The organism is Pantoea sp. SGAir0183, assembly GCF_043545505.1.
Map to the genome: position 1 here is coordinate 515,075 of NZ_CP028053.1, position 114,441 is coordinate 629,515.

Here is a 114,441-nt window from a genome sequence, read left to right on the forward strand (position 1 = left end):
GTGAAAGTCATCCAACAGTTGCGCGGTGTGACGTCGTTACACAAACGTTTACCGGAGCATGCCAGCCTTGGCGTGTTGCGTTCGCCGGATATTCCGTCGCTTCTGGTGGAAACCGGATTTATCAGTAATGCCTCGGAGGAGCGACTGCTCGGCAGTAGCGCACACCAGGATAAGATTGCACAGTCAATATATAAAGGACTGCGCGCTTATTTCCTGGCGCACCCGCTACAATCGGTCCCAAAGGAGGAAAACCGGCCGCTGGGCTCGTCGCCAGCGGTCAGCGTAGCCAGTAATCCGGCTACCGGTGAGACGCAGTATACGGGCGCTGTGCAACGGCATACCGTGACACGTGGAGAGACGCTGTCCGGTATTGCAGCAAAATATGGCGTAAGTATGGCAACGTTACGGCAGATGAATACCCTGAAGCGCGATGTCGTCTGGGTGGGACAGCGACTGAAAGTGCCTGCCAGCGCGGTAGCCAGCAGGACAACGCCAGCTGCAACGACTCCCCGTCGCCCGATCCGACATAAGGTGGTTCGTGGTGATTCACTGAGCAGCATCGCCGCCCATTACGGTGTCAGCCCGAAATCGATCCTTCAGGCGAATAACCTGAAATCAACCAACGTGATGTTGGGTCAAAACCTGAAAATCCCTGCATCCTGATTGTGGGCCCGGCCAGCAGGCCGGGCAACCAGCTACAAGGATATCCCGCATGCCAATACAAATTTTACCGCCGCAACTCGCTAACCAGATTGCCGCCGGAGAAGTGGTTGAGCGTCCCGCATCGGTTGTGAAGGAACTGGTGGAAAACAGCCTTGATGCGGGGGCAACGCGAATAGATGTGGATATCGAAAAGGGCGGTGCAAAACTCATCCGCATCCGCGATAACGGCTGTGGTATCGCAAAAGATGAACTCGCGATGGCGCTGGCTCGCCATGCAACCAGCAAAATTGCATCACTGGACGATCTGGAAGCCATTATGAGCCTGGGGTTCCGTGGGGAAGCGCTGGCCAGTATCAGCTCGGTTTCCCGCCTGACGCTGACGTCGCGCACGGCCGAACAAAGCGAAGCCTGGCAGGCGTACGCGGAAGGCCGTGATATGCAGGTGACCCTCAAGCCTGCCGCGCATCCCTGTGGATCGACGCTGGAAGTCCTTGACCTTTTTTACAATACGCCAGCGCGCCGCAAGTTTATGCGTACTGAGAAAACCGAGTTTGGTCATATTGATGAAGTCATCCGTCGCATTGCGCTGGCGCGGTTTGACGTGGCGATTTCTCTGAACCATAACGGCAAGCTGATGCGTCAGTACCGGGCGGTTAACGATGAGCGCCAGCGTGAACGTCGCCTTGGCGCGATTTGTGGCACGACCTTCATGCAGCACGCACTGCGGATTGACTGGCAGCATGACGATTTAGCTCTGCGCGGCTGGGTTGCCGATCCCGCCGGCTCTCGTCAGATCAGCGACATCCAGTACTGTTATGTTAATGGCCGCATGATGCGTGACAAGCTCATTAACCATGCCATCCGGCAGGCGTTTCAGAGCCAGTTGCAGGACGATCAACAGCCCGCCTATGTGCTTTATCTGACGATCGATCCTCACCAGGTCGACGTCAACGTCCACCCGGCAAAACATGAGGTGCGTTTTCATCAGTCACGTCTGGTGCATGATTTTATCTACCAGGGTGTCATGAGCGTCTTGCAGGAAAGTGCGGCGTCCGTTCTGCCAGCCGTACAGGCGGAGGAGCCTGCACCACGCTGGCAACAGGAAAACCGCCAGGCCGCAGGCGGCAATCATTTCAGCCAGCCTGCGGCAACGCCGCGTAACAGTGGTGGCACAACCGGTGGGGCGGGTTGGCAAAGTAAAGAGCCGGGTTATCGCCCGCGTGAAGGCAAGGTTTATCAGCAGTTGCTGGATACCGCAGCCCCTCCTGCCACTGCGGCAAAAGCGCCGGTCTCGCCGCCACGTGAGGCGACGATTACGCCAGCGCCTGTGAAAGCGCATCTGCACAGTTTTGGTCGCGTACTGACGGTGCTGGCGGATCAGTATGCCGTGCTGGAGCAGGACCAGACTTTACTGCTATTAGCCCTGCCCGTGGCGGCGCGGTGGTTAAAACAGGCCCAGTTAGAGCCTCAGGAAGGCGGATTAAAAGCACAACCGCTTTTGATTCCTGTGCGGTTAAAAATCGCCTCGGCAGAGCGCAAGGCGGCACAGGACAATCTCAGTCTGCTTAACCAGATGGGCATTGATTTGCATCCGGAGGGCGACCACATTATCTTGCGCGCCGTGCCTTTACCGTTACGAACACAAAATTTACAAATCTTGATTCCTGAACTGTTAGGCTATCTCGCCCGACAGCAAGAGAACTCTGCGACGCAGCTGGCCCAGTGGCTGGCGCGACGAGAGGATGCAGAGCCTCAGAACTGGAATCACTCCCAGGCGATTACGCTGTTGACGGAGCTGGAAAGGCTTTGTCCACAGCTGCTGAAATCGCCACCTTCAGGCTTGTTGCAAGCCATCGAGATTGAGAGCGCGATAAACGCGTTGAAGCATGAGTGAATTAAACCAGGCTGGCCGGCCAAAGGCGATTTTTTTGATGGGGCCGACAGCGTCAGGCAAAACCGCATTAGCGATTGAGCTGCGTAAACAGTTGCCGGTGGAACTGATCAGCGTAGATTCTGCTCTGATTTATCGAGAGATGAACATCGGTACGGCGAAGCCTTCTGCGGAGGAGCTGGCGCTGGCACCCCATCGTTTGCTGGACATTCGCGATCCTGCTGAGGCCTATTCGGCAGCGGAGTTTCGGCGAGACGCGTTAGCAGAAATGGCGGATATCGTTCAGCATGGACGAATTCCGTTGCTTGTTGGTGGAACTATGCTCTACTTCAAGGCGTTACTTGAAGGATTGTCGCCGCTGCCCTCGGCCGATCCGGATGTCCGCCAAAAAATAGAGCAAATGGCGAGTGAAAAAGGCTGGGAAGCTTTACATCGTCAACTTTGCGAAATTGATCCGGTCGCAGGCAGTCGTATTCATCCGAATGATCCGCAGAGACTTTCGCGAGCACTGGAAGTTTTTTTTATTTCGGGTAAAACTTTAACGGAACTGACTAAAATTTCCGGCGAAGCGCTCCCTTACGATGTTCACCAGTTTGCTATCGCCCCCGCGAGCCGCGAGCTGTTGCATCAACGCATCGCGTTGCGTTTCGACCAGATGTTGGCGTCAGGATTTGAAGCGGAGTCTCGGGCCCTGTTTGCACGAGGTGATTTGCATACGGATATGCCTTCCATTCGTTGTGTCGGCTATCGCCAGATGTGGTCTTATTTAGCGGGCGAGATCGACTACGACGAAATGGTTTATCGGGGAGTTTGCGCAACCCGGCAACTCGCTAAACGGCAGATGACCTGGTTACGTGGCTGGGAGAACATTCACTGGTTAGACAGTGATGAACCTCACTTAGCGCGTGATACAGTACTTCAGGTTGTTAGTGCGAAGCATGGGTGATTGTGTACAATTGGCAAGTTACGTGCGCAAATTTTTACGCAGTTTTTTTCAGAACCACTGTGTTCTACAAGCAACAAACAACAAGCATATAAGGAAAAGATAGAATGGCTAAGGGGCAATCATTACAAGACCCGTTTCTGAACGCACTGCGTCGTGAACGTGTTCCGGTTTCGATCTATTTGGTCAACGGTATCAAGCTGCAAGGTCAGATTGAATCCTTTGATCAGTTCGTTATTTTGTTGAAAAACACGGTAAGTCAGATGGTGTATAAGCATGCCATCTCTACTGTTGTGCCTTCACGTCCGGTTTCTCACCATAGCAACAATACCGGCGGTGGCAGCAACAACAATTACCATCACGGCGGCAGCAATACGTCTGCTCAGTCGCAGCCACAACAAGACGGTGATAACGCAGAGTAAGGCGGCACCGTTTAACCAGGACTGGAAAGCCTCAGGTTTTCCGTCCTGGTCTTTTTATATAAGCGAGGTTATAGCTTGTTTGACCGTTATGATGCCGGTGAGCAGGCCGTACTGGTACACATCTGGTTCTCCCAAGACAAAGAGCTCGAAGATTTACAGGAATTCGAAACCCTGGTTTCTTCTGCTGGCGTTGAAGCACTGCAGGTTGTCACCGGCAGTCGTAAAGCGCCACATCCCAAGTATTTTGTCGGTGAAGGAAAAGCCGTTGAAATTGCCGATGCGGTAAAAACAAGTGGAGCATCGGTCGTCCTTTTCGATCATGCCTTAACGCCCGCTCAGGAACGTAATCTTGAGCGCCTGTGCGAGTGCCGTGTTATCGACCGCACTGGCCTGATTCTTGATATTTTTGCCCAACGTGCACGTACCCATGAGGGGAAATTGCAGGTTGAGCTGGCGCAGTTGCGTCACCTGGCAACACGCCTGGTGAGAGGCTGGACGCACCTTGAACGCCAGAAAGGCGGTATCGGCCTGCGTGGCCCGGGTGAAACGCAGTTAGAAACCGACCGCCGTTTATTGCGTGGCCGTATCAGCCAGATTTTGTCACGTCTGGAACGCGTTGAAAAACAGCGCGAGCAGGGACGACAGGCGCGCGCTAAAGCCGATGTGCCGACTGTCTCGCTGGTGGGTTACACCAACGCCGGCAAGTCTACCCTTTTTAACGCCATCACCTCTGCCAACGTTTATGCCGCGGATCAGCTGTTTGCCACGCTGGATCCCACGCTGCGTCGCCTGAATGTTGCCGATGTCGGTGAAGTTGTGCTGGCCGATACCGTCGGCTTCATCCGCCATCTGCCGCATGATTTAGTGGCCGCATTTAAAGCTACCTTGCAGGAAACCCGCCAGGCCACGTTGCTGATGCATGTGATCGATTCAGCCGACGTGCGGGTCAATGAAAACATAGATGCTGTCAATGAGGTGCTTGAAGAAATCGAAGCCGATGAAATTCCCGCGTTACTGATCATGAATAAGATCGATATGCTGGACGGTTTTGAACCGCGCATTGACCGTGACGAAAATAACCTGCCGGTGCGAGTATGGCTCTCTGCGCAGACGGGGGCGGGGATTCCGCTGTTATGGCAGGCGCTGTCCGAGCGTCTGTCGGGTGAGATAGCCCAGTACGATTTACGTTTGCCACCGGATGCGGGGCGCTTACGCAGCCGTTTCTATCAGTTGCAGGCGATTGAAAAAGAGTGGAACGAAGAGGACGGCAGTGTGGGGTTGCATGTGCGAATGCCGATTGTTGACTGGCACCGCTTATGCAAGCAGGAGCCGTCGCTGACCAGTTATATTGTTTGAGATTGCCAAACCGAACTTACCCTGACGATTTTATGTTGTTGCGCGGCGTTAGTTGACATATTTCCCGACGGCCACTCTCTTCATCGGGTCGGCGAGTCGGGAACACAGACGCAGCCAGTGCCGCCACAACGGAAAATCACAAGGGTAAGCCGCTAAAACTATAAATGGAGTAATGACATGGCGTGGAATCAGCCCGGAAATAACGGACAGGACCGCGACCCGTGGGGAAGCAGCAATAATCAAGGCGGCAACTCTGGGGGGAATAAGGGAGGTAAGGAATCTGGGCCTCCTGATCTGGATGATATCTTCCGCAAGCTGAGTAAAAAGCTTGGCGGATTCGGCGGCGGCAATAAAGGTGACAATGGTCAGCGCAGTTCCGGCGGTAGCGGCAAACTTTTTGGCATTGTCGCTGTTGCGGCAGTGGTGATCTGGGCAGCAAGCGGATTTTATACGATCAAAGAAGCGGAACGCGGTGTTGTCACGCGCTTTGGTAAGTTCAGCCACATCGTTGAGCCAGGCCTGAACTGGAAGCCCACCTTTATCGATCAGGTCCGCGCCGTGAATGTCGAAGCCGTGCGTGAACTGGCGGCATCGGGTGTCATGCTGACTTCTGATGAAAACGTCGTGCGCGTGGAGATGAACGTGCAGTACCGCGTAACCGATCCGGAACGCTATTTGTTCTCTGTTACCAGCCCGGACGACAGCCTGCGTCAGGCAACGGACAGTGCGCTGCGCGGCGTAATTGGTCGCTCTACCATGGATCGTATTCTGACAGAAGGTCGTACGGTCGTGCGTAGCGAAACGCAGCGCGAAATCGACGAAACCATTCGCCCGTACCATATGGGCATCACGGTGCTTGACGTTAACTTCCAGGCGGCGCGTCCTCCTGAAGAGGTGAAGTCAGCGTTTGATGATGCGATTGCCGCGCGTGAAAACCGTGAGCAGTATGTGCGTGAAGCGGAAGCCTATGCGAACGAAGTTCAGCCGCGGGCTAACGGTCGTGCGCAGCGTGTGCTGGAAGAAGCACGTGCTTATAAAGAGCGCACGGTGCTGGAAGCACAGGGTGAAGTGGCGCGTTTTGCCAAGCTTTTACCAGAATACAAAGCCGCGCCGGAAATTACCAAAGAGCGTCTGTACATTGAGACCATGGAGCGTGTTCTGAGTCATACACGTAAAGTGCTGGTGAACGATCGTGGTAACAACCTGATGGTTCTGCCTCTCGATCAACTGATGCGTGGTGATCAGTCTTCCTCTGCGAAGAACGGGCAAAAGAGCAGCGCAGCATTGCCGTCACTTTCCGATCGGAGTGCAAGCCGCACGGACACGTCGTCATACAGTCCAGACAGCATCATGGATCAGCGTCGAGCCAACGCTCTGCGCAACGATACCCAGCGCGAAGGGAGAGAGTAATCAATGCGTAAGCCAGTCATAGTTGTCATTATTATCGCGTTGGTCGCCATTTATGCGTCGCTCTTCGTGGTACAGGAAGGTGAGCGCGGTATTGTTCTGCGCTTTGGTAAAGTCCTGCGCGACAGCGAAAACAAGCCTCAGGTTTTTGCACCGGGTCTGCATTTCAAGATTCCGTTTATCGAAACGGTTAAAATGCTGGATGCGCGTATCCAGACCATGGATAACCAGGCCGATCGCTTCGTGACCAAAGAGAAGAAAGATCTGATTGTCGACTCTTACATTAAGTGGCGCATCAGCGATTTCAGTCGCTACTACCTGGCAACCGGTGGCGGGGATGTGTCTCAGGCCGAAGTGCTGCTGAAGCGTAAATTCAGTGACCGTTTACGTTCAGAAATGGGCCGTCTCGACGTGAAAGACATCGTGACCGATTCTCGTGGTCGTTTGACCACGGATGTCCGTGATGCGCTGAATACCGGTACGGCAGGCGGTGACGATGACGTGTCTACGCCAGCCGCAGATGATGCTATCGCCAGCGCAGCGGCACGGGTTGAACGGGAAACCAACAGCAGTGAACCTGCGCCAAATCCAAACAGTATGGCGGCGTTAGGGATTCAGGTTGTTGACGTGCGGATCAAGCAGATCAATCTGCCGACGGAAGTCTCAGATGCGATCTTTAACCGTATGCGCGCCGAGCGTGAAGCGGTTGCGCGTAGCCAGCGTTCACAAGGCCAGGAAGAGGCGGAAAAACTGCGTGCTCAGGCTGACTATCAGGTTACCCGTACGCTGGCAGAAGCCCAGCGTGAAGCCCTGATTACCCGCGGTGATGGCGATGCAGAAGCGGCAAAACTGTTTGCGAATGCTTTCAGTCAGGATCCGGATTTCTACGCCTTTATCCGCAGCCTGCGTGCTTATGAAAACAGCTTCAACGAAAATCAGGACGTGATGGTGTTGAGCCCGGATAGTGACTTCTTCCGCTATATGAAGGCACCGTCTAACGCCACGCGCTAAGAACTGATATAACTGACAGGCCGACAATGTTGTCGGCCTTTTTTTTGGATGCGGAATGAACGTAAATATCTGGATGGCACTGGCATTGGTTTTAGTGCTCGAGGGACTGGGGCCGATGTTTATGCCACGGCTGTGGCGGCGCGTAGTGTTGAGCATGACCCAGTTGCCCGATCGGCTTTTACACCGTTTTGGTGGGGGATTAGTGGTCGCCGGCGTGGTGATTTACTGCATGCTGCGGCTGCATGGCGAAGCCTGATAAGATGGCGCTCGCCGTCTGTGTGGTATCTGAAGTCGTGTTTACCCCCTGGATGTAGTAGTGATCAAAACGCAGGCAAAAAAGCGCGCAATCGTGTGCTAAAAGTGCTGAAAACCATAAAATCAGATGGTAGAATCCTTTTTTAAGCAATCGGTGATTTTGAGAAATGGGTAAGAACGTCGTCGTACTGGGCACCCAATGGGGTGACGAAGGTAAAGGTAAGATTGTAGACCTTCTGACTGAGCGCGCTAACTACGTGGTGCGTTATCAAGGCGGCCACAATGCGGGCCATACACTTGTCATCAACGGTGAAAAAACCGTTCTCCACTTAATCCCTTCTGGCATCCTGCGTGATAACGTTACCAGCATCATTGGTAATGGCGTGGTTCTCTCTCCTGAAGCATTGATGAAAGAGATGAAAGGCCTGGAAGAGCGTGGGATTCCCGTACGCGAACGTCTGCTGATTTCTGAAGCCTGTCCGCTGATCCTGCAATACCATGTCGCCATGGACATGGCGCGCGAAAAAGCGCGCGGTGCAAAAGCGATCGGGACGACGGGCCGTGGCATCGGACCGGCTTACGAAGACAAAGTTGCCCGTCGTGCACTGCGCGTCAGCGACCTGTTCAACAAAGAAACCTTTGCTGCCAAGCTGAAAGAAGTGATGGATCTCTATAACTTCCAGCTGGTGAATTATTACAAAGAAGAAGCCGTCGACTACGATAAAGTGCTGAACGATGTCATGGCGGTTGCCGACATCCTGACCGGCATGGTGGTCGATGTGTCTGAACTGCTGGATACGGCGCGTAAGCGTGGCGATCTGATTATGTTTGAAGGCGCGCAGGGAACACTGCTGGATATCGATCACGGTACCTATCCCTATGTGACCTCGTCCAACACCACCGCCGGTGGCGTGGCGACAGGCTCAGGTATCGGCCCGCGTTTTGTCGATTACGTACTGGGTATTGTTAAAGCCTACTCAACGCGTGTGGGTGCGGGTCCGTTCCCTACCGAGCTGTTCGATGAAACCGGTGAGTTCCTTTGCAAGCAAGGTAACGAATTTGGTGCCACTACAGGCCGCCGTCGTCGTACGGGCTGGCTGGATGCCGTTGCGGTCCGCCGTGCGGTGCAGATCAACTCACTGTCTGGTTTCTGTATGACCAAGCTGGACGTACTGGATGGTCTGAAAGAAGTAAAAATTTGCGTGGCTTATCGCATGCCTGACGGCAGTGAAGTCACCACTACGCCGCTGGCTGCTGAGAACTGGGAAGGCATTGAGCCGATCTATGAAACTCTGCCGGGCTGGAGCGAAACCACTTTTGGCGTTAAAACGCTGGAAGGCCTGCCTCAGGCGGCGCGCAACTACATCAAACGTGTAGAAGAAGTGACCGGTGTTCCGATTGATATTATTTCAACCGGCCCTGATCGTAGCGAGACAATGATTCTGCGTGACCCATTCAGCGCGTAATCATCATCTGGCCGGACAATGTCCGGCCTTTGTTTTTTATGTGATTTAATGCCACTAAAACTCCCTTCGCTTGTCCAACTCTACACTGGCTGAAAAAAATACACAGCCGCCAACACTCTGGTTTATCATCGTAGCGAAATACGTCAGAACCAGTTCAATATTGAAATAAACAACAGGACGGGCGAGCATACAGGTGCCACCGAATGATTGACTGAGGTCACTGTGCAGCTAACTAGTTTTACCGACTACGGCCTGAGGGCGTTGATTTATATGGCCACGCTGCCGGAAGGCAGACTAACCAGTATTACAGAGGTCACCGATACGTATGGCGTGTCGCGTAATCATATGGTCAAAATTATCAATCAACTTAGTCGTGCTGGGTTTGTTGCGGCCATACGTGGCAAAAATGGGGGCATTCGTCTGGGAATGCCTCCGGGAAATATCATCATTGGTGATGTGGTTCGCAAAATGGAACCTTTGCAGTTGGTTGACTGCGCCCGGTGCGCTATCACGCCTGCCTGTCGCCTTAAGCAGGCCTTACATGATGCCGTACAGTTATTTTTAAAAGAACTGGACGGCTATACGCTGGCAGATTTAGTGGAAGGTAATACGCCTTTATATGAAATTGTATTGTCTGAACCGCCGGTGGCAATGAATACTCAATGACATCGGAGGAACCGTAATGTCAAAAGATCCTTTTCTGGACAGAGAAGCTGAAAAGTACGAAAACCCTATTCCAAGCCGTGAATTTATTCTGGCTTTATTAGAAAAACGCGAAAAACCTGCCAGCCGCGAAGAGCTGGCACAAGAAATGAATTTGCAGGAAGAAGAACACCTCGAAGCCTTACGCCGTCGTTTACGTGCAATGGAACGTGATGGCCAGTTAGTTTTCACCCGCCGCCAGTGTTATGCCCTGCCTGAACGTCTTGATCTGCTGCGTGGAAAGGTCATTGGTCATCGCGATGGCTATGGCTTTTTACGCGTTGAAGGGCAAAAAGACGATCTGTATCTTTCTGCCGAACAGATGAAATTTTGTATGCATGGCGATGTCATCCTGGCGCAACCGCTGGGGGCCGATCGAAAAGGTCGCCGCGAAGCGCGTGTCGTTCGGGTTCAGGAACCGCGCAATAATCAAATCGTCGGCCGTTATTTCACTGATGCCGGCGTTGGCTTTGTTGTGCCCGACGACAGTCGTCTGAGCTTCGATATTCTGATCGGGCCTGAAGAAACCATGAATGCCCGCATGGGGTCCGTCGTGGTCGTTGAGCTTTTACAACGTCCAACCCGCCGTTCGAAGGCAATCGGTAAAATCGCCGAGATTCTGGGCGATGATATGGGCACCAGCCTGGCCGTGGATATGGCGCTGCGCACCCATGAAATTCCGCACAGCTGGCCGCCAGAGGTTGAAGCTCAGGTGAGCAAGCTGAGTGAAGAGGTGCCGGAGTCGGCGAAAAAAGGCCGTGTCGATCTGCGCCAGTTGCCGTTAGTCACTATCGACGGTGAGGATGCCCGCGATTTTGATGACGCGGTTTACTGCGAGAAAAAGCGTGGAGGTGGCTGGCGTCTGTGGGTGGCCATTGCGGACGTCAGTTACTATGTTCGCCCCGGCACACCGCTGGATAACGAAGCGCAGCAGCGCGGGACATCGGTATATTTCCCTTCGCAGGTAGTGCCAATGCTGCCGGAAGTGCTGTCGAACGGCTTGTGCTCGCTGAATCCTCAGGTCGACCGCCTGTGTATGGTGTGCGAAATGACCGTATCGGCAAAAGGTAAACTCACCGGCTTTAAACACTATGAAGCGGTGATGAACTCTCATGCGCGTCTGACCTACACCAAAGTGTGGAATATTCTGCAAGGCAACCCGGAGCTGTGTGAGCAGTACGCGCCGCTGGTCAAAGACCTGCAGGAACTGCACAACATGTACCAGGTGCTGGAAACCGCCCGCGAAGAACGAGGTGGTATCTCCTTTGAGACAGAAGAAGCGAAGTTCATTTTCAACGCTGAACGCCGCATCGAACGCGTTGAACGCACCTCGCGCAATGACGCCCACAAGCTGATTGAAGAGTGCATGATTCTGGCAAACATTGCCTCTGCCCGCTTCGTGGAGAAGAATCAGGAGCCTGCGCTGTTCCGCGATCACGATCGCCCCAGCGACGACAGCATCAAAAGTTTCCGCACCGTATTAAATGAACTTGGCCTGAGTTTGCCAGGAGGCAATAAACCGCAGCCTGTCGACTACGCCGCGTTGCTGGAGCAGGTTGCCGATCGTCCGGATGCGGAAATGCTGCAAACCATGCTGCTGCGCTCCATGAAACAGGCGGTGTACGACCCGGAAAACCGTGGGCACTTTGGCCTGGCGCTGGCGTCATATGCTCACTTCACTTCACCCATCCGCCGTTATCCGGATTTACTCCTGCACCGCGCCATCAAGTATTTGCTGGCTAAAGAGCAGGGCGACGTGAAAGGCCTGACGACACCAACGGGCGGTTATCACTACGATATGCAGCAGATGCTGCAACTGGGCCAGCACTGTTCCATGACCGAGCGTCGTGCCGACGAAGCCACCCGCGATGTCGCCGACTGGCTGAAATGTGACTTTATGCAGGATCAGGTCGGTAATGTCTTCAATGGTGTCATCTCCAGCGTTACCGGCTTTGGCTTCTTTGTCCGTCTCAGCGATCTGTTTATCGACGGCCTGGTGCATGTGTCGACACTGGACAATGATTACTACCGCTTTGATCCGGTGGGGCAGCGGTTGATCGGTGAATCCGGTGGACGCACGTATCGCTTAGGTGATGCGGTTGAAGTACGTGTTGAAGCGGTCCATATGGACGAGCGCAAGATTGACTTTGCGTTGATCTCCAGCAAGCGTCAGGTGCGCGGCGAAGGGAAAACCGAACGTGACAAGGCGAAGCGGGACGGTAAAGCACCAACCAAACGCCGTCGCCAGGCCAGCCGTAAAACCAACTTTGAACCGGATTCCGCTTTCCGCAAGAGTGGCAGCAAGCCTGCTGCGGCAAAGACTGAGAAAAAAAGTAAAAAAGTTTCGGAGAAAACCCGTAAAATCGCCGCCGCCACTAAGGCGAAGCGCGCCGCGAAGAAGGCGAAGCCTGCCTGATGCGCCCAGGCCTCTGCGTTCGCGCAGGGGCTGTTATCCATTTATTTCCAACCACTGAGCAGATTGATGAGCGAAATTATTTTTGGTATCCATGCCGTGCAGGCGTTGCTGGAACGTGACCCACAACGTTTCCAGGAAGTCTTTATTCTCAAAGGCCGCGACGATCGTCGCCTGCAACCGCTGGTGACCGCGCTGGAAGCTCAAGGGATCGTCATTCAGCTGGCCGACCGCAAATGGCTGGACAGCCAGGTCGAAGGCGGCGTACATCAGGGCATCGTGGCACGTGTTAAGCCGGGTCGGCAGTATCAGGAGGGCGATCTGCCGGATCTGCTGCAGAGCCTGGAGAAACCCTTCCTGCTGGTGCTGGACGGCGTCACCGATCCGCATAACCTGGGTGCCTGCCTGCGCAGTGCCGACGCGGCGGGGGTACATGCCGTTATCGTGCCGAAAGATCGCTCTGCGCCCCTGAACGCAACCGCTAAAAAAGTGGCCAGCGGTGCAGCGGAAAACATCCCGTTAATCAGGGTCACGAATCTGGCGCGTACCTTACGTCTGCTACAGGAATATCACATCTGGGTTGTGGGTACCGCTGGTGAAGCCGACCACACCGTTTATCAAAGTAAGATGACAGGCCCGATGGCGCTGGTCATGGGCGCGGAAGGCGAAGGCATGCGCCGCCTGACACGTGAGCACTGTGACGAACTGATCAGCATTCCAATGGCAGGAAGCGTTTCCTCGCTCAATGTTTCAGTCGCAACGGGCGTCTGTTTGTTTGAGGCGGTGCGTCAGCGCAACGCGTGATCGCCGCCGCAAATTAGGTTTTCTGTCCGGTCATAATGGCCACTCACCTTACATACTGAGTGAGTGATATCGCGAGGAGCCGTTATGACCTGGACAACTCACACCGTGTTTAATCAACCTTCTCCTCTCAGTAACAGCAACCTGTTTCTGTCTGACGTGCCGTTATGTGACGCGCTGTTGCGTGAAGGCGGCGGATGGGACAGCGACTGGCTGGCATCGGTAGGCAGTCAACTGGGCAGTGCAGAGTCGCTGGAGCTGGGGCGGCTTGCGAATACCTGTCCTCCTGAACTTCACCGCTATGATGCGCGCGGCATAAGAGTGGATGACGTGCGCTTTCATCCTGCCTGGCATCTGCTGATGCAGGGCGTGTGCAGCAGCCGTCTGCATAATCTCAGCTGGCAGCCTGATGTACAGCCAAACGCCAGCGTGGCGCGCGCGGCCCGGTTTATTTTGCATGCCCAGGTTGAGGCCGGCACGCTTTGCCCGGTGACGATGACGCACGCCGCGATTCCCTTGCTGCAACGCTATCTGCCCACCGCGTTTCGGGGCTGGCTTGAGCCATTACTCAGCGATCGTTACGACACACATGCGATGCCGGGCGATCAGAAGCGTGGACTGTTGATCGGCATGGGGATGACTGAAAAGCAGGGCGGCAGCGATGTGCTGACGAATACCACGCGCGCAGAGCCGCTGCAGGGACGGGGAAGTGGCGAAGCGTATCGCCTCATCGGCCATAAATGGTTTTTCTCTGTACCGCAAAGCGATGCCCACGTCATCCTGGCGCAAACGCAGCAGGGACTCAGCTGTTTCTTTCTGCCTCGCCTGCTGCCGGACGGGTCACATAACGCCATTTTCATTGAGCGCTTAAAAGACAAACTCGGTAACCGCGCCAATGCCAGTAGTGAAGTGGAGTTCAAAGACGCAACCGGCTGGCTGCTGGGTGAAGAGGGCGAAGGCGTGCGCCTGATCCTGAAAATGGCCGGCATGACGCGCTTTGACTGTGCGCTGGGCAGCCACGGACAAATGCGCCGGGCCTTCTCCGTCGCCCTTTACCATGCCCACCAGCGCCAGGTGATGGGGAAAAATCTGGTGGATCAGCCCCTGATGCGTCAGGTGTTAGCGCGTCAGGCGCTACAACTGGAAGGGCAAACGGCCTTACTGATGCGGCTGGCGCGTGCCTGGTCGCAGGCGGATGACGCGAATCAGGCGGCGTTTGCCCGGCTGTTAACCCCCGCGGTGAAGTTTGTGATTTGCAAAGCGGGCATGCCGTTTGTAGCGGAATCCATGGAAATGCTGGGAGGGAATGGCTACTGCGAGGAAAGCGAACTGCCCCGGCTTTACCGTGATATGCCCGTTAACAGCATCTGGGAAGGCTCAGGCAATGTGATGTGTCTGGACGTTCTGCGTGTGATAAGCAAAAAGAGCGGCATCGTGGAAGCGTTAATTCGGGAATGTGATGAGGTAAAGGGCGTTAACCGCCACTTCGACAGACGCTGGCGTCAACTGAAGCTGCGCCTGGGCAAACACGATGAAGCCCAGGCGCGGACGTTAACACAGGACATCCTGCAGTTGGCCACAGCGGTTCAGCTGTTACGCCACGCTGAACCGCGACTGGCGGATGCCTGGTGCGGCCAGTGGCTGGATACGCGGGGCGACCCCACTATCGATGCGGCGCTGGCCGATCGCCTACTGGCGCGCGCCAGTGGCCGGTGAGGCACCGTAGAGGATCGCGGTGGTATACCAGATGCCAGGCGTTATCGTTTCGTCGACCATCAGAATCTGATAATAAACGGCGCCTGCCTGATTCGCGCGCGCAGCAATCGCCCGCTCCGCGTCATCTGGTGAGCCTCTCACGCTGGCGCTAATCGTACCGAGCTTCGGTAAACCATAGCTTTGCGCGCGGGTAATCGACTGCGCCTGAGCCGTTGGCGCGGGCGGGGCTTTCGGCGTCTCCTGAAACGCCGCGCAGCTACTCAACAACAGACTCAACGTCAGTAACGCAACATAACGCATAGCTAATCCTTGAAAGTCACCTTAACAGGATAAGTGTAAGCCACCGCCCCACGATCATCACGACTTAATCGAGAAAACGCTGACAAGCTGCGTCAGGTGGTGGCCTTTATCACTCAGGCTCTGGGCTGTCTGTTCTGCCTGCGTAACCAGTTCACTGTTCTGATGCGTGGCCTGGCTAATCTGATTCATCGCCAGGTTAACCTGGCCAATGCCGGCCGTTTGCTGTTGTGCGGCGACGTTAATTTCACCCATTAACGCCTGAACCTGCTCAATATGCGTCACAATTTCGCTCATCGCATCGCGGGTTTGTTCCGACAATGCATGGCCTTCAGCAACATGACGTATTGAGGTCGCAATCAACGTATCAATTTCTTTTGCTGCCTGGGCGGAACGCTGTGCCAGCGCCCGTACTTCGGCGGCAACGACGGCGAAGCCGCGCCCGTGCTCACCCGCCCGGGCGGCTTCCACCGCGGCGTTCAGCGCCAGAATATTGGTCTGGAAGGCAATGGACTCAATAACGTGCGTAATGTCAGCGATGCTCTGCGACGAAACGTTGATGGCGGACATGGTGTTGACCGAACGGGTGACCGTCTGGTTGCCGTTATCCACAATACTGCTGGCCTCGGCTACCAGCGACATGGCCTGACGCAGGCTGTCGGCGGTATGCTCAACGGTCGCACCAAACTGTTCCATGCTGGCCGATGTCTCTTCAACGCTGCTTGCCTGGCGCCCAATTTGCTCACTGATGTTGTGACTGCTGGCGGCAATGGTATCCGTGCCATCGCTGATTTCCTGCGCGGCACGGCGAACCTGCGCGACTATTTTCTCCAGCCCTTCGCCAATCCCGTTAATGGCATTAATCAGCTGACCCACTTCATCGTGGCGCGTCGTAGCCAGATGAACCAGTAAGTTACCGGCCGCGTATTGCTCAGCCAAATGGATGACCTGCTGTAACGGACGCGTAATGGCACGACGGCTGTACCAGACAAAACACGGCGCAAACAGCAAGACCAGAATCAGGCCGGTTATGAGGAACATATTGCGGCTGTGAATCACCGGTGCCAGCAGGCTGTCGCGGTTGACCTCACCGACCACAATCCAGTTCCAGCCAGGCAACTGTTGCCAGGCCAGCATTTTGGTTTCCCCATCAATATCGGCTTGCTGTACGCCCTCAGGCTGCGTCAGCATCGCGTTCAGCACGCCCTCCTGCCAGTCGGGACGTTTACCTTCAGCCTGTTTATCAAACAGGTACTGCCCCTGCATAGCACCTGGCGTGCCGTTTAACACGTAGAAATGCCCACTGTCGCCCAGACGACGTGCCAGCACTTTTTCGCGCATCAGGCCGTACTGTTTATCGATCTGTACGCCAACAAAAATAATGGCAATCACGGTACCGCTGTCGTCTTTAACGGGCTGATACTGCGTGATATAACGGTGACCAAACAGGGTGGCCAGTCCACGGTAGATCTCGCCTTGCGTCACTTTTTTCCAGGCCCCACTGGTCCGATCAAGCTGGGTGCCAATGGCCCGGCTGCCATCTTCTTTTTTCAGCGAGGTGGAAACACGAATGAAATTATCACCATCACGCACAAAGATTGTGGCGACGGCCGACGTACGATCCGTAAAATCATCTACGGCAATTTGATCGAGGTTCAGCGTTTTGAGCCCGGCGCGCAGAGTCGGTGTTGAAAACTCGCCCACCTGAATACGTGAAGTTTCATCGCGGCTGAAACGCTTAGGCAAAAAGCTGACAAACAGTTGAGTATAATTGCCCACTTCCTGCGTCAGCGTCGCGTTAAACATGGACGCCATTTCAGTAATGCCCTGCACCTGATTGACCATGTCATCCATGGCGAGACTTTCTAACTGGCGTGAAGCATTTTGACTTTGAATCAGCGTCAAAACTAACAATAAAACGCCTACACTTAATGAAGTTATGGCGCACAGCTTCACTCCAAGGCTTGTTCTGCTGAGAGAGAAACGTTTCATAAAGTACCTTTATTTTTTGTCAAATATGCACTAACAACGGCAGCGCGGCGCAAATGTTTAGTTAAGAAATTATTGCCTTTATGATGTTGTGAAGCGCGGAATTACATTAACCCCCTAATATGTCGTCTCAATTTGTCGTCGGACAGGAGAAAAAATGATAGAGCTCACCACGGAAAGGTTTGCAGGAATCGAGTGCCTGCATGCTGCGCCTGCGGGTCAGCGTCGCCAGCGCTTACCCACCCTCGTTTTCTATCACGGGTTTACCTCATCCAAAGAGGTGTACGCTTACTTTGCCGTTGCGCTGGCGCAGGCAGGCTTCCGTGCCGTTATGCCCGATGCCGACATGCACGGTGCGCGTTATAACGGTGATGCCGAGACACGGTTGCGCCATTTCTGGGACATCCTCAAACAGAACATTGATGAATTTCCGGCTATCGAGGCCGCCTTACGTGCCGACGATCTGATTGCCGATGCGCGCTTTGCCGTTGCTGGCGCCTCAATGGGAGGCATGACGGCGCTGGGGATTATGGCGCGCTACGCACACATTCACAGCGTCGCCTGCATGATGGGATCGGGCTACTTTATGCAGCTCAGTCATACGTTGTTTCCGCCCGTGGTGGTAACGAACGAAGAACAGAAAGCCCAGTTCACAGCACGTATGGCGTCGCTGGCGGACTATGATCCTTCAGCCCGGCTGCAGAACCTGGCGAACCGGCCACTTTTGTTATGGCACGGTGATGCCGATGAAGTGGTGCCTTTTGCTGAAACTCAGCGCCTGGATCGGGCATTACGCGAAAAGGGGCTTGATGCCCATCTGACCACGCTGTCCGAAACGCATATTGGACACAAAATTACGCCGTCAGGTCTGACCGCGCTGGTCAGCTTTTTTAAGCGTCAACTCTGATCCGTTAACGAAACCGCCCTCTTGCTTTGGCCCGTGCTTGCTTTTCACACATAAGCGCGGGAGCGGGGCGGTCTCCCGCCGATTTAAATGAAATCCCCGCTTGAGTTTGTCCGTACACGCCAGTATGATTACGAGTCAATTTTTCAGCTGCATTCAGAGGTGTGTGTCATTTCGGTGATTCACAACCTATAACGTTCCTTGCTTCCGTGGGCCGCAGCTGACCCTGACAGGAGGCTGAATAATCCGTAAGGAGCAATTTCGATGCGTCATTACGAAATCGTATTTATGGTTCATCCTGACCAGAGCGAACAGGTTCCTGGCATGATCGAGCGTTACACTGGTGCTATCACTGGTGCAGAAGGCACGATCCACCGTCTGGAAGACTGGGGCCGCCGTCAGCTGGCTTACCCAATCAACAAACTGCACAAAGCACACTATGTTCTGATGAACGTAGAAGCGCCGCAGGAAGTGATTGACGAGCTGGAAACGAACTTCCGCTTCAACGACGCCGTTATCCGCAGCATGGTTATGCGCGTTAAAAACGCGGTAACTGAAGCATCACCGATGGTTAAAGCGAAAGACGAGCGTCGTGAGCGCCGCGAAGATTTTGCTAACGAATCCGCTGATGACTCAGATGCTGGGGATTCTGAAGAGTAATCCATCGTGACGGTTAATCGGCTGCGCCTGTCTGGCACCGTGTGTAAGACGCCAGTTCGAAAAATTAGCCCGTCAGGAATTCCGCACTGTCAGTTCGTGCTTGAGCACAACTCGGTGCAGATGGAAGCCGGATTTCACCGGCAAGCCTGGTGTCGAATGCCTGTTATTCTTAGCGGCAGCGCCCATCAGGTGATTACTCAACATATAACGGTCGGCACGCAACTCATTCTCGAAGGCTTTATTAGCTGCCATCAGGCGCGAAATGGTCAGAGTAAAATGGTGTTACATGCCGAGCAGATTGAATTGATAGATTCTGGAGACTAGCCAAATGGCACGTTATTTCCGTCGTCGCAAGTTCTGCCGTTTCACCGCGGAAGGCGTTCAAGAGATCGATTATAAAGATATCGCAACGCTGAAAAACTACATCACTGAAAGCGGCAAGATTGTACCAAGCCGTATCACTGGTACTCGCGCAAAATACCAGCGTCAGCTGGCTCGTGCTATCAAGCGCGCGCGTTACCTGTCTCTGCTGCCGTACACTGATCGTCATCAGTAATCGGCAACTGTCCATTAACGACTTTAAGAGGATAAGGTAATGCAAGTTATTCTGCTTGATAAAGTAGCAAACCTGGGCAGCCTGGGTGATCAGGTTAACGTTAAAGCGGGCTACGCTCGTAACTTCCTGGTTCCACAGGGTAAAGCTGTTCCTGCTACCAAGAAAAACGTTGAATTCTTCGAAGCACGCCGTGCAGAACTGGAAGCCAAACTGGCTGACGTTCTGGCAGCATCTAACGCGCGCGCAGAAAAAATCAACGCACTGGGCACTGTTACCATCACGTCTAAAGCAGGCGATGAAGGTAAACTGTTCGGTTCCATCGGTACCCGCGACATCGCTGACGCTGTTACTGCAGCTGGCGTTGACGTTGCTAAGAGCGAAGTTCGTTTACCGAACGGCGTTCTGCGCACCACCGGTGAGCACGAAGTGGACTTCCAGGTTCACAGCGAAGTATTCGCGAAACTGATCGTGAACGTGGTTGCAGGTTAATTTTTATTAGCCTGCCGCACCTGAACGCCGACACTTGTGTCGGCGTTTTTGTTTTCAGTCGTTAATACCCTTTCTTTTTCTGCCCGGCCACATCCCTCTTCACTCGGCACCCGCATCTTCACCATCACATAAAGGTGTACCGGACAGCCCGGTCCTCATGCGATCAACGCGCTGTTTGCCGATTAAAAGGTGACGATGATATGTGCGGCTAAACCCTCAGCGCATCAGGGTGACGACGCGACATCAGCGACCACGCTCCGTCATCTGTGCTGAAGCGGCTATCCGCTTGCGTTGCGGTTGGTCTGCCCGGAAACCGGGCGGGCAAATAAAATGACGGCCATGAAGGGCGCAACCGGTGACGGACCGCCACCGGGGAGGACTTATTCTACACGTAAAAAGCTGCCGTCCGGCTGGCGGGTAAACAGGACAGGACCGTTAGCGCCTTCCAGCGTTAAGCCTGTAACGACGCCATTCGCATCCCGACGGATCTTCACCTGCTGCCCCTGCTTCAGCGTACTGAGCGGCTGATCGTTGCCCTCAACGCGTGCCATGGCAAACACATCATTGACCGGCAGATTATTGTCGCGGAACAGCTGTGCCAGCGTTTGTCCGGCGGCAATCTGATAGCTGTGCCAGTCACCCTGCGTGTCCGCCTTCGGTTCGGATTGTGCAGAGGAGCGAGACGGTTTGTTATCGTAGATATCCGCCTGCATCGGCACGTCTTTTTCGGCCGAAGGTGTCACAGGCCGTTCGACCGGATACTGCGGCGTACTGGAGGGCCAGAGAAAGGCCAGCAGCAGTATGATGACGGCAATGACGATCCCCCGACGGTGGAAAGCCGGGAGCGGGTCCATCCAGCGAATATCGTCTGTAAAATGCCAGAGGCGATACAGCCAGCTGGGCAGGCGAGACGGGACGTCTGAAGTCATATCGGGTTCCTCCGCTCCGGCACCTTGCGACCGCGTTCGTTGCGGCAGTAAGTTCTGTAACCGGGTTAAAATACGCAGTGCATGCGTCCTGCGGCGACGAGGGGCTATCTGGCCCATATTCTCTCTCTTTCTTATAGTGCCACTGACAAGGGGGAACTTGTCACTTATACAGTATGGGCAATGTGGACGCGAAGTGCCTGCCAGCATTGGTAAATTTGACCTGCGTATTGTTTCTCTTTCGCCGACAAAAGTCATCTGTAGCGCTGCGGATTTTACGCCAGCGGCCTGCGCTGTTATGCTGCCCGTCTTACTATATCCGAGAGTGAAAGGAACGAAGATGACTACCCCTTCTTTCGACAGCGTCGAAGCACAAGCAAGTTACGGTATTGGTTTACAGGTTGGCCAGCAGCTGCTGGAATCTGGTCTGCAGGGGCTGCAGCCAGAAGCACTGCTCGCGGGCCTGCGCGACGCGCTGGAAGGGAACTCACCTGCGGTGCCTGTCGATGTGGTACATCGCGCCCTGCGTGAAGTACATGAGCGTGCGGAAAGCGTGCGTCGTGAGCGCGTGGAAGCCATGGCCGCAGAAGGCCAGGCTTTCCTGCAGGACCATGCTCAGCGTGAAGGCGTCAGCAGCACCGAGTCAGGTTTACAGTTCAGCGTGATTACGCAGGGCGAGGGCCCGATACCTTCGCGCCAGGACCGCGTACGCGTGCATTACACCGGTAAACTGATCGACGGCACGGTGTTTGACAGCTCTGTTGCACGTGGCGAGCCGGCGGAATTCCCGGTCACCGGCGTGATTGCGGGCTGGATCGAAGCGCTGACGCTGATGCCGGTTGGCTCAAAGTGGGAACTGGTGATTCCCCACAACCTCGCCTACGGCGAGCGTGGAGCGGGCGCGTCCATCCCACCATTCAGCACCCTGATTTTTGAAGTTGAGCTGCTGGAAATCCTGTAAGGATAAAGGGCGGTGCGATGCCGCCCTTACCCCTCTACTGCTGTAAGTTTACCTGCCAGAGAGCGAATCCCGTCTCGTCATTCCCTGTCGCCTTCATGGGATATTGCGCATGCTGCTGAATAAAGTGTGTGGCTTTATCGCCGGGTGCGGTTTCAAAGCGAATATCAAGAGGCTGCGCGGCAGATATTGCAGCCAGTCGCCAGTTATTATCCGCCTGTGGGCGCACTTCACCGTGCTTTTTGGTTTCGGCACTGATATACGCCGCCAGAATCGCGCGGTTTTCATCAGGCGAGGCAAAGGCAATGTATTTGTCGCCCGTTCCGGCAAACTTGCCCGCGTAGGCCCGGTAGTTATTGGTTGCCACCAGGAAGGTCGCCTTAAGATCGATGGGTTTTCCCTGCCAGCGAAGATCTTTAATGCGTGACGCGTTCGGATGGATCAGGTTGCACTCTTCGTCGTAACGGGCGGGTTGTGTAACATCAATCTGATAGCTCACGCCGTCAATCACATCGAAGTTATAGGTGCGGAAATTCCAGTTGATCAGCGGCTGCGTGCGGCGACTGGTCGGATCGATTTGGTTAAACTGACCCGCAGAGCACTCCAGCCAGTCTTTCACCTGCTCGCCGCTGACTTTCATCACCACCAGCGTATTCGGATACAGATAGAGATCGGCTGCGTTGCGGAAGGTCAGGTTGCCTTTCTCAACTTCCACATAGCTGGCAGGATCGTTTTTACGTCCCCCGGCTTTAAACGGCGCGGCGGCAGACAGTACCGGCAAGTGCGCCAGATCGGGATCGCCCTGGATAAAATGCTCGACATAGGCGCGCTGGGCGTTATTCACAATTTGCACGGTAGGATCGTCCTGCACCAGCGACAGATAGCTGTACATCACATCCGCAGATTTTCCGATAGGCTGGGCGACAAAGGTGCGGGTAGCATCATGATCGTCTTTCAGAACCTTAACCAGTGCAGGATCTTCAGCAGCCAGCGCAGTTTTATGCGCGATATCGTAGATCGGACGCGCCTGCGCGGTACCGCTTGTCACCTGCCAGTGATCGCCTTCCTTGCTCAGCACCAGATCCACCACACCAAGATGATCGCCCCACATGCCGGGCATGACCGCAGGCACACCGTTTAATGTTCCTTTCTCAATGTCTGCACCTTTGATCCCCGCAAACTCTTTCCCCGGGAATACGGCATGCGCATGACCAAACATAATGGCACTGATGCCCGGAACTTCGCTGAGGTAATAAACCGAGTTTTCTGCCATCGCCTGATACGGCTCGCTGCTTAACCCTGAATGGGCTAATACGACAACCACGTCCGCTCCTTTAGCGCGCATTTCGGGCACGTAGCGCCGGGCGGTTTCTGTAATATCGTCCACCCGCACTTTGCCCTGCAGGTTGCCTTTATCCCACACCATAATCTGCGGCGGGACAAAGCCGATATAGCCGATGTTCACCGTCTGCGGGTTGCCGTCGCGATCGGTCACTGTGGTGGGTTTAATCAGATAAGGCGTAAACAGCGGCTTACCGCTCTTCAGATCGATAACGTTGGCATTGACGTAAGGAAAATGCGCGCCCGCCAGGGCTTTTTGCAGATAGGGCAGACCATAATTGAATTCATGATTGCCCAGCGTGCCCGCGCTGTAATCCAGCGTATTCATCGCCTTATAGACGGGATGGACTTCACCCTGTTTGAGCCCTTTCGCAGCCATATAGTCGCCTAACGGGCTACCCTGGATCAGATCGCCATTGTCCACCAGCACGCTGTTCGTGACTTCCTGACGCGCGGCATGGATCAGGGACGCAGTGCGCACCAGACCATATTTTTCTGTGGGCGTATCTTTGTAATAGTCGAAGTCCATCATATTGCTGTGCAGATCGGTCGTTTCCAGCACGCGTAAATCCACGGTGGCTCCCTGTGCTGCAACTGAAACGCTCAGTGCCAGTAACATCATTCCCGCCTTAACCATGTTCACTCCCAACGTTAAAAGATCAAGGCTACAAAAGTAATGTAAAAGGCTGATGAAAGGGCAGATTAAAACGTGATGCAAATAACGTTTTGAGCCTGACTGGTGCTGCTTCAGTCACATCAGTGCAGAGGTCAGCGTGAAAAGAGGTCTTTGCCATTGTGGGCTATTGTGTTGATATAGCTGAAAAAGGATTCAAAATGTTTACCTGAAACCAGGGGCGAGCATGAAGCTGCTAAAATGTACCCCAACAGGCATAACAGTTAACGCGTAGCATTCGCATACATGAGGTGACAAATGTTAGAGCAAATAAGCCAACTGGCGCGTGAGGCAGGCGACGCGATTATGCAGGTCTATAACGGTTCGGTTCCCGCTGATGTTTCGCATAAAGCAGACGATTCGCCCGTCACAGCAGCCGATCTGGCCGCGCATGATGTGATTGTGAAGGGCCTGAAACGGCTGACACCGGATATTCCGGTGTTGTCAGAGGAAGATCCGCCCGGTTGGGAAGTCCGTCAGCACTGGCAGCGCTACTGGCTGGTGGATCCGCTTGACGGCACCAAAGAGTTTATCAAACGCAATGGTGAGTTTACGGTCAATATTGCGCTGATCGAGCAGGGCAAACCGATCATGGGCGTGGTGTACGCGCCTGCGCTGGGCGTGATGTACTCGGCAGCAGAAGGTAAAGCCTGGAAGGAAGAGGGCGGAGAAAAGCAGCCGATTCACGTTCTGGATGCACGTCCACCGCTGGTGGTGGTGAGTCGTTCCCACAACGATGATGATGAGATGAAAGAGTACCTGAAGCAGCTAGGGGAACATCAGACGGTGGCAACCGGCTCATCGTTAAAGTTTTGCCTGGTCGCTGAAGGTAAGGCCCAGCTTTATCCCCGCTTTGGACCCACCAATATCTGGGATACCGGCGCGGGTCATGCCGTTGCTGTCGCGGCAGGTGCCCACGTGCACGACTGGCAGGGAAGAACGCTGGATTATGCGCCGCGTGAATCTTTCCTGAATCCGGGCTTCCGTGTATCGCTGTTCTGACGTCATACGGGAGGCACTCGCCTCCCGACTTCACCTGTCAGGGTGCTTTTAACAGCGTTTTTAACAACGTAATGACTTCTTTGACTTCCTGCTGCGTCAGTGCCCCGTCTTTGACATATTTCACCTGACCGTTTTTATCCAGCACCACAATGGCCGATCCGCCTTGCTGCAACTGCCAGGCGTGCTGCACATTGCCCTTGCTGTCGACGATAAACTGCGACCACGGATACTGCTTTTTATTACTCTGAATGCTGCTGCGAACAAACAGGCTGGTGCCGGGAATGGCATCATCGGTGTTCACGATAGTCGTGGTCTGATAGCGATCGTGCGGCAGTTTCGCTGACTTGATGGCCTCAACCAACGCTGCATTCATCTCTTTAGCCGATGAGCGGCCTGCAATGTGCTGTATGACACGTACTTTTCCGTTCAGTTGCGCGCTGTTCCAGTCTTTATAGCTGAATTTTTCCTGCGCCAGGATCAACTCGCCTTTGTCATTGACGCCCACGGGCGGCACGCGTTTTCCCGTCTCAAGATTATGGGCCAACGCACTTACAGGAAGCAGCAGTGACAAGGCCAGTGCGGCCAGAGTGATACGCCTCATTATTTTCTCCAGTGATCAGACCAGTTAGTCATCCAACTGTAATAGTAAGCAGGGATGATGCGGCTGTCTCAAAAAGCTGTCAGCTTTGTTATCAACCACACAATTCTGTAACGAACGAAGGTTTATACTGAATAGTGAAAAGTAAATAACAGAGTATTCTGTAATGTTCTGTCAGCACGGTAAAAAAAGTTATTTCTGGTCGTGCGAAGTAAGCAGAGTGTTCTATAGTTTATCTCGCATTCGCGTTTCATGGACCCGTACCGAATTTGGCAACGGTGAAGCGTGCTTAAAAATTAAGGAGTTAAGAAGTATGAAAATCTTCCAGCGCTATAATCCGCTACAGATAGCAAAATATGTTAAAACGCTGTTTAAAGGAAGGTTGTACATCAAGGATGTGGGCGCGTTTGAGTTTGATAAAGGTAAAGTCCTGATCCCCCGGGTCAAAGACAAACAGCACCTGAGCGTGATGTCAGAAATTAACCGCCAGGTCGTTCGTCTCAAGCTAGAGTTTAACTAAAAAAACAGGGCGCCGATGGCGCCCTGAGTGTTTCTATTCTTCGCTTTTCGTCACGTTCAGCATCGGCGGTCGTTCATCAATCCGTGTCACCAGCAGCTGATCAATGCGGTAACTGTCGATATCGACCACTTCAAACTTGTAGCCCGCAAATTTCACAAAGTCGGTACGTTTCGGGATTTTACGCAGCATATACATCATAAAGCCGCCAATCGTTTCGTAGTTACCCGACTGCGGAAAATCATCGATATCCAGCACGCGCATAACATCATCAATCGGCGTCCCGCCTTCCACCAGCCAGGAGTTTTCATCGCGCGCAACAATCTGTTCTTCCATGCCCTGACCCACCAGGTCGCCCATCAGCGTCGTCATCACATCATTCAGCGTAATGATACCGACCACCAGCGCATATTCGTTCATGATGACCGCGAAGTCGTCGCCCGCCGTTTTAAAGCTTTCCAGCGCCTCAGACAACGTCAGGGTATCCGGAACAATCAGCGCGGAACGAATCTGCACGCCGCTGTTCAGCGCCATGCTCTGATTGCCCAGCACGCGCAGCAGCAGCTCTTTCGAATCGACATAGCCAACGATGTGGTCGATATCCCCATTACAGACCAGGAATTTCGAGTGAGGATGTTCAGCGATTTTTGTTTTCAGGCTGACTTCGTCTTCGTGCAGATCAAACCAGACGATATTTTCACGTGACGTCATGGAGGAGGGCACGGTGCGTGATTCCAGCTCAAACACGTTCTCAATCAGTTCGTGTTCCTGCTTACGCAGCACGCCAGCCAGCGCACCGGCTTCCACAACCGCGTAAATATCGTCGGACGTGATATCGTCTTTGCGTACCATCGGCAGCTTAAAGACGCGAAAAAAGACGTTGGCCAGGCCGTTAAACAGCCAGACCAGCGGCCGCATAACCAGTAAACAAAAGCGCATGGGATTGATAATCCGCAGGGCAATGGTTTCTGGCGCGATCATGCCTACCCGTTTTGGGGTTAAGTCGGCGAACAGAATAAACAGGCTGGTGACGATGGTGAATGAGCAGATAAAACTGAGCTGTTCGGCCAGTTCGTGAGACATAAAGCGATTGAAGAGGGCGGAAAATGCCGGGGAAAAGGCCGCATCACCGACGATACCACCCAAAATAGCGACGGCGTTCAGGCCAATTTGCACCACGGTGAAGAACATGCCGGGCGTTTCCTGCATCTTCAATACCCGCTGAGCGTTAACGTTGCCTTCGTCAGCCAGCAGTTTCAGCTTAATCTTGCGGGCGGCAGCCAGCGAGATTTCGGAGAGAGAAAAAAAAGCACTGATTACGATCAGTAGCAGAATGACAAGTAAGCTATCAAGCATAAGTAATCCAAAGAGTTATCCACTTGTCATTTTTGGCCTGGGCAGCGTGCGGTTGAGGCGCTTATTCCCTGTACGTACGACGCAGAGGAGCTATCCGTGCCAAAAATGTCTGCGCCCGTTCGACAAGGTTGTAAGGGGAAAGGGGCAGAAATGAAGACAGGCGGGATGCCTGCGGTGGGTGATTATAGCAGCAGCGAGGAGGCCGCCGCCAGAGGGCAAACAGTGGCTTATAATGAGGTTTTCAGCTCAGGATGCATGTGTAATGCAGGAGAGCGGTCTACTGGCGTGCGGCCTGTCTGGACAACAAGGTCGTTGTATCGTGCGTCCGTTTTACCGACAATAATGCGCAATTTGACTTAGAACGCGTTACAGACTGCCCTTTGGCAAAAAGTGCGGCTATGATGAGTAAGTTGCCGTTGCGATTGTGACGGCAACAAGGATTAACACGCGCCCTGCGGAATGGGGCGGGCATGAGAGACAGGAGTACAGGTGCCACGATTTTATGTTTATTGCATGGCGGGCTTATTGCTCGTCGCGCCCGCCTTTGGGGCGGCACCGGTTCGACTACAGCTTGAAGGGCTGACCGGCGAACTGCAAAAAAACGTCAGGGCACGCCTGTCGACCATCAGCAGCGACGAAGTCACCAACGATGGCCGTTTCCGCGCGCGCGTATCGGCCGCTATCAAAGAAGGGCTTCGCGCGCTCGGCTACTATGAGCCTGATATCGACTTTGAATCACGCCCTGCCCCTGCGCAAGGTGGCCGTCCGGTGCTCATCGCGCGCGTGACGCCTGGCCAGCCGGTAAAGATTGCCGGTAGTACGATCATTGTCACCGGTCAGGCGAAAAACGATGCGGACTATAAAAACTGGATCGCCCAGGGCCGCCCTAAAGTTGGCACAATCCTTAATCATGGTCAGTACGATAAATTCAAAAGTGGCTTTACCAACCTGGCGCTGCGCAACGGCTATTTCGATGGCGAATTTGAAAAAAGTCAGTTAGGCGTTTCCGTGGCGCGCCACGAAGCCTTTTGGGATATCGACTACAATAGCGGACCGCGTTACCGCTTCGGCGATGTCACCTTCCAGGGCTCACAGATCCGTGACGCCTATTTGCAAAATCTGGTGCCGTTTAAAAAGGGCGACTATTACAGTTCCCGTGATTTGGCTGAACTGAATCGCCGCCTGTCGGCGACGGGGTGGTTCCAGTCGGTGGTCGTCGCGCCGGAATTTAAAGAGGGACGCAAAACCAAAGTCCTGCCGTTAAATGCGGCCGTTTCCCCTCGGGCAAAAAATATTGTTGAAGCCGGTGTCGGGTATTCGACGGATGTCGGGCCGCGCCTGAAAGGCACCTGGAGAAAGCCCTGGGTTAACGACCGTGGCCACAGCATGATGGCCAGTGCCTATATTTCTGCGCCTGAGCAGCAGGTGGATCTCAGCTACAAAGTTCCGTTACTCAAAAGCCCGCTGGAGCAGTACTACACTTTTTCAGGCGGGCTCAAACGCACCGATCTGAACGACACCAAAGCGGATACCAGCACGCTGGCAGTATCGCGTAACTGGGACAGCAGCAGTGGCTGGCAAAGGGCCGTCAATCTGCGCTGGAGCCTTGACCACTTTACCCAAGGGAATGTCACCAATACCACGATGTTGCTTTATCCCGGCGTCAGTCTGAACCGCACGCGCTCACGCGGTGGCCTGATGCCGACCTGGGGCGACTCGCAGCGTTATTCTGTCGATGTGTCCGATACCACCTGGGGATCGGATGTCGATTTCCTGATCCTGCAGGCGCAAAACGTCTGGATTCGTACGCTGGGCGAAAAGAACCGCTTTATTGCACGCGGCACGGTGGGATGGATTGAAACCAACGACTTCGATAAGGTGCCGCCGGATCTGCGCTTCTTCGCCGGGGGGGACCGCAGTATTCGCGGCTATAAGTACAAAAACGTCTCGCCGCGTGACAGTGATGGCAAACTGACCGGAGCCTCAAAAATGGCCACCGGTTCACTGGAATACCAGTACAACGTCAGCGGAAAATGGTGGGGCGCGGTGTTTGTTGACGCCGGTGAGGCCGTCAATGACATCAGCCAAAGCGATATTAAAACCGGTGCCGGTATCGGCGTGCGCTGGGCATCGCCTGTGGGGCCCATTAAGTTTGATATTGCGCGTCCCATTGGCGACAGGGAGGAGCACGGTTTGCAATTTTACGTAGGATTGGGGCCTGAACTATGAAGCGCTGGAAAAAGGTCCTGACTGGCTTTCTGATTTTTTTGGTCTTGTTGTTGGCTGGCGTGACATTTTTGATTGGTACGACGCCGGGCCTGCATTTAGTGTTAAACGGCGCGTCGCGCTGGGTACCGGGATTATCCATCAACAAAGTGGATGGCGGCTGGCGTAATCTTACGATCAGCGGTCTGCGTTACGACATGCCGGGCGTCAGCGTTAACGCGGGCAATATCCATCTGGCATTAAATCTCAATTGCCTGCTGCACTCGTCGGTCTGCGTCGATGACCTGACGCTAAAAGATATCAGTGTGGTCGTTGACAGTAAAAAGATGACGCCGTCGGCGGCGGCACCCGAAGACGATAACAGCGCGACCAATCTCAGTACGCCGTACCCCATCAGCCTGCGCCACGTCGGGCTGCATAACATCAGTGTGAAAGTCGATGATACCGCGATTTCGCTGGTGGATTTTTCCACCGGCTTACACTGGCAGGCGCGGGCGTTAACGCTGAATCCTACCCACATTCAAAGCCTGTTAATTGCGCTGCCTAAAGCGGCAGCGGTCGCGAAGGAACAGGTGGTCGATCCGAAAGTACAGCAGCCGCAGCCAAACGAGAAGCCGCTGGGCGAAACGCTGCAGGCGATGTTTGCCAAACCCCTGCTACCGACACTGCCGGACTTCCAGTTACCGCTGGATATCGATGTTCAGGACATCGTGGGCGAACAACTGCGCATTACCGGCGATACCGATATCGTTGTGAATCAGCTGCGTGTGAAGGCCAAAACGCTTGACCGCCATATACAACTGCAAACGCTGGACGTGGACTCAAACCTCGGCAGGCTCAACGGCAGCGGCCAGGCCACGCTCGCAGACAACTGGCCCGTTGATTTTGCCCTGAATGGCGATGTGAATGTTGATCCGGTTAAAGGGGAAAAGCTGAGTCTGACCTTACAGGGCGCGATGCGTGACGAGCTGAAGCTGGCGCTCAACCTCTCTGGCCCGGTCAGGGCGCAGCTGGATGCCCGCGCTCAGCCTGCTGTTGCCGGTCTTCCGCTGGCATTAACCCTGACCAGTCCGCAACTGCGCTGGCCGCTCACCGGAGCGGTTCAGTACCAGGCGGACAATCTCGACTATCAGTTCAAAGGCAAGGCGACCGACTACGTGATGTCGCTGCGCACGGCGGTGAAAGGCGAAGCGGTGCCGCCTGCCACGATTACGCTGGACGGTAAAGGGAATAGTGAACAGTTCAGCTTGGACAAGCTGCGTGTGGCAGCGTTACAGGGCACTATCGATCTGACGGCGCTGGTGGACTGGAGCAAAGCCATCAGCTGGCGCAGTGAACTGACGCTGGCGGGCATCAATACCGCCCGCCAGTATCCGGACTGGCCAGCCAGACTGGAGGGTAAAATCACTACGCGCGGCAGCCTGTATGGCGGCAGCTGGCAGCTGAGTGTGCCGCAACTGATGTTGAAGGGTAACGTCAAACAGAACGCGGTCAGTGCGGACGGAACATTACGGGGCAACAGCTACAACCAGTGGGATATTCCGGGTATTAAGATTGCGCTGGGCCGCAATCATCTGGATATCAAAGGCAGTCTGGGCGAAACGCTGAACCTGGATGCCAACGTGGATGCCCCCCATCTTGATAACGCATTGCCGGGGCTGGGCGGTGTGGTCAAAGGGGATATCAAAGCCCGCGGATCGCTGAAAGCCCCTCAGCTGCTGGCGGATCTGACGGCCACTGGCTTACGTTGGCAGCAACTGCTGGTCCGGCGCGTAACGCTGAAAAGCGATGTACGCTCCAGCGACCAGATCGCCGGTAAGCTGCAGTTGCGCGTTGAACAACTGAAGCAGGATGCGCTTAACATTAATCTGTTGACGCTCAATGCTGATGGCGACGAAAAGCAGCATCAGCTTAAACTTAACGTGCAGGGCGAGCCGGTATCGGGTCAGCTCGCGCTGAACGGTAGCTTTGACCGCCAGACGGAGACATGGAAAGGCAGCCTGAACAATACGCGTTTTAATACGCCCGCCGGGGAATGGCGTCTGACGCGCGCTATGGCGATCGACTATGTTAATCAGAAGCAGACTGCGTCAATCGGCCCGCACTGCTGGCAAAACCCCAACGCGCAGCTTTGTGTGCCAGAACCGATTGAAGCCGGCCCCAGCGGTCACGCTCATGTGGTATTAAACCGCTTCGATCTGGCGATGCTAAAACCCTTCCTGACTGACCAGACCCAACTGAGCGGCGTGTTCAGCGGTGATGCCCGCGTTAACTGGACGGCGGATGGCAAACTGCCCGTCGGGACGCTGGCGCTGAAGAGTAATAATGTGAAAGTCGCGCAGGATGTGCAGGGCAATACGCTGCCCATCGCGTTTAACACAATTAATGTCAATGCGGCACTGCGGGACGGACGTGCACAGCTCGACTGGCTGATTCGCCTCGTCAATAACGGCCAACTGGATGGCAATGTGCAGATTACCGATCCGCAACAGCGCCGTGAGCTGGGTGGCAATGTGAATATCCGCAATATCTCGCTGGCGATGATCAATCCCGCCTTAATGCAGGGCGAGAGCATCAAAGGCCTGCTGAACAGCGATCTGCGCCTGGGCGGCACAGTGCAGCAGCCGCAGCTTTTTGGGCAACTGGGTCTGAAAGATGTGAATGTGAAAGGCAACTTCATGCCGGTGGATCTGACCAGTGCCAGTCTGAACATGGTGTTTAACGGCATGAGTTCGACGCTGAATGGCCTGCTACAGACCGCACAGGGCAATATCAACCTGAGCGGCGATGCGGACTGGAGCCAACTGGATAACTGGCGTGCGCGCGTAGCCGCCAAAGGCAGCCGGGTCCGTGTCACGGTGCCGCCAATGGTGCGCATGGATGTGTCGCCGGATGTGGTATTTGAAGCCACGCCAGCCGCCTTTAATCTTGACGGGCGCGTCGATATTCCCTGGGCACGTATCACGGTACAGGAGGTTCCTGAGAGCGCAGTCGGCGTATCGTCTGATGAAGTTATGCTGGATAAAAACCTTAAACCGATTGCGCCTAAAACGGCCTCAATACCGATTAACAGTAACCTGACCATTCATGTTGGAAACGACGTGCGTCTGTCGGCCTTTGGACTGAAAGCCCGTCTGAATGGCGATCTGAAAATGGTCCAGGATAAATCAGGACTGGGACTCAACGGACAGATCAATATTCCATCCGGCCGTTTCCATGCTTACGGTCAGGACTTGATCGTGCGTAAAGGCGAGCTGCAGTTTGCGGGCCCGCCAGACCAGCCTTATCTCAACCTGGAAGCGATTCGTAATCCGGATGCGACCGAGGATGGCGTAACGGCAGGATTGCGCGTTACGGGGCTGGCGGATGAACCGAAAGTGGAAGTGTTCTCCGATCCGGCGATGTCACAGCAGGAGGCCCTTTCTTACCTGTTACGCGGTCAGGGACTGAATAGCGACGGCGACAGTAACGCGTTAACGTCAGCGTTAGTCGGCTTAGGGGTTGCACAAAGTGGGCAGGTTGTGGGTAAAATCGGCGAGACATTCGGTGTCAGTAATCTTGCCCTTGATACGACCGGCGTTGGCGACAGTCAGCAGGTACAGGTCAGTGGCTATGTGTTGCCGGGTCTACAAGTAAAATACGGGGTTGGCATCTTTGATTCACTGGCAACGTTAACCTTACGTTACCGACTGATGCCCAAACTCTATTTGGAAGCCGTGTCCGGTGTGGATCAGGCTCTTGATTTGCTCTATCAGTTTGAGTTTTAGTAATGCGAATAATTGTCTATGGCAGTTTACGGCGCAAACAGGGAAACAGTCACTGGATGACACATGCGCAATGGTTGGGTGATCACCAGATTGAGGGTTATGAACTCTACAGTCTGGGTCACTATCCTGGCGTGATCACGGGCGAAGGAACGGTATATTGCGAAGTCTACCGAATTGATGCCTCTATTCTCGCCGAGTTAGATGCGCTTCGGACCAAAGGTGGTGAGTACAAACGCCATCTGATTCAGACGCCGTTTGGTAGTGCGTGGCTTTATGTCTATCAGCGTTCGGTCGCGGGTCGCCAGCGTATCCAGAGTGGAGACTGGCTGAAGCGTGATGAGGCGTCGGAAGTCTGAATAAAAACACCGTCCAGTTGGACGGTGTTTTTTAACGGTTTACCTCAGGTAAACCTGCGTTAGCCGGGCAGAATTACTTCTTCGCCGCACGCTCAAAAGACGAGACGATCTCGGCTTTGGCTGCTTCGGCGTTATCCCAGCCGTCAACCTTAACCCATTTGCCTTTTTCCAGATCTTTGTAGTGCTCAAAGAAGTGGGTGATCTGCGCACGCAGCAGTTCTGGCAGGTCGTTCACATCTTTGATGTGATCGTACTCTTTAGTGAGTTTGGTGTGCGGGACAGCAACCAGTTTGGCATCTTCGCCAGACTCGTCGGTCATTTTTAACACGCCAACCGGACGGCAGCGGATCACTGAGCCGGGCTCCAGTGGGTACGGTGTTGGAACCAGTACGTCTACCGGGTCACCATCCAGCGACAGCGTATTGTTGATGTAACCATAGTTGCATGGATAGAACATTGCCGTAGACATAAAGCGATCCACAAACAGGGCTCCAGAATCTTTATCAACTTCATATTTGATCGGATCGGCATTCGCCGGGATCTCAATAATTACGTAGATATCTTCTGGCAGGTCTTTACCTGCTGGCACCTGGTTCAAACTCATCGGGTATTCCTTCAGTCGTCGTATGTTGAGTGTCGGCTATTATAGCCAACTGACTGTGAAAGTACGCCCCCTTTTTGGCGTTTCAGAATGCTCCTCAACGCTATTTGGCCGTGACAAACAGGGATACAATGCCCGCAGCAATCAGTGGCCCTACCGGAACGCCACGGAAAAACGCCACGCCGATTACTGTTCCTATCAGCAATCCGCCAATGACGGAAGGCTGTACACTCATAAAACTCACGCCGCGCCCGCCCAACCAGGCCACGAAAATGCCTACCAAAATCGCGACAATCGACTGCCAGTTGGCAAAGGATTTCAGCAGGGATGACGCAGGCAGCGAACCACTGGCCAGCGGGGCCATTACGGCTACGGTAAGGATAATAATGCCCACTGTAATGCCCTGTTTTTCCACATAAGGAAAGAATTGCGACAGCGGTGTCATTTTGATGATCAGCAGGATCAGAATGGACAGGGTCACGGCGGTGTTATGGACGAAGTAACTCAGTACAGCAAGGCAGATCAAGATCAGCGTGGAGGCGTAAGCAACCATAGTTTTTCCCTGAAAATGAATGAAGACAGTTATGACTGACTTTAAAGGGTTACATTAATCAACAATCGTCGGGGTTCGCGCAACTGCCAGTGGCTAAAGATTGCAGCTGTAGAGTTTGATTGCGGACCAGCGCGGTGCTCTGGGTGGCCAGCGCAACGGGGCCGAGAGTGCCCTGCGTGTTGAGTTGGCTGCGGCTCACCGCTAACCAGGCTTCCCGGTAACGCAGCCAGGCGCGCTGGGCGATACGCAGTTTCTCTCTGGGTTCTCCGCTTAATTTTTTCATCAATGCACTGTACTGCGCGTTCATTTCCGCGTCCCATTGCTGGGTTGCCGTATCCTGACATTGCATCAAGGCCAGCGTGGTATCGGCTTGATTAAGGCATTGATTTAACGTGACATCAATGGTGGACTGCTCAGCCACTGCAAGCTTACAACTCAAGAGCGCTATCAACATTACCCTTTTTTTCATCGATTTCCCCTTTGTTTCCTTAACAAAATACCTTCAATTTCATTAACAGGTTAGCGGCAAGCACGGGATTAATCATTCACAGGCGTTAAAGTTTGCGAATCCCGATGCCGATACTTTCTCCGTTTAAGGGTTGTCGAAATTATTTCGCCTTTTACTATTCATACGGAAACGATCAAGATGAAACAGTTATCACTACGCACGGGGTTGCTGGCGTTGCTGGCATTCATGACACTGCTGTTGTTGGCGGTGAGTGTGATGGGCATTGTGGCAATCAACAAGGGCAACCGCTCGCTGGATGTAATTAACCGCATTCAGGGGATTGAGTTAAACAGTCTGTATCGCAGTAACGCCGATTTAATGCGTGCGCGTGCCAGTGCCGCGCTTGCAGTACGCAAGATTGAGATTGGTTTACTGGATGAGGGCGCGCAGGTCACCAAAACGGCGCAGGCCGATGTCGAGTCCTCTCAGCGCAATTTAAAACGTTTTGTGGATGCCGGAACCGTGACGGCGGAAGGCAAAATCATGGCTGATGCCATTGCATCAAGCTATAAGGATTACCTTGATCAGGGCATCCTGCCGATGATGAAGGCGCTCGACAAGCAGTATAACGATGAATATTACCAACTGCTGGAAGGTAAACTGGAGCCTTTATCCGCGAAGTACACCAAAGCGGTTGAGACCTTTGGCGCGAAAGCCGACGAAATTACCCAGGCACAGTTAGTTGAAGCTCAGCGCAATGAAATCATGATGAAAGTGCTGATCGCCGTGGCGGTGGGGCTCTCCGTGCTGCTGCTGGTACTGGCCTGGGTGCTGCTGCGCCGCATGTTACTGACGCCGTTGAACAAGGCGATTATTCACCTTGAGCAGGTGGCGGCGGGCGATCTGTCTCAACCGTTGCCGCTGGCGGGCAACAACGAACTGGGTCGTCTTAACAATGCGCTGGCGGGCATGCAGCAGGCTCTGCGTGACTCGGTGAATAAGGTGCGTGAGGCCGGGCTGAAAATCGACAGCGGCAGCCGCGAGCTGGCGGCGGGCAACGTTCACCTTTCTCAACGTACCGAAGAATCCGCCGCGTCGCTGGAGCAAACGGCGGCCAGTATGGAACAGTTGACCGCAACGGTTCGTCTGAACGCCAGTAACGCGCAGCAGGCTCACCAGTTGGCGAATGCCGTTTCTGACAGTGCCGATCGCGGGGCGGAAGTGGTGAACTACGTGATGGAAAAAATGCGTGAGATCACCGAGAGCGCCAATCGCATCGGCGATATTCTGAGCGTGATCGACGGCATTGCCTTCCAGACCAACATTCTGGCGTTAAACGCCGCCGTGGAAGCGGCACGTGCCGGTGAACAGGGGCGCGGTTTCGCCGTCGTCGCGAATGAGGTGCGCACCCTGGCGCAGCGCAGTGCCAGCGCGGCGAAAGAGATTCGCACGCTGATCAGCGATTCACAGACGCGGGTGAAAGAGGGCAGTGAAATGGCCACGCGTGCAGGCGAAACCATGGATGACATCGCGGGTGAAGTCATGCGCGTGACGGCACTGATGAAAGAGATTTCGATGGCTTCAGAAGAGCAAAGTCGGGGCATCGATCAGGTCAACCATGCGGTGACGCAGATGGATGAAGCGGCGCAGCAGAACGCAGCGCTGGTGGAGCAGGCCACCGCCGCCACGCATTCACTGGAGGCGCAGTCAGAGCAGTTGCAGGCTGCTATGGCGCTGTTCCGGCTTCAGCAGGCATAAGACAAAATAAGGGCGCGACACCCGCGCCCTTTATGTTTAGCCCTGACGACACTCCGGGAACTCTGCCAGGAAGCGCTCTACGTCATCCACCATGGCGGTGTTGCCACAGTAGAACGGGCAGCGCTGATGCAGCGTTACGGGGGGAATATCCAGAATACGGTTTTGCCCGTCGCTGGCTTTACCGCCCGCCTGCTCGGCCAGGAAGGCCATGGGGTTGCACTCATACAGCAGGCGCAGTTTACCCTTCGGATGGCTGGCCGTGCTGGGGTAAAGGTAGATACCGCCTTTCAGCAGGTTACGATGGAAATCCGCCACCAGTGAACCGATGTAGCGTGAGGTGTAAGGACGGTGCGTTGCCACATCCTCTTCCTGACAAAATTTCAGGTATTTTTTCACGCCCTGCGGGAAACGAATGTAGTTACCTTCGTTAATGGAATAGGTGTAGCCCACTTCCGGATACGTCATCCGTTCGTGACTGAGGCAGAACACGCCCAGTGACGGATCGTAGGTAAACGCGTGTACACCACAACCGGTGGTGTAAACCATCATGGTAGACGAACCGTAAACCACATAACCGGCCGCGACCTGTTTGTTGCCCGGCTGCATGAAGTCCGCTTCGACGACCGGTGTGCCGGGTTCACTGACGCGACGATAGATTGAGAAAATGGTGCCGACAGAGACGTTAACGTCGATGTTTGATGATCCATCCAGCGGATCCATCAAGACCACGTACTTGCCGTTTTCCTCGCCCTCAAAGATGACAAACTCGTCCTCTTCTTCAGAAGCGATACCGGCAACGATACCGCGCGCTTTCAGTGCGGCTTTGAGTTTTTCGTTGGCGAACAGATCCAGTTTCATCTGCTGTTCACCCTGAACATTCTCGACGCCGCTGGCCCCCAGGATATCCACTAAACCGGCTTTGTTAATATCGCGGTGGATAATTTTGGCACCCAGCTTAATCGCTGAGATAAGCGCCGTCAGTTCACCTGTAGCGTGCGGAAAGTCGTGTTGCTTCTCGACGATAAATTCGCCCAACGTTTTCATAACACATTCCCTGAATCATCGATGGAGTGGCAGCGGCATACTTCACTGCCGACGGATGCGTACGCAGTTTAGCCGATTGAACTTCAAAAACCATAGTCCTAATCCGTTTCTTCCGCTCGCAACCGAGGTTACACTGTGCGCCGAACTTTTGAGTTATGGACGTTTTTATGCGCATTCACATCCTCGGGATATGTGGCACGTTTATGGGCGGGCTGGCGATGCTGGCACGCTCCCTTGGCCATCAGGTGACAGGCTCAGATGCCAATGTTTATCCGCCGATGAGCACCCTGCTGGAACAGCAAGGTATTGAATTAACAGAGGGTTATGACGCCAGTCAGCTTGATCCTCAACCAGACCTGGTCATCATCGGCAATGCCATGACGCGCGGTAATCCCTGTGTGGAAGCGGTTCTGGAACGCAACATTCCCTACCTTTCAGGTCCCCAATGGCTGCATGATTTCGTGCTGCGTGACCGGTGGGTGCTGGCCGTGGCCGGCACGCACGGTAAAACCACGACGGCAGGCATGGCAGCGTGGATTCTGGAGGCGTGTGGTCTGGAACCGGGCTTTATTATCGGCGGTGTACCCGGCAACTTCGATGTTTCAGCAAAATTAGGAAAAAGCCCATTCTTTGTGATTGAGGCTGACGAATATGACTGCGCGTTTTTCGATAAGCGCTCTAAATTCGTTCATTACTGCCCACGTACGCTGATTCTGAATAACCTGGAATTCGATCATGCGGATATTTTTGATGATCTGCGGGCGATCCAGAAACAGTTCCATCACCTGGTGCGCATCGTGCCGGGCCAGGGGAAGATCCTGCTGCCGGAGCACGATCATAACCTGAAGCAGGTAATGGCGATGGGCTGCTGGAGCGAGCAGGAACATGTCGGCGACGGCGGTCACTGGCAGGCGAAAAAACTGACGCCTGACGCCTCACACTGGGAAGTCTGGCTGGACGGCAACAAAGTGGGTGAAGTGAACTGGGCACTGGTCGGCGAACACAACATGCACAATGGTTTAATGGCCATTGCGGCAGCCCGTCATGTTGGCGTGAAACCCGAGGATGCCAGCCAGGCACTGGACAGCTTTATCAATGCCCGTCGTCGTCTGGAACTGCGCGGCGAGGTCAACGGCATCAAGATCTATGATGATTTTGCCCATCATCCGACCGCGATTCTTGCCACGCTGAGCGCGCTGCGCAGCAAAGTGGGCGGGACGGCGCGTATCCTGGCCGTGCTCGAACCGCGTTCAAACACCATGAAAATGGGCGTGAATAAAAATGAACTTGCCCCGTCACTGGCGCGTGCCGACGAAGTGTTTCTGTTCCAGCCGAGCCATATTCCCTGGCAGGTCGCGGATGTCGCAGAAGCCTGCATGCAGCCTGCGCACTGCAGCGCGGATATTGATGCGCTGGTAGAAACGATCGCCAAAACGGCGCAGCCGGGCGATTCCATCCTGGTAATGAGCAACGGGGGCTTTGGTGGGATTCATCAGAAGCTGCTGGATCGTCTGGCTCGTTAACCGGTAGCCGATCCTTTTCTCCCCGAACGAGGGGAGAGAAAACCCTGCGGCTGGGCACTGCTCAGCCGCACATCACCGCCAGGGTCAGACGGCTTCTGCTAATTCGCGCAGGTACTGAAAAATCTGACGGGCAGATTTTGGCGGTTTGTTACCCGCTTTTTCCTTCTGTGCATTACGAATCATGCTACGCAGTTGCTGACGATCGGCCTGAGGATAAAGGGCAAGCACGTCGGTCATCGCCTCATCGCCTTCTTCAATCAGGCGATCGCGCAGCATTTCCAGCTTGTGAAACAGCGCAACCTGCTGGTTATGGCGGTTTTTAAGCTTATCCAGTGCGGTACGAATCGGTTCAACGTCGATGCTGCGCAGCAGCTTACCAATTAACTGTAACTGACGGCGGCGGCCTTCTTTCTTAATACGCTGCGCCAGTTCAATCTCGGTACGCAAACGCTCATCCAGCGGAATTTTATCCAGCGAGTTTTTCCCCAGGTCGACCAGTTCGGCCCCCAGGCGTTTCAGCTCTTCAGCATCGCGTTTGATTTCGCTCTTACTAACCCAAATAATCTCTTCATCTTCTTCTTCGTGATTATCGGGCACATCATCGAGCCACTCTTCAGGCTGCTTAGTCATATCTGGCTCCAAAAAAAAGAGGCTAATCCTACCAGTTTATCGGGTGACTGCGAAATTGTTCTCTGACTCTGATAGACTCAAATTATTCAACCATAAGATTAGACGGCAGGTCGATGAACGTATCAACTCAAGTTGCAGAACAGCGAAAAGCACTGGAACAGGCAATTGCACAGGCGCTTGAACTGGCAAAAGCAAGTACGGATGGCGCGGAAGTCGCGGTGAGCAAGACCACCGGTATTGGTGTCAGTACCCGTTACGGCGAAGTGGAAAACGTCGAATTCAACAGTGATGGCGCACTGGGCATCACTGTTTACCACCAAAACCGCAAAGGCAGTGCGTCATCGACCGATCTCACCCCGGATGCCATTAAACGAACCGTGCAGGCGGCGATTGATATTGCACGCTATACCTCGCCGGATCCCTTTGCCGGCCCGGCGGATGCCGAACTGCTGGCTTATGACGCACCGGATCTGGATCTCTACCATCCGTGGGAGATCGATGCCGATTATGCTATCCAGCTGGCGGCACAGGCAGAGCAGGCGGCATTGCAGGCAGACAAACGCATCACCAATACTGAAGGCGGTAGTTTTAACAGTCATGTCGGTATCAAAGTCTTTGGTAACAGCCACGGCATGCTGCAAAGCTACTGTTCCAGCCGTCATTCGCTGTCCAGCTGCGTCATTGCTGAGCAGGACGGCAATATGGAGCGTGATTATGCGTACACCATTGGCCGCGCCATTGAGGACTTAAAGAGCGCGGACTGGGTTGGGGCAGAGTGCGCTCGCCGGACGCTGTCGCGCCTGGCACCGCGTAAGCTCGATACCATGAAAGCGCCGGTCATTTTTGCGCCGGAAGTCGCGACCGGCCTGTTCGGCCATCTGGTCGGCGCTATCAGCGGCAGCAGCGTCTATCGTAAATCCACATTCTTACTGGATGCGATGGGCAAACAGATTCTGCCTGAATGGCTGACCATTCAGGAGCAGCCGCATCTGTTAAAAGGCCTGGCCTCCACGCCGTTTGACAGCGAAGGCGTACGTACACAGGCCCGCGACATCATTAAAGATGGCGTGCTGCAAACCTGGCTGATGACCAGCTATTCTGCGCGCAAGCTGGGCCTGACCAGCACCGGTCACGCGGGCGGCATTCATAACTGGCGCATCGCCGGTCAGGGTCACAGCTTCAACGACATGCTGAAGCAGATGGGCACCGGGCTGGTCGTGACCGAACTGATGGGACAGGGCGTCAGCGCCATCACGGGCGATTATTCGCGTGGCGCAGCCGGTTTCTGGGTGGAGAATGGCGAGATTCAGTATCCGGTAAGTGAAATTACGATTGCAGGTAACTTAGGCGATATGTGGCGGAACATTGTTACCGTAGGCGATGACATTGAAACCCGCAGCAATATTCAGTGTGGTTCTGTTTTGTTACCCGAAATGTATATTGCCGGACAGTAAAATCTCTTTTAAGTTGTGTAGGCGATAGCAAGCGGAGGGCATCGACCCTCCGCTTTTTTATAAGCAGCGTTTTCACAATAAAAAGGAAGCTGAGCATGCGTAAAGCGTTTATGTCGTTGTTAGCTGTTGCCTTGTTATCTGTTAATGTCACCGCCGGTGCGGCTTCTCTTGAGCACGATATGAAAGAGATGGCGGGTATTTACAAGTCGCTGGATGGGGCGAAAAGCGCCGATCAGCTGCACAAAATGTTAAGTGATTTGCGCGCCAAAGCCGAAGATGCCAAAAAAGGCACCCCGGACAAACTGGAAGGCAAAGCACCGGACAGCCCGGAAATGAAAGACTTTCACAAAGGCATGGATGATTTGATTGCCCAGATTGATAAAGCCGATGCACTGGCTAAGCAGGGCAAGCTGGATGAAGCCAAAGCAGAAGCGCAAAAACTGGCTGCTATCCGTAACGAAAACCACAAGAAGTTCCGCTAAACCCACGCTAACCCCGGCACTGCCGGGGTTAATTATTCCGCCCCCTCATCGCCACCCGGCTTAGCCAGGATCACTTCAACCTGATGGGTTTTCAGCAGGTTTTGCAGCGCCGTACCCGGCAGTTTATCGGTGAACAGGGCTGTCGCCTGCGCCACGCTGCCCATCTCCACCGCGGCCGAGGCCTGGAATTTAGTATGATCGGCGGCGAGCAATATATGACGCGAATGCGCCATCATCGTTTGTGCAACGTTGGCCTCATTGACGTCAAATTCCAGCAGCGCACCGTCACTCTCAATGGCGCCCATGCTGGTGACGAGATAATCCGCCCGGAAACTGGCCACAAAGGCCGTGGTCACCGGACCAATAATGCCACCATTGTGTGGGCGCAACGTGCCGCCGGGCACCATGACTTCAAACTGGGGGCATTTATACAGAATATGTGCCACCCGCAGGCTGTTGGTGATAACCCGCAGATGCTTATGGTTCATCAGGGCGCGGGCCACATGCTCCACGGTAGTGCCAATCGTAATAAACACCGTGGAACCATCAGGAATGTAGTCAGCGATGGCGTCAGCGATAGATCGTTTTTCATCGGTTTGTGAGACTTCGCGCTGTTCAAAGGCGGTATTGACCACGCTGGATGCGCGGCCTGCGCCGCCATGATGACGGGTAATCAATCCCTGTTCGCTGAGTTTGCGAATGTCGCGGCGTACCGTTTGCGTCGACACATCCAGTAGCACCGCAAGTTCATCAATATTCATGTAGCCACGTTCGGCGATCAGGCTGAGTAAACGATCGTGGCGAGGATTACCGGTTACGTCCGTAAGGATCATGAGCTGCTCTCTGAAGACCACTTTGGCTGTCAGTTTAACCATTAACTGACATAAAAGAACAGGTTTGCTCATAATCGGGAATACCGGCCCGGCCACCCGGGCGCGTACATTTTAAGGCCGCGACAGCGCTGGCAAAGCGCACCGCTTCCGCCACGGCGGGCTTTTGGGCCAGCCTGAATGCCAGTGCGCCATGAAACACATCGCCGGCACCGGTCGTGTCGACCACCCTGACATGAAAAGCTGGCTGATGCTGTAATGTGCCCGCATCAAGCCAGAGGCAACCCTGAACGCCTTGTGTCACATAGACATGGCCTTTTGTGAGCATTTGTGCTTTTTTCAGCGCACTGGCGTCACTTTCCATACCGGTCAGACGCTGCAAACCGGGTGCGGAAAACGCCGCGTGGTCGCTCAGCGTTACCAGTTCAGCAATGTTTTGTGGCGTCACATCGCCATCCAGAATGGTGGGAACGCCGGACCTGCGTGCCAGCGTAAAGGCGCATTTTGCGCCCTGATGCCAGCGGACATCCGCCAGCACGGCATCCCACTGAGAAAAATCGATTTCCGTTAGCCAGTCGGCCTCGTCGGGTAAATCCGGGCTGGGATAGTTGGCGATGATACGTTCGCCTTCAGCATCCACAAGAATGGCAGATTGCGAGGAGCGGGCAGCGTTAAAAATCTTTGTATAACGTGTATTTACGCCGTAACTGTTTAACTCGGACAGCAGCCTTTTCCCGGTGTCATCGTCCCCGACCCGGCCAATAAAATCTACCTGCGCACCCAACTTTGCAGCCGCGACGGCTGCCGTGGCCGCCGGGCCACCGCCGACTTCCCGATAGTTGCTGGCGACATATTTTCCGCCCTGATGCGGTAACGTTTCCAGGTACCAGATGCGATCCAGTACGGTAATCCCTACACAAGCTATGCGCGTCATCACTCTTCCTCAGACATTTTCTCGTGCTGTCATTTTAATTTCATCAAATGTTTTAAAAGTGACACCTGTCAATTTTTTGACCATAAATTACAAATATGATCCGAAAAAGACAGTAAGAATCATATATCGGACAAAATGTGACATTAATCGGGTTTGGGAGAGCGGTATGGCGGAAGTAGCGTTTATTGGACTGGGGCAAATGGGGGCGCCGATGGCGAGCAATCTGCTTAAGCAGGGCTATCAGCTCAGGGTGTTTGACGTCAATCCCGAGGCGGTTGCCAGGTTAGTGGAAAAAGGCGCACAGGCTGCCCGTTCTCCAGCCGAGGCCGCCGAAGGGGCTGAATTCGTTATCACCATGCTGCCCAATGGCGATTTGGTGCGCGCTGTCCTGTCAGGTGATCAGGGCGTCTGTACCACGCTGTCGCCTTCGGCACTGGTGATCGATATGTCGACAATCCATCCGCTACAGACCGACCAGATGATTAACGAGATGCGGGCGAGCGGCTTCAGCATGATGGACGTGCCGGTTGGGCGTACATCCGATCATGCTATCGCCGGCACGCTGTTGCTGCTGGCAGGCGGAACACTGCAACAGATTGAGCGGGCAAAACCGCTGCTGTTGGCCATGGGAAATGAGGTGGTGGTGGCTGGCGGACCGGGCATGGGGATTCGCGTCAAGCTGATTAATAACTACATGAGTATCGCCCTGAATGCGCTCTCTGCAGAGGCGGCGGTGCTGTGTGAAGGGCTGGGGCTGCCGCTGGACGTTGCGCTACAGGTCATGAACGGCACGCCAGCAGGGAAGGGGCACTTCACCACGACCTGGCCAAATAAGGTGCTGAAAGGCGACCTGTCACCGGCCTTTATGATCGATCTGGCTCATAAAGACCTGGGCATCGCGCTGGATGTGGCTAACCAGCTGCATGTGCCCATGCCGCTCGGGGCCGCCTCACGTGAGGTTTACAGCCAGGCGCGCGCCGCCGGACGCGGACGTCAGGACTGGACCGCCCTTCTCGAACACGTGCGCGCCAGCGCAGGCCTCTCACCTTCGACAACCCCTTGTGACGCTTAATCAGAGGAAAGCACATGACTCATTACACCCTTAAAGACATCGCCCGGCCATCAGGTGGTTTCGCCATGCTGGCTGTGGATCAGCGTGAAGCGATGCGGCTGATGTTTGCCGCCGCGGATGCGCCACAGCCGGTCAGCGATCGGGTTCTGACCGAATTCAAAGTGAATGCCGCCAGCGTGTTATCGCCTTATGCCTCCGCCATCCTGGTGGATCAGCAATTTTGCTTTCAGCAGATTGTGGAGCAGCGGGCTGTGTCGCCCGGTTGCGGCATCATTGTCGCGGCGGATGCGTTTATCCCGGGCAACGGCATGCCGGTTGACAGTGTGGAGATTGATCACCGCGTCGATCCTCAGGCCGTCAAGCGTGACGGGGCAAAGGCGCTCAAGCTGCTGGTGCTGTGGCGCAGCGATGAAGACGCACAGCAGCGGCTCGATATGGTGAATACCTTCACTGCGCGCTGTCACCGCCATGGTCTGCTCAGCATTATCGAACCCGTTGTCAGACCGCCGCGCCGGGGCGATCGCTTCGATCGCGAGCAGGCGATCCTCGCTGCAGCGAAGGAACTGGGTAACAGCGGAGCGGATCTTTATAAGGTGGAAATGCCGCTGTACGGCAAAGGTTCACAAGCCGACCTGCTGACGGCCGCGCAGAAACTTAACGATTTGATCATGATGCCGTGGGTCATCCTCTCCTCTGGCATCGACGAAAAATTATTCCCACGAGCCGTCAGAGTCGCCATGCAGGCGGGTGCCTCCGGATTCCTGGCGGGCCGCGCAGTCTGGTCTTCGGTTATTGGTTTGCCCGATACCGACCTGATGCTGCGGGATATCTCTGTTCCCAGACTGCAACGGCTGGGCGAGATCGTAGATGAAATGATGGCGAAACGTTAATAGGGAGAAGCAGATGAAATGGTTTAACACCTTAAGCCACAATCGCTGGCTCGAACAGGAAACCGATCGGATTTTCAGTTTTGGCAAGCATGCGGCGGTGCCAACCGGATTTGGCTGGCTGGGTAATAACGGTCAGGTCAAACCCGATAAGGGAACGCACCTGTGGATTACCGCCCGCATGTTGCACGTCTATGCGGTGGCGGCCTCAATGGGGCGGCCCGGGGCTTATCAACTGGTTGAACATGGTATCAATGCGTTAAACGGTGCGCTTCGCGATAAAAAATATGGCGGCTGGTACGCCTGCGTCAACGATGAAGGCGTTCTCGATGCCTCCAAGCAGGGCTACCAGCATTTTTTTGTATTGCTGGGCGCCGCCAGCGCCGTTACCACCGGTCATCCGGCGGCACGTCCATTGCTGGATGAGGCGATCAAGGTCATTGAACGTTACTTCTGGAGTGAAGACGAGCAGATGTGCCTGGAATCCTGGGACGAGGCATTCAGCAAGACCGAAGACTACCGGGGAGGGAACGCCAATATGCACGCCGTTGAAGCGTTCCTGATCGTGTATGACGTCACGCACGATAAGAAATGGCTGGATCGCGCGCTGCGCGTCACGTCCGTAATCATCCATGATGTCGCGCGTCAAAATAATTACCGCGTGAATGAACACTTTGACACGCACTGGACGCCACTGCGCGATTACAACAAAGACAACCCTGCCCACCGCTTCCGTGCTTATGGTGGCACGCCCGGCCACTGGATTGAGTGGGGGCGACTGATGCTGCATCTGCACGCCGCGCTTGAAGCGCGCTTTGAAACCCCACCGGCCTGGTTAGTGGAAGATGCCAAAGGGTTATTTCACGCCACCCTGCGTGATGCCTGGGCGCCCGATGGTGCAGACGGTTTCGTTTATACCGTGGACTGGGACGGCAAGCCCGTGGTGCGCGAGCGGGTACGCTGGCCTATCGTCGAAGCGATGGGAACCGCCTATGCGCTGTATACCGTCACCGGTGAGGCGCAATACGAAGCCTGGTATCAGAAGTGGTGGGACTACTGCATGACCTACCTGATGGACTTCGAAAACGGTTCCTGGTGGCAGGAACTGGATTGCGAAAACAAGGTGACGACCAAAGTCTGGGACGGCAAACAGGATATCTACCACCTGCTGCATTGCCTGGTCATCCCACGCCTTCCGCTGGCACCGGGCCTGGCTCCCGCTGTCGCCGCCGGATTACTGGACTGTAACGCAAAATAATTCCAAAACAGACGGGAGTACCAGCTATGCACAGCAGCGGAAAAACCCTTGTACTGCGTGCCGGAGACTATCAGGCCACCCTTGTCACCGTGGGCGCGGGTCTGGCTGAACTGACATACGCAGGTCAGCATCTGGTGCTCCCCCATCCCCCTGAAACCCTGCCGCTGGCGCACATGGGGAAAGTCCTGATTCCCTGGCCCAATCGCGTCGCGAAGGGCACCTGGTACCATAACGGTAAATGGCTTCATTTACCGATCAATGATCACGAAGGGGGAACCGCCATTCACGGTTTGCTGGCGTGGCGTGACTGGCAGATTACGGAACATACCGACAGCACAGCGAGGCTGACAATCTTTTTACCGCCCAGCTACGGGTATCCGTTTGCCCTGGTTTCAACGGTGACGTACCGGCTGGATGCCATGCAGGGCCTGCTGGTGACGCTCGACAGTCAAAATACAGGACGTGAACCTGCTCCTTATGGCGCAGGTGCGCACCCGTATCTGACCTGCAACAGAATGCCGCTGGACGAGTGCCTGCTCACGTTGCCTGCCGCGATAGCGCAAGGCGATTTCCTTTCCCCACGTCTGCTCGGCGCAACGCAAATTGATGACAGCCTTCGCACAGGCACGGACGGCCAGCAGTGGGAAGTGCGCCTGACCAGCCGGAAGCCGTCCCTTTCTGTTTACTTACGTAGCGATCAGCCCTGGCTGCAAATTTACACCGGCGAAAAACTGGGCCGCACCGGGCTGGCAACCGAGCCCATGAGTTGCCCGCCTGATGCGTTTAACTCCGGCGTTGATCTGGTCTGGCTCGCACCGCAGGCGACGCATCGGCTGGCCTTCACCCTTGGCTGCGATCGCCCCGGATAAAGATCACCTTACCGCCTTACCCTACAACTAAGAGGCCAGTATGCACTTACAACATCTTGAAACGGCAGGGGTAAAACTCACTGCCACTGATAACGGCTTTTCACTGGTTTATCACGGCCGCGTTATTCTGAGCCACAGCCCGGAAGCGCCCTGTCTGTGGATGGGGCACGGTCGGGCCGACATTAAAATGTTTCGTGGCAACTTCAGTATCAAAGATCGGCTGAATGAAAAGCTGGCCCTGACTGAGGCCACCATGACGTCGCAGGCCGACTGTTGGCACATTCGTTTCTCGCGCGGCAACGTCATCAGCGCCACGCTGACGGTTGGGCTGGATGCCGGCGGGCGTTTACTGCTCACGCTAAATAATGACGCCGACAGTCATAACCGCATCTGGCTACGGCTGGCAGCGCAGCAGGCGGATCACATCTACGGCTGCGGCGAACAGTTTTCCTGTTTTGACCTGCGCGGGAAACCGTTCCCGCTCTGGACCAGTGAGCAGGGCGTCGGACGGAATAAAAACAGTTATGTTACCTGGCAGGCGGACTGTGCGGAGAATGCCGGCGGCGATTATTACTGGACGTTTTTCCCTCAGCCCACCTTCGTCAGCAGCCAGAAGTATTACTGCCATGTGGACAACAGCGGCTACATGAATTTTGACTTCAGCGCACCCGATTATCACGAACTGGCGTTCTGGGAAAACCGCGCGACGTTACGCTTTGAATGCGCCGACAGCTATATTGCGCTGCTGGAAAAACTGAGCGCCTTGCTGGGCCGCCAGCCTGAATTGCCTGACTGGGTTTACGATGGCGTGATTCTGGGCATTCAGGGCGGCACCGACGTGTGTCAGCAGAAGTTAGACAAGATGCGTCAGGCGGGTGTGAAGGTTAACGGTATCTGGGCTCAGGACTGGTCCGGTATTCGCATGACGTCGTTTGGCAAACGTGTCATGTGGAACTGGCAGTGGGACAGCGAACTCTATCCGCAACTGGATACACGCATTCAGCAATGGAAAGCCGAAGGCGTCCAGTTTCTCTCTTATATCAATCCTTATGTCGCCAGCGATCGCCCTCTGTGCGACGAGGCCGCCCGGCACGGCTATCTCACCAAAACGGCTTCCGGTCAGGACTACCATGTTGAATTTGGTGAGTTCTATGCGGGCGTTGTCGATCTGACTCATCCTGATGCTTATAACTGGTTCAAAGAGGTTATCAAACAAAATCTGATCGGCCTGGGCTGTGGCGGCTGGATGGCGGATTTTGGCGAATATCTCCCAACCGATACGGTTCTGCATAACGGTGTCCATGCCGAGATTATGCATAATGCCTGGCCTGCGCTGTGGGCAAAATGTAACTACGACGCGCTGGCAGAAACCGGCAAGCTCGGCGAAACGCTCTATTTTATGCGCGCGGGTTATACCGGCAGTCAGAAATACGCCGTGATGATGTGGGCCGGGGATCAAAACGTTGACTGGAGTCTGGACGATGGCCTCGCGTCGGTAGTTCCTGCCGCCTTGTCGCTGGCAATGAGTGGGCACGGTTTGCATCACAGTGACATTGGTGGCTATACCACGCTCTACGGCATGAAACGGAGCAAAGAACTGCTGCTGCGTTGGTGTGATTTCAACACCTTTACGCCCATGATGCGCACCCATGAAGGTAACCGTCCCGGCGATAACTGGCAGTTTGACAGCGATGACGAAACCATGGCGCATTTTGCCCGTATGTCGACGATCTTTACTTCCTTAAAGCCTTACATCAGGCAGGCGGTGGCGCAGAATGCCCGCAGTGGTCTGCCTGTTATGCGGCCGCTTTTTCTGCACTATGAAGCGGATGCCCGCACCTACTCGCTGAAATACCAGTACCTGTTTGGTCGTGATTTGCTGGTCGCGCCAGTGTATGAAGAGGGCCGCCACGACTGGACGCTCTATCTGCCGGAGGATCGCTGGATAAACCTCTGGACCGGTGAAGCGGCCAGCGGTGGCGAGATCACGGTGGACGCACCGCTTGGTCAGCCGCCCGTCTTTTACCGGGCTGAAAGTGAATGGCAGGCGTTATTTGCCTCATTACGGCTGATCGACAGTGCCGGTTCGACGCGATAAAGGAGAAAGGGTATGGATTTCTTCACGCTTTTTACTCCCGACGGGCTTGAGCTGAGTATTGAGGTTGTCTGCATCATCATCGCCATCATGTTCCTGTATACCTTCATCGGTATCTGCGCAGGCTTTGGTGGCGCACTGGTGACGATGCCGCTGATCACCTTGTTGCTGCCGGTCAAAATGGCGGCACCTATGTCGGTCATTGTCGGGACAGCCACTGCGTTATATGCCACCTGGTTGTCACGTAACGAAACCCACTGGCGATCTGCGCTGGTGCTTATCCTGTTCTCCTTTGCCGGCATTCCCCTGGGGATTTATGCGCTCGCCAGTTTCCCGGACAACATCATGAAAACCGGGCTGGGCACTTTCCTGATCCTGTACGCGTTTTACAGCCTGTTTGTTCCTCGTCTGCCCGTCTGTGACAAAAACTGGCTAGTGGTGCCGACGGGCATCATCGCCGGCGCTCTGGGGTCGGCTTTTGCGACCAACGGCCCGCCGGTAGTGATTTATGGCATGTTGAGAAATCTGGCTCCGGCGGCGTTTCGTGGCACGCTCAATGCGTTTTTTACCGCCAGTAACATCGCCATTATTGGCGGCCTGACGACCAGCGGCATCTTAACGCTGTCAACCGTCAAGCTGGTGCTGTTCTGCGTGCCCACCATGATCCTGGGCTCGCTGGTGGGCCAGTATGTTCACCAACGCATCTCTGTCAGCACTTTCCGGCTGATGGTGCTCCTGCTGCTGATCGCATCCGGCGCCATGCTGATCAAGGGGGCGTTGGCGATTCCGGCATGGTCGGTACTGGTGCCGGTGTTTGGCCTGCTGGCGATTATGCAGTGGGTATTGGGCAAAAAAGTTGCGGCGATACGCGCGGAAACACAGCAGCAAGCGGAAACACAGCAGCAAAACGCTTCCCCTTCATCCTGAGCAAGGTTACCCGCCAGGCGGGCGGGTAAACCGGAGAACCATCATGAATCAGCAAACTGTATCTTCTGCCGGCGAGCCTGCGACGCTGCGGTTGCCGTTCCGGGAAAAAGTGGCCTATGGCATGGGCGATCTGGGTTCTAACATCCTGTTAGATATCGGGACGCTTTACTTACTGAAGTTCTATACCGATGTGCTGGAGCTGCCGGGAACGTACGGCGGAATTATCTTTCTGGTCGCCAAATTCTTCACGGCGTTTACCGATATGGGCACGGGCATCATGCTGGATTCGCGGCGCAGGATTGGCCCGAAAGGGAAGTTCCGGCCGTTTGTCTTGTACGCCGCGTTTCCGGTCACGCTTTTGGCTGTCGCCAACTTTATCGGTACGCCGTTTGAAATCACCGGTAAAGCGGTCGTCGCCACGGTGTTGTTTATGTTGTATGGCCTGTTCTTCAGCATGATGAACTGTTCGTATGGGGCGATGGTGCCCGCCATCACCAAAAATCCTGATGAGCGCGCCTCCCTGGCCGCCTGGCGGCAGGGCGGTGCAACGCTGGGGTTACTGATTTGTACTGTGGGTTTTGTGCCGGTGATGAACCTGGCAGAAGGCAGCGCGCAGTTCCGCTATATCGCTGCAGCCACACTTTTCTCGGCATTTGGTTTGTTCTTTATGTGGTGGTGCTATGCCGGTGTAAAGGAGCGCTATGTCGAACAGCCGTCTGCCCACCCCACGCAAAACCCGGGCCTGTTAGCCTCCTTCCGCGCTATCGCGGGTAACCGTCCGCTGTTTATTCTCTGTATTGCCAACCTGTGCACACTGGGGGCGTTCAACGTCAAGCTGGCGATTCAGGTCTATTACACCCAGTACGTTCTGAACGATCCCATCCTGCTGTCATGGATGGGCTTCTTTAGCATGGGCTGCATTTTTATCGGTGTCTTTATGATGCCCGGCGCCGTCAGGCGCTTTGGTAAGAAAAAAGTGTATATCGGCGGTTTGCTGATTTGGGTCGTGGGCGATCTGCTCAACTATTGCTATGGGGGCGGTTCCGTCAGTTTCATCGTGTTTTCCTGTCTGGCTTTTTTTGGATCTGCCTTTGTGAACAGTCTTAACTGGGCTTTAGTCTCTGATACGGTCGAATACGGGGAATGGCGGACGGGCGTGCGTTCTGAAGGCACGGTTTATACCGGTTTCACCTTTTTCCGTAAGGTCTCACAGGCACTGGCGGGCTTTTTCCCCGGCTGGATGCTGACCCAGATTGGCTACGTGCCTAACGTTGTCCAGCGCGCCGGTACGGTCGAGGGCCTGAAGCAACTGATGTTTATTTATCCCGGTGCGTTAGCCGTGGTCACGATTGTGGCCATGGGGTGTTTCTACAACCTCAATGAAAAGATGTATGTCCGCATCATTGACGAGATTGACGCCCGTAAGCGTCAGCACTGATTTGGCTCTGTGATAAGGATCCGTTATGAACACAGGTTCTGATCCCTTAACGCTGAAACTGCCTCTGCGTGAGAAGTTTGCTTACGGCATCGGTGATTTCGGCTCCAACCTGATGCTGGCTATCGGGACGCTTTACTTACTTAAGTTTTACACCGATGAACTGGGGATGCCGGCCTGGTATGGCGGCATGATTTTCCTCGTCGCCAAATTCTTTACGGCCCTTACCGATATGTTTACGGGCATCGTGCTGGATTCACGGCGGACAATTGGCACAAAAGGAAAATTCAGGCCGTTTATCCTGTATTTTTCGCTGCCGGTCGCGCTGGTGGCGGCGGCGCAGTTTGTGGCGCATGACCTCAGCCTGACATGTAAAACGGCTGTCGCCACCGCGCTGTTTATGCTGTTTGGCCTGTTTTACAGTCTGATGAACTGTTCCTACGGGGCAATGGTGCCTGCCATCACCAGGAATCCCACCGAGCGCGCTCATCTTGCCGCCTGGCGGCAGGGCGGGGCCACGTTAGGATTGCTGGTTTGTACCGTAGGCTTTATGCCCATCCAGTCGCTGTTTGTGGGCAAAAGTGCGCTGGGTTATCAGGTGGCGGCTGCCGTCTTTGTCACTGGCGGATTGCTGTGCATGGGGCTTTGCTACAGCGGCGTGAAAGAACGCTATGTCGAGGTCACGCCCGCCCATCACAAACCTGGCGTTGCAACCGCCTTTCGCGCCATCTTTCACAATCCGCCCTTGCGGACGCTGTGCCTGGCGAACCTGTGTACCCTGGCGGCATTCAACATCAAGCTGGCGATTCAGGTTTATTACACCCAGTACGTGCTGAACGATGTCAGTCTGCTCTCCTGGATGGGTTTCTTCAGCATGGGCTGTATTCTGGCCGGTGTGCTGCTGGTGCCCGCTGCGGTGAAACGTTGGGGTAAAAAGCAGGTGTATCTCGGTGGTTTAGTATTCTGGGCTGTCGGCGATCTGTGCAATTTTCTCTGGGGCAGCACATCGCTAATGTTCGTCCTGTTCTCCTGTATGGCGTTCTTCGGCACAGCGTTTGTGAACAGCCTTAACTGGGCGCTGGTGCCGGATACCGTCGAGTACGGTGAATGGAAAACCGGTATCCGCGCAGAGGGCGCCTGCTATACCGGCTACACCTTCTTCCGTAAAATCTCTGCCGCCATGGCGGGGTTTTTGCCGGGCCTGATGCTGACACAAATAGGCTATGTGCCGAATGCCCTTCAATCGGATGCCACGCTGGCGGGGCTGCGGCAGTTGATCTTTATCTGGCCCTGTACGCTGGCCATCGCGGCGGCACTGATTATGGGATGGGGTTACAGGCTCAATGAAGCGCGTTTCGCGCGCATTGTCGCGGCCATTAACCAGCGTAAACGGCACGCTCTTGCCCCTGCTGCTATCCCAACGCGCAACGAGGCCTGCGTTCAGGTGACGGGTGCGGAAAAGCCATAAGTTTCTCTGTTAAGACGTGATGGCAGGTAACTGTTTGTCGGTTTTGTGACAGCGGTACAGTACCGGCCATCGCGCATTATGTGTTCACAGGCGCATCACTGCGCACAGGTAAGACAGCCTAACCTGTTGTTTTATATAACCTGACTCTCCATTCTCCCCCTGTTCACTCCCCACTTTGCGGCACCGATCACGCTCAGGTGCAGGATTTCCACTTCGAAACGGAAAAAGTCGTTCTCCACAGCCGCGCGGACTCTGTTTAGTTTGTGATCACGCTGAATGCGTAACGGGATGCAGACGATGAGCACGTGTAATGGAGCGGTAGCGATGAACGCGTCACAAGACGAGCAGCAAACGATTCAGGCCCTGGCGGATCGCGTAATGACCCAGATCGGCGCGCTGTTTGCCGAGCGGTCCATTAAGCCGAATGCGGTACAGCTGCAAATGCTGGCTTCGCATGTCCGCGCAATGGCATTGCGATCGGTAACCGGTGAAGGGCTGCCGGAGGTGGAGGCGGATCTGTTCGATGAGATCTCGCCAGCGTCAATGGCACTGGCGCAGCAGGTCGTGGATCTGTTTGGCAATTTACCGCCGGAAGAAGCCTGGCTGCTCTCCGTCCACTTTGAAGTGGCTAAGAACGACTGATTTTCACCACCATGAGAGGTACAGACATATGGTAACCGTAGTAATAGGCGATCGATTAGGTAAAGGACAGAAAGTGGCGGCCGGCGTTGAGAAAGCGGGCGGGCGTGCTGTTGTCGTGCCCGGCGTGGCAGCTGACATGAAGTTGGGCGATGTGATGAAGGCTGAGAATGCCGATTTTGGCATTTCTTTTTGTGGCAGCGGCGGTGCGGGGGCGATTACGGCACAAAACAAGTATGGCTACAAAGCCAAACACGGCATGCGCTCAGTGGATGAAGGTGTGACAGCCATCAACGAAGGCGCCACCGTGCTGGGCTTCGGGTTTATGGATAAAGAAGAGCTGGGTGAACGTCTGGTTCAGGCCTGGCACAAAAAACACGGTGGATAAGGAATGAAAGAGACCTTTACAACCTCGGTAGCCGTAAGCGGCAAAGGCGATACCAAAGCGAAAGCGTTCTCTGATGCGCTCAGCCGGGTGCAGCACGAAGTCCTGCGCAACGCCAACAAGATTTTGCTGCGCATCGAACCCCAGGACGTAAAGGTGGTGCGCGCGCAGGAGCGCGTCAGAACCGAAAAATTTCTTTTCTTTTTCCTGGCACGCGAGCGCAGGCACTTCAGTGTCGATCTGGAGGTCACCATCAACGTGACCTGTCTGGACGGCGATAAAGTTGCGTTCACCCGCGTGTAAGTCAGCCTCAAACAACATAAATAAGGAAAGAGGATGTTTCTCATCATTTTGCTCAAGTCGTTAATCATCGGCGGCCTTGTGGGCGTCGGTGTGGGTGCTGGCGCTGCCCGCATGTTCCACGCGCCGACGACACAAGGTATGGGCGCGTTTCGCACACTGGGTGAACTCAACTCCTGTGAAGGCGATCCCGCTTCTCACTTCTCTTTTGGGTTGGGTTTCTTTTTCAATGCCTGGGCTTCCTCCGTTGCGGCGGGTGCATTCACCCAGGATGTGGATCACCGCATCATCCCCAACTGGGGCGCGGCGGCCATCATGGTCAAAAACCGCAACGTCGCGCAAACGCTGCACGATCCAAAAAAGATGGCTATCGCCTGCGGCATCATCGGCATGGTGGTGGTCGCGTTTTTGAATTCGACGGCCTCTGCCGTTCCGGCGGCCCTGCAGGTTACGGCGGTCAAAGTGCTGGTCCCTGCGGCGAATCTGCTGGTGAACACGGTCATGCCCGTCATCTTCTGGCTGGCCGCAATCGATGCCGGTAAGAAATCGGGCTTCTGGGCCACCATTTTTGGCGGTCTGGCGCAGCTGATTATGGGCAATGCAGTACCGGGCCTGGTGCTGGGTATTTTGATTGGCAAAGGGGTTGAAGAGAGCGGCTGGCACAAAGTGACCAAAGTCATGATGACCGCCATCGTTGCCCTGTTTGTCCTCAGCGCCTTCTTCCGCGGTTTCGATATGAAGATGCTGCAATCCTTCCAGCTCGGCATTCCTGGCTGGCTCGACAGTATTCATAACAGCCTGAGCGGCAAATAACGGAGCGTCTGCAATGGAAGAATCAAACAAAGGTTTCTGGTATGCCGACTGGTCATTCCCGATTTTTGTCGGTTTGCTCTCCTCCGGCGTGTTTGCCGGGACCCATATGTACTACCTGTACGGCATTGGGGCGTTTAACGAAGTCGCTTTCGTGTCCATGCTCCGGGCCGGAATCGATACCGGCGTCTATGGGGCGGTGGCTGCCTTCGGAGCCAGCTTCCTGTTCGCCCGCATCATTGAAGGATCGCTGGTCGGGATTCTGGACATCGGTGGTGCGATACAGACCGGTGTCGGTCTGGGCGTGCCGGCGCTGCTGCTCGGAGCGGGTTTTGTTTTCCCCGTCGCCAACTTTGCGGCTTCGCTGGTCACCGGCCTGATTCTCGGTGTGGCAATCGGTTACGTCATTATCCTGGCGCGTAAGTTCACCATCAATCAGAGCAACAGCACGTACGGTGCGGACGTCATGATGGGGGCGGGCAATGCATCAGGCCGTTTCCTGGGACCCTTGATCATTCTGGCCGCGATGGGTGCCTCAATTCCTATCGGCCTCGGATCCTTGCTGGGCGCGCTGGTGTTCTATCTGTGGAATAAACCGATCACGGGCGGTGCGATCCTGGGTGCCATGATCCTGGGCGCGATCTTTCCTGTGGCGATCTGACCCTGTTATCTCCCGATCGGTTCAGGCCGATCGGGGCAGTTAAGGAGGTTCCTGTGTACGATCTGATTCTGCGGCGTGCGCGTTTGCCCGATGAAACCCTGATCGATATTGCGATACGTGACGGCAAGATTGCCGCCACAGGTGAAATCAGCGGCCACGCAACCGTCGAGAAAACGCTGGCAGAAGGCTGTTATCTCAGTGCGGGCTGGATTGATTCGCATGTGCACTGCTATGAAAAATCCCCCGTCTACCACGATCATCCCGATCGGGTTGGCGTGGAAAGCGGCGTCACCTGCGTGGTGGATGCAGGCAGTACTGGCGCGAATGACATTGACGATTTCTGGCAGCGCACCCGAGCGGTGAGCACGCAGGTTTACGCGCTGCTGAATATCGCACGCACTGGCATCATTACCCAAAATGAACTGGCGGACATGACGCAGATTGATCGCCAGGCCATTGCCGACGCGGTAAAACGTCACCCCGACTTTATTGTGGGGCTTAAAGCCCGTATGAGCAGCAGCGTAGTGGGCGAAAACGGCATTAAGCCGCTGGTCCTCGCGAAAGCTATTCAGCAGGAAAACGGCCATCTGCCGCTGATGGTGCATATCGGTAACAACCCACCCAACCTTGATGAGATCGCGGAACTGCTGACCTCGGGTGACATCATCACTCACTGCTATAACGGCAAACCCAATCGCATCCTGACACCCGACGGCGAACTGCGTGCCGCCGTCAAACATGCGCTGGCACGCGACGTACGGCTTGATGTCGGCCACGGCAGCGCCAGCTTTAGTTTCGAGGTCGCGCGTGCGGCCATCGCACAGGGCATTTTGCCTGACACCATCAGTTCGGATATTTACTGCCGTAACCGCCTCAATGGACCGGTTTATACCCTGGCCCATGTGATGTCGAAGTTTTTCAATGTCGGCATGACCCTGCCACAGATTATCGCCTGTGTGACTCACCAGGCAGCCAGCGGCCTGTGTTTACGCCACAAAGGCCGTATTGAGCCCGGCTACGATGCCGACTTTACGCTGTTTACCGTCGCGCAAGAGCCGGTGTCCTTTGTAGATGCGGAAGGGCTGGCGGAACAGGGCGATCGTCACCTGATCCCCCTTGCCGCCATTGTCGCCGGCGAGTGCTGGATTACTGAACAAGGAAAAAAATACCATGTCTTCTCTGTATGAAAAATATGGCCTGAAGCAGGTCATCAACGCCTCCGGTCGTATGACCATACTGGGCGTTTCAACGCCATCGGATGAGGTGATCGATACGGTTAAGTACGGTCTGGCGCACTACTTTGAAGTAAAGGATCTGGTCGATAAAACCGGCGCGTATATTGCTAACCTGCTGAAAGTGGAAAATGCGCTGGTGGTCTCCTGCGCCTCGGCAGGGATAGCCCAGAGCGTGGCCGCCGTCATTGTGAAAGATGATGACTGGCTGCTGGATAATTTACACAGTGCACCGCTGACCGTGCCGCGCGACATCGTGGTGCCAAAAGGGCATAACGTGAACTACGGTGCGCCGGTGGGCAGCATGATCGCGCTGGGTGGGGGCCGGACGGTTGAAGCGGGTTACAGTAATGAATGCTCGGCTCAGCAGCTTTCCGCCGCGGTGACCGATCAGACGGCCGCCATTCTCTACGTGAAGTCACATCACTGCGTACAAAAGAGCCACCTGAGCGTTGCACAGGCCGCAGAAGTCGCACGTAAGCATGGTGTGCCACTGATTGTGGATGCCGCCGCCGAAGAGGACTTGCTGTGTTACTACCAGGCCGGTGCCGATCTGGTGATCTACAGCGGCGCCAAAGCGATTGAAGGCCCAACCAGCGGCCTGGTTATCGGTAAGCACCAGCTTGTTGAGTGGGTAAAGCGCCAGAGCAACGGCATTGGCCGCACCATGAAAGTGGGCAAAGAGGGGATTCTGGGGCTGACGCAGGCCATTGAGTCCTATCTGACTCAGCCGAAAGTGACCGGCGCACAGATGGTAGAAAAAATGACGCCCTTTATTAACAACCTCAATGGGCTGGACGGCGTAACTGCGCGCGTCGTCTGGGATGCGGCCGGACGCGATATTGCACGCGCCGAAATACACTTTGATGAAGCCAAAATTGCGCGTCAAACCGGCGATCTGGTTCAGGCATTGAAAAACGGTGATATCGCCATTTACTTCCGTGGCTACAAAGCGAATGAAGGCATTATCGAAGCCGACGTGCGTAGCGTCAGCGCTGAGCAGCTGCATATCATTTTTACCCGTATTCAGGCGCTGATAACCGGAGAACACTAATGACGCTTACCCCTGATTTTTATCAAGACCGGCTGTGCCTCAACGTGCTGGCCGGCTCAAAAGAAAATGCGCGCGCTATCTGGCAGGCGGCAGAAGGGCACGTTCTGGTCGGTGTGCTATCGAAGAATTACGCCAGTCATGACGCCGCAATCGCGGATATGCGCGACTATGCTGCGCTGATCAATAATGCGCTCTCGATTGGCCTGGGCGCGGGCGATCCCCGGCAGTCACGCATGGTCAGCGAGCTGGCCGCTGAGCTACAGCCTCAGCATGTTAATCAGGTCTTTACCGGCGTTGGCACCAGCAGAGCGCTGCTTGGCCAGTCGCAAACGGTGGTGAACGGCTTGCTCTCGCCGACGGGGACGCCAGGAAAAGTAAAAATTTCGACCGGTCCGCTCAGCTCACAGCGCAACGACGGCATCGTGCCCATCGACACCGCCATCGCCATGCTGATCGATATGGGCGGCAGCTCGGTAAAATATTTCCCCATGGGCGGTCTGGACAGGGTGGAAGAATACCGCGCCGTGGCGGAGGCCTGTGCACAGCAGGATTTTTGGCTGGAGCCGACAGGCGGGATCGATCTGGCAAATTTTAGCGAGATCGTAAAAATTGCGCTGGATGCGGGCGTCAGCAAGGTGATCCCGCATATTTACAGTTCGATCATTGATCAGGCCAGCGGTGAAACCCGCGTGGATGACGTCAAACAGCTTCTGGCAATGAGCAAGTCCTTGCTGGCCTGACGTAGGTTGTGCGCTGGCGCAGAAAACTGTGGCCGGCGCGCCCTTTCCTGGACGTACAGCCGCGTTTCCTGCACTCTGTTAATGTTGCTCTTTTCTTCATTCAGTCAGGTAAACCGACGTGAGATTTCCTAATCAGCGCCTTGCGCAACTGTTTGACGCTTTGAAAAACGAAACCTTGCCTCAGGACGAGCTGGCCCGGCGCTTTGCCGTGTCAACGCGTACCGTACGCACGGATATCACCGCCCTGAATGCCTTACTGGAACAGCACGGCGCGCAGTTTGTGTTGAATCGCGGGGCCGGCTATCAGCTTAAAATTGCCGACGCGCAGCGTTTTACTATTCTCCAGCAGCAAACGCGTGCCCCTCTCCGGGTGCCGCGTACCTCTCAGGAGCGGATCCGCTATCTGCTGGTGCGCTTCCTGACCGCCGCCTATTCGCTGAAACTGGAAGCGCTGGCAGAAGAATGGTTTGTCAGCCGCGCGACCTTGCAGAATGACATGGCCGACGTACGTGAATGGCTCGGACGCTACCAACTCAGCATTGAAAGCAAACCGCACCACGGCATGAAACTGTTTGGCAGCGAGGTGGCGATCCGCACCTGCTTAACCGATCTGTTGATCGAGATCGATCAGTCGCAGCCAGACAGCCCGCTGATCACGCCGGAATCCCTGGAAGGTGGCCTGCTGGAAAGTCTGGAACCGTGCCTGCAACGCTGTTTTGCCCAGCACCATATCCGTCTCAGTGACGAAGGTGAACGCTATTTACAGTTTTACTGTGCGGTGGCGGTCCGGCGCATCAGCGAAGGTTATCCGGTTAACGATCCCGCGGACACGGAACAGATGGACGATGCGATACGCGACGCGGCACAAACCCTGATTCACTCGCTACTGCCGCTTATCGGCAAGCCCGTTTCGCCGGCGGAGGAGAGCTGGCTACAGGTTAATATCGCTGCCCGGCGCATTCAGGACAGCGCGCCCAGCACGATCAATGCGGATGACGCGGATGCGCTGGTCGACTATCTGCTCAGCTTTATTAACACACACTACTATTACGATCTGCAGAACGATCCTCAGTTGCGTGCCGATCTGCTCACCCATATTAAAACCATGATCACGCGGGTGCGTTATCAGATCCATATTCCCAATCCCCTGTTAAGTAATATCAAGCAGCACTATCCGATGGCCTATGACGTAACGCTGGCGGCGGTTTCCAGTTGGGGCAAATATTCGCCTTACGTCATCAGTGAGAATGAAATTGGCTTCCTGGTGCTGCATATTGGCGTCGGGCTGGAGCGCCATTACAACGTGGGCTATCAACGTCGCCCTCAGGTGCTGCTGGTGTGCGACAGCGGGAATTCCACGCTGCGCATGATTGAAGCGATGCTGCTGCGAAACTATCCCCAGTTGCAGGTAACCCAGTGCCTGTCTCAGCGCGAATACGAAGCACGTCAACGTATTGAAGAAGACTTTGTCATCTCTACCGCGCGGGTCAGCGAAAAAGAAAAACCGGTGGTGGTGGTGGCGCCGTTCCCGACCGAATTCCAGCTGGAGCAGATTGGTAAGCTGGTGCTGGTGGATCGTACCCGCCCCTATATGTTGGAGAAATTTTTTGATGCCCGGCATTTTCGGATTGTTGATGCGCCCATGAGCCAGTCGGATCTGTTCCGGTTATTATGCGATCAGCTTGAGAATGAAGGGGTGGTGGATGAGGCTTTCTTTGCATCCGTGGAGGAACGCGAAGCCATTGTCAGTACCATGCTGGGCGAGGGCATTGCGCTACCGCACTCGCTGGGGCTCATGGCCCGGGAAACGGTCGTCTACACCGTGCTGGCTCCACAGGGTATTCCGTGGGGCGACGATACGGCTTACGTGATTTTTCTGCTGGCAATCAGTAAAAGCGAGTATGAAGAAGCCATGGCAATTTATGACCTTTTCGTCACGTTTATGCGTGAGCGGGCGATGACGCGCCTGCGCGACAGCACTGACTTCAGCAGTTTTAAAACCGTGGCGCTGGACTGCCTGAGTCGGCTGTAAGTGGGGGCAAGGTGGGCTGGATAGCGTCCAGCCCGTTATCAGTGTTTCTTTGCTAACAGGCGGGGGATTTCGCGCAGGCACCAGGCTTTCGCTTCGCCCATACTGTCACGACGCCAGGCCATGATGATGTCCACCTCGCGAGAATATTCCGGGCTGACGACCCGTAACCGCCCCTCCGCGATATCCTGCTCTACCATGTTATAGGGCATGGTCGCCACGCCTAAACCGGCCAGAAGCGCACGCCGCTTATCGTCCATCGTACTGACGGTCAGGCGTTGCTGTTTATCCAGCAGCTGTACGGTCAACACCGGCCTTTCGCGTGCGGTATCGGCCACGGCAATCCCCCGATATTTTACCCGGGTGACCTCTGAAAGCGGCTCGGGTTCGTTATGAATAGGATGGTCAGGGCTGGCGACATAAACGCTGACGATGCTGTAGAGTTTGCGGGTATTGATCTCAGTTGAGGCGCGAAAGTGCATATCCGGTGCGATAACGATATCTGCCCGCCCCTGTTCCAGCCTTTCCCAGGCACCTGCCAGCACTTCTGTCATAATGGATATCTGGGTGTTAGCCTTGTCAGCCAGCTTTGTAACCAGCGGGAACAGCGCATCGGTAGGGACAAGGGCTTCGGTCACGATGGTCAACTGCGTTTCCCAACCGCGCGCCAGCGCTTCGGCATCGGTCGTGAGTTTGTCAGCGGCTTCCAGCAACACCCGACCGCGCTCAAGCAGCATGCGTCCGACATTCGTAAACTTTGTGCGATGGCCAGAGCGGTCAAACAGCACCACATCCAGCTCCTCTTCCAGTTTCTGCATGGTGTAACTGAGTGCCGAGGGCACGCGCCCTAACTCATCGGCGGCGGCGGCAAAACTGCCCCGGCGATCGATAGCATCCATCACACGTAAAGCTTCAAGGGTTAACGCACGGTCTTTTGCCATCCTGGTTCTCTGTCAGGAAATTTGAATATGCCCGGCAGATTAACTGGCTAACAATCCGGCGTCCAGACTTTTACCATAAGGGAATCATACCCGTCGTCGATTCTTGCCGACGGATGCAGGAGGTAAACAATGATAACCACACGCAGTGCATCCGATTGTGGTCAGGCTGATTATGGCTGGCTACAGGCACGCTATAGTTTCTCTTTTGGCCACTATTTCGATCCCAAATTAATGGGTTATGCCGCTTTACGTGTTTTGAACCAGGAAGTGCTGGCACCCGGCGCGGCGTTTCAGCCGCGCACCTATCCTCAGGTGGACGTGTTGAATATTGTCCTGCAGGGTGAAGCGGAGTACCGCGACAGCGAAGGCAATCACATTACCGTCGGTGAAGGTGAGGCACTGCTGCTCTCTGCCCAGCCGGGCGTGAGCTACAGTGAACTGAATCCCAGTAAAGAGCGCTCACTGACCCGCATGCAGCTCTGGCTGGCGGCCTGCCCGGAACGGGAAAACGCACGTATGCAGAAAATCAGCCTGACCGCAGGAACGTGTTCGCAACTGGTGGCTTCGCCGGATGGCCGCGACAACAGCTTGCAACTGCGTCAGCAGGTCTGGATCCACCAGCTTGAGCTGGCGGCTGGCGAGCAGCATCTGGTGCCGCTGCATGGCGCGCGCGCCTATCTGCAGTCGATCCATGGTTCGCTTGAAGCCTCTGCAGGTGCATCGCATCAGGAAACGCTCGGCTGTGGTGATGGCGCGTTTTTGCAGGAAGAGCAGCAACTGTGGCTGGCTGCCCTCACACCGACGCGGGCGCTGGTAATCGATATCCCTGTCTGACGCGCTTCTGCTGGCGTGGCGTTGTGGCGGTATCACAACAGTGGATATCCTCGCAAAGACGGATAGCCGACAGCGAAGGGCGAAGTGGTGTGCATCAGCCTGGTCATGGGATCAGACGCCAGAAACGAGAAAAGCCGTCCCTGAAAGGGGACGGCTTTTTTATTCACGCGATTCAGGCAGGCAAGACCACCCTGACCTCCGCGTTATTTCACCATGGTAAAGGCCGTGGTGACGTGTTTCACCCCGCTTACCCGGCTGGCAATATCCGCAGCGGCTTTCGCTTCTTCCGGCGTGACCAGACCCAACAGGAACACCTCACCGTTTTCAGTGGTCACCTTCACGCTTGATGATTTCACCTGATCGCTGCCCAGCAGCTGCGAGCGGATCTTCGTGGTGATCCAGGTGTCAGCGGAGGACGTACCCAGACTGACTTTCGGCCCAATCCGAATCTCGTTATAGACTTCGGTGGCACCGTCAACGCCCATGGCGATCTGTTTCGCGCGGTTAGCGACTTCCTGATTCGGTGCCTGGCCGGTCAACAGAACCTTGCCCTGGTAGGCGGTGGCAATGACGCGGGCATCGGTTTTGATTTGCTGATCTTTAGCCAGCGCATTGCTGACGCGTAACTCCAGCGTGCCATCATCAACCTGCGTGCCCACAGAGCGGGGATCGGTGGCGGTTTTGGTCGCGACAGCGGCACTACCGGCCACCACCGCGACGCAGCCTTGCAGCAGCATGGCGGTTAAAACAATGGCTACAGCGTTCAATGCTTTCATGGGTGCTCCTTCCGTCATTCCTGGTGGGGAAACAAGGTGTTATCAATCAGATCGCACAAACAGTTGAGTGTTAACATATGCATCTCCTGAATGCGAGCACTGCGATGTGAAGGAATACGAATTTCCACATCCTGCGGTCCCAGCAATCCGGCTAATTCTCCCCCATCATAACCGGTAAGCGCAACGATCGTCATATCGCGCGTAACGGCGGCCTCGACAGCCTTGACGATGTCACGCGTATTGCCGCGGGTCGAGATGGCGAGCAGCACATCACCGTTTTGCCCGAGCGCGCGCACCTGCTTGGCATAAATCTCATCATGCAGGCGGTCATTACTGATCGCAGTCAGCATGACGTTATCCGCACTTAAAGCCAGCGCAGGCAGGCTGGGGCGTTCGGTTTCAAAACGATTGATCATGCTGGCGGCAAAATGCTGTGCGTTGGCGGATGATGCGCCGTTACCGCAACTCAGTATCTTGTTACCGTTGAGAAGGGACTGCACCATGGTCATTGCTGCACGTGAGATGGCATCAGGTAATGCCTCAGCCGCAGCGATTTGAGTTTGGATACTTTCAGTAAAACACGCTTTAATTCTTTCCTGCACACGACCACCTGGTTCTAAACGTCTGCATTAAAGGCATTGGGCAACCATTCGAGCGCCGGGCCTGTAATGGCGATGATGTCGAAACGGCAATTCACTGTTTCAAAACTGCCGCCGCGTTGCGCCAGCCAGAGAGAGGCAGCACGCAGCAGCTTGTGTTGTTTCTGTCGGGTAATGCTGGCCAGACTGCCGCCGAATCGTGCGTTACGGCGGTAACGCACTTCGACAAACACCCAGCATTGGTTGTCTCGCATTATCAGGTCAAGTTCACCTGCGCGATAGTACACATTGCTGGCGACCCATGTTAACCCCGCCCGCTCAAGATAGCGGCGGGCGCGTTGTTCATATTCGGCACCTGTACGGCGGCGGTTTAGCTGGCCGGTACGATATTGCCCTGACGATACTGGTTCCATGTCAACTTCCTGTTGATCACGCAATCAGGCGTCGCGCTGAGCTTGCCGGTATTGCCATCAAGAGAGAAGCCAGGCACCTGACGCATCTGATTGAAGTGGTTAGCCAGCGTCCAGGCATCCATCCCCATGGCATACAGGCGCACCAGTGAATAATCGTTGTTAAACGACCGGGCGGCCTGCTGCATCAGGCCTGGATTGGCGCCGGACAGCAGAGGGATATCGCTGTACTGCAGGCCTTCCATTTCCAGACGGAAATCCGGGCCTGCGCCAGCCTGAGCACTACGGGAACTGGCGTAGAGCGCGACGTTACTGCGGCTGCCGGTGCGCATGCTGATCATCGGTTTAATCAGCTGCAGTTCATCCTGCGTCGACACGATATAGGCCGCATCTACCGCACCCGACTCGCTGGCTGCCGGTGCGCTGGTTTGAGGGGCCGGTATAGTCAGCCCTGCAACGGACACGTTCTGCGGTTGGGACGCAGAAGGGATAACCACCGGCGTCCCGCTCATGCTGATTCCTGCACCGCTGTTGATGCCCTGCTTAAGCTCTGAAACCGAACCGAAACGCTGCTGGAGCACGGTGCCACCGCCCAGTGACTGCCACTCTTTCGCAAAGGCCGTTGCGACGCGATCGCCCAGGCCATTACGCGGGAGCAACAGCAGCGGCTGGCGCTTACCCTGATCCCAGATATGGTGAGCCGCATCGCGCGCTTCATCTTCTGGCGACAGCGCAAAGTAGCAGATATTGGGATGGTTCTGGATGTGTTCCGGCTCATTCAGGGCCAGAACGTTCAACGGTGTCTGGCTGTTGGCGACGGTTTCGACGTTGTTTTTCAACAGCGGGCCGACGACCAGTGTCGCGCCATCCTGTTGCGCCTGCTGCATCACCTGGGCGATGGGCTGGCTGCTGGTGTCATAGACTTTAACCTGCGCATTACTGGCCGGTTGCGCCGACGGCTGTTGCTGCTGTTGAGGCTGCTGGGCGGTCGTGGCAGGTTGCTGCGCCGTGCCCGTCTGCGTTGTTGCCGTAGGCGCGGCTGAGGGGCTGACAACCGTGTTGGCATCAGCAGGCTGCTGCTGATTCATCGCGATGGGATCCTGTGCGCTGCCCGGCGTTGCCTGAGGTGCCGCCGGGATAACACCGTTCTTCGCGTCGTTGAAGCCTTTCTGGATGGCGCTGGCAAACATCTGAGCCTGACCGTTGAGTGGCAGCAGCAGCGCGATGGTGCTGGTGGACGCTTTGGTGAAGTTCTGCACCTGGCTCAGCTGCGTCGGCAAGGTTTTGGACGCGGGATTGTCGGGATAGCGCGTCTGCCAGTCTTTAATGGCCGACTTAAGCATGTTGGCATCCTGCGCATTGGCGTGCCAGGCGGTCAGCAGATCCAGCCAGCCCTGCAGGATGTTTTCATCGGCATTGATGACCAGCGCGTTCATGTCTTGCTGTGACAGTTGCGTCAGTGCCTGCCAGGTTGCATCAATGTTCTTCTGACGTGCGTCACCCTTCAGCAACGGTTCCTGGGCAATGTAGGCACGGAGCAGGGCCAGAGAGGTTTTCCCCTGTGCGCTGGCGATCTGCAAATCGTAGTAGCGCGCCAGTTGATCCTGAGACAGTTCACTGGTTTTCACCTGGCTCAACAGTTGCTGCGCGTCAGCCACTTTTTGCTGTCCAATCAGCGACTGGGCTTTCAGCAAGCGTAATTCCTGTTGCTGTGTTGAGGACAGTTGATTAGGCAGTTCGCCAATCGCCTGGTCGGCCTGAGGATATTTTCCCTCTTTTAACAAGGCGCGGATTGCGAGTAATTGCCAGTCGGTCTTGCTATCATCGCTGCTTTGCTGCACCTGTTGCAGATAGTAAGCAGAATTATTGGTGGCTGGCCCCTGAATGTCTACGGACTGGCTTTTGGGACCCTGGCCACTACACGCGGCTAAAATCAGACCAGCAAGAAGGACAGGCACAAAGCGTCCTGCTTTATGACGAACGATTTTTGAAGGAAGCATACTGTATCCAGTGATGTTTTTTTCAAGATGCTCAATATTAAATCGGCAATTCGGATGAAACAATGAAACAACTCGATCGGGCAGACATTTCCGCCAGCACGCTTTACATCGTGCCAACCCCAATAGGTAATTTGGCTGACATTACCCAGCGGGCGCTAGCGGTACTTTCCAGCGTCGATCTGGTCGCAGCGGAAGATACACGTCATACCGGACTGTTGCTACAACATTTCGCCATCAATGCGCGACTCTTCGCACTTCATGACCACAACGAACAGCAGAAAGCAGACATCCTGCTCGCCAGGCTGCAACAGGGAGAAAGCATAGCTCTGGTTTCTGATGCTGGCACGCCGTTGATCAACGATCCCGGTTACCACCTGGTTCGCCGCTGCCGGGAGGCCGGTATTCGCATCGTTCCTTTACCGGGTGCCTGTGCAGCGATTACAGCATTAAGCGCAGCGGGATTGCCGTCTGATCGTTTCTGTTACGAAGGGTTTCTGCCAGCCAAAACCAAGGCACGCTGTGATGCGCTGCGGGCCCTTGCCGACGAGCCACGCACCTTAATTTTTTATGAGTCGACTCACCGTCTGTTAGACAGCCTGCAGGACATGGTGACCGAGCTGGGTGCCGATCGTTATGTCGTGCTGGCGCGTGAGCTGACTAAAACCTGGGAAAATCTCAATGGTGCGCCCGTGGCGGAACTGCTGTCCTGGGTCAAAGAGGATGAAAATCGCCGCAAAGGTGAGATGGTGCTGATTGTGGAAGGCCACCAGCCTGATGAAGAGGCTTTGCCAGCGGAGGCCTTGCGCACACTGGCCCTGTTACAGCAGGAATTGCCTCTAAAGAAAGCGGCCGCCCTGACAGCGGAGATTCATGGGGTGAAAAAGAACGCCCTCTATAAATATGCGCTGGATCAGCAGGCGTAAGCCGCCTGTTTTGCCTGCGTGACAGCGCCGGCTAAACGCTCTATAATGCGCGCCGAAGCTGACCAGACAGTCGCCGCTTTGTCGTCGTCCCTCTCTGAGGGAGACGGGCAAAGGGGAGGAAAGTCCGGGCTCCATAGGGCAGGGTGCCAGGTAACGCCTGGGGGGGAAACCCACGACCAGTGCAACAGAGAGCAAACCGCCGATGGCCCAGCAATGGGATCAGGTAAGGGTGAAAGGGTGCGGTAAGAGCGCACCGCGCGGCTGGTAACAGTCCGTGGCACGGTAAACTCCACCCGGAGCAAGGCCAAATAGGGGTTCACATGGTACGGCCCGTACTGAACCCGGGTAGGCTGCTTGAGCCAGTAAGCGATTACTGGCCTAGATGAATGACTGTCCACGACAGAACCCGGCTTATCGGTCAGTTTCGACTTATTCATGCAAACCCCGCGCAAGCGGGGTTTTTGCTTTATGGCGCAGCTATGCAGGCTTTGCTGTCTCCATCAGGCACAGGGGAAAGACGCGCACGACGTTGCCACGGGAGCCACTGTTCGGCGCGAGTCACACAGGATGGTTTGACGATGCCGTGGTAAAAAAATGCGGCAGGGCGGTTCTGTACGGGCGTCCGGGCTATACCCTTCGATCGGGGAAATAAGCGGCCGGTTGCCAGAGGGTGTGTTTCTCAGGCAAATCCCATGCAATTTCTCGCCAATGCCCTATACGCTCATCCGATGTGTTACATGATGGCTTGCCATCTGTTTGGGAGGCAACGATTTCTCTCGTCTATAGTTGAAGGCAGCTCGCCAGACGTCACTGATTTTATGTTTTGCCCCATTGGGCACGCATTCATTGAATGAAGATTAAAAAAACAGGTGGATCATGGTTACAAGAAGGGATTTATTAACGTATTCCGGGGCGTTTGCTGCCTTATCTGCTTTAGGCATTTCTCCCGGCGCGATGGCAGCAGGTGTGCTCAAACTGGGTAACAGCGAAACATTTAATTTTCAGACATTGATTGCCCGGGCTAAAGCGCTGGCAGCCAAACCTTACGAAAAACCCACCGAATTCGATCCGTCATTGTTGTCCAACATCACCTATGACGCCTACATGAAGACCGTGTACAAACCGGAATATGCCCTGTTCAAAAATGCCGGGCGTTTTCCTGTCACCTTTTTCATGGTTAACGGCCTGCACCGCATGCCGGTGAAAATGCACGTAGTGGAAAATAACGCCGCGCGCGAAATCATTCAAAATATTGATTACTTCACCACGACGGATAAAAGCGTCAGGTTGCCGACGCTGGAAGGAAACGTATTTTCGGGTTTCAGAGTGCTGGCAAGCCAGGACGCGTTAAAAACCAATCCCCAAAATGACTGGATTTCCTTCATGGGGGCGTCCTATTTCCGCGCTATTGGTGAATTAGGGCAGTTTGGTTTGTCCGCTCGCGGTATTGCCCTGAATACCGTCCAGCCCGGTGTGGATGAAGAGTTTCCTGATTTCACGGATTTCTGGTTCGAAGCGCCGAAAGATGACAGCAAAAACCTCACGGTCTATGCCCTGCTCAACGGGCCGAGCATAACGGGTGCCTACAAGTTTATCCTGCATCGTGGCAAAGGCGTGGTGCAGGACGTGGAATGCACGCTTTTCCTGCGTAAGGATATTCAGCGTTTCGGCATCGCGCCTCTGACGTCCATGTACTGGTTCTCAAAAACGGTCAAGGGGGCTGCGACAGACTGGCGTCCCGAAGTGCATGACTCCGATGGTCTGGCAATGTGGACCGGCAGCGGTGAACATCTCTGGCGACCGCTGAACAATCCGTTGCGTGTGGTCACCTCAAGCTTCCACGACGAGAATCCGCGAGGCTTTGGATTACTGCAGAAAGACAGGAATTTCGACAGCTACCTGGATGCTGCGCACTACGAGCGTCGCCCGGACCTGTGGGTCGAACCGCTAGGGAAATGGGGCAAAGGATCGGTACAACTGGTGGAAATACCGACCGATGACGAAATCTACGACAATATCGTCGCCATGTGGGTGCCGGATGCGCCAGCCAAAGCGGGTGATGAACATCATTTCCATTACCGGCTGCACTGGCTGTCCGATGAACCTTATCCCTCAACGTTGGCGCGCTGTGGTGCAACCCGACTGGGACGCGGCGGCGTGCCGGGATCTGACCGTCCGCATGACAGTCGTAAATTCACCGTTGAATTCCACGGTGGCAACCTGAATCACCTGCCGTCAGGCGTTGCGCCGGAAGCCGTGCTGTCAGCCTCGCGCGGGACGTTTGAGAACGTGCTGGTCTCTAAGCTGCCTGATGACTCCGGCAACTGGCTGGCGCAGTTTGATTTGGTGGCGGGGGACGGTGACCCGGTGGAGCTGAAGCTTTATCTGAAAGCGCAGGAAAACGTGGTATCTGAAACCTGGTGTTATCAGTACCATCCGTTTAACTCCCCCGCGAAGCCCTGGCCGGTCGCCTGCGACAAGAAGTAATATCCTCATCACGCCCACTCACCCGGTGGGCGTTTTTTTCGCGCACTCATCCCCTGTTTTTATCCCTGCTGGCAAGAAAATGCCCAGTATTGCCGGGCAGGGCGCCATCGGTCTGGCGATGCCTGACGAACTTTTCGGTGTCGGTTTCGCCATGGGCGGAGGGCCGGTAGGGTGGCTGCCCTGAGATCAAGGAATCCAGCGTTTACCGTTAACGGTGCGCAATCTGTTGATCCTGACGGTATGGCAGCCTCCATTTTTGCTGGTACCATGACGCCCCATTGTTGTACTCGGGTACCCTTGCGGATGGCCGCGATGTCGCCTGTTCGGGTGAACTCACCTTCGCGGTTATGAACGAACAGGTCGATCAGAAGGGGTGACTAAGTGAAGGCGACATTCGTAAGTGTTTGATTGAAAAGACTCAGCGAAACCAGATGGTTACGGAAAGCGTCAGTGCGTTAGCCTGCGCTGCGTCGCTCAGCGGCAACGTGGACCATGACATTCAGGGGCGGAAAACCGTTTACACGCTCTCTGGCGGCAATATTGATTTGTCCCGGGTTTCGGGTCTCGCTGACGCATAAAGGATAAGTTATGAGTAATTCTGAAAATATTCTCAACCGGGAAAAAGCGTCGATCTGGCGTCAGTCCGATACCACATGGACACTGGGACTTTTTGGTACCGCCATTGGGGCAGGGGTCCTTTTCTTTCCTATCAGAGCGGGCTATGGCGGCCTGATCCCCATTCTGATTATGTTAGTGCTGGCGTATCCGATTGCCTTTTTCTGCCACAGGGCACTGGCTCGCCTGTGCCTGTCCGGCAGTAACGTATCGGGCAATATTACCGACACCGTAGAAGAACACTTCGGTAAAACCGGCGGCGTGGTCATCACCTTCCTCTACTTTTTTGCCATTTGCCCGCTGTTATGGATTTATGGCGTCACCATCACCAACACGTTTATGGCGTTCTGGCAATATCAGCTACTGTTGCCCGCACTTAATCGTGGCGTCGTCGCGCTGTGTCTGCTGCTGCTGATGGCGTTTGTGATTGGGTTTGGTAAAGATTTGATGGTCAAAGTGATGAGCTGGCTGGTGTTTCCGTTTATTGCCAGTCTGGTGCTGATTTCACTGTCGCTCATCCCGTACTGGAATCGCGCCGTTATCGATCAGGTTCACCTGAACGATCTGGCCTTTACCGGGCATGATGGCATTCTCGTCACGGTATGGCTTGGCATTTCTATCATGGTGTTCTCGTTTAACTTCTCGCCCATTGTGTCTTCTTTCGTGGTGTCGAAACGGGAGGAGTACGAGCCGGAAATGGGCCGGACCTACACAGAAAACAAGTGCAGTCAGATTATCTCCCGCGCCAGCATCCTGATGGTGGCAGTGGTCATGTTCTTTGCCTTTAGCTGTCTGTTTACCTTGTCGCCGCAGGACATGGCGGATGCCAGGGCACAAAATATTCCTGTGCTGTCTTATCTGGCGAATCACTTCTCCAGTATGGCGGGTGAAAAGTCTACCTTTTCCACGGTGCTGGAATACAGCGCGTCGGTCATCGCCCTGGTCGCGATTTTTAAATCCTTCTTTGGCCACTATCTGGGCACGCTGGAAGGGCTGAATGGGTTAATCATCAAGTTCCGCTACCACGGTGATAAAGACGCCGTGTCCCATCGTAAGCTGAACACCGTAAGTATGGTCTTTATTATGGGGTCCACCTGGCTGGTGGCGTATCTCAATCCCAATATTCTTGACCTGATCGAGGCGATGGGTGCGCCCATTATCGCCTCGCTGCTGTGCCTGTTACCGATGTTTGCTATCCGCAAGGTTCCGGCGCTGGCGAAATATAAAGGCCGTGCTGACAACGTTTTCGTGAGCGCGATTGGCGTGCTGACGATTTTGAATATTGCGTATAAGTTTTTCTGACGGGCCGCGCAGCCGTTTTGACCTGACATGTCCCCCATGTCAGGTCTGCGTCATCCTGTTAACCGCGACCGTGAGGTTCATCCCAGTTGAACGCCGGGCCGACAGAGATTACGCCGTGCGGGTTGATGGTTTTATGGCTGCAGTAGTAGTGATGGCGAATATGGGCCAGATTCACGGTCTCAGCAATGCCAGGCATCTGGTAAATATCCCGCAGGAAACCGCTCAGATTCAGGTAGTCACTGATACGGTGACGGTCACATTTAAAGTGGGTGACGTAGACCGGATCGAAGCGCACCAGCGTAGTCCATAAACGTAAATCCGCCTCGGTCAACGTGTCGCCGGTCAGATAACGGTGCTGGCCCAGGATCTGTTCCAGACGGGACAGCGACTGAAAGAGTGCCGTAACCGCTTCATCATAAGCCGCCTGTGACGTGGCAAACCCCGCCTTATACACGCCATTATTGACCGTGTCGTAAATCCAGCCGTTGAGGTCATCAATCTTGTCGCGCAGTGCCGGCGGATAATAGTCGCCCGCACGTGCGCCCACGCCGTCGAAGGCGCTGTTAAACATGCGAATGATATCGGCAGATTCATTACTGACGATGGTATTCTGCTGCTTATCCCATAACACGGGCACGGTCACCCGACCGGTGTAGTCCTTATCCGCGTGCAGATAGAGCTGATAAAGAAATTCATTTTGATGCAGCTTGTCACCGGTTGCCGCCGGGAAGCTGTCATCGAAGGTCCAGCCATTTTCCAGCATCAGCGGATGCACGACTGACACATCGATCATGTTCTCCAGCCCTTTTAACTGACGCATCAGCAAGGTACGGTGTGCCCAGGGACAGGCAAGCGATACATAAAGATGATAGCGATCGCGCTCTGCCGCAAACCCGGCGTTGCCACTCGGGCCGGCGCTGCCATCCGGCGTGACCCAACTGCGCCATGCGGATTCCGAGCGCTTAAAACGCCCGCCGGTTGATTTTGTGTCATACCAGGTGTCATGCCAGACACCATCAATTAACTGGCCCATCTTGTCTCCACTCTCTGTCGTGCAATGAAATGTTCTCGTCTGATTAACCATAGGTGGTGATGCGCGACTGCGACAGCGTTGTGCGCGCATGGCGTCAGACATTTTGTGCCATCGTCTCAACGGCCTCTCACTGAGAGAAGGGTTGATGACGTAAACCGGTAACGATTCCTTTATGATGTCGGACATTCTGCCTGCCCCAGGCATCTCATTCCACCAGCCTGTCCGTGCGGAGAGGCGGAGAAAAAGGAAAGTGCAATGAAAGCCGTCGTCTTTGGATACCATGAAATGGCCTGTACCGGATTACAGGCGCTGCTGGATGCCGGATTCAGTATCAGTGCGTTGTTTACCCATGCCGATCCCGGCAACGCCAGACCATTTTATGGTTCCGTTGCTGAGCTGGCGCGTCGTCACGCTATTCCGGTATTTATCACCGAGGAGGTGAATACCGCCGAGTGGCAGGCCCGTATCGCCAGTTTCGACGCGGACTACCTGTTCTGCTTCTCCTACCGTCAGGTACTGAGCGAGGCCATTCTGTCTTCGGTAACAAAAGGCGCCTATAACGTTCATGCCGCGCTGCTGCCAGCCTACCGTGGCCGCGCCCATCTCAACTGGGTCATTATCAAGGGCGAAACCCGTACAGGCGTTACGCTGCACCGCATGATTAAACGGCCAGATGCCGGTCCCATACTGGCGCAGCAGGCGGTGGATATTCTGCCGGAAGATAATGCTCTGGCCTTGCATACGCGCTTAGTGGCAACGACGGGCAAGATGTTGCCGGGCTGGCTTAAGGCGCTGGTGGCGGGCGAGCTGACAGAAACACCGCAGGATGAACGGGCCGCCAGCTGCTGGGGCAGCCGCAAACCCGAGGACGGCGAGATCCACTGGCAGGACAGTGCCGTCAATATCCACAATCTGATTCGGGCGCTGGACTTTCCCTGGCCGGGGGCGTTCAGCTTTACCCGCACGCAAAGGTTTACCGTCTGGCAAACCCGGGTGATGAACGGCGATAACAGCGGGCGTGCGGGTGAGGTTGTATCACTATCGCCCCTGATCATTCGCTGTGGACAAGGGCAACTCGAAATCCTGCAAGGGCAGGGCCCGGACGGTGAATCTGTTTCAGGCCGGGTTCTGGCCAGTCAGCTTGGGCTGGTGGTGGGCCAGCCCGTGAATGCCTGATGGGGCTCGTGGACGGCCTTATGCGGCTAGCCCAGTACCTGACCCGTAAGGTAGCCGACGGTCGCCGAAAAGCTCATTGCCAGCAGGCTCCAGAAGCAGATGCGCATGATACTTTTGCGTACGGGCGCATCGCCCGCTTTAGCTGCCAGGGCACCCAGTAGTGCCAGCGCCAGCAGGGCCGACAATGCAATCGCGGGCAGGGCGAAGGGCCCGGTAATGAGCAGGGCGACAGCAAACGGCAGCACGCTGCCGGAGGCAAAGCTGATAGCGGAAAACAGCGCGGCCTGAAGAGGTTTCGCGCTGCTGAAGTCGGTAATGCCCAGCTCGTCCCGGGCATGTGCGGCCAGGGCATCATGGGCCATCAGTTGCTCTGCTACCTGATGAGCCAGGTCAGCAGACAGCCCGCGCGCCTGGTAAATCGCCGTCAGTTCAACGGTTTCCGCCGCAAAGTCAGCCTCCAGCTCGGCTTTTTCTTGCTGCAGAGAGGCCTGTTCGCTATCTGACTGTGAAGACACGGAGACATATTCTCCCGTGGCCATCGACATCGCGCCGCCGACGATTCCCGCCAGCCCGGCGAGCAACACCGTGTGGGGGGCACTACTGGCTGACACCACGCCTGCCAGCAGGCTCGCGGTTGAGACAATCCCGTCATTAGCCCCCAGAACGGCCGCGCGCAGCCAGCCTGCGTGTTCTATTTTATGCGTTTCACTGTGTTGCATTCGTTATCCCTGTGATCAGCGACCCGACGGGTACGCTTATTTTCATCGTGCGAAAGCAGAATATGCAGCACGCCCATTGCACCGTGGCTGTAGAAATAGATTTCGACAAACGTGGTCAGGAACCTGTGCCAGTGCAGCACTGCATGCGTCAGACCCGGCGACGCGAACGATGTGCTGTTAAGTAAAAACCATAGCGCGCCTGAGCAGGCCACCACAAGCAACGCGCTAACGCCCAGCCCCTGTACGGTGGCAGCGATGCCGCCACTGTGCGCGTCGGGTAATTTCATGCGCGCCAGACAGGCGAGATCGTCCCGAATACCGCGGAAATCCAGCGTCAGCCACGAAAAGTACCAGTGTAAGCCGCGCTGCATGCGCATCCAGATCAGCATAGCGAATCCGGCGACAATCAGTAACAGGCCAGACAGGATATGAAACCAGGTGATCACCGTTTCCAGACTGTGCCCGCCCAGCGCTTCACGTTCGGTGAAACCGGAATTGATGATCTGGGAAAGGATGAGGACGGCAACGAAGAGATGGAGCCGTCGAAAAAAAGGCGCATCGTGATGAGGGAGCCACTGCCTGTAAGACATGTTCATAGTAATCCTGAAATGAAAAGAACAGGACACTATATTTTCATGCGTAGATTAGGCTTACCTTAAGCGTTTCTCCGCGGTACCGGAGAAGCGGCGAGACGGCAGGCAGCAAAAAAGCAAAACGCACCGGAAAAAGCAGCCGGTGCGTTCAGCTAAAGCGGGATTGCTGGCGGTGAATTAGCGCGCCAGAACACCCTGTGGCTTTTTACTGATCAGGCGATCGATGCTGTACGCGCCCGGTCCAACCAGACCTAACACCAGGAAACCGCCAGCGATAGACAGGTTTTTCATAAACATCAGCTGGTTCACGCCTTCGGCAAAGTTACTGTGAAACAGGAAGGCGGTCAGAATCGTGAAGCCCGCGGTGAACAGCGCGGTGAAACGGGTCAGGAAGCCAAACATGATCGCCAGACCGCCGCCAAACTCCAGCAGGATAACCAGTGGCAACATGAAGCCGGGGACGCCCATCGCTTCCATGTAGTGCTGTGTACCTGCATAACCGGTAATTTTGCCCCAGCCTGCGGTGATAAACAGAATGGTCATCAGGATACGGGCGGCCAACAAACCACTGTCTTCGAATTTTTTCATCATCTACTCCAACGCTATAAGTTTGCAAGGCAGGAATGCCCGCAGTGAATATTCCCGTTGGCCGCCTGATAGCAAACCGCTGGGCTGATAGCTGGAGATGATAGTCGCGAGGCGTGACAGTTGTAAGCGATATAAACTGTCGATGTTATTCAGTAAATCTGACAAAAAAAAGCCAGTCACAATGGACTGGCCTGGTGATGTCAGCGCGGGGGGAAGGTTGACTTAACCATGCGCCAGGTGCTCCACAGGCCAAAGCCGCGCTTGGCCCAGCGTAACGGGCGGTTGGGACTGCGGATGGAGTAAATCGCTAACGCGCTGCTGCCAATGGCCAGATAGCGTTTAAGGCTCAAAAAGGTAAACCAGCCACGGTCGTAAGGTGCCGTGATTTCGAGCCAGCCACGCCGCGCCGCGCTGAGATCAAGGCGCTGTTGCTGAACCTGTTTAAGCAACTCTTCTATACGCGCTTCACGTTCGCGGCGGCTCATTAGCGGTTATCCTCAAGCAAATCACGATCGTTGGCCAGCTCTTTACGCGTATGACGCAGCAGCGTCGACTGGCGTGATTTACGCAGTGTCCAGAGCCCAAAAATCAACGCCAGCAGGAACAGTACGCCGGTGGTGATGGCTATCGCCATAAGACGGTACTGCGCATCGACTGCCCAGATAATCAGCACCATCAGGCTCATCAGGCCAAAAGCAGTAAAAAGCATCGTCAGGCCAAGCATCAACAACATCTGTATCAGATTGGCCTTTTCTTCTTCCAGCTCTGCCACTGCCAGACGAACGCGTGTTTCGACCATACTGACCAGCGTCGTAACGATACGCTGACCAATCGTGATCACCCCTTTAGCTGGTCCGTGGTTCTGCTGTGAATCGGTCATGGTTAACGACGCGAGATCAGCATACCGATAGCGACACCGATCGCCGCGCCAATACCGACACCATGCCACGGGTTATCACGTACATAACCGTCTGCTTTTTGTGCCGCTTCGCGCGTAGTGGCTGCCAGGCGCTCGCCGGATTCGCCTAAACGCTCGCGGGAGCTGTCCAGCGCCACGCGCGCTTTATGACGCAGTTTATCCAGTTCACTTTTCGATTTTTCTGTGCCGCTGCTCAGCACTTCTTCCAGCGTATCCGCCAGGTTTTTCAGCTCAGCACGCAAATGTTCCGATGATGTGTCTTTAGACATAAAATACTCCTTTAACATCAGTAGAGTGAATCCGATTAATAGGGCTCCGCCTGTAACTTCTTAAGCTCCTGGCGTGCTTCTTCCAGCTTATGTTCGCGTTTTGCTATCTTGTCCTTATCATGACCTTCATCGCGCTCTTCCTTGAGTTCGCGTTCACGCTCAGCCACTTTCTGTTTCTGCGCGTTGATTTTTTCCAGATGTGAAGCTTTCAGCTTTTTGTCCGTGCAGCCCGCGCGCACCTCAGTAAGGGCGCGCTCAAGGCCGTTTACCCGGCGCTGATTGTTATGCTTCTTCGCCATCTCAATTTCGTGCTGTATGTCCTGTTCTTTTTGCTGGCACAGCGATTCCGCCGCCATCAATGAACCTGAAAGCGAAAACAACACGATGCCCAGCAGTAATTTATTTTTCATTAGGCGTAGTACCTTCCATTGTTGCCTGATTTACATCAACGCGGCGCAACCGCTTCACGGTGTGCGTTGAAACCCGCCTTAGTTTAAGCATAGACATCAGGTGGAAAAAGTCCAAAGATCACCGATATACGGGGAAACGTTCAGCGCGCAGTCGATAAACGCTGAACGTATAAAGAAACGCGCATCAGGCGAGAGAGAGGTGAGGCGATTGATCGTGTTGCGCGACGATAAAGCCCTCAGGCAGCAAGCGACGCAACACTTTTTGCGCGGCCAGGCTCTGCTCTTCATTGTCGAAATGAATAACCAGCGCATCACCTGCGGGTGTGATGCTTTTGATGCGAATACCTTGCGCGCTCAACTGTTGGTATAAATAAAAGCCGTCCGGCATCGGGGCACCCGCATGCGAAACGCGAATCTGTACCACATTTTCATGGCGCATCAGACCGGGTACCAGGCTTATCGCAATCAGCGCGAATGCACCGCCAATCAACCAGGGCCGCCAGTGTTTAGGTATGGCCTGTAATGTTTTCATAAGCCGGTCCCCCGCTGATTTGCACGGCGCTTGCGCCAGAGAACAACCAGCGAACCGATTAATCCCACCACCAGTAACACCAGCGGCAGCATCATCAGAAAGAACATCAGCTCATCTTCATAACGCCGAAAAATAGGGGTTTTACCCAGCGCGAAGCCCAGAACGGTCAGAATCACCACCCACAGGAAGCCACTCATCCAGTTAAAAAACTGGAAACGGGCATTACTTAAACCGGACAGCCCGGCAATCGTGGGCAGTAAGGTGCGGACAAAGGCGATAAAACGGCCAACCAGTAAGGCGGATAATCCGTGGCGATGAAACAGATTATGGGCCCGCTGATGATAGCGGACGGGAAGGTGTGATAACCAGTTTTGTACGGTGGGCGTATTGCCGAGCCATCGGCCCTGAATATAGCTGACCCAGCAGCCAAGGCTGGCACCTGTTGTTAAGACCAGGATCGTCAGCGGGAAGCTCATTGTCCCCTTGGCAATCAGCACGCCAACCAGAATCAGCAGACTGTCCCCGGGAAGGAAAGCGGCAGGCAGTAAACCGTTTTCCAGAAAAAGAATCATGAATAAAACGCCGTAAATCGCCCACACCAGTGTTGGATCAGAAAGCGTTTCATAATCCTGTTGCCATAAGGCATGCAGCAGCGCTTGCAAAATTTCCATCAATCATTCCCGAACATCATCGTTGAACATGTCCCACTGGGACTAAAGCGCAGACTGACAGTTAGTTATAAATTCTGGGGTGACCGTCTGAGCATGCGTGTCTGGATCCTTCCAGAACTGATTGTTAAATCAGCGATTTGATAAGCCCTTAACGCAAAAGGTAAGAAAAGGGTGATAACTGTAACAAAAATCCAGCTTCGGAGACAGAACTACTCCTAAACGAACAGGAGTTTTACCCTCTCCATTACGATGTAAAAAGGAGTTTTACATGTTCTGACACTATTGCAGATTAACTGACTGTTTTTAGGTCAGATTAGCGCTGAATCGTATCGGCATCAGGTAAGACAACCGGATTTTCGCTGAACATGTAGCGGTCGACATTAAATTCAAAATCGTCGGCGGTGGCATTAAATAACATCTGCTTAGTATTTTCGAGATGTTGCCACATTGCCAGCTTACTGGCGGCAGGATCTTTGCGGATGAGTGCTTTAAGAATCTGATCGTGATCGTCACACCAGCTGAGAATACTGCGCTGATCGATATGCTCGTGCAGTTTGAGCCAGTAGGGATTGTGTAACCGGTGCAGCCACATTTTTTCGACAATGGCCGCGAGGGCACTGTTCTGTGTGGACTGCGCAATACGAACATGGAAGTGCATATCCCATTCTGAGTCCCTGAAATGGTCCTCCTGACGGGCTTTCTCCTGAATCGCCATCAGGTCGACAATATCCTGACGCGTTACCTGCGTGGCGGCGAATTCGGCGACATTACTTTCAATCAGCTGACGCGCCTGAAGGAGTTCAAAGGGACCAAAGGTGGCGAACTCCAACTGACTGCTGGACTCAGCCACACGGGTTTGCTGCTGGCTGGCTATCACATGAATACCCGAGCCTTTGCGTACCTCAACATAGCCTTCTACTTCCAGCATGATGATGGCTTCGCGGACCACTGTGCGACTGACCTGCATTTCTTCGGCAATCAGACGCTCTGCGGGCAGCTTGTCTCCCACCTGATAAACGCCATTTTCAATGCGCCGTTTTAATTCGCTGGCCAGTTGTTGATAAAGTCGACGCGATTCGGTGAGGTCCATAGCACGATCCAAAGTAACAAGCAGATAAGTTGTTATACCACTTTGCTGTAACTGAAGAAAAGGGCTGGCGCAGGCCAGCCCGGGAGATTAGCTGCGAACGGGCGCAGCCTGAGAAGGCGAATGCGGCGTCTGCAGTTCCGACACCGGTTGATTTTTCAGGACGGTCCAGATGACGATGGCGCCCAGCAAATCAAACACGGCCAGCGCAGCGAACAGGGGACTGAAACCTAACGTATCTGCCAGCGCGCCAACCACCAGCGCAAACAGCGTGCTGGCTGTCCAGGCCGCCATACCGGTTAAACCATTGGCGGTGGCCACTTCATTACGGCCAAAAACGTCAGACGAGAGCGTAATCAACGCGCCAGAGAGCGCCTGATGGGCAAAGCCGCCAACACATAACAACGCGATGGCAACGTACGGGCTGGTGAACAAACCAATGGTGCCCGGGCCTATCATCAATATCGCGCCCATTGTGACCACCATTTTGCGCGACACGATCAGGTTTACACCAAACCAGCGTTGAAACAGCGGAGGCAGGTAGCCACCCAGGATACAGCCAAAGTCAGCAAACAGCATGGGCATCCAGGCAAACAGCGCGATCTCTTTCAGGTTGAAACCGTAAACCTTAAACATAAACAGCGGGATCCAGGCGTTAAAGGTGCCCCACGCAGGTTCGGCCAGGAAACGCGGCAGCGCAATGCCCCAGAACTGGCGGTTACGCAGGATCTGCAGTGCCGACATTTTGGTCGTGTTACCTGTCTGATGCTGCAATTCCTGACCTGAAATGATGTAGTTACGTTCTTCGTCGCTCAGCTTGTTTTGCTGCTTAGGATGCTTGTAGAACACCAGCCAGCACAGCGCCCAAATCATGCTCAGTACGCCTGCGATGATAAACGCCATTTGCCAGCTGTGCGCCACAATAGCCCACACGACCAGCGGCGGCGCGACCATGGCACCAATGGATGAGCCCACATTGAAGTAGCCCACTGCGACGGAGCGCTCTTTTGCCGGGAACCATTCGCTACTGGCTTTGAGCCCGGCGGGGATCATGGCTGCCTCGGCGGCACCGACAGCGCCGCGCGCCAGGGCCAGTCCGCCCCAGCTGCCTGCCAGCGCGGTCGCGGCGCAGAATGTGGCCCACAGTACGGCAAAGACCGCATAACCGACTTTGGTGCCTAGCAGGTCGAGCACATAACCCGCAACGGGCTGCATCACGGTATAGCAGGCGGAGTACGCCGCCACAATGTACGAGTATTGCTGGGTGGTGATGTGCAGCTCGGTCTGTAAGGTTGGCGCTGCTACGGCAATAGTGTTACGCGTCAGATAACCCAGTACCGTCCCCAGCGTCACCAGGCCAATCATATACCAGCGTAATCCTTTGATCTTACGCATTCTGTACCTCTTCCAGTTGTGTATGCGGTCAAACCGCTGTTGTTATCTGGAGCGGGACATCTCGTGATACAGCTCTGCTCACGCCCGCCGGCCCTGCCTGAGCGACCGTTATCTGCCTTGCCTTATGTCAGAAGTTTGTTACCTTGCGGTAAAGCGAGAGCCTAACTTGTTATACAACTTTAAAAGTTGAAAGCCATCACAAAAACCCGTAATCGCATGTGGGATACTGCAAACAGATGAGAACACAGCCAGTTAGCGCGCTGCCGGCGGCAAAAAGGTCGCTTTTCGGGGGAAAAATCTCGCTTAAATGTGACCTGAGTCGTAAAAAAAACGGCAGTCAGTGAAAATTGGTATGATAACTTTGAGCCATTCAGGGTGTATCCCATAAGGAAGCTTTTTATGTCGCGTTTTATGACCGAGGATTTTTTGCTGGACACAGAGTTTGCTCGTCGTCTTTACCACGACTACGCCAAAGACCAGCCTGTCTACGACTATCACTGCCATTTACCGCCGCAACAGATCGCTGAAAACTACCGTTTTGCCAATCTCTACGATATCTGGCTGAAAGGGGATCACTATAAATGGCGCGCGATGCGGGCAAACGGCGTGGCTGAGGCGCTGTGCACCGGTGATGCCAGCGATCGCGAGAAATTTAATGCCTGGGCACGGACCGTACCGCACACCATCGGCAACCCGCTTTACCACTGGACGCACCTGGAGCTGCGCCGCCCGTTCGGGATTACCGGCGTCCTGTTGTCAGAAAAAACGGCGGATGAGATCTGGCAGCGCTGTAACGATCTGCTGGCTCAGGACGCTTTCACCGCGCGCGGTATCATGCAGCAGATGAATGTGAAAATGGTCGGCACCACCGACGATCCGCTGGACGATCTGGTGCACCATCGTGCGATCGCCGAAGACGGCAGTTTCAACGTTAAGGTGCTGCCAAGCTGGCGTCCGGATAAAGCGTTCAACATCGAAGCGGACACCTTTTTGCCGTGGATTGAAAAGCTGGAAAGCCTTACCGATGTCAGCGTGCAACGCTTCGATGATTTGCGTCAGGCGCTCAGCAAACGGCTGGACCACTTTGCCGCACACGGCTGTAAGATTTCCGATCATGCGCTGGATGTCGTGTGTTATGCCGAGGCCGATGAAACGACGCTGGACAGGATTCTGGCGCACCGTCGCAGTGGTGCCAAACCCGATGCACAGGCGATTGCCCAGTTCAAAACGGCGGTGCTGGTCTGGCTGGGCGGCGAGTACGCCCGACGCGGATGGGTGCAGCAATACCACATTGGTGCGTTACGCAATACTAATCAGCGCCAGTTCCAACTGTTAGGCGCGGACGTCGGTTTTGACTCCATTAACGATCAGCCTGTGGCAGAACCGCTGGCTCGTTTGCTGGGTGCGCAAAACCTCAATAATGCGCTGCCTAAAACGGTCCTTTATTGCCTGAATCCGCGTGACAACGAAGTGCTGGCAACTATGGCCGGCAACTTCCAGGGAGAAGGCCAGGCCGGGAAAATGCAGTTTGGCTCCGCCTGGTGGTTTAACGATCAACTGGATGGCATGCAACGTCAGATGACGCAGCTTGCCCAAATCGGTCTGCTGAGCCGTTTCGTGGGCATGTTAACCGACAGCCGAAGCTTCCTCTCGTATACCCGCCACGAGTATTTCCGTCGTCTGCTGTGCCAGATGATTGGTCGTTGGGTGGATCACGGCGAAGCCCCGGCCGATGAAGCCTTGTTAGGACAGATGGTGCAAAACATCTGCTTTAACAATGCGCGCGACTATTTTGGCATTGAGCTGGGAGCCTGATGATGACGCGGCTGAACCGCCACGACTTTCCCGGCGCGGTCTATCACGATCGCGTGATTCAGTTTGGTGAAGGCAATTTTCTGCGTGCTTTTATCGACTGGCAACTGGACTGGCTCAATGAGCATCAGGGAACGGATGCCGGTGTGGTGGTGGTCAGGCCGCGCAATCGCGCAGTCAGCGACACGTTAAATCAGCAGGACGGCCTTTATACGACCCTGGTTCGTGGCCTGAACGCGCAGGGTGAGTCGGTGAGCGAAAGCCGCCTGATCCGCAGTGTGAACCGTGAAATCCAGCCTTACACGCAGTTCGATGCGTTTATGGCGCTGGCGCGCCAGCCCGACATGCGCTTTGTTTTCTCGAATACCACCGAAGCGGGCATCGCGTTTAGCGAAACGGATCGGCTGACCGATTCGCCCGCCGCCAGCTTTCCCGGCAAACTGACGCAGCTGCTTTGGGCGCGTTATCAGCACGTTGCCGGTGACGAAAGCAAAGGCTGGCTTATCGTGCCGTGCGAGTTGGTCGATCATAATGGCGATATGCTGCGCGCGCTGGTGCTGCGCTATGCCGAACACTGGCAGTTACCGGACGCCTTTACACGCTGGGTAATGACAAGCTGTGCGTTCTATAACACGCTGGTGGATCGCATCGTCACCGGGTTTCCGGCCGACAGCGCTGCGCTTGAGGCACAACTGGGTTATCAGGATCACTTCCTGGTAGCGGGCGAGGTCTATTATCAGTTCGTTCTGCAAGGCCCCGCCGCGCTGTTTGACGAACTCAGGCTGACGGCGCTGGCACCCAACGTGCGCCGGGTTGAGGATATCGCCCCGTATAAAGCCCAAAAAGTGGCCATTCTGAATGGCGCGCACACCGCAATGGTGCCGGTGGCGTTTCTGGCGGGCCTGGAGAGCGTGGGCGAGGCGATGGAGGATACACAGGTCGCTGGGTATATTGACGATCTCCTGCGCAAAGAGATCATCCCTACGCTCGATCTGCCCGCTGATGAGCTTAACGCCTTCGCCGACGCGGTACTGCGCCGCTTTCGTAACCCCTTTATCCACCATGCGCTGCTGTCTATCGCTCTTAATGGCATGACCAAATTTCGCACACGTTTGCTGCAGCCATTACTGACTGCCCATCAGCAAACCGGTCAGTGGCCAACAAACCTGACGTTTGCGCTTGCCGCCCTGATCGCGTTTTACCGGGGCGAACAGGCAGACAAGCGCTGGACTTTGCAGGACGAGCCGTACTGGTTGCAGCGTTATGCAGAGAGCTGGGCTGCCGTCAGCGCACAACGTCTTTCTCCCGCGGCGTTGGTTCAGCAGGTTTTAGGTGAGGCATCGCACTGGGGACAGGATTTAACTCAGCTACCCGGCCTGACCGAAACGGTCAGCCACCATCTGCAACGCATTCTCGCGCATGGAATACGCGACGCGCTGAGCCACCGGAGATCATGATGCAAGACGCCATAAAAATTCATCCGCAGGACAATGTCGCCGTGGCGTTGCAGGATATCGACATCGGGACGTCAATTGCGCTGGCGGATCACCCCGTGACGTTACGACAGGCCGTGGAGCGGGGGCATAAGTTTGCCTTACGCTCGCTGGAGAAAGGCGAAACGGTCGTGAAATACGGGTTGCCCATCGCGCACACCACGCAGGCTATTGGGGCCGGAGAACGGGTGCATTCGCACAATGCACGTACCAATCTTAGCGATCTCGACCAGTACGACTACCAGCCAGAGCCGCCAGCCTTAACGCCTCAACCTGGCGATCGCGACGTGCAGCTCTACCGCCGCGCCAACGGTGAGGCAGGCATTCGCAACGAGCTGTGGATCTTACCGACCGTCGGCTGTGTTAACGGAATTGCCCGGCAAATTCTGCAGCGTTTCCTGAAAGAAACCCAGGACGCGGCCGGAACCGACGGGGCGTTTCTTTTCAGCCACACATTTGGCTGTTCACAGTTGGGTCAGGACCATGAGAACACCCGCACCATGTTGCAAAACATGGTGCGTCATCCAAACGCGGGCGCGGTGCTGGTGATTGGCCTGGGCTGTGAGAATAATCAGGTCGATGCCTTTCGTGAAACATTAGGGGCGTTTGAAAGCGACCGCGTTGCGTTTATGGTCTGCCAGCAGCATGACGATGAAATAGAAGCCGGGCTGGAACGCCTGCACGCACTGTACGAAAAAATGCGTCACGATCGCCGTACACCGGGCAAACTCAGCGAGCTGAAATTTGGTCTGGAATGTGGCGGCTCTGATGGCTTCTCAGGCATTACCGCCAATCCGCTGCTGGGGCGTTTTTCTGATCAGATGATCGCCAACGGCGGCACCACGGTGCTGACCGAAGTCCCCGAAATGTTTGGTGCCGAGCGCATTCTGATGGGGCGCTGTCGCGACCGCGCGACCTTCGATAAAACCGTGGCAATGATCAACGATTTCAAACAGTACTTTATCGATCACCATCAACCTATTTATGAAAATCCGTCTCCGGGCAATAAAGCCGGCGGCATCACTACGCTGGAAGAGAAGTCGCTCGGTTGCACACAAAAAGCGGGGCAAAGTCAGGTGGTGGACGTACTGAAGTACGGTGAACGCCTGACGGTACCCGGCCTTAATCTGTTAAGCGCACCGGGCAATGATGCAGTGGCGACCAGTGCCCTGGCGGGCGCAGGCTGTCATATGGTGCTGTTCAGCACCGGACGCGGAACCCCTTACGGCGGATTCGTACCGACCGTTAAGCTGGCCACCAATACGCCGCTGGCTGAAAAGAAACCGCACTGGATTGATTTTAATGCCGGAAGGCTGGTTGAGGGCATGAGCATGGAGGCGCTGCTGGCGGATTTCGTGGACACGATTGTGGCCATTGCCAACGGGCAACGCACCCGTAACGAACAAAATGATTTTCGTGAGCTCGCGATTTTCAAGAGCGGTGTGACGCTGTAAATCACAAGGGCGGCACCCATGCCGCCCTTGTTCCGTGCTTTTCCTTGCCGTGCCGTTACGGCTTATTCAGCTTCTTTTTGTCATTCTGACGGTTAACCCAGGCGTTGATCAGCAGCGTCGATGCCAGAATCGTTCCGACGATGCCCAGCGATATCGCTACCGGAATGTGGTAGATATCGACAATCAACATTTTTATACCGATAAAGACCAGCACGACAGCCAGACCATATTTCAGCATCGAGAAACGTTCCGCCACGTTAGACAGCAGGAAGTACATGGCGCGCAGACCCAGAATCGCAAACAGGTTTGAGGTCAGAACGATAAAGGGATCGGTGGTGACGGCAAAGATGGCCGGAATGCTGTCGACGGCAAAAATGACATCGCTCAGTTCGACCATGATCAGTACCAAAAGCAGCGGCGTCGCAAACAGCACGCCGTTTTTCCGCGTAAAGAATTTTTCCCCGTCCAGCGTATCGGTCATGCGCAGATGTTTACGCAGCCAGCGCACAACCGGTTTGTCACCTACGGCTGCATCGTTCTCTTTCGCCATCGCCATTTTGATACCGGTAAACAGCAGGAAGGCACCGAAGACATAGAGGATCCAGCTAAACTGCGTTACCAGCCAGCTACCCGCAAAAATCATGATAGTGCGCAAAACGATAGCGCCCAGTACACCGTAAATCAGGACGCGGCGTTGCAGGTTGGCCGGAACAGAGAAGTAGCTGAACAGCATCAGCCAGACAAAGACGTTGTCTACCGCCAGCGATTTTTCCAGCACGTAACCGGTCAGGAAAGCCAGCGTCTGACTGGTAGCCACGTCACGCCCGGCGGTACCGTCCAGATACCACCAGAACGCCGCACTGAACAGGAGCGAGACGGAGACCCAAATCAGCGACCAAACGGCAGCCTGTTTGAAGGACATGGTTTGCGAACCGCGACGGCCCTGCAGGAACAGGTCAATCGCCAGCATGATAAGTACTACAACCGCAAAACTGCCCCAGAGGAGTGGCGTACCTACAGTTTGCATAATCGTATCCTGTCTGAAATAAAAAAACGGCTGAGGTCAGAAGACGTCAGCCGCTTATTCTGTGTAAGCAAACCTCGCCTTCCGGCAAGGTCTCACTTACAACTCAGGAATGGATTCTGGGTTGCCTGATGACCGGATGCGTACGCAACGTAGTGACGATCAATCAGCTTACAAGTTACTCCCCTTTGCAAGTCGATAAATTACGTGGCTGGCCGTCAGGAATCAATCGTCTGCCCGTCATATTTTGAAATATTTACACTCAGGCACTGTCGGCCGGAAAGACCACGCCGGTCTGACGTCGGATCTCGGTCAGTAATTTTGCAACGCTACGGGAAATGTCCAGCGCCGGATGGCTGACATGGCGCTGTTCTACCAGTCGTACAAAGGTTTCTGCTTCATACAGCAGGGTATTGATGTGTTGAGGCTGGCTCCAATCCTGTTTCTCCCCGACACGCGGAATAAAGGTCACAGATGGACACTCAGAAATACGTGTCACCACCAGCGATCCCGCTTCCCCCTGGATTTCACTGGCCAGTACCGAGTCGCTGACTTTTGAGTGCACTATCGTGACATCAAACTCACCATAATTCAGATTCACGGTGCCGTGGCCGTCCACGCCACTTTCCAGCAGGGTGGCCGAGGCAAGCACCTGCCGGGGCTCGCCCCACAGCGTGACGGCGACCGCCAGGCAATAGTAGCCGATATCCATGATGGATCCGTTGGACCAGCGAGGATCGAAGGTGTTGGGATGTTCGCCGTTCAGGTAACGCGGATAACGGGACGAGTACTGACAATAGTTCAGCAGCGCTTTGCGCACTGTGCCAAGCGCAGGCAGTCCTTGTTGGAGTTGAATAAAGTTGGGTAAGCTGGCGGTCTTGAAGGCTTCGAACAGCACCACCTGATACTGGCGGGCGCAGGCGATCATGGCTTCGACCTCGTGCAGATTCGAGGCCAGCGGTTTCTCACAAATGACGTGCTTGCCCTGCGACATAAACAGCATGGCCTGCTGACAATGCAGGGCGTTGGGACTGGCGATATAGACGGCATCGATGTCAGGACAGGCGGCCATGGCCGCCAGCGACGTAAAGCGCTGGTCGCAGGGATAGTCATGACAGAATGCCGCCGCCTGCTCCCGGGTACGTGAATAGACGGCACACAGCCTCATCTTGCCGGTTTCGTGTGCCGCCTCGATGAACTGACGCGTTATCCAGTTCGTTCCCACAATGGCAAAGCGAATCACAGTGATCTCCTGCGCAGGTAAAAGTGCAGAGTAGCATCTGGCATCCGGCAGGCAACATCAGACGTTGATCCTGAGATCGCCATTCCAATACTATGTCCGAATACCGCACGTTAAGCACAAGACGGGGAGCGCAGGTGAAAGGAAGCAAACACGCATTAAACTGGACCACATTACTGATTGCCGTGCCGGTGGGCTGTGCCGCCTCGTTAGTTACTTTGCTGTTCCGCGAAACGATTGAGTTCATCAATTATCTGCTGTTTGGCCGCAGCAACGACATCACCGAATCCATCCATCTCTGGCCCATGCTGTTCTGGCCCGTTCTGGTCGGCGTGGGCGGTCTGCTGGCCGGTTTCTTCCTGCGCTACGCGGTCGCGATAGAGCGGCAGCAAACCGTCAAGACCGACTATCTCGAAGTCATTAATGCCCGCCTTGACGCCGTGCCGACGAAAACCTCCCTTTTCCGGGCGCTGTCTTCGGTTGCCAGTATTGGCAGCGGCGCGTCAATCGGTAAAGAAGGCCCGATGGTTCAACTGGCCGCGCTCTGTGGCAGCATGATCGGCCGCCTGTTGCCGCCTGGCGTGCAGTTAAAAAACAGCGACGTCGTCGCCATGGCCGCCGCAGCTGGTCTTTCCTCGGTCTACCATGCGCCGCTGGCATCGGCCATTTTCGTGGCAGAGATCGCGTTTGGTATCTCCGCCCTGCAACGCCTGATTCCGCTGGTGGTCTCCTCCGCTGTTGCGGTCATGACCATGTGGGCGCTGGGCTTTCGTAATGCGCTTTATCCGCTGGCCGAGGTGAGTTTCACGATGGATGTCAGCAGCCTGCTGATTACCGTCCTGATTGGCTTACTGTCCGGGCTGGCCGGTTTGCTCCTGATTCGCCTGATCGCCCGTGCTAAAACGCTGTTCAGTCGGGTTCGGTCCTTACCGCTACGTCTTGGGACGGGTGGCTTTGCCGTGGGCCTGCTGGCGCTGGTCTCGACCGATATCCTCGGGAACGGCTATGAAGTCATTGTAAAGGTGATGGCAGGGCATTATGTGTTATCAGGTTTACTGCTGCTGCTGGTCTTAAAAACGCTCGCGACCAGCCTCTCGGTAGGCTCCAATGCGGTGGGCGGGTTGTTTACACCGTCCTTGCTGATCGGGGCGCTGCTGGGTATGGTCATCGCGTTATGTGGGGTTGCCCTGCATCTTCCCCTGAATAATGTCCTGCTGTTCGCCGCTGTTGGCATGGCGGCCGTCCTGGCGGCCGTCAGTCAGGCGCCGTTAATGGCCATGTTAATGGTGCTGGAAATGACGCTCAACAGCAGCCTGCTGTTTCCGGTGATGATAGCGTCCGTTCTGGCGACAATGGTGGTCTACCGCCTGCAAATGGCCAGTACCTATCCCGTCGTGACGCACCATTTCAACCGTTCTGAAGCCAAATATGACTTCGATAATATGCGCATCAGCGAACTGATCATTCCGGGGGCGGCCCTGCAACCTGAGGCCTCGGTTGGGGAAGCACTGGCGGTGAGTTCGCTTAAGCGTGAGCGCTATGTGTACGTCATCAATGCGCAGGGCGCGTTTCTGGGCGTGGTTTCCATTCACGAAATATCCCGCCGGGTGCTGGCGCAGGAGATTAATCTGGACTCGCCGGTGCAGTGCGTGATGGATGAGGATTTCCCGGTGGCCTATCAAAAACAAAGCCTGCGGGAAGGATGGGAAGCTTTTGCAGCCGTCACGCTGGAACGTCTGCCTGTCCTGAATAATCCCCAGGAGCGCCGTTTTTTAGGCGCGCTGACCAAAACCAGCCTGATTCAGAAAGCGCAGGAGTTTCTCTAAGCCGCATTGCCCTGCAAAGCCTGTTCTGTCATCCACAGGCGGGCGTCGAATTCGAGCTGGTGATAGTCCGGTTCCATATGGCAGCACAGCTGATAAAACGCCTTGTCGTGATTTTTCTCTTTCAGGTGCGCCAGCTCATGTACCACGATCATGCGTAAAAAAGGCTCAGGCGCCTGGCGGAAAAACGTGGAAATACGAATCTCCGCTTTGGCCTTCAGGTTGCCGCCCTGCACACGGGAAATGGCCGTGTGCAGGCCCAGCGCGTGCTTCATCACCTTGATTTTGTTATCCCAAATCACCTTATTGATGGGCGGCGCGTTGCGCATGAAGCGGTTTTTCAGTGCCAGCGTAAAGTCATACAGCGCCTTATCACTCATCACATCGTGTCTGTCGGGATAGCGCTGTTGCAGCACCGGGCCCAGACGCTGGCGATCGATGAGCGTTTGCACCTGTTCAAGGATGGACTCAGGATAACCCTGAAGATAGATCAGTGAGGACATTAGAGATTCCCGGCGAAAGACAGTATACTGCGCCCCCTTTTTGGGGCGAAAATCAACCAAAGTGTACCACGCCGGAGAATTCATGAGCCAACTTGAACTGAACGATCGCACACTGATCCTGCACCGTTTCCCGCGGATGCGTGACGAAAGTCCGTTACAAGCCTGGGATGCCGCTGATGAATATCTCCTGCAGCAAAGCCTGCCGCCTGGTCCAGCGTTAATCTTTAACGACAGCTTTGGGGCGTTAACCTGCGCACTGAACACCCGTCCGCTGTGGCATATCAGTGACTCCTGGCTGAGTCAGCAGGCCACGCGTCAGAACCTGCGCCTGAATGCGCTGGACGACAGCGATGTCCAGTTCCTTGACAGCCTGGCACCGTTGCCGGCCGCACCGGCACTGGTCTTGATCAAAATTCCTAAAACCCTGGCGTTGCTGGAGCAGCAACTGCGCGCAGTGCGTCAGGTTATCACGCCAGAGACCGTGATAATGGCGGCGGGGCGTGCGAAAGAGATTCATACCTCCACTCTGCAATTGTTTGAGCAAATCATTGGTGAGACCAAAACCTCACTGGCCGTCAAAAAAGCGCGCGTGATTTACAGCCAGTTCACCCAGCCTGCGCTGCGCGAAAAATCGCCTACCCAGGTCTGGTCGCTGGACGGTACGCCTTATCAGATCCATAACCACGCCAACGTCTTTTCCCGCTCTTCACTGGATATTGGCGCGCGCTTGTTCATGCAGCACCTGCCGGAAAATATTGAAGGCGAGATTGTCGATCTGGGCTGTGGCAACGGCGTGATTGGCTTGATGGCGCTGGCACAAAATCCCGAGGCGGAGGTGCATTTTCTTGATGAGTCATACATGGCGGTGGCGTCCAGCCGGTTAAACGTAGAGATCAACCGCCCGGACGATCTGTCACGCTGTCAGTTCCGGGTCAATAATGTCCTGAGCGGTTATCCTTCCGATACGCTGCATGCGGTCTTGTGTAATCCGCCGTTCCACCAGCAGCACGCGGTGACCGATCACCTGGCCTGGCAGATGTTCCGTGACGCAAAGCGCTGCCTGCAATACGGCGGGGAGCTGCGCATTGTCGGCAACCGTCACCTGGATTATCACCACAAGCTGAAGAAGCTCTTTGGCAACTGCACCCTGGTTGCCTCCAACAAAAAATTTGTGGTGCTGCGTGCAGTGAAAATGCGTTAACTACAGCGTTAACGCCAGCGCGGTGGCCTGGGCTATCGCCCGACGGGCATCCAGCTCCTGCGCGACGTCGGCCCCGCCAATCACCTGCACGGGTTTACCGTTTGCCCGCAGCGCCGCTTCCAGCTCGCGTTGCGGCTCCTGACCGGCACAAATAATCACGTTGTCGACCGGCAGGAGCAGGCGCTCGCCGTCGCGCCGGATATGCAGCCCTTCATCATCAATCGCCAGATACTCAATCCCGCCCCACATTTCAACTCCCCGTGACTGGAGACTGCTGCGATGGATCCAGCCGGTCGTTTTCGCCAGCGTGGCACCGGGCTTGCCGGGCTTGCGCTGAAGCAGCCAGATTTGACGCGGTGAAGGCTGTGGCGCGGGCGCAATCACGCCGCCGCGCTGCGTCAGGCTCTGATCGATGCCCCATTCGCGATAAAAATCCCCGGTGGTTTCGTTTGCGGGCGGTTCAGACAGATATTCAGCCGTATCAAACCCGATCCCGCCCGCGCCAATAATCGCCACGCGTGCACCAACCGGACGCTTATCCGCCAGCACGGCCAGATAGCTCAGGACTTTGGGATGATCAATACCGGGGATATCTGGCGTACGCGGTTTAATGCCGGTCGCCAGGATGACTTCATCGGCGTCTGCCAGCAGGGGAGCGGTGACCCGACAGCCTGTTTTGATTACCACGCCCGCCGCCGGCAAACGATGGCGAAAATAGCGCAGGGTTTCGCGGAATTCCTCTTTCCCTGGGATCTGTCGGGCGATATTGAACTGTCCGCCGATCTCATCGGCCGCCTCATAAAGGGTGACCTGGTGGCCGCGTTCAGCCGCCTGTAAGGCAAACGCCATACCTGCCGGACCGGCCCCTACAACCGCCAGCCGTTTGGGCATGTGCGCCGGTGTCACCGGCATGAGGGATTCGTGGCAGGCACGCGGGTTGACCAGACAGGCGGTGACGTGACCGGCAAAGATCTGATCCAGACAGGCCTGATTACAGGCGATACAGGTGTTGATACTGTCGTCATCCCCCCGTTGCGCCTTGCTGACAAACGCGGCATCGGCCAGGAACGGTCGCGCCATGGAAACCATGTCCGCACAGCCATCCTGCAAAAGCTGTTCTGCCACCTGTGGATGGTTGATTCGATTCGTTGCCACCACGGGCACGGCAACGTGTTGGCGCAAGCGGCGCGTGACCCACGCGAAGGCGGCGCGGGGCACGCAGGTCGCAATGGTCGGAATGCGAGCTTCGTGCCAGCCAATACCGGTGTTAAACAGCGTCACGCCACAGCGTTCCAGCGCTGTTGCCAGTCGTAGCGTTTCGTCCAGCGTACTGCCTTGCTCAATTAGGTCCAGCATCGACAAGCGGAAGATAATGATAAAACGGTCGCCGGTGGCCTGACGGACCGCGCGGGTGACCGCTAAAGCAAACTGCATGCGCCCGGTAAAATCGCCGCCCCAGCGGTCCTGACGCTGGTTGGTGTGCGGTACCAGAAACTGATTAATCAGGTACCCTTCGGAGCCCATGATTTCTACGCCGTCGTAACCCGCTTTTTGCGCCAGACGGGCACAGTGCGCGAAATCGGCAATGGTCTGCTCAACCTCGGCGTCGCTCAGTTCCCGCGGCGTAAAACGGTTAATGGGGGCCTGTATTGCAGAGGGCGCAACCAGATCGCGCTGAAAACTGTAACGGCCGGTATGCAAAATCTGCAGCGCGATTTTTCCCCCGTGCTGATGCACGGCGGCGGTGATTTGCCGGTGCCAGTCACACTGTGAATCCTGGTTCAGCACCGCACCGTGTGCGGCGGTCACGCCCTGCGGATTGGGCGACACGCCGCCCGTCACGATTAGCGCCACGCCTTCCCGTGCCCGTTCGCCATAGAATGCCGCCAGCCTGGCCGCGCCATCTTCACGCTCTTCCAGACCGGTGTGCATAGATCCCATCAAAAAGCGGTTTCTGAGCTGAGTAAACCCCAGATCAAGGGGCGTAAACAACGCCGGGTAGGATGAGGACAGCACAGTCATAATCACTCACAGATAAAGTGGTCGGATGAGTTAGCTTTAACCATTTTTCTGTTAAAAAAAAGTGAAATGGCATCAGGCTGTGAGAAACATCATAAAAGCGGCCTTACTCGCCACATAAATGGCCAGGCCGGGGAAATGCAGGGGAAGGCCGGCGGATGTGCGCGCAACCTCAGCGGCGGCGAATCCAGGAATAGCGAGAACGATAGCCACTGCCGTGATGCGTGTTGAAACGGTAGCTGGAGCCCGCCTCGGTAGTGCAATAGGTGCACTGGTGGACAGGGTCAATGTTTTCTGCCGGAATGCCTGCTTTTATCAGCATTTGCGTCGCCAGATACGGTAGATCAAACCAGACACCGCCACGGGTAGCAACGGCCTGGGGGCGCTGAGCGCCGGGATTGTGGGGCTGCACCGCATAATAGCGCAGGGGCAATGGCATGTCGGGCATCTGTTCAATCTCTGCCAGACGCTGACGATCCAGCTCAAAACAGCAGGGAGCCAGCGCCGGGCCAATCGCCACCGTCAGGCTCGCTGGCGTGGCACCGCGTTCGCAAAGATGCGCTACCGCCCGATACAGCACGCCAGCCAGGGTCCCCTGCAGACCCGCATGAACAGCGGCAACCTGTTTCTGCTGGCTGTCGGCAAACAGCACCGGTAAACAGTCGGCAGTGTAAACCGCGACGGGGCGGTGGCCGGTGGCGATCACGCCATCTGCATCACCACTTTTGGGTGGAATAGTGTGAGTGTCGGTTAACACGACGGCGCTGTGACGCTGATGGGCATAGGCGGCATCATCAGGGGGCGGTTCGCCTGCGGGCTGAAACGCATAATCGACCCAGTCAAGTGCATCAAGCAACGGCGAACGCGGTGTAGCGGACATCCTCATCTCCTGTTGAAACAGCGTGTAATGTTGCTGCCCTCAGCTTACGTTAACTGCTACATTTTTGAAGCGTTACCCACTTAAATCTTTCAAACCTTAGGATAAAACGATGAAACATTCAGTGAATTTCGCGCTGTCGGCGGTGGTTGCGCTGGCACTGGCAGGTTGCGCGCAACCTGCCCGACAGCAGGCACAGCAGCAACTGGGGCAACAATCGGTCCTGGCCCTGAACTGGTTCCAGCAGTCCGGCGAATATCAGGCGCTCTGCTGGCAGGCATTCAACAGCGCCCGTCTGGCCTTTGATCAATCGGCTTCGCTGGCGGGCAAGCCTAAAGCGGTCATTGTCGATTTAGATGAAACTATGCTGGACAACAGTGCCTATAGCGCGTGGCAGGTAAAGAATGGCCAGCCTTTCAGCGACAAAACCTGGTCAGCCTGGACACAGGCGCGGCAAGCAAAAGCGGTTCCCGGCGCGGTGGAATTCGCCCGCTACGTCAACAGCCATGGCGGCACCGTTTTTTACGTCTCCAATCGCGATCAAAAAGACTATGCCGCCACGGTGGCCAACCTGCAGCAGCTTGGCTTCAGCGGAGTCAGTGAGAAAACGGTCAGTCTGAAAACCGACTCCTCAAACAAGCAGGCGCGTTTCGATGCCATTAAAAATGCGGGCTACAATGTCGTTTTATATATCGGTGACAACCTGAATGATTTTGGCGGCGCAACCTGGCATCAGGGTAACGCGCAGCGTCGGGCATTTGTCGACAATAATCACGCGCTTTTCGGTACGCAATTTATTGTTTTACCCAATCCATTGTATGGCGACTGGGAAAGCGGCATGGCGGAAAATTACAATAAGCTGACACCACAACAACAGCTTTCCGTTCGTGAGGCGCGCCTCAACGCCTGGAACGGTAAATAAAATGTCAATATGAAGCGCCTGCACTGGGCGGGCGCCTTCACGTTGACTCAAATATTTACTTACATCCGTCACTATTTTCACGCAAATTAAATTAACTATCTCTCGCTTTAATTTACCCCTTCATTAAGACGGATTCACTGCCTGCATTAAATAAAGGCGGTTAATCGTGCTATTCATAAATTCTGCATTTAAGACTAATCCTGGTCTGTGGCGTCGCTGTTATTTTAATTACTTAGTTCGCTATGAAAGTTTTGTATTTATTTGTCAATCTATAAATCATGACTTGAATTTTATGTGTCTGATTTTAAATGAATAAAATTAAAATAACTGCAAAATTTGGTGGTATAACCTCTTAATCTTATTTACGTTTTGATGACGTTAGTTGAATAAAGTCTTACACAGGCAGGCAGTATTTTGGCGCGTGTAATATTCCAGGTGCATTGAAAATGATAAGCGGCTATAACCTTTTAATGTGATGGAGTTCAGGTTTCATTAGCCCCTCGGCCAAATAAGGTGAGCGGGTTCACTCCGTGGTTCGCCTGGAAATGATATTCCCGGTAGTTAAGAGAAGATGATTGTGACGACACTTAAACCCTTATTAGCGAAAAATCGCAGTTGGGCCTTACAGCGCCGCCAACGTAACCCCGCCTATTTTGAAAAATCGCTCTATCAGCAAAAACCGCATTCATTATGGATTGGCTGCTCAGACAGTCGGGTACCGGCGGAGGTGTTAACGGGTTCCCATCCTGGCGAGCTGTTTGTTCATCGTAATATCGCCAATATGGTCGTGGCGGAAGACGACAATCTGCTGAGTGTTCTGCAATATGCCGTCTTCTTTCTTGGCGTGAAGCGCATTGTATTAAGCGGTCACTATGGTTGCGGCGGCGTTCAGGCGGCTCTGAATCTGCCTGGCAGTCCGTTAGCGACGGAGGATTCTGCACTGGCGCGTCGTATTACCTGTTTGCGCGACGGCCTGGCAAGCCATCTTGGCGACCCGACGGCGCAGGAAACAGAGGGTGAGAAACTGAACCGTCTGGTGGAGGCAAACGTGCGGGTGCAGTTTGCCAGGCTGGTGGCTTCCGACCCTGTCCGTCAGGCCTGGCAATCTGGTCAGGAACTGGATGTGTTTGGCTGTGTTTACGACCTGCAATCGGGTCATCTTAAAGAGTTGATTCAGCAATCTGCAGAGGAGTCTTCACCATGAATCTGGATACGTTACGCCGCGATGTGCCGGCAGGGCTGGTTGTGTTTCTGGTCGCACTCCCGCTCTGCCTCGGTATTGCTCAGGCCAGCGGTTTACCGCCTTTTGCCGGCTTACTGACCGGTGTGATTGGCGGGATAATCGTGACATCACTCAGTCCGTCACGCTTCGCCGTCAGCGGTCCTGCGGCAGGACTGGTCACTATCGTGGTCGCCTCGATGGCCACGCTGGGAAGTTTTTCCGCGTTTCTCACTGCGCTGATCATCGCCGGGCTTTTACAGTGCCTGTTTGGTCTGCTGCGCGCTGGCCGTTTTATTGCACTCGTGCCCGGTAGCGTGATTAAAGGTATGCTGGCGGCGATTGGCCTGCTGCTGATCATGCAGCAAATACCGGTGGCGCTAGGAGCCGGCGGCAGCGTAAAACTGGTGTCGCTGGTAAACGGTGAAATGACCTTTTCGCTCTCGGCGCTGTTGGTGTCGTTGGTGGGCTTGTTCATTTTGTTTGCGTGGACAACCGGCCCCATCAAGCGCATCAAGGCGATAGCCTGGATCCCGGGTCCGCTCTTTGCGGTTCTGTTTGGCTGTGGGGTGACAGTATTGGGGGCGCGACTGTTCCCGTCACTCACCGACGCCTTACCGCGTATTTCACTGCCCGCTTTTGACAGCGTTTCGGCGATGATAGCCGAACTTGAAACGCCGGACTGGATGGCCTGGCAAAATCCGCAGGTGTGGGTTGTCGCGGTGACGCTGGCGCTGGTGGCCAGTCTGGAAACGCTCCTGAGCCAGGAAGCCCTGAAAAAGCTACGTCCGCAAAATCCTGCGCCATCGCCCAACAGAGAAATGTTTGCTCAGGGCATTGGTAACATAACCGCGGGCTTCTTGGGTGCAATGCCCATCACGGCGGTTATTGTTCGCAGCTCAGCAAACGTCAACGCAGGCGCACAAACCAAACTGTCCATTTTGCTTCATGGTGTGATGTTGCTGATTTGCGGTATGTGGTTTAGTGAGATGCTGAATGCCATTCCACTTGCCAGTCTGGCTGCGGTCCTGCTCTATACCGGTTATAAGCTGGCTGCACCGCGACTGTTTATCGAACAGTTTCGTATGGGCGCACAGCAGTACGTCCCGTTCCTGGCGACGATTATCGGAATTATCACGTTGGGAATGCTGGTGGGAATCGGCATAGGTATTGCCACTCAAATTATCTACAGCATCTACAAGAGTCATCGCAACGCCTTGCAGCTTACGCGCTATGACGACCACTATGTGCTGCGTTTTCAGCAAAATTTGACGTTTTTGCACAACCCTAAACTTCAGGGCCTGCTGGAAAAAATTCCCGAAAATAGCGTGGTAATTGTTGATAACGATAATGCAGAATATATCGATCCGGATGTAAAAGCCGTGTTGAAAGATTTTGGTGAAAATGCTGATAAACGAAACATACGCCTGAGTCAGTGGCCGGTGGCGGTGAAATAACCAGACATCGGTATTCTGGAATTTACAGCAGAAAAATCGGATATCTCGGATATCCGATTTTTTTATTTGTAAGACATAATAGGCAGGGATGTCTGCCAGCCCATTCGTTACCGGTAACCTGTTTCAATACCCTGACGTTCGCCTGTTTACTGTTGTTTTTCTCTGAATGGCGCAGACACGAATCAGGCTTTAATGATGATAACGCCACATACTTTGTGGGCGGCGAGATAGTGAGCCTCTTTGTGACAAGGTCCGGACGTATGCGCGCTAAGCTGTTTGAAGAGCATAATGCTAAAAAGAGTGCCTTCTGGCTGTTTATGATTACGCTGATGTTTTGTTTCGTTGGCGGTCATCTGCGCATTCCCCACGATTTATCCCTGTTCTGGCCGGTAAACGTGTTTATTGCCGGTATGATGCTGCGTTATCCCTTCCTTCACCGAACCCGTTTTTATCTTATTTGCTTTAGTGCGATGGTATTTAACGATACGGTCTTTTCGGGCTGGACGTTACCGGCATTTACACTCAATGTCGCCAATATTCTGTTTATCCTGATATGCGTACTAGTGATGGGAAAACAGTATCAGCATGATTCCAGCAGTGAACGCATCTCAAATGCCTTACGGATCTTCCCCGCCTGCCTGCTGGCGGCGTTCGGTTGCGCCACCTGGGGCGCACTGGCACAGGTAGGCAGTGTCAATGCCGCGTTCGCCGATGCCTGGATGAACTGGTTCAGCGAACAGTTTTCGACCGGCTTAATGCTGTTGCCGTTTCTGTTGACCCCAAACTGGCGCGTGATGTTCTCAGGGCTACGGGTAAAGGTGGGGACGATTCTGCCGCTTATCGCCGTGGGGCTGTCCTTAACGACGGGGGCCTTAATGGGCGGCGCAGGCAGCCTGACGCTGCCGGTGCCGGCGTTAATCTGGTGCGCCATTGTCTTACCCATCCCGCTCACCAGCCTGGTGACACTGATAACCGGCATCAGCCAGATCATTTTGGTTTCCCATGGCGTCATGCATATCCAGGGCGATTCAAGCCTGCTGCCCATCAGTCATCTGACGTCAGCGCGACTGGGCGTGGCTACGCTTGCCATCAGTCCTCTGATTGTGGCGGTCAGCGTGGATGCTATCCGTCAGCTCAATGAGCGGCTGGCTCTGCGCGCCGATTACGATTTTCTTACCCAGTTATTATCGCGATCCGGCCTGTATGAAAGACTGCGTAACGAGCCCAGCTATGCGCAACGTCAGGTCGGCGTGATCCTGCTGGATGTGGATTACTTTAAATCAGTCAACGACAATTTCGGCCATGATGCGGGCGACAGCGTGCTGGAAGAGATTGCCCGCCGCATTTCGCCGCTGGTTGGCAGCAAAGGGCACATTTGCCGTTTTGGCGGAGAAGAATTTGTGGTGGTGCAGTTCGATCTGTCTCCAGAGAAAATCTATTCGCTGGCGGAGGGGATTCGGCAGAGCATTGTCCGCGAGAAATTTGTGCTGCAGGGCAATGCCGTCACGGTCACGGTGAGCCTGGGCCTGGCAAACGGCGAAGCCCAACCGGGTACGGCCTGGGCTGAGACGATTAACAACCTGATCTCCGCAGCCGACAAAAATCTCTATATTTCCAAGCGAAATGGCCGCAATCAGACATCGCCGGGCAAAGCCCATAATGAAATGACCAGCGACGTTGCCTGAGCAGGTCGCTGGACGCACATTAATGAATACTGGTTTTTAGCAGGGCGCTCTGTTGATGGCGTGCAATAGCGAGTTCAATCAGTCGGGTAATCAGGTCCTGATAGCTCAGGCCCGCCGCCTGCCACAGTTTGGGATACATGCTGATATTGGTGAAACCGGGTAGTGTATTCACTTCGTTGATCACGATTTCGCCTTCCTCGGTATAAAACACGTCGACACGCGCCATGCCAAAGCATTCCAGTGTGGTAAATGCCTTAATCGCTACCTGGCGAATCGCCGCATCGACGTCCGGTGGGATGGCGGCAGGAATCACCGTTTGTGCGCCGGTTTCGCTGATGTACTTTGTGTCGTAGGAATAGAAGCCTTCTTTCACCACCACTTCGCCACACGGGCTGGCCTGTGGCTCTTCGTTACCCAGCACCGCACATTCGATCTCCCGGCCTTTAATGGCTTTTTCAATCAGGGCCTTACGATCGAACGTAAACGCCATTTCCAGCGCGGGCAGGAGCGCTGCGGCATGGGTCACTTTACTTACGCCCACCGAGGAGCCCTGATTGGCAGGCTTAACAAACAGCGGCAGGCCGAAGCGGGCGATGACGGCTTCGGTGTCCAGTTGATTCAGCTGTGAAGACGTGACGCTCAGCCAGGGGGCAACCTGCAAGCCGGCATCGCGTAACAGACGCTTGGTGAAATCCTTGTCCATGCTGACCGCCGACCCCAGCACATCCGACCCGACAAAGGGCAGCGACGCCATGCGCAGTAACCCCTGCAACGCGCCATCTTCGCCTTGCGTACCGTGAACCACCGGAAAAATGACATCCAGCTGTGACAGGGAATGCGCATCGTCACGGGCAATGAGTGGCTGCTCAGGTTCGCCGGGAATCAGGGCAATCTGTTTTGCCGTGCGATTGAGGGCAATCAGTGACGGATTTTCTGCATTCAGCAGGAAGCTGGAGGCGTGATTGAGGTGCCATTGCCCTTGTTTGTCGATACCCAATAGCACGACCTCAAACCGGGTCTTATCAATGGCATCAACGATATTTTTTGCTGACTGCAACGACACTTCATGTTCTGAAGATTTCCCGCCAAAGACGATGCCAACCCGCTGTTTTTTCATCAAAGGTATCCACATAAACGCAAATCACTACCATAGCATGCGCATTGTCATAAAAAACAGCCGGATGAACGAGAGCGCCTTCTGTTGTGCGTCGTGATCAGCACGCCGGGCAAGGTCGGAGAGAAAAGAGGAGACACGCGATTCAGAACGCTTGCGACGCTTCATTACTTCGCAAGGAGTAGCGCCTGAATTTCTTTCAGCGTACTCCTCAACACGGGGTTAACGAACTGACGTATATTTAAGAAAGAATCTACCATCGAATAACTGGATTATTTTGTTTAAGGCAAAATAATTAACTACTCTTATAGCGGTATTGCGTGCGGGGCCACTATGATTGATGCCAGCTCAGATGACGCCTCAACACGGTGAGAATCTGCACACAGGTAAAAAAGTGTCGCTTGCTGCCTGCGGATGAATACTTCCACTCATTCAGTACTGTAGAGAACAAAAGTGACGTTTATTCTGCCCTTTGTCTGGCTGATTAGCGTTTACTATCTGCATAATTTATTCTCAGCACATTCCGTTATGTATCGCAGAAAAATCCATCTTCGAACGTTACTCACCGCGTTATCGATAGGAAGTGTCATTGTGACTTCCGGCTTGCTGCTGGGCGCGCTGTTTCTTTTTCAAAAAAGTAATATTGAAGAGTCGCTGCTGGACAGCAATATTGCCTATGCCCGTAAGCTGGCCGACACCACCGATCATTATCTTGCCATTGCCCAACGTGAACTGGCCTGGAGCGCCGGTCAGATCGCTGACCTGAATAACGTTCAGCTGTTACATCGCGAAACTACGCGCCTGTTACAACAGTCAGGTTTTTTCAACTCGGTAGTCGTGCTGGATAACCATTCCATTATCGCCTCCATCTCGCCTGAAAGCCTGTCTCTACTGGGTGTTAAGGTGGACACCGCTGAAACGGAACAGGCGAATAAGCTACAAAAACCGTTTATTTCTTCGCCTTTTATCTCACCCTCGGGCAACTATGTGGTCTTTATCTCGCATCCCCTTTTTGCGCATGACGGTCATTATCTCGGCTTTATTGGGGGAACGATTTACCTGAAAAAACAGAGTATGTTGAGTGACATCCTGAGCCAGCATTATTACGGTGATGGCACATCGGTCAGTATTGTCAGTGATGATGGCACGATTATTTTCAGTCAGGATCCGACGCGTGTCGGGACGCGCATGGCGTTAAGTCAGCCGTTACAGAAACGCCTGGCGGCCACGATGAGCGGCCAGTTTATGATTCATGACGCGGGCAAAAAGTACCTTATCGGTTACGCCAGCCTGCAAAAAACGGACTGGAATATCTTTATGTCCGGTACCTCAGAAACGGTAAATGGCCTGATGACGCGTACGGCCAGAAATGCCTTCTGGTTTATTCTGATCATCATCGTCCTGACTGCAACCTGCATGGCCTTTCTGGCGTCCCGCATCTCTTATCCGCTGGAAAAACTGGCAGGCATGGTGCGTGACGGGGGCAGTGAGGCCAGCCCGGATCCGCTGTCATCCGTTAACACCTGGTACAACGAAGCTGACAGATTAAGAGAAGCGGTTCAGCATCACCGGCGTGCGGTCGCCGGGCATGTTGCGGACCTGAACGATAAAGCCATGACCGATCCGCTGACCGGATTAAATAACCGTCGCGGTTTCTATGCACAGGCGGCTCAGCACCGCGAGGAGCCTGTGCAGAGTGCGATTGCCATTGATATCGATCACTTTAAAATCATCAACGATCGCTATGGACACGATGCTGGCGACAAAGTCCTGGTGAGCCTGGCGGGTTTATTAAGAAAGCGCTGCCGTACGCTGGATGTAATCAGCCGGTTCGGCGGCGAAGAGTTTGTGCTGCTGCTGCCGGGCACCTCTATGGGCGACGCGGCCGCAATGGCAGAACGCATCCGTGAGGCCGTCAGTCATACGGTGTTTCCGTTTATCAACAGCATGACGGTTTCCCTCGGCGTCGCTACCTTAAACGGTTTGGGCGACGACGCCTCACTACTCAGGCGGGCAGATGAAGCGTTGTATGCGGCAAAAGACGAAGGCCGTAACTGCGTCATGGTGAACCATGAGGGGAACATTTCTCGCTATCCTGCCAGGTAACGCCGTGGGCGTGAACCCAACGGCGTCTTAACACATTTCGCGGAGTTTCCAGTGCAGCCAGTGGTCCAGTTCGCTGTCTGCCAGGGGACGGGAATAGAAAAAACCCTGGGCCTGATCGCAGCCATATTCCGTTAACGCTTCCACGGTATCGACACATTCCACGCCTTCGGCCAGTACCACATAATCCAGCTCTTTCAGCATGGTAATAATATTACGGGCAATAATGCGTGAGGCCATATCGGATGAAAGCTCACTAATTAGCGAACGGTCCAGCTTGATCACATCCAGCGGCATCCGGCGCAGATAACTGATATTGCTGTAGCCGGTACCAAAATCATCAAGAGAAATGCCAAAGCCGCGTAGTTTCAGCATCTCAAGCCCCCGCATGGACGAGGGGCTCTCAACAATGCGCTCCGTTTCCAGACACTCGATTCCCAGCAGGGAGGTAGGGAGTTTTGCTTTAAGCATTTTCTCTTCCAGGCTATCCGCAAAACCGTCAAGCGAGAAATCGCGCTCACTCACATTAATCGTAACAGGCAACTGAATACAGCTGTTGCGCAGGCGCTTCAGGCGGGCGATAACGTTGTCAATCACCCATGATGTCAGGGCAGTAAGGGTTTCGGTCTGCTCGGCAAGCGGGATGAAAGTGGCCGGTGAGAGTTCGCCTCGTTCAGGATGATGCCATCGAATCAGGGCTTCAAGCCCGATGGGTTTACCGCTTTGCAGGCAAATTTTAGGCTGATAAACCAGATAAAGGCCCACATCTTCGCGCAGCGCGCGCGCCAGATCGTTGATTAACGTGAAATCCTGCGTACGTCTGATATCCGTGGCTTCACTAAAGCGTAAAGAGGGTAAACCGCGCCCAATGGCCTCGTGCAAGGCGCTGACCGCCTGGCGCAGGGTTTCATGGGGCGGGAAAATACCGGAGACGAAATCGACCTCGCCGGTGTGGGTGCTGAGCCCCACTGACAGGCCTTCACCCAGGTCGGCGCTGATGCCTTCCATCTGACAGGCGACCCAGTGCGCACTGATGCGGCTGTCCGCACGCGTCAGCACCGCAAAACGCCCGGTGGCAACAGTATAAATAATGTCACTGGCCGCAGGACGCAGCCGAAGGGGCAAAAGGGTAGCGACATCCTTGAGCAGGCTTTCAACGGGCCCCATACCCATCGACCGGGCCAGTTCATAGGCGCGCGGCATATCAATACAGTCAATCAGGACCAGGCGGCGTAAGGTTGTATCGCCTGCTGCCGATAAATAATGCATGTCACGAATCAGGCGCTGGCGGTTGGGCAGCCCGGTCACCGGATCGACAAAGCCCGCAGAATGCCAGGCCTCCAGAAACGACATCACTAATGATGACAGTAACTGAAGCGTCGTAATTTGTGAGGCGCTGAAGGGGTGCGGTTGAACATCCGTGACGCACAGCGTACCCAGGTTTATGCCATCACGGTTTTTCAGTGGGACGCCCGCATAAAACCGAATAAAGGGCGCCCCAACGATCAGGGGATGGTCCGCAAAGCGGCTGTCGAGATAGGTATCAGGCACGACGACGGCGGTATCACCATCTACCGCATAGCGACAAAGTGAATCCTCCCGGGATGAACGTTCCAGCTTAAAATTGTGTGAGGCGCGCACATACTGAAACTCATCATCAATGATAGAAATAAAACTGCCGGGAATGTTCAGTGCCTGACTGGCCAGTCTGACAAATTTTCTCAGTATGTCATCCCGACTTTCATCAGGATGACGAAGTGCCTCAAGGGCACGGATGCGGCGTTCAGGATCGCCGTCGAGACTCATAAGCATGTGTGTCCTCCGCTCCGTACTGATAACGGCGCGAAATTAAAAAGAAAAAGTGTCGGATAGAAGCACCGCAACGCTGGCCAAAGGGCGCGAAAGGAAAAACAGGAAATAATTTTATTTTCACTAAATAATAGGCGTGTTCTGGGTTTATGTCTCTTTTTATTTTCTTTAATAAATTTCTTAGTTATGAACGATGCACACATTTAATCAATTTTTACGTTTTATTTTTTCATTAACACTGCCACAATTATTTTTATAAAGAGTAGCGCGCTATTGTTTTGCCCGCAACTATTAGGCATGAATATTTTTATTGACGTTTTTACACAGCCACACCGGGGAAATACTATGAATATTCTAAAAAATTTTACGATAAGACGTGTCGTCTTATGGATACTCATTATCGCCGTGATCGTCATTGCGCTTGCGGGTGCCTATGGTTCGGTGATTCTCAAAGACATTAATCGGGAAGTTACGCGCAGTAACAGCCTGACAGAGCAGCTTATTTTCCTTAATCGTGCCAGTTTGCAGATGCAGGAGAATGCGACAGCGAATCGTGCTGCGCTGGCGGCAGACGTGCCTGCGGGTGATGAGTGGCAGCGCTACCGTGCCGCGCTGACCAGCGCGCCACAGGATTATCCTGCGGCTGCGCAGGAAAGACTCCGTGCTCTGACGCAGCAGATTTCCAGCAATAACGCGCCGCTGAGCGTAGAGCATCAGAGACTGGTAGAACTGTTTTTGATTACGTTGGCTGCGGTCACGGGGCTGCTTTTCTTTTGTGACCGCTATCTGGTTGTCCATCTTGTTCGCCCCGTAGCAAAACTGCGTGACCACTTCCGCATCATTGCTGACGGCGATCTGACCCAGGAACCCGAAGATCTTGGTCGGAATTGTGTTGGGCAAATGGTGCCGTTACTTAAAGAAATGCAACAAAGTTTGCTGAAGACCGTTCTGGCGATTCGCGACAATGCATCCGTGTTACGGGATGAGGCCAGCGATATCGCTAAAGGCAATGCCGATCTGTCGAACAGGACGGCAACTCAGGCAGCCGCGCTGGAAGAAACGGCGGCCAGCATGGAGCAGTTAACCGCGACCGTGCGCTATAACGCAGAAAACAGCCGTGAAGCGCGCGCGCTGTCTGGCATCACTGCGCAAACCACTCAGCAGGGCGAACAACTGGTGAAAACGGTGGTTGGCGCGATGGAAGGCCTGTCTGTGGGCGCAGAAAAAATACGTCAGTTTACGGCTACCATTAATGGTATTGCGTTCCAGACCAATATTCTGGCGCTCAATGCCGCCGTCGAGGCGGCGCGCGCCGGAGAGCAGGGGCGCGGTTTTGCCGTAGTGGCCAGCGAAGTACGCTCTCTGGCGCAACGCAGTGCCGAAGCGGCGAAAGAGATTGAAGGATTAATTGCGGATACGGTCGCCGGTATCAGTCAAGGACGTGATGCGGCCAACACGGCGGGCAGCACGATGGAAGAGGTGTTACGTAACGTCGGCAGCGTGAACGACCTGATTGGTCAGATTGCTCTGGCTTCCGAAGAACAGAGTAAAGGTATTTCTCAGGTCACACTCGCCGTAGCGGAAATTGACCGGGTTACGCAGCAAAACAGCAGTCTGGTGCAGACTATCTCCGCCTCTGCGGAAAGCATGAGCAGCCAGACTGAGACACTGACCAGCGTCATTACACGGTTTACACTGCCCGTGACAACCTCGTCTGTTGTCCGTTCAGCCAGCCATAAGGCCACGCAACCTCTTCGTCCTTCGGTCTCTGTGGCGACAAAAGATGATGCGGCCTGGATTGCGTTTGGAAAATAAAGATATATAAGCCAGCCGGTGGTCTGTTTTTCAATGGAAAATAACCACTGTGGTTTTCATGCCCCCGCCTTATGGCGGGGGAATTTATTGTTGAACGCCCTGTTTTAAATTTATATTTCCTTACATCTTGCGTTACGAAATAAACTCAAATTATTGGTTTTTTAAAATTCATGCCGTTTCGCTTAAGGGAAAGTGATATAAGTTGATCAAAGCATAGATTCGGACCCATAAAATTCCTGCCAGAACGGCCTTCCCTCGATTGACATTTCCCCCGTTAAGATTAAGTATTCTTATGAAATGTGTGCTGCGGCGGTGGCTCATGACCGTGTGAGAGAACCGATACGGGCTGCGCTAAGGCACTGTTACCCTAAGTCAACAACAGGGAGCCTGGTTTGGGAAATTCAATCGTCCGACGGCCCGTGCCCGTCCAGAATAACGTCCGAGAGTTGCGTATTGCGGCAGGTCTGTCACAGGAGGGCGCAGCCGAACGCTTTGATCTCAGCTTACGCGCCTGGCAGACAAAAGAAGCCACGGCGAAAGTCGCGTTACTGAGTCAGGGCGAGTATGAATTGCTGCTGCTGTTGGCAGGCAAGCATCCCTATTATGAACTGGTGCCACAGTCCAAAAAATAGCGATTTTTACCGTTTTACACAGATAAGCAGCCTCAGACTATGAAGTTCATCTCTGAGAGGACGATAACAGTAAAAACGGGGTCGAAGTTAAAGGCGATCCCGTGATCAGAGCAGATGACTGAGATTGGGATTTTTGCTGTACAGGCGGGCCTTTGTTGCGGTTTCAGGTTGGCAGATAACGTTTACCTGGTTCTGTCTGATTGCAGGCGTCCTCTTTTTACTGTGAGATGCCCGGCCACAGTATACGACCTCAGGAGGACATACTCTGAAGCACTCAAACGAAAACGGCGCTGAAGAAGCGCGCTTGCGTGCACTGGCCCAGTATAACCTGATGGACACGCCGCCGAATGAAGCGTTCGATCGCCTGACGATTCTGGCCGCGCGACTGTTTAGCGTGCCGGTGGCGTTTGTGTCACTGATCGATGAGAAACGCCAGTTTTTCAAGTCTCGCTATGGTCTGCAGATTACTGAAACCTCGCGGAGCGTGGCGTTCTGCCATCATACGCTTGAGAGTGACTCGATTCTTTGTGTACCTGACGCACTCAACGATCCCCGCTTCTGTAACAGCCCGCTGGTGCTGGGTTATCCCTATATTCGATTCTATGCTGGCGTCCCGCTGATTACGCCCGACGGGCACAGGATTGGGACATTATGTCTGACCGATAATCATCCCCGCCCTGCAATGAGCCCAACGGATCGTCAGAACCTGACCGATCTGGCTGCGCTGGTGATGGACCGCATGGAGGTTCATCGTATGGAAGTGCTGCGCCACGCCAGTCAGCAGCGGCTTGAAGCCATATCGGTCACCTCGCCTGATGCCATTATTTGTACCGATCTGAATCGCGGGATTACATTCTGGAACCCTGCCGCGACCAACATGTTTGGCTATGACGCCAGCGAAATGATGGGAAAATATGTCGCCGGACTGATCCCGGAACGCTGCCAGACCGACTACCGCAACGAACTTGATCGGCTTGAGCATGACGATGACGCGATCGCAGTCCCTCGTACTCTGCAGATTTGGGGGAAACGCTGCAACGGTGAAGAGTTTCCGGCAGAAGTTTCTTTCTCGGGCTGGCGCGAAGGGGAGGAACGCTATGTCGGCATGATTATCCGCGATGTTACGCTGCGTTATGAAAGCGAGGCGCGACTGTGTGAGCTGGCGTCACTGGATATGCTGACGCGTCTTGCCAGCCGCAGTGCGTTTATGACCCAACTCAGTAAGCTGACGGAATCCGGCGTACCTTATACCTTGCTGATGACGGATTTAGACAGTTTTAAAGAGGTGAACGATACACTAGGCCATGCCGCAGGCGATGCCTTGCTGTGCCATGTGGCTGAGCAGATTCGCGCGGTTTGTACCCATGCGATTGCGGCAGCCCGACTTGGCGGCGATGAGTTTATCGTCCTGCTACCCAATGGTTGCGATGAGGCCATGGGGATAGCGCACATACTCACTGCGGCCATCCAGATGCCATTTGATTACATGGGATCGGTGCTGACGGTGGGAGCCAGCACAGGTGTGGCCTGTTTTCCCTTACATGGCACCGACACGTCATCGGTCATGTCAGCCGCCGATTTAGCGCTGTACCGCGCCAAAGCGCGCGGGAAAGGCCAGTCTGTTCTCTTTCAGCCTGAATTCCGTGAGGCGGAACAGGGGCGACGCCGTTTTGAGCGTGAACTGGAAGCTGCGGTACGTCAGCATCAGTTCGTTCTGCATTACCAGCCGCGTTTTAATGGGGCCGATGGGACATTGATCGGCTGCGAAGCACTGGTGCGCTGGATGCATCCCGCGCGTGGCATCCTTTTTCCCGCTGAGTTTATTGATATGCTGATTAAAAGTCCGCTGTCAGTCAAACTTGGGGAGTGGATCATTCAGTCCGCTGTCAGTCAAATTAAGCAGTGGCGGCGTCAACACGCGGCCTTGCGTGTCAGTATTAATCTGTTCCCACGTCAGTTGCTGGAAACGGGTCTGGCCGATGTTATCCGTCACTGTGCCGGGGAAGATGCAGGCTTTGTCGAACTGGAAATCGATGAACCGCTGCTTACCGACGCCGATGAGACAAAATTACAGGTTCTGGATGCGGTTAAAAATACGGGGGCGTTATTTATCATCGACCATTTTGGTCGCAGCCTGGCCTCGCTCAGCCTGTTGCAGCATCGCTGTGTTGCCGGTCTCAAGATAGATAAATCGCTGACGGGCCAACTTGAGCAGAGTAACAAAGCCCGACTGCTGTTTAACGCGATTGCTTCGTTAGGCAAAAATATGGGCATCACGGTCGCGGCTGAAGGTATTGAGAACCGTGCACAGCATGAATTCATTTGTGCTGCGGCGTGTGACATTTTACAGGGCAAACAGATGGGGGCACCCGTCAGCGCGCCTCGCTTCGAAAAGCTTTATGTTACGCCGCTCAATTGCCCCCAACCCTGATTTGCTGTTCTTCCGGCGTTAACGTTTAGGGTCCTGAGCGTTAACGAAGATGACGCTGTCCTGACCGATGTGGCAGAAAAAACGGCACCGCGAGGGTGCCGAAGTGAGCAACGTTTGTCAGGACAATCATTGTGATAATCAACTCACACTAAGATTATCGGCCCTGTGCCAGGAAGATTGAGCGAACCGATGACACGTTTGTGAAAACGTGACGCGACGCAGGTTTTAAGCGGTCTGAGGGCATTTATCCGCAAAAAAAGAGAGAGGCATTTCAGGTATAGAGAAAATTTGTTTGATCCCGGGTGGCGACAATCCAAAGCGTGAACTAGTGTAATAACGCTGTTTGGAAGTCATTTAGGATTTCCCTGAGAACTCCGGCCCGGACCTTTAACGAGGTTCGGGCATTTTTTTGCACTTTAAACAGCGCCTTGCCTCTCTGTTACACGTTCAACGCGTCAGGGAAGGCCGTAAATCTGCCTGCAGGCCAGCGCTGACGGAAGCCCGTTTTCTGTGCATAACGACAGAAGACAGAGTAAGAGAAGGAAGGGCATTAACGTCAGCGTGGTAATGGTGAGTCGAGAGGCAGGTAAGCAGGCGCGTGTAACGTTTATTGCCTGAAGAGCAGCGTCAGAAGTTCACGATAATGTGACGCATCGTCCTCATTCGTTGCCGTTTCAAGACAACCAATCAGCTTCAGACAGATGATGCGTCGACTCACAGGCTTATTTTCGCGAAGAATTTCGACTGCGATCCTGCCAAGTGTTTCAAGTTGATATGGGTGATCAATCTGGCTGAAATAATGGGCCAGATTGCTGGTTTTTCCTGAGGGCGGCAAACCGTCCTGGCGCATAGTGTTCCTTGAAGCTGAGTAGGGATATTTGTGCGCAAGTTAACCGATCCTGGGGGCCGCTGTACAGCAGTATTACCGATTGCTGGCGAAAGAAAGGTTGCCAGCCGTCTGGCTTAGATCTGGCAGGGTAAAGCGGCGATATGTAAGGCGGGCACTGGCGCTTCAGAGCTGGCTGACAGCGGCGACTGACTTCCCATTGTGCGTGAATATTTCAGTCTGTGATAAGAGCATAAACGCCGCTAAATGAACAGGCACAGGCATGGCGCACGTTAATAATAACGTTTTAGTGCGAAGCATTACCGAAGAGAATAACATTATCATTAGCAGGGTTTTATTCATGGGGCGTAAACAGTCGCCAGGAAGTATAACCATCAGCGCCACAACAAAAAATATTAATACTGCTCTTACAAAAAGCTGAACGATAATATCTCGACGTTGACGGATATCTGTCTTTACGTGCCTTTGAAAATACACGCATAACGCCGGGCCAGGCCTGGCAAGGCCTGCAGGTGTTGTCAGACGTACTATAGATATATTCAGAATAGTCTTTATCAGACAGCATTCAGGCCAGGAATTTAATAAATTTATTGCAATTCATTAAGTTAAAACAGGCATTTCAAAAGTATCATTTTTATCACTTCAGGCTACTATTCTTTCGGCAGAAAAAGGCTTTTGTCATCTGTTTGATTATTACTAGAATGTGAAAAACAATAGTGATTAATTGCCCGATTGAGGAGCGTAAAGTGTTATTTCACGACGATGAGAAAAGTCATGTCATTCTTGGCGAAGCGGTGGTCAATCTTGCCCTTGGTGAGAAAGAAATTAGTATTGATACACTCATTGCGGAGCTCAATATGATGGCCGAGTCAGAAACCTGTGATAACAGATTAGCCGACATTTTTTCGGCGCGACGCTGGCTAAAGCAGTTCAGACCTTCACCCGTCAGGAGGGATTCCGGCCTGCGCTGGTTAATGACAGCCAGTCAGGAAGGAAAAACAGATGAAAATGTTATTCGTCTTAATCCGGAAGAGGATGACGACCGTACATAGCCAAACGTTGGCAAGTTAGTCAAGAAAAGGTAATCAATGACCTCTCTGCCTCTGCTTTACCGCCTCGCCTCTGCCCTGTGGTGTAATCACAACGCTGTAAGACGGTTAGCGATCTGATACTTACGCAAGTGACTGTTAAGTATGATATAGCACTTTATGCACAATAACCCTGCCAGCCAGTTAAGAGAATTCCTGTACAATTTTCCAGATGTTGTATAAGTTTAGTGAACATTGCGTTGACTAACGTTTATACTATTTCTCATTTGGGAGATTCATGATGCGTCAGAACGAAAATACGTCCAATACGGTTCACGATATTGCCCGTTACTTTGGCAACGACACGCTCCCTTACGAAAAAGCGACGCTGGGTCAGGTCATCGTGGAGATCCTTCATGCAGGCAAAAGCCTTAACCGTAAGGCCATTTGTAGCGCGCTGATTCGTAGACTGAGTCAGTCGGCCAGTCCGCTTGAAGAGCAACATTATCAGAAACTGATTAGTATGCTTTTTGACCGCTGAACGCTGCGACTCACACGTGCATTCACGTCCCGCAGCAGTAATCTGATTGGTCAAATAAGCAGGTCATCAGAGGCCTGAGCATTTGAGGCTGGTTTGCCCGGTTACAGGGGCACAATGTCATCAGGAATGCGGGTATGCAAAAAGATAAACAAGAGAAACTTATTGAAATTGTCATGGGCGAGGCGATTACCGCGTTGCTTGACAGCAATGACACCATCAGTGGTGCGACACTGGCAAACAGACTTAAGATCATGCTCCGGGATGAAACTCACGACGAGCGGCACGAGGCTATTGAAATGGCGCTCACGGAAGTTCGCAACGAGTTTGCCTCCGCACGTGACCCGATTGATGCCACCGTACTGGCATTTGGTCAGAGCATTCCGGACAACAGTCGTAAGCACTAAGTCCGGGCGGCCTTCAGGGCGATGCATGCAGGGTAAAAACGCAGCGGTTGCTGGTATGCACGCAGGATTGCAGCACTGAACAGTCAGTATGACGTCACTTACCTTCACAGATACAGATTAAGAAGATCATCATGCCGAATATTATCGACATTGAGCAAAACACGACAGAAGCAGAAATACTGCATCTCTTTCGCCGTGCGGGTGACACACTTCAGGCTGAAAATGCAGTGCTGGATGCGGTGATTCGTGACATCGTCATTCAGGGACAAAAGGTGACCAGTAAGGCCATCATCATACGTCTGATTGCCGAACTGGAATGCACGGAAGATAGCACCGAGTTGGCCGTGTTACGCCATTGCCTGGAAATTGTTGTGGGGCGAACATCCTCCAGGGACGATGCGTAAGATACAGCCTGCGCGGTCTCGCTGAATCTGTCATGGAATAAAAGCGCATCGCCCTGTACTGATAAAGCGGTATCGGTGCCACCGCTAGTCCGGTGCTTCATCATCTTAATGAAACTGTCGGGAAAGCAGGCGTATCGCTTCCTGACACGCTTTCTTTTCAAGCTGCTCTGTGCTCTGTTCACTGTAATTATGCAGTGAACTGACAATATCCTGAAGATGGAGCTCGCCATCGGGTTTAAGCAAACGCGCAACTATCGTACCAATAATGGAATAGATGTCTTGCATGGCGGTGTCATCACTCATTCGACCTCCGTCAGCGAAAACGTGCCTTTATTAATCAGCGCGTCGGTTATGTGAATACCTTTCAAGGCGCTTACTCGTGCAAAGCGTTTTTCAGAAAGTAGGGTGAGCCGCTGCCTGGCAGCGACTTAATGAAGGTGATGGATACTGAGATCACCGAGTTCTGTCGTTTGCGATTCAGCCGGACGAGAAATCATCTCCGCACGGATTTCTTCAATGGCCCGCA

At 54.6% G+C, this 114,441-nt stretch carries 108 protein-coding genes and 1 other RNA gene (2 of these 109 only partly in view); 69 read left to right on the forward strand and 40 right to left on the reverse strand.

Annotated features, from left to right (window positions below):
* The 13 genes from amiB to C1N59_RS02545 all read left to right on the forward strand — a co-directional run.
* Nucleotides 1–663 carry the final stretch of an N-acetylmuramoyl-L-alanine amidase AmiB gene (amiB, locus tag C1N59_RS02485; protein ID WP_283785746.1) on the forward strand. 1,014 nt of this gene lie to the left of the window's left edge, so only the last 663 of its 1,677 coding nucleotides appear in the window; the start codon falls outside the window, past its left edge; its stop codon occupies nt 661–663.
* 49 nt (nt 664–712) lie between these two features.
* Nucleotides 713–2,557 (forward strand): DNA mismatch repair endonuclease MutL, encoded by a 1,845-nt coding sequence (mutL, locus tag C1N59_RS02490; RefSeq protein ID WP_054686971.1) that lies wholly within the window; start codon nt 713–715, stop codon nt 2,555–2,557.
* Nucleotides 2,550–3,500 carry a tRNA (adenosine(37)-N6)-dimethylallyltransferase MiaA gene (gene miaA, locus C1N59_RS02495; RefSeq protein ID WP_006120944.1) on the forward strand — a complete coding sequence of 317 codons (951 nt, stop codon included), beginning with the start codon at nt 2,550–2,552 and terminating at the stop codon, nt 3,498–3,500. The genes mutL and miaA overlap by 8 nt, the downstream gene beginning before the upstream one ends.
* Nucleotides 3,501–3,604: 104 nt before the next feature.
* Entirely contained in the window at nt 3,605–3,919 is a 315-nt protein-coding gene (gene hfq / locus C1N59_RS02500; protein ID WP_033740039.1) for an RNA chaperone Hfq, read from the forward strand.
* Between the two features lie 75 nt (nt 3,920–3,994).
* Entirely contained in the window at nt 3,995–5,275 is a 1,281-nt protein-coding gene (gene hflX, locus C1N59_RS02505) for a ribosome rescue GTPase HflX (protein ID WP_054686974.1), read from the forward strand.
* Nucleotides 5,276–5,452: 177 nt separating this feature from the next.
* The gene (gene hflK, locus C1N59_RS02510; RefSeq protein WP_054686976.1) at nt 5,453–6,685 is read left to right on the forward strand and encodes an FtsH protease activity modulator HflK; all 1,233 of its coding nucleotides are present in this window, start codon (nt 5,453–5,455) and stop codon (nt 6,683–6,685) included.
* 3 nt (nt 6,686–6,688) lie between these two features.
* Nucleotides 6,689–7,693 (forward strand): protease modulator HflC, encoded by a 1,005-nt coding sequence (hflC, locus tag C1N59_RS02515; RefSeq protein ID WP_006120940.1) that lies wholly within the window; start codon nt 6,689–6,691, stop codon nt 7,691–7,693.
* A 55-nt stretch (nt 7,694–7,748) separates the two neighbouring features.
* The gene (locus tag C1N59_RS02520) at nt 7,749–7,949 is read left to right on the forward strand and encodes a DUF2065 domain-containing protein (RefSeq protein WP_006120939.1); all 201 of its coding nucleotides are present in this window, start codon (nt 7,749–7,751) and stop codon (nt 7,947–7,949) included.
* 166 nt (nt 7,950–8,115) lie between these two features.
* Nucleotides 8,116–9,414: an adenylosuccinate synthase gene (locus tag C1N59_RS02525; RefSeq protein ID WP_033740036.1), complete on the forward strand. Its 1,299-nt coding sequence runs from the start codon at nt 8,116–8,118 to the stop codon at nt 9,412–9,414.
* A gap of 222 nt (nt 9,415–9,636) precedes the next feature.
* Nucleotides 9,637–10,080, forward strand: a complete 444-nt coding sequence (gene nsrR / locus C1N59_RS02530) for a nitric oxide-sensing transcriptional repressor NsrR (protein WP_054633015.1) — start codon at nt 9,637–9,639, stop codon at nt 10,078–10,080.
* A gap of 16 nt (nt 10,081–10,096) precedes the next feature.
* Nucleotides 10,097–12,532 carry a ribonuclease R gene (gene rnr / locus C1N59_RS02535; protein WP_006120935.1) on the forward strand — a complete coding sequence of 812 codons (2,436 nt, stop codon included), beginning with the start codon at nt 10,097–10,099 and terminating at the stop codon, nt 12,530–12,532.
* 66 nt (nt 12,533–12,598) lie between these two features.
* The gene (gene rlmB, locus C1N59_RS02540) at nt 12,599–13,333 is read left to right on the forward strand and encodes a 23S rRNA (guanosine(2251)-2'-O)-methyltransferase RlmB (protein WP_033740035.1); all 735 of its coding nucleotides are present in this window, start codon (nt 12,599–12,601) and stop codon (nt 13,331–13,333) included.
* 84 nt (nt 13,334–13,417) lie between these two features.
* A complete protein-coding gene (locus C1N59_RS02545; RefSeq protein ID WP_394550257.1) occupies nt 13,418–15,046 on the forward strand; it encodes an isovaleryl-CoA dehydrogenase in 1,629 nt (542 codons plus the stop codon).
* On the opposite strand, the gene bsmA is transcribed toward C1N59_RS02545, so the two are convergent.
* Together bsmA and C1N59_RS02555 are read right to left on the reverse strand one after the other, a co-directional pair.
* Nucleotides 15,020–15,346: a biofilm peroxide resistance protein BsmA gene (bsmA, locus tag C1N59_RS02550; protein WP_283785748.1), complete on the reverse strand. Its 327-nt coding sequence runs from the start codon at nt 15,344–15,346 to the stop codon at nt 15,020–15,022. The genes C1N59_RS02545 and bsmA overlap by 27 nt on opposite strands.
* Nucleotides 15,347–15,403: 57 nt before the next feature.
* Entirely contained in the window at nt 15,404–17,335 is a 1,932-nt protein-coding gene (locus C1N59_RS02555) for a methyl-accepting chemotaxis protein (RefSeq protein ID WP_394550259.1), read from the reverse strand.
* Nucleotides 17,336–17,489: 154 nt separating this feature from the next.
* On the opposite strand from C1N59_RS02555, the gene yjfP reads away from it, so the two are divergent.
* From yjfP to rplI, 5 genes are all read left to right on the forward strand, one after another.
* Entirely contained in the window at nt 17,490–18,239 is a 750-nt protein-coding gene (gene yjfP / locus C1N59_RS02560) for an esterase (RefSeq protein ID WP_394550260.1), read from the forward strand.
* Nucleotides 18,240–18,500: 261 nt separating this feature from the next.
* A complete protein-coding gene (rpsF, locus tag C1N59_RS02565; RefSeq protein ID WP_006120928.1) occupies nt 18,501–18,896 on the forward strand; it encodes a 30S ribosomal protein S6 in 396 nt (131 codons plus the stop codon).
* A gap of 6 nt (nt 18,897–18,902) precedes the next feature.
* The gene (gene priB, locus C1N59_RS02570) at nt 18,903–19,220 is read left to right on the forward strand and encodes a primosomal replication protein N (protein WP_006120927.1); all 318 of its coding nucleotides are present in this window, start codon (nt 18,903–18,905) and stop codon (nt 19,218–19,220) included.
* Nucleotides 19,221–19,224: 4 nt separating this feature from the next.
* Complete coding sequence (gene rpsR, locus C1N59_RS02575; RefSeq protein ID WP_000135199.1) at nt 19,225–19,452, forward strand: 30S ribosomal protein S18; 228 nt, start codon at nt 19,225–19,227, stop codon at nt 19,450–19,452.
* Nucleotides 19,453–19,491: 39 nt separating this feature from the next.
* A complete protein-coding gene (gene rplI, locus C1N59_RS02580; protein ID WP_006120926.1) occupies nt 19,492–19,941 on the forward strand; it encodes a 50S ribosomal protein L9 in 450 nt (149 codons plus the stop codon).
* 380 nt (nt 19,942–20,321) lie between these two features.
* Here rplI and C1N59_RS02585 read toward each other — a convergent pair whose 3' ends face one another.
* The gene (locus C1N59_RS02585; RefSeq protein ID WP_155550062.1) at nt 20,322–20,987 is read right to left on the reverse strand and encodes an OapA family protein; all 666 of its coding nucleotides are present in this window, start codon (nt 20,985–20,987) and stop codon (nt 20,322–20,324) included.
* A gap of 220 nt (nt 20,988–21,207) precedes the next feature.
* On the opposite strand from C1N59_RS02585, the gene fklB reads away from it, so the two are divergent.
* A complete protein-coding gene (fklB, locus tag C1N59_RS02590) occupies nt 21,208–21,828 on the forward strand; it encodes an FKBP-type peptidyl-prolyl cis-trans isomerase (RefSeq protein ID WP_006118358.1) in 621 nt (206 codons plus the stop codon).
* Between the two features lie 34 nt (nt 21,829–21,862).
* On the opposite strand, the gene C1N59_RS02595 is transcribed toward fklB, so the two are convergent.
* Complete coding sequence (locus tag C1N59_RS02595; RefSeq protein ID WP_394550261.1) at nt 21,863–23,803, reverse strand: bifunctional 2',3'-cyclic-nucleotide 2'-phosphodiesterase/3'-nucleotidase; 1,941 nt, start codon at nt 23,801–23,803, stop codon at nt 21,863–21,865.
* A gap of 294 nt (nt 23,804–24,097) precedes the next feature.
* Here C1N59_RS02595 and cysQ point away from each other — a divergent pair, with 294 nt between their 5' ends.
* Nucleotides 24,098–24,841: a 3'(2'),5'-bisphosphate nucleotidase CysQ gene (cysQ, locus tag C1N59_RS02600; RefSeq protein WP_054686982.1), complete on the forward strand. Its 744-nt coding sequence runs from the start codon at nt 24,098–24,100 to the stop codon at nt 24,839–24,841.
* Nucleotides 24,842–24,878: 37 nt separating this feature from the next.
* On the opposite strand, the gene C1N59_RS02605 is transcribed toward cysQ, so the two are convergent.
* Entirely contained in the window at nt 24,879–25,442 is a 564-nt protein-coding gene (locus tag C1N59_RS02605) for a YtfJ family protein (protein WP_054686984.1), read from the reverse strand.
* A gap of 310 nt (nt 25,443–25,752) precedes the next feature.
* Between C1N59_RS02605 and C1N59_RS02610 the strand changes: the two genes are divergently transcribed.
* Entirely contained in the window at nt 25,753–25,959 is a 207-nt protein-coding gene (locus C1N59_RS02610) for a DUF1107 domain-containing protein (protein ID WP_003855513.1), read from the forward strand.
* Between the two features lie 33 nt (nt 25,960–25,992).
* Here the strand turns inward: C1N59_RS02610 and C1N59_RS02615 are convergent, their stop codons facing one another.
* Nucleotides 25,993–27,312, reverse strand: a complete 1,320-nt coding sequence (locus C1N59_RS02615) for a hemolysin family protein (protein ID WP_033740022.1) — start codon at nt 27,310–27,312, stop codon at nt 25,993–25,995.
* A gap of 513 nt (nt 27,313–27,825) precedes the next feature.
* On the opposite strand from C1N59_RS02615, the gene C1N59_RS02620 reads away from it, so the two are divergent.
* The 3 genes from C1N59_RS02620 to C1N59_RS02630 are packed head-to-tail and all read left to right on the forward strand — an operon-like array spanning nt 27,826 to nt 33,661.
* On the forward strand, nt 27,826–29,541 hold the full coding sequence (locus C1N59_RS02620; RefSeq protein WP_172677636.1) for an autotransporter assembly complex protein TamA: 1,716 nt from the start codon (nt 27,826–27,828) through the stop codon (nt 29,539–29,541).
* Nucleotides 29,538–33,305, forward strand: coding sequence for an autotransporter assembly complex protein TamB (locus C1N59_RS02625; protein ID WP_054686986.1), 3,768 nt, complete (start codon nt 29,538–29,540; stop codon nt 33,303–33,305). Before C1N59_RS02620 ends, C1N59_RS02625 begins: the two co-directional genes overlap by 4 nt.
* Before the next feature lie 2 nt (nt 33,306–33,307).
* Complete coding sequence (locus C1N59_RS02630; protein WP_006118351.1) at nt 33,308–33,661, forward strand: gamma-glutamylcyclotransferase family protein; 354 nt, start codon at nt 33,308–33,310, stop codon at nt 33,659–33,661.
* Nucleotides 33,662–33,734: 73 nt separating this feature from the next.
* On the opposite strand, the gene ppa is transcribed toward C1N59_RS02630, so the two are convergent.
* From ppa to C1N59_RS02645, 3 genes are all read right to left on the reverse strand, one after another.
* Nucleotides 33,735–34,265: an inorganic diphosphatase gene (ppa, locus tag C1N59_RS02635; RefSeq protein WP_006118350.1), complete on the reverse strand. Its 531-nt coding sequence runs from the start codon at nt 34,263–34,265 to the stop codon at nt 33,735–33,737.
* A 100-nt stretch (nt 34,266–34,365) separates the two neighbouring features.
* Nucleotides 34,366–34,815: a DUF441 domain-containing protein gene (locus tag C1N59_RS02640; RefSeq protein ID WP_039341815.1), complete on the reverse strand. Its 450-nt coding sequence runs from the start codon at nt 34,813–34,815 to the stop codon at nt 34,366–34,368.
* A gap of 58 nt (nt 34,816–34,873) precedes the next feature.
* The gene (locus C1N59_RS02645; RefSeq protein ID WP_058708628.1) at nt 34,874–35,284 is read right to left on the reverse strand and encodes a lysozyme inhibitor LprI family protein; all 411 of its coding nucleotides are present in this window, start codon (nt 35,282–35,284) and stop codon (nt 34,874–34,876) included.
* 177 nt (nt 35,285–35,461) lie between these two features.
* Between C1N59_RS02645 and C1N59_RS02650 the strand changes: the two genes are divergently transcribed.
* Nucleotides 35,462–37,021, forward strand: a complete 1,560-nt coding sequence (locus C1N59_RS02650) for a methyl-accepting chemotaxis protein (protein WP_054633026.1) — start codon at nt 35,462–35,464, stop codon at nt 37,019–37,021.
* A 36-nt stretch (nt 37,022–37,057) separates the two neighbouring features.
* Here C1N59_RS02650 and fbp read toward each other — a convergent pair whose 3' ends face one another.
* Nucleotides 37,058–38,065 carry a class 1 fructose-bisphosphatase gene (gene fbp, locus C1N59_RS02655; RefSeq protein WP_006118345.1) on the reverse strand — a complete coding sequence of 336 codons (1,008 nt, stop codon included), beginning with the start codon at nt 38,063–38,065 and terminating at the stop codon, nt 37,058–37,060.
* 167 nt (nt 38,066–38,232) lie between these two features.
* On the opposite strand from fbp, the gene mpl reads away from it, so the two are divergent.
* Nucleotides 38,233–39,588: a UDP-N-acetylmuramate:L-alanyl-gamma-D-glutamyl-meso-diaminopimelate ligase gene (gene mpl / locus C1N59_RS02660; RefSeq protein ID WP_033740016.1), complete on the forward strand. Its 1,356-nt coding sequence runs from the start codon at nt 38,233–38,235 to the stop codon at nt 39,586–39,588.
* An 84-nt stretch (nt 39,589–39,672) separates the two neighbouring features.
* Here the strand turns inward: mpl and yjgA are convergent, their stop codons facing one another.
* Nucleotides 39,673–40,218 carry a ribosome biogenesis factor YjgA gene (gene yjgA / locus C1N59_RS02665; protein WP_033740015.1) on the reverse strand — a complete coding sequence of 182 codons (546 nt, stop codon included), beginning with the start codon at nt 40,216–40,218 and terminating at the stop codon, nt 39,673–39,675.
* A 113-nt stretch (nt 40,219–40,331) separates the two neighbouring features.
* Here yjgA and pmbA point away from each other — a divergent pair, with 113 nt between their 5' ends.
* Both pmbA and cybC read left to right on the forward strand, forming a co-directional pair.
* A complete protein-coding gene (gene pmbA / locus C1N59_RS02670; RefSeq protein ID WP_394550262.1) occupies nt 40,332–41,672 on the forward strand; it encodes a metalloprotease PmbA in 1,341 nt (446 codons plus the stop codon).
* Nucleotides 41,673–41,767: 95 nt separating this feature from the next.
* Nucleotides 41,768–42,154 (forward strand): cytochrome b562, encoded by a 387-nt coding sequence (gene cybC, locus C1N59_RS02675; protein ID WP_054633028.1) that lies wholly within the window; start codon nt 41,768–41,770, stop codon nt 42,152–42,154.
* 32 nt (nt 42,155–42,186) lie between these two features.
* Here cybC and C1N59_RS02680 read toward each other — a convergent pair whose 3' ends face one another.
* Both C1N59_RS02680 and C1N59_RS02685 read right to left on the reverse strand, forming a co-directional pair.
* The gene (locus tag C1N59_RS02680; protein WP_133745666.1) at nt 42,187–42,987 is read right to left on the reverse strand and encodes a DeoR/GlpR family DNA-binding transcription regulator; all 801 of its coding nucleotides are present in this window, start codon (nt 42,985–42,987) and stop codon (nt 42,187–42,189) included.
* Between the two features lie 34 nt (nt 42,988–43,021).
* Nucleotides 43,022–43,918: a sugar kinase gene (locus C1N59_RS02685; protein WP_054686988.1), complete on the reverse strand. Its 897-nt coding sequence runs from the start codon at nt 43,916–43,918 to the stop codon at nt 43,022–43,024.
* 166 nt (nt 43,919–44,084) lie between these two features.
* Here C1N59_RS02685 and yihU point away from each other — a divergent pair, with 166 nt between their 5' ends.
* The 17 genes from yihU (at nt 44,085) to C1N59_RS02770 (ending at nt 61,782) form a co-directional block, all read left to right on the forward strand.
* Entirely contained in the window at nt 44,085–44,990 is a 906-nt protein-coding gene (gene yihU / locus C1N59_RS02690; protein WP_054633030.1) for a sulfolactaldehyde 3-reductase, read from the forward strand.
* A 14-nt stretch (nt 44,991–45,004) separates the two neighbouring features.
* Nucleotides 45,005–45,880, forward strand: a complete 876-nt coding sequence (locus C1N59_RS02695) for an aldolase (protein ID WP_054686990.1) — start codon at nt 45,005–45,007, stop codon at nt 45,878–45,880.
* 13 nt (nt 45,881–45,893) lie between these two features.
* Nucleotides 45,894–47,135, forward strand: a complete 1,242-nt coding sequence (gene yihS / locus C1N59_RS02700) for a sulfoquinovose isomerase (RefSeq protein ID WP_033740011.1) — start codon at nt 45,894–45,896, stop codon at nt 47,133–47,135.
* A gap of 26 nt (nt 47,136–47,161) precedes the next feature.
* Nucleotides 47,162–48,004 carry an aldose-1-epimerase gene (locus tag C1N59_RS02705; RefSeq protein ID WP_006118336.1) on the forward strand — a complete coding sequence of 281 codons (843 nt, stop codon included), beginning with the start codon at nt 47,162–47,164 and terminating at the stop codon, nt 48,002–48,004.
* A gap of 40 nt (nt 48,005–48,044) precedes the next feature.
* On the forward strand, nt 48,045–50,102 hold the full coding sequence (locus tag C1N59_RS02710; protein WP_039341833.1) for an alpha-glucosidase: 2,058 nt from the start codon (nt 48,045–48,047) through the stop codon (nt 50,100–50,102).
* A gap of 12 nt (nt 50,103–50,114) precedes the next feature.
* Entirely contained in the window at nt 50,115–51,026 is a 912-nt protein-coding gene (locus C1N59_RS02715; protein ID WP_006118334.1) for a sulfite exporter TauE/SafE family protein, read from the forward strand.
* A gap of 43 nt (nt 51,027–51,069) precedes the next feature.
* A complete protein-coding gene (locus C1N59_RS02720; RefSeq protein ID WP_033740007.1) occupies nt 51,070–52,464 on the forward strand; it encodes an MFS transporter in 1,395 nt (464 codons plus the stop codon).
* Between the two features lie 25 nt (nt 52,465–52,489).
* Complete coding sequence (locus C1N59_RS02725; protein WP_039341841.1) at nt 52,490–53,929, forward strand: MFS transporter; 1,440 nt, start codon at nt 52,490–52,492, stop codon at nt 53,927–53,929.
* Nucleotides 53,930–54,226: 297 nt separating this feature from the next.
* Nucleotides 54,227–54,571: a glycine dehydrogenase gene (locus C1N59_RS02730; protein WP_044241509.1), complete on the forward strand. Its 345-nt coding sequence runs from the start codon at nt 54,227–54,229 to the stop codon at nt 54,569–54,571.
* 28 nt (nt 54,572–54,599) lie between these two features.
* Nucleotides 54,600–54,956, forward strand: coding sequence for an SFCGS family glycine-rich protein (locus C1N59_RS02735; RefSeq protein WP_006118330.1), 357 nt, complete (start codon nt 54,600–54,602; stop codon nt 54,954–54,956).
* 3 nt (nt 54,957–54,959) lie between these two features.
* Nucleotides 54,960–55,256: a DUF4312 family protein gene (locus tag C1N59_RS02740; protein ID WP_033740005.1), complete on the forward strand. Its 297-nt coding sequence runs from the start codon at nt 54,960–54,962 to the stop codon at nt 55,254–55,256.
* 33 nt (nt 55,257–55,289) lie between these two features.
* Complete coding sequence (locus C1N59_RS02745; RefSeq protein WP_006118328.1) at nt 55,290–56,066, forward strand: DUF4311 domain-containing protein; 777 nt, start codon at nt 55,290–55,292, stop codon at nt 56,064–56,066.
* A 13-nt stretch (nt 56,067–56,079) separates the two neighbouring features.
* On the forward strand, nt 56,080–56,724 hold the full coding sequence (locus C1N59_RS02750) for a DUF4310 family protein (RefSeq protein ID WP_054633034.1): 645 nt from the start codon (nt 56,080–56,082) through the stop codon (nt 56,722–56,724).
* Nucleotides 56,725–56,777: 53 nt separating this feature from the next.
* Complete coding sequence (locus C1N59_RS02755; protein WP_054633035.1) at nt 56,778–57,911, forward strand: amidohydrolase/deacetylase family metallohydrolase; 1,134 nt, start codon at nt 56,778–56,780, stop codon at nt 57,909–57,911.
* Nucleotides 57,895–59,010, forward strand: coding sequence for a DgaE family pyridoxal phosphate-dependent ammonia lyase (locus tag C1N59_RS02760; protein WP_394550263.1), 1,116 nt, complete (start codon nt 57,895–57,897; stop codon nt 59,008–59,010). Before C1N59_RS02755 ends, C1N59_RS02760 begins: the two co-directional genes overlap by 17 nt.
* Nucleotides 59,010–59,750, forward strand: coding sequence for a 2-dehydro-3-deoxy-phosphogluconate aldolase (locus tag C1N59_RS02765; protein WP_054633036.1), 741 nt, complete (start codon nt 59,010–59,012; stop codon nt 59,748–59,750). Before C1N59_RS02760 ends, C1N59_RS02765 begins: the two co-directional genes overlap by 1 nt.
* Before the next feature lie 118 nt (nt 59,751–59,868).
* Entirely contained in the window at nt 59,869–61,782 is a 1,914-nt protein-coding gene (locus C1N59_RS02770) for a BglG family transcription antiterminator (RefSeq protein ID WP_039341856.1), read from the forward strand.
* Between the two features lie 38 nt (nt 61,783–61,820).
* On the opposite strand, the gene C1N59_RS02775 is transcribed toward C1N59_RS02770, so the two are convergent.
* The gene (locus C1N59_RS02775) at nt 61,821–62,720 is read right to left on the reverse strand and encodes a LysR family transcriptional regulator (RefSeq protein WP_033739998.1); all 900 of its coding nucleotides are present in this window, start codon (nt 62,718–62,720) and stop codon (nt 61,821–61,823) included.
* 129 nt (nt 62,721–62,849) lie between these two features.
* Between C1N59_RS02775 and C1N59_RS02780 the strand changes: the two genes are divergently transcribed.
* The gene (locus C1N59_RS02780) at nt 62,850–63,554 is read left to right on the forward strand and encodes a pirin family protein (protein ID WP_033739997.1); all 705 of its coding nucleotides are present in this window, start codon (nt 62,850–62,852) and stop codon (nt 63,552–63,554) included.
* Between the two features lie 203 nt (nt 63,555–63,757).
* Here C1N59_RS02780 and dolP read toward each other — a convergent pair whose 3' ends face one another.
* From dolP to C1N59_RS02800, 4 genes are read right to left on the reverse strand one after another with little or no spacing between them, the layout of a single operon-like run.
* Nucleotides 63,758–64,330, reverse strand: a complete 573-nt coding sequence (gene dolP / locus C1N59_RS02785) for a division/outer membrane stress-associated lipid-binding lipoprotein (protein ID WP_006118323.1) — start codon at nt 64,328–64,330, stop codon at nt 63,758–63,760.
* A 14-nt stretch (nt 64,331–64,344) separates the two neighbouring features.
* Nucleotides 64,345–64,932, reverse strand: a complete 588-nt coding sequence (gene diaA / locus C1N59_RS02790) for a DnaA initiator-associating protein DiaA (RefSeq protein ID WP_006118322.1) — start codon at nt 64,930–64,932, stop codon at nt 64,345–64,347.
* Nucleotides 64,933–64,946: 14 nt separating this feature from the next.
* The gene (locus C1N59_RS02795) at nt 64,947–65,342 is read right to left on the reverse strand and encodes a YraN family protein (protein ID WP_006118321.1); all 396 of its coding nucleotides are present in this window, start codon (nt 65,340–65,342) and stop codon (nt 64,947–64,949) included.
* Nucleotides 65,300–67,339 (reverse strand): penicillin-binding protein activator, encoded by a 2,040-nt coding sequence (locus C1N59_RS02800; protein WP_058708640.1) that lies wholly within the window; start codon nt 67,337–67,339, stop codon nt 65,300–65,302. The genes C1N59_RS02795 and C1N59_RS02800 overlap by 43 nt, the downstream gene beginning before the upstream one ends.
* A gap of 62 nt (nt 67,340–67,401) precedes the next feature.
* Here C1N59_RS02800 and rsmI point away from each other — a divergent pair, with 62 nt between their 5' ends.
* From rsmI to tdcC, 5 genes are all read left to right on the forward strand, one after another.
* A complete protein-coding gene (rsmI, locus tag C1N59_RS02805) occupies nt 67,402–68,262 on the forward strand; it encodes a 16S rRNA (cytidine(1402)-2'-O)-methyltransferase (protein ID WP_054633038.1) in 861 nt (286 codons plus the stop codon).
* Between the two features lie 54 nt (nt 68,263–68,316).
* Nucleotides 68,317–68,692: RNase P RNA component class A (rnpB, locus tag C1N59_RS02810), an RNA gene on the forward strand.
* 446 nt (nt 68,693–69,138) lie between these two features.
* Nucleotides 69,139–70,749 (forward strand): glucan biosynthesis protein, encoded by a 1,611-nt coding sequence (locus C1N59_RS02815; RefSeq protein WP_054686996.1) that lies wholly within the window; start codon nt 69,139–69,141, stop codon nt 70,747–70,749.
* A 431-nt stretch (nt 70,750–71,180) separates the two neighbouring features.
* Complete coding sequence (locus tag C1N59_RS02820) at nt 71,181–71,327, forward strand: hypothetical protein (RefSeq protein ID WP_155550063.1); 147 nt, start codon at nt 71,181–71,183, stop codon at nt 71,325–71,327.
* 10 nt (nt 71,328–71,337) lie between these two features.
* On the forward strand, nt 71,338–72,666 hold the full coding sequence (gene tdcC / locus C1N59_RS02825) for a threonine/serine transporter TdcC (protein ID WP_054633048.1): 1,329 nt from the start codon (nt 71,338–71,340) through the stop codon (nt 72,664–72,666).
* Nucleotides 72,667–72,724: 58 nt separating this feature from the next.
* Here tdcC and C1N59_RS02830 read toward each other — a convergent pair whose 3' ends face one another.
* Nucleotides 72,725–73,699, reverse strand: coding sequence for a glutathione S-transferase family protein (locus C1N59_RS02830; RefSeq protein WP_006118315.1), 975 nt, complete (start codon nt 73,697–73,699; stop codon nt 72,725–72,727).
* Between the two features lie 255 nt (nt 73,700–73,954).
* Here C1N59_RS02830 and C1N59_RS02835 point away from each other — a divergent pair, with 255 nt between their 5' ends.
* The gene (locus tag C1N59_RS02835) at nt 73,955–74,875 is read left to right on the forward strand and encodes a formyltransferase family protein (protein WP_394550266.1); all 921 of its coding nucleotides are present in this window, start codon (nt 73,955–73,957) and stop codon (nt 74,873–74,875) included.
* Nucleotides 74,876–74,901: 26 nt separating this feature from the next.
* On the opposite strand, the gene C1N59_RS02840 is transcribed toward C1N59_RS02835, so the two are convergent.
* The 11 genes from C1N59_RS02840 to C1N59_RS02890 form a co-directional block, all read right to left on the reverse strand.
* Nucleotides 74,902–75,594, reverse strand: coding sequence for a VIT1/CCC1 transporter family protein (locus tag C1N59_RS02840; protein ID WP_006118313.1), 693 nt, complete (start codon nt 75,592–75,594; stop codon nt 74,902–74,904).
* The gene (locus C1N59_RS02845) at nt 75,567–76,190 is read right to left on the reverse strand and encodes a cytochrome b/b6 domain-containing protein (protein WP_054633050.1); all 624 of its coding nucleotides are present in this window, start codon (nt 76,188–76,190) and stop codon (nt 75,567–75,569) included. Before C1N59_RS02845 ends, C1N59_RS02840 begins: the two co-directional genes overlap by 28 nt.
* 174 nt (nt 76,191–76,364) lie before the next feature.
* Nucleotides 76,365–76,775 carry a DoxX family protein gene (locus C1N59_RS02850; protein ID WP_033739992.1) on the reverse strand — a complete coding sequence of 137 codons (411 nt, stop codon included), beginning with the start codon at nt 76,773–76,775 and terminating at the stop codon, nt 76,365–76,367.
* A gap of 200 nt (nt 76,776–76,975) precedes the next feature.
* Nucleotides 76,976–77,260 (reverse strand): YqjK-like family protein, encoded by a 285-nt coding sequence (locus tag C1N59_RS02855; RefSeq protein ID WP_394550267.1) that lies wholly within the window; start codon nt 77,258–77,260, stop codon nt 76,976–76,978.
* Entirely contained in the window at nt 77,260–77,655 is a 396-nt protein-coding gene (locus tag C1N59_RS02860; protein WP_006118309.1) for a phage holin family protein, read from the reverse strand. Before C1N59_RS02860 ends, C1N59_RS02855 begins: the two co-directional genes overlap by 1 nt.
* Nucleotides 77,656–77,657: 2 nt before the next feature.
* A complete protein-coding gene (locus C1N59_RS02865; protein WP_006118308.1) occupies nt 77,658–77,963 on the reverse strand; it encodes a DUF883 family protein in 306 nt (101 codons plus the stop codon).
* Nucleotides 77,964–77,998: 35 nt separating this feature from the next.
* Nucleotides 77,999–78,373, reverse strand: coding sequence for a DUF1090 domain-containing protein (locus tag C1N59_RS02870; protein WP_033739991.1), 375 nt, complete (start codon nt 78,371–78,373; stop codon nt 77,999–78,001).
* Nucleotides 78,374–78,557: 184 nt separating this feature from the next.
* Complete coding sequence (mzrA, locus tag C1N59_RS02875) at nt 78,558–78,905, reverse strand: EnvZ/OmpR regulon moderator MzrA (protein ID WP_006118306.1); 348 nt, start codon at nt 78,903–78,905, stop codon at nt 78,558–78,560.
* Complete coding sequence (locus C1N59_RS02880) at nt 78,902–79,576, reverse strand: DedA family protein (RefSeq protein ID WP_394550268.1); 675 nt, start codon at nt 79,574–79,576, stop codon at nt 78,902–78,904. Before C1N59_RS02880 ends, mzrA begins: the two co-directional genes overlap by 4 nt.
* Nucleotides 79,577–79,889: 313 nt before the next feature.
* Nucleotides 79,890–80,666, reverse strand: coding sequence for a transcriptional regulator ExuR (gene exuR, locus C1N59_RS02885; protein ID WP_006118304.1), 777 nt, complete (start codon nt 80,664–80,666; stop codon nt 79,890–79,892).
* Nucleotides 80,667–80,753: 87 nt separating this feature from the next.
* Nucleotides 80,754–82,058, reverse strand: coding sequence for an MFS transporter (locus C1N59_RS02890; protein ID WP_039341892.1), 1,305 nt, complete (start codon nt 82,056–82,058; stop codon nt 80,754–80,756).
* Between the two features lie 399 nt (nt 82,059–82,457).
* Here C1N59_RS02890 and uxaC point away from each other — a divergent pair, with 399 nt between their 5' ends.
* Genes uxaC through C1N59_RS02905 form a run of 3 tightly spaced genes read left to right on the forward strand, consistent with a single transcriptional unit; the run spans nt 82,458 to nt 86,817 of the window.
* Complete coding sequence (uxaC, locus tag C1N59_RS02895; protein ID WP_033739988.1) at nt 82,458–83,873, forward strand: glucuronate isomerase; 1,416 nt, start codon at nt 82,458–82,460, stop codon at nt 83,871–83,873.
* A 2-nt stretch (nt 83,874–83,875) separates the two neighbouring features.
* Complete coding sequence (locus C1N59_RS02900; protein ID WP_054687167.1) at nt 83,876–85,327, forward strand: tagaturonate reductase; 1,452 nt, start codon at nt 83,876–83,878, stop codon at nt 85,325–85,327.
* Nucleotides 85,327–86,817, forward strand: a complete 1,491-nt coding sequence (locus C1N59_RS02905) for a UxaA family hydrolase (RefSeq protein ID WP_054687000.1) — start codon at nt 85,327–85,329, stop codon at nt 86,815–86,817. The genes C1N59_RS02900 and C1N59_RS02905 overlap by 1 nt, the downstream gene beginning before the upstream one ends.
* 55 nt (nt 86,818–86,872) lie before the next feature.
* On the opposite strand, the gene C1N59_RS02910 is transcribed toward C1N59_RS02905, so the two are convergent.
* Complete coding sequence (locus C1N59_RS02910) at nt 86,873–87,844, reverse strand: TerC family protein (RefSeq protein WP_054687001.1); 972 nt, start codon at nt 87,842–87,844, stop codon at nt 86,873–86,875.
* A gap of 259 nt (nt 87,845–88,103) precedes the next feature.
* On the reverse strand, nt 88,104–89,084 hold the full coding sequence (locus C1N59_RS02915) for a Gfo/Idh/MocA family protein (protein ID WP_039341902.1): 981 nt from the start codon (nt 89,082–89,084) through the stop codon (nt 88,104–88,106).
* A gap of 134 nt (nt 89,085–89,218) precedes the next feature.
* On the opposite strand from C1N59_RS02915, the gene C1N59_RS02920 reads away from it, so the two are divergent.
* Nucleotides 89,219–90,907: a chloride channel protein gene (locus C1N59_RS02920; RefSeq protein ID WP_054687003.1), complete on the forward strand. Its 1,689-nt coding sequence runs from the start codon at nt 89,219–89,221 to the stop codon at nt 90,905–90,907.
* Here the strand turns inward: C1N59_RS02920 and C1N59_RS02925 are convergent.
* Nucleotides 90,904–91,407 (reverse strand): M48 metallopeptidase family protein, encoded by a 504-nt coding sequence (locus tag C1N59_RS02925; protein WP_006118297.1) that lies wholly within the window; start codon nt 91,405–91,407, stop codon nt 90,904–90,906. The genes C1N59_RS02920 and C1N59_RS02925 overlap by 4 nt on opposite strands.
* Nucleotides 91,408–91,489: 82 nt before the next feature.
* On the opposite strand from C1N59_RS02925, the gene rlmG reads away from it, so the two are divergent.
* The gene (rlmG, locus tag C1N59_RS02930) at nt 91,490–92,608 is read left to right on the forward strand and encodes a 23S rRNA (guanine(1835)-N(2))-methyltransferase RlmG (RefSeq protein ID WP_054687004.1); all 1,119 of its coding nucleotides are present in this window, start codon (nt 91,490–91,492) and stop codon (nt 92,606–92,608) included.
* On the opposite strand, the gene C1N59_RS02935 is transcribed toward rlmG, so the two are convergent.
* Complete coding sequence (locus C1N59_RS02935) at nt 92,609–94,630, reverse strand: FAD-dependent oxidoreductase (RefSeq protein ID WP_394550269.1); 2,022 nt, start codon at nt 94,628–94,630, stop codon at nt 92,609–92,611. It abuts the gene before it with no gap.
* A 169-nt stretch (nt 94,631–94,799) separates the two neighbouring features.
* Nucleotides 94,800–95,507 (reverse strand): polyphenol oxidase family protein, encoded by a 708-nt coding sequence (locus C1N59_RS02940; RefSeq protein WP_039341911.1) that lies wholly within the window; start codon nt 95,505–95,507, stop codon nt 94,800–94,802.
* Nucleotides 95,508–95,616: 109 nt separating this feature from the next.
* Here C1N59_RS02940 and C1N59_RS02945 point away from each other — a divergent pair, with 109 nt between their 5' ends.
* From C1N59_RS02945 to C1N59_RS02960, 4 genes are all read left to right on the forward strand, one after another.
* Entirely contained in the window at nt 95,617–96,426 is an 810-nt protein-coding gene (locus C1N59_RS02945; protein WP_039341918.1) for a 5'-nucleotidase, lipoprotein e(P4) family, read from the forward strand.
* A 571-nt stretch (nt 96,427–96,997) separates the two neighbouring features.
* Nucleotides 96,998–97,630, forward strand: coding sequence for a carbonic anhydrase (locus tag C1N59_RS02950; protein WP_033739968.1), 633 nt, complete (start codon nt 96,998–97,000; stop codon nt 97,628–97,630).
* Nucleotides 97,627–99,102, forward strand: coding sequence for a SulP family inorganic anion transporter (locus C1N59_RS02955; RefSeq protein ID WP_006118229.1), 1,476 nt, complete (start codon nt 97,627–97,629; stop codon nt 99,100–99,102). Before C1N59_RS02950 ends, C1N59_RS02955 begins: the two co-directional genes overlap by 4 nt.
* A gap of 260 nt (nt 99,103–99,362) precedes the next feature.
* Nucleotides 99,363–100,787, forward strand: a complete 1,425-nt coding sequence (locus C1N59_RS02960) for a GGDEF domain-containing protein (RefSeq protein ID WP_033739966.1) — start codon at nt 99,363–99,365, stop codon at nt 100,785–100,787.
* Between the two features lie 19 nt (nt 100,788–100,806).
* Here the strand turns inward: C1N59_RS02960 and ddlA are convergent, their stop codons facing one another.
* Nucleotides 100,807–101,904, reverse strand: coding sequence for a D-alanine--D-alanine ligase (gene ddlA / locus C1N59_RS02965; protein WP_394550271.1), 1,098 nt, complete (start codon nt 101,902–101,904; stop codon nt 100,807–100,809).
* 525 nt (nt 101,905–102,429) lie between these two features.
* On the opposite strand from ddlA, the gene C1N59_RS02970 reads away from it, so the two are divergent.
* Nucleotides 102,430–104,007, forward strand: a complete 1,578-nt coding sequence (locus C1N59_RS02970) for a sensor domain-containing diguanylate cyclase (protein ID WP_394550774.1) — start codon at nt 102,430–102,432, stop codon at nt 104,005–104,007.
* 27 nt (nt 104,008–104,034) lie between these two features.
* Here C1N59_RS02970 and C1N59_RS02975 read toward each other — a convergent pair whose 3' ends face one another.
* Nucleotides 104,035–105,816, reverse strand: coding sequence for a GGDEF and EAL domain-containing protein (locus C1N59_RS02975; RefSeq protein ID WP_205955697.1), 1,782 nt, complete (start codon nt 105,814–105,816; stop codon nt 104,035–104,037).
* Between the two features lie 342 nt (nt 105,817–106,158).
* Between C1N59_RS02975 and C1N59_RS02980 the strand changes: the two genes are divergently transcribed.
* From C1N59_RS02980 to C1N59_RS02990, 3 genes are all read left to right on the forward strand, one after another.
* The gene (locus C1N59_RS02980) at nt 106,159–107,628 is read left to right on the forward strand and encodes a methyl-accepting chemotaxis protein (RefSeq protein WP_325992424.1); all 1,470 of its coding nucleotides are present in this window, start codon (nt 106,159–106,161) and stop codon (nt 107,626–107,628) included.
* A gap of 392 nt (nt 107,629–108,020) precedes the next feature.
* Entirely contained in the window at nt 108,021–108,260 is a 240-nt protein-coding gene (locus tag C1N59_RS02985) for a hypothetical protein (protein ID WP_033739962.1), read from the forward strand.
* 331 nt (nt 108,261–108,591) lie between these two features.
* Complete coding sequence (locus C1N59_RS02990; protein WP_173476986.1) at nt 108,592–110,691, forward strand: sensor domain-containing phosphodiesterase; 2,100 nt, start codon at nt 108,592–108,594, stop codon at nt 110,689–110,691.
* Nucleotides 110,692–111,298: 607 nt separating this feature from the next.
* Here C1N59_RS02990 and C1N59_RS02995 read toward each other — a convergent pair.
* Nucleotides 111,299–111,541 carry a biofilm development regulator YmgB/AriR family protein gene (locus C1N59_RS02995; protein WP_058702157.1) on the reverse strand — a complete coding sequence of 81 codons (243 nt, stop codon included), beginning with the start codon at nt 111,539–111,541 and terminating at the stop codon, nt 111,299–111,301.
* 743 nt (nt 111,542–112,284) lie between these two features.
* Here C1N59_RS02995 and C1N59_RS03000 point away from each other — a divergent pair.
* The 4 genes from C1N59_RS03000 to C1N59_RS03015 all read left to right on the forward strand — a co-directional run bounded on the left by C1N59_RS03000 (nt 112,285) and on the right by C1N59_RS03015 (nt 113,915).
* A complete protein-coding gene (locus C1N59_RS03000; protein WP_394550272.1) occupies nt 112,285–112,590 on the forward strand; it encodes a hypothetical protein in 306 nt (101 codons plus the stop codon).
* A gap of 277 nt (nt 112,591–112,867) precedes the next feature.
* Nucleotides 112,868–113,107, forward strand: a complete 240-nt coding sequence (ycgZ, locus tag C1N59_RS03005; RefSeq protein WP_394550776.1) for a regulatory protein YcgZ — start codon at nt 112,868–112,870, stop codon at nt 113,105–113,107.
* A 134-nt stretch (nt 113,108–113,241) separates the two neighbouring features.
* Nucleotides 113,242–113,511 (forward strand): hypothetical protein, encoded by a 270-nt coding sequence (locus C1N59_RS03010; RefSeq protein WP_033739952.1) that lies wholly within the window; start codon nt 113,242–113,244, stop codon nt 113,509–113,511.
* 131 nt (nt 113,512–113,642) lie between these two features.
* Nucleotides 113,643–113,915 (forward strand): biofilm development regulator YmgB/AriR family protein, encoded by a 273-nt coding sequence (locus C1N59_RS03015; protein WP_394550273.1) that lies wholly within the window; start codon nt 113,643–113,645, stop codon nt 113,913–113,915.
* 105 nt (nt 113,916–114,020) lie between these two features.
* Here the strand turns inward: C1N59_RS03015 and C1N59_RS03020 are convergent, their stop codons facing one another.
* The gene (locus tag C1N59_RS03020) at nt 114,021–114,218 is read right to left on the reverse strand and encodes a hypothetical protein (protein ID WP_394550274.1); all 198 of its coding nucleotides are present in this window, start codon (nt 114,216–114,218) and stop codon (nt 114,021–114,023) included.
* A 125-nt stretch (nt 114,219–114,343) separates the two neighbouring features.
* Nucleotides 114,344–114,441 carry the 3' portion of a hypothetical protein gene (locus C1N59_RS03025; RefSeq protein ID WP_033739939.1) on the reverse strand. Its footprint extends 160 nt past the window's final position, so only the last 98 of its 258 coding nucleotides appear in the window; the start codon falls outside the window, past its right edge; it ends in the stop codon at nt 114,344–114,346.

Bases quoted from the DNA above. Each gene is read 5' to 3' on its own strand.
- mutL (WP_054686971.1), top strand. From the start codon at position 713: ATGCCAATACAAATTTTACCGCCGCAACTCGCTAACCAGATTGCCGCC.
- miaA (WP_006120944.1), top strand. From the start codon at position 2,550: ATGAGTGAATTAAACCAGGCTGGCCGGCCAAAGGCGATTTTTTTGATG.
- hfq (WP_033740039.1), top strand. From the start codon at position 3,605: ATGGCTAAGGGGCAATCATTACAAGACCCGTTTCTGAACGCACTGCGT.
- hflK (WP_054686976.1), top strand. From the start codon at position 5,453: ATGGCGTGGAATCAGCCCGGAAATAACGGACAGGACCGCGACCCGTGG.
- hflC (WP_006120940.1), top strand. From the start codon at position 6,689: ATGCGTAAGCCAGTCATAGTTGTCATTATTATCGCGTTGGTCGCCATT.
- C1N59_RS02520 (WP_006120939.1), top strand. From the start codon at position 7,749: ATGAACGTAAATATCTGGATGGCACTGGCATTGGTTTTAGTGCTCGAG.
- C1N59_RS02525 (WP_033740036.1), top strand. From the start codon at position 8,116: ATGGGTAAGAACGTCGTCGTACTGGGCACCCAATGGGGTGACGAAGGT.
- rnr (WP_006120935.1), top strand. From the start codon at position 10,097: ATGTCAAAAGATCCTTTTCTGGACAGAGAAGCTGAAAAGTACGAAAAC.
- rlmB (WP_033740035.1), top strand. From the start codon at position 12,599: ATGAGCGAAATTATTTTTGGTATCCATGCCGTGCAGGCGTTGCTGGAA.
- C1N59_RS02545 (WP_394550257.1), top strand. From the start codon at position 13,418: ATGACCTGGACAACTCACACCGTGTTTAATCAACCTTCTCCTCTCAGT.
- bsmA (WP_283785748.1), bottom strand. From the start codon at position 15,346: ATGCGTTATGTTGCGTTACTGACGTTGAGTCTGTTGTTGAGTAGCTGC.
- C1N59_RS02555 (WP_394550259.1), bottom strand. From the start codon at position 17,335: ATGAAACGTTTCTCTCTCAGCAGAACAAGCCTTGGAGTGAAGCTGTGC.
- yjfP (WP_394550260.1), top strand. From the start codon at position 17,490: ATGATAGAGCTCACCACGGAAAGGTTTGCAGGAATCGAGTGCCTGCAT.
- rpsF (WP_006120928.1), top strand. From the start codon at position 18,501: ATGCGTCATTACGAAATCGTATTTATGGTTCATCCTGACCAGAGCGAA.
- rpsR (WP_000135199.1), top strand. From the start codon at position 19,225: ATGGCACGTTATTTCCGTCGTCGCAAGTTCTGCCGTTTCACCGCGGAA.
- rplI (WP_006120926.1), top strand. From the start codon at position 19,492: ATGCAAGTTATTCTGCTTGATAAAGTAGCAAACCTGGGCAGCCTGGGT.
- C1N59_RS02585 (WP_155550062.1), bottom strand. From the start codon at position 20,987: ATGGGCCAGATAGCCCCTCGTCGCCGCAGGACGCATGCACTGCGTATT.
- fklB (WP_006118358.1), top strand. From the start codon at position 21,208: ATGACTACCCCTTCTTTCGACAGCGTCGAAGCACAAGCAAGTTACGGT.
- C1N59_RS02595 (WP_394550261.1), bottom strand. From the start codon at position 23,803: ATGGTTAAGGCGGGAATGATGTTACTGGCACTGAGCGTTTCAGTTGCA.
- cysQ (WP_054686982.1), top strand. From the start codon at position 24,098: ATGTTAGAGCAAATAAGCCAACTGGCGCGTGAGGCAGGCGACGCGATT.
- C1N59_RS02605 (WP_054686984.1), bottom strand. From the start codon at position 25,442: ATGAGGCGTATCACTCTGGCCGCACTGGCCTTGTCACTGCTGCTTCCT.
- C1N59_RS02610 (WP_003855513.1), top strand. From the start codon at position 25,753: ATGAAAATCTTCCAGCGCTATAATCCGCTACAGATAGCAAAATATGTT.
- C1N59_RS02615 (WP_033740022.1), bottom strand. From the start codon at position 27,312: ATGCTTGATAGCTTACTTGTCATTCTGCTACTGATCGTAATCAGTGCT.
- C1N59_RS02620 (WP_172677636.1), top strand. From the start codon at position 27,826: ATGGCGGGCTTATTGCTCGTCGCGCCCGCCTTTGGGGCGGCACCGGTT.
- C1N59_RS02625 (WP_054686986.1), top strand. From the start codon at position 29,538: ATGAAGCGCTGGAAAAAGGTCCTGACTGGCTTTCTGATTTTTTTGGTC.
- C1N59_RS02630 (WP_006118351.1), top strand. From the start codon at position 33,308: ATGCGAATAATTGTCTATGGCAGTTTACGGCGCAAACAGGGAAACAGT.
- ppa (WP_006118350.1), bottom strand. From the start codon at position 34,265: ATGAGTTTGAACCAGGTGCCAGCAGGTAAAGACCTGCCAGAAGATATC.
- C1N59_RS02640 (WP_039341815.1), bottom strand. From the start codon at position 34,815: ATGGTTGCTTACGCCTCCACGCTGATCTTGATCTGCCTTGCTGTACTG.
- C1N59_RS02645 (WP_058708628.1), bottom strand. From the start codon at position 35,284: ATGAAAAAAAGGGTAATGTTGATAGCGCTCTTGAGTTGTAAGCTTGCA.
- C1N59_RS02650 (WP_054633026.1), top strand. From the start codon at position 35,462: ATGAAACAGTTATCACTACGCACGGGGTTGCTGGCGTTGCTGGCATTC.
- fbp (WP_006118345.1), bottom strand. From the start codon at position 38,065: ATGAAAACGTTGGGCGAATTTATCGTCGAGAAGCAACACGACTTTCCG.
- mpl (WP_033740016.1), top strand. From the start codon at position 38,233: ATGCGCATTCACATCCTCGGGATATGTGGCACGTTTATGGGCGGGCTG.
- yjgA (WP_033740015.1), bottom strand. From the start codon at position 40,218: ATGACTAAGCAGCCTGAAGAGTGGCTCGATGATGTGCCCGATAATCAC.
- pmbA (WP_394550262.1), top strand. From the start codon at position 40,332: ATGAACGTATCAACTCAAGTTGCAGAACAGCGAAAAGCACTGGAACAG.
- cybC (WP_054633028.1), top strand. From the start codon at position 41,768: ATGCGTAAAGCGTTTATGTCGTTGTTAGCTGTTGCCTTGTTATCTGTT.
- C1N59_RS02680 (WP_133745666.1), bottom strand. From the start codon at position 42,987: ATGATCCTTACGGACGTAACCGGTAATCCTCGCCACGATCGTTTACTC.
- C1N59_RS02685 (WP_054686988.1), bottom strand. From the start codon at position 43,918: ATGACGCGCATAGCTTGTGTAGGGATTACCGTACTGGATCGCATCTGG.
- yihU (WP_054633030.1), top strand. From the start codon at position 44,085: ATGGCGGAAGTAGCGTTTATTGGACTGGGGCAAATGGGGGCGCCGATG.
- C1N59_RS02695 (WP_054686990.1), top strand. From the start codon at position 45,005: ATGACTCATTACACCCTTAAAGACATCGCCCGGCCATCAGGTGGTTTC.
- yihS (WP_033740011.1), top strand. From the start codon at position 45,894: ATGAAATGGTTTAACACCTTAAGCCACAATCGCTGGCTCGAACAGGAA.
- C1N59_RS02705 (WP_006118336.1), top strand. From the start codon at position 47,162: ATGCACAGCAGCGGAAAAACCCTTGTACTGCGTGCCGGAGACTATCAG.
- C1N59_RS02710 (WP_039341833.1), top strand. From the start codon at position 48,045: ATGCACTTACAACATCTTGAAACGGCAGGGGTAAAACTCACTGCCACT.
- C1N59_RS02715 (WP_006118334.1), top strand. From the start codon at position 50,115: ATGGATTTCTTCACGCTTTTTACTCCCGACGGGCTTGAGCTGAGTATT.
- C1N59_RS02720 (WP_033740007.1), top strand. From the start codon at position 51,070: ATGAATCAGCAAACTGTATCTTCTGCCGGCGAGCCTGCGACGCTGCGG.
- C1N59_RS02725 (WP_039341841.1), top strand. From the start codon at position 52,490: ATGAACACAGGTTCTGATCCCTTAACGCTGAAACTGCCTCTGCGTGAG.
- C1N59_RS02730 (WP_044241509.1), top strand. From the start codon at position 54,227: ATGAGCACGTGTAATGGAGCGGTAGCGATGAACGCGTCACAAGACGAG.
- C1N59_RS02735 (WP_006118330.1), top strand. From the start codon at position 54,600: ATGGTAACCGTAGTAATAGGCGATCGATTAGGTAAAGGACAGAAAGTG.
- C1N59_RS02740 (WP_033740005.1), top strand. From the start codon at position 54,960: ATGAAAGAGACCTTTACAACCTCGGTAGCCGTAAGCGGCAAAGGCGAT.
- C1N59_RS02745 (WP_006118328.1), top strand. From the start codon at position 55,290: ATGTTTCTCATCATTTTGCTCAAGTCGTTAATCATCGGCGGCCTTGTG.
- C1N59_RS02750 (WP_054633034.1), top strand. From the start codon at position 56,080: ATGGAAGAATCAAACAAAGGTTTCTGGTATGCCGACTGGTCATTCCCG.
- C1N59_RS02760 (WP_394550263.1), top strand. From the start codon at position 57,895: ATGTCTTCTCTGTATGAAAAATATGGCCTGAAGCAGGTCATCAACGCC.
- C1N59_RS02765 (WP_054633036.1), top strand. From the start codon at position 59,010: ATGACGCTTACCCCTGATTTTTATCAAGACCGGCTGTGCCTCAACGTG.
- C1N59_RS02775 (WP_033739998.1), bottom strand. From the start codon at position 62,720: ATGGCAAAAGACCGTGCGTTAACCCTTGAAGCTTTACGTGTGATGGAT.
- C1N59_RS02780 (WP_033739997.1), top strand. From the start codon at position 62,850: ATGATAACCACACGCAGTGCATCCGATTGTGGTCAGGCTGATTATGGC.
- dolP (WP_006118323.1), bottom strand. From the start codon at position 64,330: ATGAAAGCATTGAACGCTGTAGCCATTGTTTTAACCGCCATGCTGCTG.
- C1N59_RS02795 (WP_006118321.1), bottom strand. From the start codon at position 65,342: ATGGAACCAGTATCGTCAGGGCAATATCGTACCGGCCAGCTAAACCGC.
- C1N59_RS02800 (WP_058708640.1), bottom strand. From the start codon at position 67,339: ATGCTTCCTTCAAAAATCGTTCGTCATAAAGCAGGACGCTTTGTGCCT.
- rsmI (WP_054633038.1), top strand. From the start codon at position 67,402: ATGAAACAACTCGATCGGGCAGACATTTCCGCCAGCACGCTTTACATC.
- C1N59_RS02815 (WP_054686996.1), top strand. From the start codon at position 69,139: ATGGTTACAAGAAGGGATTTATTAACGTATTCCGGGGCGTTTGCTGCC.
- C1N59_RS02820 (WP_155550063.1), top strand. From the start codon at position 71,181: ATGGTTACGGAAAGCGTCAGTGCGTTAGCCTGCGCTGCGTCGCTCAGC.
- tdcC (WP_054633048.1), top strand. From the start codon at position 71,338: ATGAGTAATTCTGAAAATATTCTCAACCGGGAAAAAGCGTCGATCTGG.
- C1N59_RS02830 (WP_006118315.1), bottom strand. From the start codon at position 73,699: ATGGGCCAGTTAATTGATGGTGTCTGGCATGACACCTGGTATGACACA.
- C1N59_RS02835 (WP_394550266.1), top strand. From the start codon at position 73,955: ATGAAAGCCGTCGTCTTTGGATACCATGAAATGGCCTGTACCGGATTA.
- C1N59_RS02840 (WP_006118313.1), bottom strand. From the start codon at position 75,594: ATGCAACACAGTGAAACGCATAAAATAGAACACGCAGGCTGGCTGCGC.
- C1N59_RS02845 (WP_054633050.1), bottom strand. From the start codon at position 76,190: ATGAACATGTCTTACAGGCAGTGGCTCCCTCATCACGATGCGCCTTTT.
- C1N59_RS02850 (WP_033739992.1), bottom strand. From the start codon at position 76,775: ATGAAAAAATTCGAAGACAGTGGTTTGTTGGCCGCCCGTATCCTGATG.
- C1N59_RS02855 (WP_394550267.1), bottom strand. From the start codon at position 77,260: ATGAGCCGCCGCGAACGTGAAGCGCGTATAGAAGAGTTGCTTAAACAG.
- C1N59_RS02860 (WP_006118309.1), bottom strand. From the start codon at position 77,655: ATGACCGATTCACAGCAGAACCACGGACCAGCTAAAGGGGTGATCACG.
- C1N59_RS02865 (WP_006118308.1), bottom strand. From the start codon at position 77,963: ATGTCTAAAGACACATCATCGGAACATTTGCGTGCTGAGCTGAAAAAC.
- C1N59_RS02870 (WP_033739991.1), bottom strand. From the start codon at position 78,373: ATGAAAAATAAATTACTGCTGGGCATCGTGTTGTTTTCGCTTTCAGGT.
- mzrA (WP_006118306.1), bottom strand. From the start codon at position 78,905: ATGAAAACATTACAGGCCATACCTAAACACTGGCGGCCCTGGTTGATT.
- C1N59_RS02880 (WP_394550268.1), bottom strand. From the start codon at position 79,576: ATGGAAATTTTGCAAGCGCTGCTGCATGCCTTATGGCAACAGGATTAT.
- exuR (WP_006118304.1), bottom strand. From the start codon at position 80,666: ATGGACCTCACCGAATCGCGTCGACTTTATCAACAACTGGCCAGCGAA.
- C1N59_RS02890 (WP_039341892.1), bottom strand. From the start codon at position 82,058: ATGCGTAAGATCAAAGGATTACGCTGGTATATGATTGGCCTGGTGACG.
- uxaC (WP_033739988.1), top strand. From the start codon at position 82,458: ATGTCGCGTTTTATGACCGAGGATTTTTTGCTGGACACAGAGTTTGCT.
- C1N59_RS02900 (WP_054687167.1), top strand. From the start codon at position 83,876: ATGACGCGGCTGAACCGCCACGACTTTCCCGGCGCGGTCTATCACGAT.
- C1N59_RS02905 (WP_054687000.1), top strand. From the start codon at position 85,327: ATGCAAGACGCCATAAAAATTCATCCGCAGGACAATGTCGCCGTGGCG.
- C1N59_RS02910 (WP_054687001.1), bottom strand. From the start codon at position 87,844: ATGCAAACTGTAGGTACGCCACTCCTCTGGGGCAGTTTTGCGGTTGTA.
- C1N59_RS02925 (WP_006118297.1), bottom strand. From the start codon at position 91,407: ATGTCCTCACTGATCTATCTTCAGGGTTATCCTGAGTCCATCCTTGAA.
- rlmG (WP_054687004.1), top strand. From the start codon at position 91,490: ATGAGCCAACTTGAACTGAACGATCGCACACTGATCCTGCACCGTTTC.
- C1N59_RS02935 (WP_394550269.1), bottom strand. From the start codon at position 94,630: ATGACTGTGCTGTCCTCATCCTACCCGGCGTTGTTTACGCCCCTTGAT.
- C1N59_RS02940 (WP_039341911.1), bottom strand. From the start codon at position 95,507: ATGTCCGCTACACCGCGTTCGCCGTTGCTTGATGCACTTGACTGGGTC.
- C1N59_RS02945 (WP_039341918.1), top strand. From the start codon at position 95,617: ATGAAACATTCAGTGAATTTCGCGCTGTCGGCGGTGGTTGCGCTGGCA.
- C1N59_RS02950 (WP_033739968.1), top strand. From the start codon at position 96,998: ATGATTGTGACGACACTTAAACCCTTATTAGCGAAAAATCGCAGTTGG.
- C1N59_RS02955 (WP_006118229.1), top strand. From the start codon at position 97,627: ATGAATCTGGATACGTTACGCCGCGATGTGCCGGCAGGGCTGGTTGTG.
- C1N59_RS02960 (WP_033739966.1), top strand. From the start codon at position 99,363: ATGCGCGCTAAGCTGTTTGAAGAGCATAATGCTAAAAAGAGTGCCTTC.
- ddlA (WP_394550271.1), bottom strand. From the start codon at position 101,904: ATGAAAAAACAGCGGGTTGGCATCGTCTTTGGCGGGAAATCTTCAGAA.
- C1N59_RS02970 (WP_394550774.1), top strand. From the start codon at position 102,430: ATGTATCGCAGAAAAATCCATCTTCGAACGTTACTCACCGCGTTATCG.
- C1N59_RS02975 (WP_205955697.1), bottom strand. From the start codon at position 105,816: ATGCTTATGAGTCTCGACGGCGATCCTGAACGCCGCATCCGTGCCCTT.
- C1N59_RS02980 (WP_325992424.1), top strand. From the start codon at position 106,159: ATGAATATTCTAAAAAATTTTACGATAAGACGTGTCGTCTTATGGATA.
- C1N59_RS02990 (WP_173476986.1), top strand. From the start codon at position 108,592: ATGGACACGCCGCCGAATGAAGCGTTCGATCGCCTGACGATTCTGGCC.
- C1N59_RS02995 (WP_058702157.1), bottom strand. From the start codon at position 111,541: ATGCGCCAGGACGGTTTGCCGCCCTCAGGAAAAACCAGCAATCTGGCC.
- ycgZ (WP_394550776.1), top strand. From the start codon at position 112,868: ATGCGTCAGAACGAAAATACGTCCAATACGGTTCACGATATTGCCCGT.
- C1N59_RS03010 (WP_033739952.1), top strand. From the start codon at position 113,242: ATGCAAAAAGATAAACAAGAGAAACTTATTGAAATTGTCATGGGCGAG.
- C1N59_RS03015 (WP_394550273.1), top strand. From the start codon at position 113,643: ATGCCGAATATTATCGACATTGAGCAAAACACGACAGAAGCAGAAATA.
- C1N59_RS03020 (WP_394550274.1), bottom strand. From the start codon at position 114,218: ATGAGTGATGACACCGCCATGCAAGACATCTATTCCATTATTGGTACG.